The organism is Gemmiger formicilis (genome assembly GCF_018784445.1).
Classification (GTDB): domain Bacteria; phylum Bacillota; class Clostridia; order Oscillospirales; family Ruminococcaceae; genus Gemmiger.
On the sequence record NZ_WQOH01000004.1, the window covers coordinates 449,922 to 555,847 of the forward strand.

General features: G+C 50.8%; 110 protein-coding genes and 6 pseudogenes (1 of these 116 only partly in view). 43 read left to right on the forward strand and 73 right to left on the reverse strand.

The genetic code is table 11. The features are described 5' to 3' along the window. Positions 1 to 1,256, reverse strand: partial view of an ATP-dependent helicase gene (locus GPK89_RS02250; protein WP_215691378.1) — the 5' portion only. It extends 844 nt beyond the left edge of the window; 1,256 of the gene's 2,100 nt are visible here — the first part of the coding sequence; it begins with the start codon at positions 1,254 to 1,256; its stop codon lies off the left edge, out of view. A gap of 484 nt (positions 1,257 to 1,740) precedes the next feature. On the opposite strand from GPK89_RS02250, the gene GPK89_RS02255 reads away from it, so the two are divergent. The 7 genes from GPK89_RS02255 to GPK89_RS02285 all read left to right on the forward strand — a co-directional run bounded on the left by GPK89_RS02255 (position 1,741) and on the right by GPK89_RS02285 (position 10,685). Then, positions 1,741 to 3,297, forward strand: a complete 1,557-nt coding sequence (locus tag GPK89_RS02255; protein WP_215691380.1) for a glycoside hydrolase family 28 protein — start codon at positions 1,741 to 1,743, stop codon at positions 3,295 to 3,297. Positions 3,298 to 3,493: 196 nt separating this feature from the next. After that, entirely contained in the window at positions 3,494 to 4,006 is a 513-nt protein-coding gene (locus tag GPK89_RS02260) for a MarR family winged helix-turn-helix transcriptional regulator (protein ID WP_252261403.1), read from the forward strand. Then, positions 3,990 to 6,188, forward strand: coding sequence for an ABC transporter ATP-binding protein (locus GPK89_RS02265; protein WP_215691382.1), 2,199 nt, complete (start codon positions 3,990 to 3,992; stop codon positions 6,186 to 6,188). Before GPK89_RS02260 ends, GPK89_RS02265 begins: the two co-directional genes overlap by 17 nt. 1 nt (position 6,189) lies before the next feature. Beyond that, complete coding sequence (locus tag GPK89_RS02270) at positions 6,190 to 8,001, forward strand: ABC transporter ATP-binding protein (RefSeq protein WP_215691384.1); 1,812 nt, start codon at positions 6,190 to 6,192, stop codon at positions 7,999 to 8,001. A gap of 244 nt (positions 8,002 to 8,245) precedes the next feature. After that, a complete protein-coding gene (locus GPK89_RS02275) occupies positions 8,246 to 9,181 on the forward strand; it encodes a type II secretion system protein (RefSeq protein WP_215691386.1) in 936 nt (311 codons plus the stop codon). 224 nt (positions 9,182 to 9,405) lie between these two features. After that, complete coding sequence (locus tag GPK89_RS02280; RefSeq protein ID WP_215691388.1) at positions 9,406 to 9,963, forward strand: TIGR01440 family protein; 558 nt, start codon at positions 9,406 to 9,408, stop codon at positions 9,961 to 9,963. Next, a complete protein-coding gene (locus tag GPK89_RS02285; RefSeq protein ID WP_215691390.1) occupies positions 9,960 to 10,685 on the forward strand; it encodes a YggS family pyridoxal phosphate-dependent enzyme in 726 nt (241 codons plus the stop codon). Before GPK89_RS02280 ends, GPK89_RS02285 begins: the two co-directional genes overlap by 4 nt. Before the next feature lie 37 nt (positions 10,686 to 10,722). Here GPK89_RS02285 and GPK89_RS02290 read toward each other — a convergent pair whose 3' ends face one another. Continuing rightward, the gene (locus GPK89_RS02290) at positions 10,723 to 11,583 is read right to left on the reverse strand and encodes an AraC family transcriptional regulator (RefSeq protein ID WP_215691392.1); all 861 of its coding nucleotides are present in this window, start codon (positions 11,581 to 11,583) and stop codon (positions 10,723 to 10,725) included. Between the two features lie 188 nt (positions 11,584 to 11,771). On the opposite strand from GPK89_RS02290, the gene GPK89_RS02295 reads away from it, so the two are divergent. After that, positions 11,772 to 14,033 carry a glycogen/starch/alpha-glucan phosphorylase gene (locus GPK89_RS02295; protein WP_215691394.1) on the forward strand — a complete coding sequence of 754 codons (2,262 nt, stop codon included), beginning with the start codon at positions 11,772 to 11,774 and terminating at the stop codon, positions 14,031 to 14,033. Between the two features lie 707 nt (positions 14,034 to 14,740). Here GPK89_RS02295 and GPK89_RS02300 read toward each other — a convergent pair. Both GPK89_RS02300 and GPK89_RS02305 read right to left on the reverse strand, forming a co-directional pair. Further along, positions 14,741 to 16,504, reverse strand: a complete 1,764-nt coding sequence (locus GPK89_RS02300; protein WP_215691395.1) for an InlB B-repeat-containing protein — start codon at positions 16,502 to 16,504, stop codon at positions 14,741 to 14,743. Positions 16,505 to 16,512: 8 nt separating this feature from the next. Continuing rightward, positions 16,513 to 16,722, reverse strand: coding sequence for a hypothetical protein (locus tag GPK89_RS02305; RefSeq protein ID WP_215691397.1), 210 nt, complete (start codon positions 16,720 to 16,722; stop codon positions 16,513 to 16,515). 351 nt (positions 16,723 to 17,073) lie between these two features. On the opposite strand from GPK89_RS02305, the gene GPK89_RS02310 reads away from it, so the two are divergent. Beyond that, a complete protein-coding gene (locus GPK89_RS02310) occupies positions 17,074 to 17,394 on the forward strand; it encodes a transposase (RefSeq protein ID WP_252261442.1) in 321 nt (106 codons plus the stop codon). Positions 17,395 to 17,464: 70 nt separating this feature from the next. Here GPK89_RS02310 and GPK89_RS02315 read toward each other — a convergent pair whose 3' ends face one another. Beyond that, entirely contained in the window at positions 17,465 to 18,850 is a 1,386-nt protein-coding gene (locus tag GPK89_RS02315; RefSeq protein ID WP_215691401.1) for an MFS transporter, read from the reverse strand. A 29-nt stretch (positions 18,851 to 18,879) separates the two neighbouring features. Beyond that, positions 18,880 to 21,951 carry a glycoside hydrolase family 2 TIM barrel-domain containing protein gene (locus tag GPK89_RS02320; protein ID WP_215691402.1) on the reverse strand — a complete coding sequence of 1,024 codons (3,072 nt, stop codon included), beginning with the start codon at positions 21,949 to 21,951 and terminating at the stop codon, positions 18,880 to 18,882. 186 nt (positions 21,952 to 22,137) lie between these two features. Here GPK89_RS02320 and GPK89_RS02325 point away from each other — a divergent pair, with 186 nt between their 5' ends. From GPK89_RS02325 to GPK89_RS02340, 4 genes and pseudogenes are all read left to right on the forward strand, one after another. Next, a complete protein-coding gene (locus GPK89_RS02325; protein WP_215691403.1) occupies positions 22,138 to 23,001 on the forward strand; it encodes a helix-turn-helix domain-containing protein in 864 nt (287 codons plus the stop codon). A gap of 35 nt (positions 23,002 to 23,036) precedes the next feature. Beyond that, positions 23,037 to 23,255: a hypothetical protein gene (locus tag GPK89_RS02330; RefSeq protein ID WP_215691404.1), complete on the forward strand. Its 219-nt coding sequence runs from the start codon at positions 23,037 to 23,039 to the stop codon at positions 23,253 to 23,255. Between the two features lie 442 nt (positions 23,256 to 23,697). Then, positions 23,698 to 25,026 carry an MATE family efflux transporter gene (locus GPK89_RS02335; RefSeq protein ID WP_215691407.1) on the forward strand — a complete coding sequence of 443 codons (1,329 nt, stop codon included), beginning with the start codon at positions 23,698 to 23,700 and terminating at the stop codon, positions 25,024 to 25,026. Positions 25,027 to 25,053: 27 nt separating this feature from the next. Continuing rightward, positions 25,054 to 25,269, forward strand: a pseudogene (locus tag GPK89_RS02340) (alpha/beta hydrolase); the annotation flags it as partial. 72 nt (positions 25,270 to 25,341) lie between these two features. On the opposite strand, the gene GPK89_RS02345 reads toward GPK89_RS02340, so the two are convergent. From GPK89_RS02345 to GPK89_RS02375, 7 genes and pseudogenes are all read right to left on the reverse strand, one after another. After that, positions 25,342 to 25,653 carry a type II toxin-antitoxin system RelE/ParE family toxin gene (locus tag GPK89_RS02345; protein WP_215691409.1) on the reverse strand — a complete coding sequence of 104 codons (312 nt, stop codon included), beginning with the start codon at positions 25,651 to 25,653 and terminating at the stop codon, positions 25,342 to 25,344. Beyond that, a complete protein-coding gene (locus GPK89_RS02350; protein WP_215691412.1) occupies positions 25,643 to 25,903 on the reverse strand; it encodes a type II toxin-antitoxin system Phd/YefM family antitoxin in 261 nt (86 codons plus the stop codon). Before GPK89_RS02350 ends, GPK89_RS02345 begins: the two co-directional genes overlap by 11 nt. A 54-nt stretch (positions 25,904 to 25,957) precedes the next feature. Further along, a pseudogene (locus tag GPK89_RS02355) lies at positions 25,958 to 26,539 on the reverse strand (hypothetical protein); the annotation flags it as partial. A gap of 134 nt (positions 26,540 to 26,673) precedes the next feature. Then, positions 26,674 to 26,883: a DUF6462 family protein gene (locus GPK89_RS02360; RefSeq protein ID WP_078785495.1), complete on the reverse strand. Its 210-nt coding sequence runs from the start codon at positions 26,881 to 26,883 to the stop codon at positions 26,674 to 26,676. 190 nt (positions 26,884 to 27,073) lie between these two features. Next, positions 27,074 to 27,400, reverse strand: coding sequence for an HIRAN domain-containing protein (locus GPK89_RS02365; RefSeq protein WP_215691418.1), 327 nt, complete (start codon positions 27,398 to 27,400; stop codon positions 27,074 to 27,076). 34 nt (positions 27,401 to 27,434) lie between these two features. Then, positions 27,435 to 27,956: a hypothetical protein gene (locus GPK89_RS02370; protein WP_215691420.1), complete on the reverse strand. Its 522-nt coding sequence runs from the start codon at positions 27,954 to 27,956 to the stop codon at positions 27,435 to 27,437. 49 nt (positions 27,957 to 28,005) lie between these two features. Then, positions 28,006 to 28,242, reverse strand: coding sequence for a hypothetical protein (locus GPK89_RS02375; RefSeq protein ID WP_215691422.1), 237 nt, complete (start codon positions 28,240 to 28,242; stop codon positions 28,006 to 28,008). 711 nt (positions 28,243 to 28,953) lie between these two features. Here GPK89_RS02375 and GPK89_RS02380 point away from each other — a divergent pair. Both GPK89_RS02380 and GPK89_RS02385 read left to right on the forward strand, forming a co-directional pair. Then, positions 28,954 to 29,592, forward strand: a complete 639-nt coding sequence (locus GPK89_RS02380; protein ID WP_008705300.1) for a DUF1847 domain-containing protein — start codon at positions 28,954 to 28,956, stop codon at positions 29,590 to 29,592. Between the two features lie 111 nt (positions 29,593 to 29,703). Beyond that, positions 29,704 to 29,877: pseudogene (locus tag GPK89_RS02385) on the forward strand (tyrosine-type recombinase/integrase); the annotation flags it as partial. A gap of 8 nt (positions 29,878 to 29,885) precedes the next feature. Here the strand turns inward: GPK89_RS02385 and GPK89_RS02390 are convergent. The 27 genes and pseudogenes from GPK89_RS02390 to GPK89_RS02515 all read right to left on the reverse strand — a co-directional run bounded on the left by GPK89_RS02390 (position 29,886) and on the right by GPK89_RS02515 (position 49,468). Beyond that, on the reverse strand, positions 29,886 to 30,785 hold the full coding sequence (locus tag GPK89_RS02390) for a radical SAM mobile pair protein B (protein WP_215691423.1): 900 nt from the start codon (positions 30,783 to 30,785) through the stop codon (positions 29,886 to 29,888). Beyond that, complete coding sequence (locus GPK89_RS02395) at positions 30,737 to 31,462, reverse strand: radical SAM mobile pair protein A (RefSeq protein ID WP_215691424.1); 726 nt, start codon at positions 31,460 to 31,462, stop codon at positions 30,737 to 30,739. Before GPK89_RS02395 ends, GPK89_RS02390 begins: the two co-directional genes overlap by 49 nt. Beyond that, positions 31,459 to 31,896, reverse strand: coding sequence for a radical SAM mobile pair system MarR family transcriptional regulator (locus tag GPK89_RS02400; RefSeq protein WP_215691425.1), 438 nt, complete (start codon positions 31,894 to 31,896; stop codon positions 31,459 to 31,461). Before GPK89_RS02400 ends, GPK89_RS02395 begins: the two co-directional genes overlap by 4 nt. A 123-nt stretch (positions 31,897 to 32,019) precedes the next feature. Further along, a complete protein-coding gene (locus GPK89_RS02405; RefSeq protein WP_215691426.1) occupies positions 32,020 to 32,430 on the reverse strand; it encodes an arsenate reductase ArsC in 411 nt (136 codons plus the stop codon). Continuing rightward, a pseudogene (arsB, locus tag GPK89_RS02410) lies at positions 32,427 to 33,233 on the reverse strand (ACR3 family arsenite efflux transporter); the annotation flags it as partial. The pseudogene arsB and the gene GPK89_RS02405, both read right to left, overlap by 4 nt. Before the next feature lie 36 nt (positions 33,234 to 33,269). Next, positions 33,270 to 33,455 carry a hypothetical protein gene (locus GPK89_RS02415; protein WP_215691427.1) on the reverse strand — a complete coding sequence of 62 codons (186 nt, stop codon included), beginning with the start codon at positions 33,453 to 33,455 and terminating at the stop codon, positions 33,270 to 33,272. A 55-nt stretch (positions 33,456 to 33,510) separates the two neighbouring features. Further along, the gene (locus tag GPK89_RS02420; RefSeq protein WP_215691428.1) at positions 33,511 to 33,732 is read right to left on the reverse strand and encodes a YdbC family protein; all 222 of its coding nucleotides are present in this window, start codon (positions 33,730 to 33,732) and stop codon (positions 33,511 to 33,513) included. A 67-nt stretch (positions 33,733 to 33,799) separates the two neighbouring features. Beyond that, positions 33,800 to 35,050: a plasmid recombination protein gene (locus tag GPK89_RS02425; RefSeq protein ID WP_346344816.1), complete on the reverse strand. Its 1,251-nt coding sequence runs from the start codon at positions 35,048 to 35,050 to the stop codon at positions 33,800 to 33,802. Between the two features lie 146 nt (positions 35,051 to 35,196). Then, complete coding sequence (locus GPK89_RS02430; RefSeq protein ID WP_346344817.1) at positions 35,197 to 36,240, reverse strand: AAA family ATPase; 1,044 nt, start codon at positions 36,238 to 36,240, stop codon at positions 35,197 to 35,199. Then, positions 36,233 to 36,412 (reverse strand): hypothetical protein, encoded by a 180-nt coding sequence (locus tag GPK89_RS16205; protein WP_252261406.1) that lies wholly within the window; start codon positions 36,410 to 36,412, stop codon positions 36,233 to 36,235. The genes GPK89_RS02430 and GPK89_RS16205 overlap by 8 nt, the downstream gene beginning before the upstream one ends. A 253-nt stretch (positions 36,413 to 36,665) precedes the next feature. Next, complete coding sequence (locus tag GPK89_RS02435; protein ID WP_243868611.1) at positions 36,666 to 37,463, reverse strand: YhfC family intramembrane metalloprotease; 798 nt, start codon at positions 37,461 to 37,463, stop codon at positions 36,666 to 36,668. 19 nt (positions 37,464 to 37,482) lie between these two features. Then, entirely contained in the window at positions 37,483 to 37,785 is a 303-nt protein-coding gene (locus tag GPK89_RS02440; RefSeq protein WP_215691430.1) for a hypothetical protein, read from the reverse strand. A gap of 9 nt (positions 37,786 to 37,794) precedes the next feature. Beyond that, positions 37,795 to 38,001: a helix-turn-helix transcriptional regulator gene (locus GPK89_RS02445; RefSeq protein ID WP_147632823.1), complete on the reverse strand. Its 207-nt coding sequence runs from the start codon at positions 37,999 to 38,001 to the stop codon at positions 37,795 to 37,797. Continuing rightward, entirely contained in the window at positions 37,998 to 38,327 is a 330-nt protein-coding gene (locus tag GPK89_RS02450) for a DUF6442 family protein (RefSeq protein ID WP_147632822.1), read from the reverse strand. The genes GPK89_RS02445 and GPK89_RS02450 overlap by 4 nt, the downstream gene beginning before the upstream one ends. 214 nt (positions 38,328 to 38,541) lie before the next feature. Next, positions 38,542 to 38,859, reverse strand: coding sequence for a hypothetical protein (locus GPK89_RS02455; RefSeq protein ID WP_215691431.1), 318 nt, complete (start codon positions 38,857 to 38,859; stop codon positions 38,542 to 38,544). A 19-nt stretch (positions 38,860 to 38,878) separates the two neighbouring features. Continuing rightward, positions 38,879 to 39,217: a TnpV protein gene (locus GPK89_RS02460; RefSeq protein WP_215691432.1), complete on the reverse strand. Its 339-nt coding sequence runs from the start codon at positions 39,215 to 39,217 to the stop codon at positions 38,879 to 38,881. Positions 39,218 to 39,234: 17 nt separating this feature from the next. Continuing rightward, positions 39,235 to 40,164, reverse strand: a complete 930-nt coding sequence (locus tag GPK89_RS02465; RefSeq protein ID WP_215691433.1) for a DUF4368 domain-containing protein — start codon at positions 40,162 to 40,164, stop codon at positions 39,235 to 39,237. A gap of 150 nt (positions 40,165 to 40,314) precedes the next feature. Further along, positions 40,315 to 41,133, reverse strand: a complete 819-nt coding sequence (locus GPK89_RS02470; protein ID WP_215691434.1) for a recombinase family protein — start codon at positions 41,131 to 41,133, stop codon at positions 40,315 to 40,317. Positions 41,134 to 41,158: 25 nt separating this feature from the next. Next, on the reverse strand, positions 41,159 to 41,554 hold the full coding sequence (locus GPK89_RS02475; protein WP_005934733.1) for a recombinase family protein: 396 nt from the start codon (positions 41,552 to 41,554) through the stop codon (positions 41,159 to 41,161). Beyond that, the gene (locus GPK89_RS02480) at positions 41,551 to 43,158 is read right to left on the reverse strand and encodes a recombinase family protein (RefSeq protein ID WP_076917480.1); all 1,608 of its coding nucleotides are present in this window, start codon (positions 43,156 to 43,158) and stop codon (positions 41,551 to 41,553) included. Before GPK89_RS02480 ends, GPK89_RS02475 begins: the two co-directional genes overlap by 4 nt. Beyond that, on the reverse strand, positions 43,159 to 44,865 hold the full coding sequence (locus tag GPK89_RS02485) for a recombinase family protein (RefSeq protein WP_076917481.1): 1,707 nt from the start codon (positions 44,863 to 44,865) through the stop codon (positions 43,159 to 43,161). It lies immediately after the preceding gene. 15 nt (positions 44,866 to 44,880) lie between these two features. Beyond that, a complete protein-coding gene (locus GPK89_RS02490) occupies positions 44,881 to 46,515 on the reverse strand; it encodes a recombinase family protein (protein WP_154238085.1) in 1,635 nt (544 codons plus the stop codon). Between the two features lie 214 nt (positions 46,516 to 46,729). After that, positions 46,730 to 46,972: a DUF6870 family protein gene (locus GPK89_RS02495; protein ID WP_006573495.1), complete on the reverse strand. Its 243-nt coding sequence runs from the start codon at positions 46,970 to 46,972 to the stop codon at positions 46,730 to 46,732. Positions 46,973 to 47,483: 511 nt separating this feature from the next. After that, a complete protein-coding gene (locus tag GPK89_RS02500) occupies positions 47,484 to 47,966 on the reverse strand; it encodes a hypothetical protein (protein WP_005934739.1) in 483 nt (160 codons plus the stop codon). Positions 47,967 to 48,174: 208 nt separating this feature from the next. Beyond that, positions 48,175 to 48,417 (reverse strand): hypothetical protein, encoded by a 243-nt coding sequence (locus tag GPK89_RS02505; RefSeq protein WP_005934741.1) that lies wholly within the window; start codon positions 48,415 to 48,417, stop codon positions 48,175 to 48,177. After that, positions 48,417 to 49,145, reverse strand: coding sequence for an ImmA/IrrE family metallo-endopeptidase (locus GPK89_RS02510; protein ID WP_008816141.1), 729 nt, complete (start codon positions 49,143 to 49,145; stop codon positions 48,417 to 48,419). Before GPK89_RS02510 ends, GPK89_RS02505 begins: the two co-directional genes overlap by 1 nt. After that, positions 49,142 to 49,468, reverse strand: coding sequence for a hypothetical protein (locus GPK89_RS02515; protein WP_033119693.1), 327 nt, complete (start codon positions 49,466 to 49,468; stop codon positions 49,142 to 49,144). Before GPK89_RS02515 ends, GPK89_RS02510 begins: the two co-directional genes overlap by 4 nt. Before the next feature lie 203 nt (positions 49,469 to 49,671). Between GPK89_RS02515 and GPK89_RS02520 the strand changes: the two genes are divergently transcribed. From GPK89_RS02520 to GPK89_RS02610, 19 genes are all read left to right on the forward strand, one after another. Next, positions 49,672 to 50,100, forward strand: a complete 429-nt coding sequence (locus GPK89_RS02520) for a helix-turn-helix domain-containing protein (protein ID WP_005934745.1) — start codon at positions 49,672 to 49,674, stop codon at positions 50,098 to 50,100. A gap of 140 nt (positions 50,101 to 50,240) precedes the next feature. Then, the gene (locus GPK89_RS02525) at positions 50,241 to 50,705 is read left to right on the forward strand and encodes an ImmA/IrrE family metallo-endopeptidase (RefSeq protein ID WP_223385148.1); all 465 of its coding nucleotides are present in this window, start codon (positions 50,241 to 50,243) and stop codon (positions 50,703 to 50,705) included. A gap of 24 nt (positions 50,706 to 50,729) precedes the next feature. After that, positions 50,730 to 51,554, forward strand: a complete 825-nt coding sequence (locus GPK89_RS02530) for a hypothetical protein (RefSeq protein WP_033119694.1) — start codon at positions 50,730 to 50,732, stop codon at positions 51,552 to 51,554. A 33-nt stretch (positions 51,555 to 51,587) separates the two neighbouring features. After that, positions 51,588 to 51,896, forward strand: a complete 309-nt coding sequence (locus GPK89_RS02535; RefSeq protein WP_006573501.1) for a hypothetical protein — start codon at positions 51,588 to 51,590, stop codon at positions 51,894 to 51,896. A gap of 120 nt (positions 51,897 to 52,016) precedes the next feature. Continuing rightward, positions 52,017 to 52,748 carry a hypothetical protein gene (locus tag GPK89_RS02540; RefSeq protein WP_006573502.1) on the forward strand — a complete coding sequence of 244 codons (732 nt, stop codon included), beginning with the start codon at positions 52,017 to 52,019 and terminating at the stop codon, positions 52,746 to 52,748. Beyond that, the gene (locus tag GPK89_RS02545; RefSeq protein ID WP_006573503.1) at positions 52,741 to 53,220 is read left to right on the forward strand and encodes a flavodoxin; all 480 of its coding nucleotides are present in this window, start codon (positions 52,741 to 52,743) and stop codon (positions 53,218 to 53,220) included. Before GPK89_RS02540 ends, GPK89_RS02545 begins: the two co-directional genes overlap by 8 nt. 34 nt (positions 53,221 to 53,254) lie before the next feature. After that, entirely contained in the window at positions 53,255 to 53,674 is a 420-nt protein-coding gene (locus tag GPK89_RS02550) for a nuclear transport factor 2 family protein (RefSeq protein ID WP_006573504.1), read from the forward strand. A gap of 44 nt (positions 53,675 to 53,718) precedes the next feature. After that, positions 53,719 to 53,928: a hypothetical protein gene (locus tag GPK89_RS02555; RefSeq protein WP_006573505.1), complete on the forward strand. Its 210-nt coding sequence runs from the start codon at positions 53,719 to 53,721 to the stop codon at positions 53,926 to 53,928. Between the two features lie 19 nt (positions 53,929 to 53,947). Then, positions 53,948 to 54,991 carry an O-acetyl-ADP-ribose deacetylase gene (locus GPK89_RS02560; protein WP_076917484.1) on the forward strand — a complete coding sequence of 348 codons (1,044 nt, stop codon included), beginning with the start codon at positions 53,948 to 53,950 and terminating at the stop codon, positions 54,989 to 54,991. Between the two features lie 5 nt (positions 54,992 to 54,996). Beyond that, on the forward strand, positions 54,997 to 56,529 hold the full coding sequence (locus GPK89_RS02565) for a sodium ion-translocating decarboxylase subunit beta (RefSeq protein WP_148336295.1): 1,533 nt from the start codon (positions 54,997 to 54,999) through the stop codon (positions 56,527 to 56,529). Between the two features lie 22 nt (positions 56,530 to 56,551). Beyond that, the gene (locus GPK89_RS02570) at positions 56,552 to 58,060 is read left to right on the forward strand and encodes a DNA methylase (protein WP_215691436.1); all 1,509 of its coding nucleotides are present in this window, start codon (positions 56,552 to 56,554) and stop codon (positions 58,058 to 58,060) included. Then, positions 58,057 to 58,479, forward strand: coding sequence for a hypothetical protein (locus GPK89_RS02575; RefSeq protein WP_113999254.1), 423 nt, complete (start codon positions 58,057 to 58,059; stop codon positions 58,477 to 58,479). The genes GPK89_RS02570 and GPK89_RS02575 overlap by 4 nt, the downstream gene beginning before the upstream one ends. 101 nt (positions 58,480 to 58,580) lie before the next feature. Beyond that, positions 58,581 to 59,237: a vWA domain-containing protein gene (locus tag GPK89_RS02580; protein ID WP_395590494.1), complete on the forward strand. Its 657-nt coding sequence runs from the start codon at positions 58,581 to 58,583 to the stop codon at positions 59,235 to 59,237. After that, positions 59,237 to 59,896 (forward strand): SIMPL domain-containing protein, encoded by a 660-nt coding sequence (locus GPK89_RS02585; RefSeq protein ID WP_076917488.1) that lies wholly within the window; start codon positions 59,237 to 59,239, stop codon positions 59,894 to 59,896. The genes GPK89_RS02580 and GPK89_RS02585 overlap by 1 nt, the downstream gene beginning before the upstream one ends. A 236-nt stretch (positions 59,897 to 60,132) precedes the next feature. Continuing rightward, complete coding sequence (locus GPK89_RS02590) at positions 60,133 to 60,462, forward strand: plasmid mobilization protein (protein ID WP_005934759.1); 330 nt, start codon at positions 60,133 to 60,135, stop codon at positions 60,460 to 60,462. Continuing rightward, on the forward strand, positions 60,423 to 61,787 hold the full coding sequence (locus GPK89_RS02595) for a relaxase/mobilization nuclease domain-containing protein (protein WP_215691438.1): 1,365 nt from the start codon (positions 60,423 to 60,425) through the stop codon (positions 61,785 to 61,787). Before GPK89_RS02590 ends, GPK89_RS02595 begins: the two co-directional genes overlap by 40 nt. Positions 61,788 to 61,936: 149 nt before the next feature. After that, positions 61,937 to 62,176 carry a helix-turn-helix domain-containing protein gene (locus GPK89_RS02600; RefSeq protein ID WP_035394654.1) on the forward strand — a complete coding sequence of 80 codons (240 nt, stop codon included), beginning with the start codon at positions 61,937 to 61,939 and terminating at the stop codon, positions 62,174 to 62,176. Positions 62,177 to 62,245: 69 nt separating this feature from the next. Then, the gene (locus GPK89_RS02605; RefSeq protein WP_215691439.1) at positions 62,246 to 63,748 is read left to right on the forward strand and encodes a type I restriction-modification system subunit M; all 1,503 of its coding nucleotides are present in this window, start codon (positions 62,246 to 62,248) and stop codon (positions 63,746 to 63,748) included. Then, positions 63,738 to 64,298 (forward strand): restriction endonuclease subunit S, encoded by a 561-nt coding sequence (locus GPK89_RS02610; RefSeq protein WP_215691440.1) that lies wholly within the window; start codon positions 63,738 to 63,740, stop codon positions 64,296 to 64,298. Before GPK89_RS02605 ends, GPK89_RS02610 begins: the two co-directional genes overlap by 11 nt. Here the strand turns inward: GPK89_RS02610 and GPK89_RS16210 are convergent. After that, positions 64,295 to 65,014 carry a restriction endonuclease subunit S gene (locus GPK89_RS16210; RefSeq protein WP_346344818.1) on the reverse strand — a complete coding sequence of 240 codons (720 nt, stop codon included), beginning with the start codon at positions 65,012 to 65,014 and terminating at the stop codon, positions 64,295 to 64,297. The genes GPK89_RS02610 and GPK89_RS16210 overlap by 4 nt on opposite strands. Positions 65,015 to 65,051: 37 nt before the next feature. On the opposite strand from GPK89_RS16210, the gene xerA reads away from it, so the two are divergent. From xerA to GPK89_RS02650, 7 genes are all read left to right on the forward strand, one after another. Continuing rightward, positions 65,052 to 66,035 carry a site-specific tyrosine recombinase/integron integrase gene (gene xerA / locus GPK89_RS02620; RefSeq protein ID WP_215691442.1) on the forward strand — a complete coding sequence of 328 codons (984 nt, stop codon included), beginning with the start codon at positions 65,052 to 65,054 and terminating at the stop codon, positions 66,033 to 66,035. A gap of 13 nt (positions 66,036 to 66,048) precedes the next feature. Next, the gene (locus tag GPK89_RS02625; RefSeq protein ID WP_215691443.1) at positions 66,049 to 67,224 is read left to right on the forward strand and encodes a restriction endonuclease subunit S; all 1,176 of its coding nucleotides are present in this window, start codon (positions 66,049 to 66,051) and stop codon (positions 67,222 to 67,224) included. 35 nt (positions 67,225 to 67,259) lie between these two features. Next, positions 67,260 to 68,762 (forward strand): hypothetical protein, encoded by a 1,503-nt coding sequence (locus GPK89_RS02630; RefSeq protein ID WP_215691444.1) that lies wholly within the window; start codon positions 67,260 to 67,262, stop codon positions 68,760 to 68,762. 16 nt (positions 68,763 to 68,778) lie between these two features. Further along, on the forward strand, positions 68,779 to 71,868 hold the full coding sequence (locus GPK89_RS02635; protein WP_008816161.1) for a type I restriction endonuclease subunit R: 3,090 nt from the start codon (positions 68,779 to 68,781) through the stop codon (positions 71,866 to 71,868). A gap of 26 nt (positions 71,869 to 71,894) precedes the next feature. Beyond that, positions 71,895 to 73,286, forward strand: a complete 1,392-nt coding sequence (locus tag GPK89_RS02640; protein WP_008816162.1) for an NYN domain-containing protein — start codon at positions 71,895 to 71,897, stop codon at positions 73,284 to 73,286. 29 nt (positions 73,287 to 73,315) lie between these two features. Continuing rightward, entirely contained in the window at positions 73,316 to 75,364 is a 2,049-nt protein-coding gene (locus tag GPK89_RS02645; RefSeq protein ID WP_215691445.1) for an ATP-dependent DNA helicase, read from the forward strand. A 75-nt stretch (positions 75,365 to 75,439) separates the two neighbouring features. Further along, positions 75,440 to 76,051 (forward strand): hypothetical protein, encoded by a 612-nt coding sequence (locus GPK89_RS02650; protein WP_008816164.1) that lies wholly within the window; start codon positions 75,440 to 75,442, stop codon positions 76,049 to 76,051. A 276-nt stretch (positions 76,052 to 76,327) separates the two neighbouring features. On the opposite strand, the gene GPK89_RS02655 is transcribed toward GPK89_RS02650, so the two are convergent. Beyond that, a complete protein-coding gene (locus GPK89_RS02655) occupies positions 76,328 to 76,903 on the reverse strand; it encodes an SLOG family protein (protein ID WP_008816165.1) in 576 nt (191 codons plus the stop codon). Between the two features lie 151 nt (positions 76,904 to 77,054). Between GPK89_RS02655 and GPK89_RS02660 the strand changes: the two genes are divergently transcribed. Next, positions 77,055 to 77,384, forward strand: a complete 330-nt coding sequence (locus GPK89_RS02660; RefSeq protein ID WP_006573527.1) for a helix-turn-helix domain-containing protein — start codon at positions 77,055 to 77,057, stop codon at positions 77,382 to 77,384. Positions 77,385 to 77,527: 143 nt separating this feature from the next. Here the strand turns inward: GPK89_RS02660 and GPK89_RS02665 are convergent, their stop codons facing one another. The 27 genes and pseudogenes from GPK89_RS02665 to GPK89_RS02795 form a co-directional block, all read right to left on the reverse strand. Further along, complete coding sequence (locus tag GPK89_RS02665) at positions 77,528 to 77,749, reverse strand: hypothetical protein (protein WP_058966976.1); 222 nt, start codon at positions 77,747 to 77,749, stop codon at positions 77,528 to 77,530. Beyond that, positions 77,746 to 79,518, reverse strand: coding sequence for an antirestriction protein ArdA (locus tag GPK89_RS02670; protein WP_252261409.1), 1,773 nt, complete (start codon positions 79,516 to 79,518; stop codon positions 77,746 to 77,748). The genes GPK89_RS02665 and GPK89_RS02670 overlap by 4 nt, the downstream gene beginning before the upstream one ends. Before the next feature lie 13 nt (positions 79,519 to 79,531). Continuing rightward, on the reverse strand, positions 79,532 to 79,747 hold the full coding sequence (locus tag GPK89_RS02675; RefSeq protein ID WP_215691447.1) for a transposon-transfer assisting family protein: 216 nt from the start codon (positions 79,745 to 79,747) through the stop codon (positions 79,532 to 79,534). A gap of 1 nt (position 79,748) precedes the next feature. Next, positions 79,749 to 80,942: a DNA mismatch repair protein MutS gene (locus tag GPK89_RS02680; protein WP_215691448.1), complete on the reverse strand. Its 1,194-nt coding sequence runs from the start codon at positions 80,940 to 80,942 to the stop codon at positions 79,749 to 79,751. 12 nt (positions 80,943 to 80,954) lie between these two features. Continuing rightward, on the reverse strand, positions 80,955 to 82,823 hold the full coding sequence (locus GPK89_RS02685; protein ID WP_215691449.1) for a DUF3849 domain-containing protein: 1,869 nt from the start codon (positions 82,821 to 82,823) through the stop codon (positions 80,955 to 80,957). A gap of 16 nt (positions 82,824 to 82,839) precedes the next feature. After that, complete coding sequence (locus tag GPK89_RS02690) at positions 82,840 to 83,598, reverse strand: phosphoadenosine phosphosulfate reductase (RefSeq protein ID WP_215691450.1); 759 nt, start codon at positions 83,596 to 83,598, stop codon at positions 82,840 to 82,842. After that, on the reverse strand, positions 83,595 to 85,664 hold the full coding sequence (locus GPK89_RS02695) for a DNA topoisomerase 3 (RefSeq protein ID WP_215691451.1): 2,070 nt from the start codon (positions 85,662 to 85,664) through the stop codon (positions 83,595 to 83,597). The genes GPK89_RS02690 and GPK89_RS02695 overlap by 4 nt, the downstream gene beginning before the upstream one ends. Continuing rightward, on the reverse strand, positions 85,661 to 86,440 hold the full coding sequence (locus GPK89_RS02700; RefSeq protein WP_215691452.1) for a DUF4366 domain-containing protein: 780 nt from the start codon (positions 86,438 to 86,440) through the stop codon (positions 85,661 to 85,663). Before GPK89_RS02700 ends, GPK89_RS02695 begins: the two co-directional genes overlap by 4 nt. Beyond that, positions 86,433 to 86,669, reverse strand: a complete 237-nt coding sequence (locus GPK89_RS02705; RefSeq protein ID WP_006573549.1) for a DUF4315 family protein — start codon at positions 86,667 to 86,669, stop codon at positions 86,433 to 86,435. The genes GPK89_RS02700 and GPK89_RS02705 overlap by 8 nt, the downstream gene beginning before the upstream one ends. Positions 86,670 to 86,685: 16 nt before the next feature. Then, the gene (locus tag GPK89_RS02710) at positions 86,686 to 88,890 is read right to left on the reverse strand and encodes a C40 family peptidase (protein ID WP_215691453.1); all 2,205 of its coding nucleotides are present in this window, start codon (positions 88,888 to 88,890) and stop codon (positions 86,686 to 86,688) included. After that, a complete protein-coding gene (locus tag GPK89_RS02715) occupies positions 88,890 to 89,720 on the reverse strand; it encodes a DNA-methyltransferase (RefSeq protein WP_252261410.1) in 831 nt (276 codons plus the stop codon). The genes GPK89_RS02710 and GPK89_RS02715 overlap by 1 nt, the downstream gene beginning before the upstream one ends. A gap of 152 nt (positions 89,721 to 89,872) precedes the next feature. After that, the gene (locus GPK89_RS02720; RefSeq protein ID WP_215691454.1) at positions 89,873 to 90,466 is read right to left on the reverse strand and encodes a nitrogen fixation protein; all 594 of its coding nucleotides are present in this window, start codon (positions 90,464 to 90,466) and stop codon (positions 89,873 to 89,875) included. A gap of 15 nt (positions 90,467 to 90,481) precedes the next feature. Beyond that, positions 90,482 to 92,881 (reverse strand): VirB4-like conjugal transfer ATPase, CD1110 family, encoded by a 2,400-nt coding sequence (locus tag GPK89_RS02725; protein ID WP_215691480.1) that lies wholly within the window; start codon positions 92,879 to 92,881, stop codon positions 90,482 to 90,484. A gap of 1 nt (position 92,882) precedes the next feature. Continuing rightward, a complete protein-coding gene (locus GPK89_RS02730; protein WP_215691455.1) occupies positions 92,883 to 93,263 on the reverse strand; it encodes a PrgI family protein in 381 nt (126 codons plus the stop codon). Continuing rightward, the gene (locus GPK89_RS02735) at positions 93,232 to 93,720 is read right to left on the reverse strand and encodes an XF1762 family protein (protein WP_215691456.1); all 489 of its coding nucleotides are present in this window, start codon (positions 93,718 to 93,720) and stop codon (positions 93,232 to 93,234) included. The genes GPK89_RS02730 and GPK89_RS02735 overlap by 32 nt, the downstream gene beginning before the upstream one ends. Next, complete coding sequence (locus GPK89_RS02740; protein WP_094762434.1) at positions 93,708 to 94,301, reverse strand: MT-A70 family methyltransferase; 594 nt, start codon at positions 94,299 to 94,301, stop codon at positions 93,708 to 93,710. The genes GPK89_RS02735 and GPK89_RS02740 overlap by 13 nt, the downstream gene beginning before the upstream one ends. Continuing rightward, a complete protein-coding gene (locus GPK89_RS02745; RefSeq protein WP_005934793.1) occupies positions 94,291 to 95,160 on the reverse strand; it encodes a VirB6/TrbL-like conjugal transfer protein, CD1112 family in 870 nt (289 codons plus the stop codon). Before GPK89_RS02745 ends, GPK89_RS02740 begins: the two co-directional genes overlap by 11 nt. Before the next feature lie 39 nt (positions 95,161 to 95,199). After that, positions 95,200 to 95,283 (reverse strand): annotated as a pseudogene (locus tag GPK89_RS02750) (Maff2 family mobile element protein); the annotation flags it as partial. An 89-nt stretch (positions 95,284 to 95,372) separates the two neighbouring features. Next, on the reverse strand, positions 95,373 to 97,037 hold the full coding sequence (locus tag GPK89_RS02755; RefSeq protein WP_007884068.1) for a recombinase family protein: 1,665 nt from the start codon (positions 97,035 to 97,037) through the stop codon (positions 95,373 to 95,375). A 6-nt stretch (positions 97,038 to 97,043) separates the two neighbouring features. Beyond that, positions 97,044 to 97,241, reverse strand: a complete 198-nt coding sequence (locus tag GPK89_RS02760; RefSeq protein WP_006858666.1) for a hypothetical protein — start codon at positions 97,239 to 97,241, stop codon at positions 97,044 to 97,046. Between the two features lie 242 nt (positions 97,242 to 97,483). Then, positions 97,484 to 98,776 carry a virulence-associated E family protein gene (locus tag GPK89_RS02765; protein ID WP_007884071.1) on the reverse strand — a complete coding sequence of 431 codons (1,293 nt, stop codon included), beginning with the start codon at positions 98,774 to 98,776 and terminating at the stop codon, positions 97,484 to 97,486. 13 nt (positions 98,777 to 98,789) lie between these two features. Next, positions 98,790 to 99,431: a CHC2 zinc finger domain-containing protein gene (locus tag GPK89_RS02770; RefSeq protein ID WP_014081132.1), complete on the reverse strand. Its 642-nt coding sequence runs from the start codon at positions 99,429 to 99,431 to the stop codon at positions 98,790 to 98,792. Between the two features lie 64 nt (positions 99,432 to 99,495). Then, a complete protein-coding gene (gene mobQ, locus GPK89_RS02775; RefSeq protein WP_006859284.1) occupies positions 99,496 to 101,085 on the reverse strand; it encodes a MobQ family relaxase in 1,590 nt (529 codons plus the stop codon). Positions 101,086 to 101,237: 152 nt separating this feature from the next. Next, positions 101,238 to 101,597, reverse strand: a complete 360-nt coding sequence (locus tag GPK89_RS02780) for an SdpI family protein (RefSeq protein ID WP_006859274.1) — start codon at positions 101,595 to 101,597, stop codon at positions 101,238 to 101,240. Positions 101,598 to 101,884: 287 nt separating this feature from the next. Continuing rightward, positions 101,885 to 102,187: a DUF3847 domain-containing protein gene (locus tag GPK89_RS02785; protein WP_006859273.1), complete on the reverse strand. Its 303-nt coding sequence runs from the start codon at positions 102,185 to 102,187 to the stop codon at positions 101,885 to 101,887. Further along, the gene (locus GPK89_RS02790; RefSeq protein WP_006859272.1) at positions 102,184 to 102,516 is read right to left on the reverse strand and encodes a hypothetical protein; all 333 of its coding nucleotides are present in this window, start codon (positions 102,514 to 102,516) and stop codon (positions 102,184 to 102,186) included. Before GPK89_RS02790 ends, GPK89_RS02785 begins: the two co-directional genes overlap by 4 nt. After that, positions 102,517 to 102,702: a hypothetical protein gene (locus GPK89_RS02795; RefSeq protein ID WP_033118356.1), complete on the reverse strand. Its 186-nt coding sequence runs from the start codon at positions 102,700 to 102,702 to the stop codon at positions 102,517 to 102,519. A gap of 535 nt (positions 102,703 to 103,237) precedes the next feature. Between GPK89_RS02795 and GPK89_RS02800 the strand changes: the two genes are divergently transcribed. After that, a complete protein-coding gene (locus tag GPK89_RS02800) occupies positions 103,238 to 104,059 on the forward strand; it encodes a helix-turn-helix domain-containing protein (protein WP_006859270.1) in 822 nt (273 codons plus the stop codon). Positions 104,060 to 104,103: 44 nt separating this feature from the next. Here GPK89_RS02800 and GPK89_RS02805 read toward each other — a convergent pair whose 3' ends face one another. The 4 genes and pseudogenes from GPK89_RS02805 to GPK89_RS02820 all read right to left on the reverse strand — a co-directional run. Continuing rightward, a complete protein-coding gene (locus GPK89_RS02805) occupies positions 104,104 to 104,529 on the reverse strand; it encodes a hypothetical protein (protein WP_022261510.1) in 426 nt (141 codons plus the stop codon). Positions 104,530 to 104,572: 43 nt separating this feature from the next. After that, a complete protein-coding gene (locus tag GPK89_RS02810; RefSeq protein WP_006859268.1) occupies positions 104,573 to 105,100 on the reverse strand; it encodes a hypothetical protein in 528 nt (175 codons plus the stop codon). Positions 105,101 to 105,330: 230 nt separating this feature from the next. Continuing rightward, a pseudogene (locus tag GPK89_RS02815) lies at positions 105,331 to 105,600 on the reverse strand (helix-turn-helix domain-containing protein); the annotation flags it as partial. 191 nt (positions 105,601 to 105,791) lie between these two features. Further along, a partial coding sequence (locus tag GPK89_RS02820; protein ID WP_215691481.1) for a DUF4368 domain-containing protein occupies positions 105,792 to 105,926 on the reverse strand: 135 nt, incomplete at its 5' end.

Below are 105,926 nucleotides of genomic sequence, written 5' to 3' on the forward strand. Positions count from 1 at the left end.
GTGACCGGCACACCAAATTTGTAGTAGCAACGCAGAAAAACATCTGCGTCGGCGGGGCGGGCAGCCAGCGCAAAGATATCCGCCACATCCCGCACGATTTTGTTGGAGAAAAACGTTGGGTCGATGTTTTTGCAGCCGTAGGGCACGCCCCGGCGCTCGCACAGGTCGATGATGGGCAGGGCGCTCTCGTGGTTGCGGAACAGCACGGCGGTTTCCGTTTCGCAGTTCTGCGCCGTCTCAAACAAAAACGGCAGCTGATCGGCACGGCGGCGCACCGTGACGATCTGCAGCGGTTCGCCTGCGCCCTGCGTGGGCTGTATCGTTTTGGGGCGGCGATAACGATTGCGGGCCACAAAGCGGTTGGCCGCGTCCAGAATCGGTTCCCGTGAGCGGTAGTTTTCCTCCATCAGCAAGATTTGTGCGCCGGGGTAGGTCTTTTCAAAGTCCATCAGCGCCTGGGGGTAGGCAGCGCGGAAGCCGTAAATACTCTGGTCCTCGTCGCCCACCATAAAGATATTGCCGCTTTCCTGCGCCAGCACGCGGATAATCTCATGCTGCACCTTGGAGGTATCCTGGGATTCATCCACGCAGAAATATTGATACCGCTCCCGGAACGCCTTCGCCACAGCGGGCGCACCGCGCAGGATTTGCATCGCAAAGCATAGCTGGTCGTCGTAGTCCATCCTGTGCCCGGCTTTCAACGCCCGCTGGTAGCCGCGGTATAACTCGGGTAAGTTGTCGATGTCGGTTTCCAGCGCGTCCAGCTCTTCGTCGGTCAGGCACATATTTTTAATGTAGGTGATGGCTGTGCGCAGATCCTTCAGCGTGCTCTCGGTGGGGTATTCGTGGTTCGTCTCCTGCCAAAGGCGTGTCAGCAGCGGTGCGGTGTCGTTCTCGTTTTGGATCAGGTCGGGCGGCGTGCGGTTGTACATACGGCTGTACAACGCGATAATGCGCGCTGCCACGCCGTTTATCGTGCGAAACTCCAGCTGCCCGGCCAGCGCATCCCCAAACCGCGCGGCGAAGCGGGCACGCATTTCCCGCGTGGCGGCCACGGTGTAGGTCATTGTCAAAATCGACTGCGGTGGGATGCCGCAGACCTGTGTCATGTATCCCAGCCGGGTGATCAACACCGTGGTCTTGCCGCTGCCCGGCACGGCCAGCAGCAGCACCGGGCCGTGTACGGCCTCCACCGCCGCCCGCTGCTGCGGGTTCAGCGCCGCCATATGGGCGGATGCAAATTCAGGTTTATCCATGGCGGCTCCTTTCGGCAAATAGTAAATAATTTTCGCATGGCGGCGTGTATTGTAGGGGGGCGGCGTCCTCGACGCCCTGTGGAGGTGTCCGGCCCCTGCACGGATGTTGAAATTATATCATATTTCCCCAGTAAAAGCAAAACTCCCCCGCCAAACGGCAGGGGAGAAGGATGTTCAAATCACGTGCGGTTCAGCGCAATATCGTTGATGACCTCACCGGCGCTGTATCCTCTCTCAACCGTAAAGCTGCGGGTTCGGCAAAGTTGAGGGCCGGATCTGCCCGGCCCCTGCAACGGCATGGCACATATACCTACTGTGCTTATATGATTATAAACGCCGCATCCCGCGCTGTCAAGCTTGTAAAACTGTCAAAACCTGCCGCGTTTCGACCGCTGTATTTTGGCACCCCTATGTATTGGATAAACCGGCGGGCTGTGGTACAATATGTAAGCAACAGACAACTTGCGTGTAAAAGGAAAACATCATGAAGCAAAATAAATTAAAACTGCGCTGCACCGAAGATTACGCAGTGCTCTATTGGGATAAACCCGCCGCTGCGCCCAAAGGGGCGGAGTATACCGTCTCGCTGAACGGCGAGGTCATCGGCCGCACGGATAAAACACATTTCACCATCGAGGGCCTGCCTTACGGCAGCACTTACCGGCTGGAAGTTGCCAGCGGCAGCTATTGCGTCGGGGTCGAGACGCTGCAATTCGGCAAAGAAAAGCGCCGCGTCAACGTAACGGCTGCACCCTATTTCTGCAAGGGCGACGGCAAAACGCTGAACACCGACAACTTGCAGCGGGCCATCAACGACTGCCGCGCCGATGACATCCTGTATTTTCCGGCGGGTGACTACCTGACCGGGGCGCTGCAGCTGCACAGCGATTTGGAGATTTATCTTTCCAAGGGGGCTGTTTTGCAGGGCACGGCCAACATCAACGACTATTCGCCCCGCATCCCCAGCCGCTTTGAAGGGATGGAGATGCGCTGCTATTCCAGTCTGCTCAACGCCGGGCGGCTTGACCACACGAAAGGCTCAGGCTGCCATAACATCATCGTGCGCGGCAAGGGCACCATCTGCGGCGGCGGGCAGGTGCTGGCAAAGAAAATTATCGAGGACGAGCGCGCCCGCATCAAGAGCTTTTTGGACGATAACGAGGAACTTGTCAAAAGCTGCGAGAACGACGACACGATCCCCGGCCGTGTGCGCCCGCGCTTAGTAAACCTGAGCAACTGCGAGAATGTCTGGTTCAGCGGTATTACGTTCAAAAGCAGTCCGGCGTGGACTTTCCACATGGTCTACTGCGATAATATCCAGACCGACCACTGCGTTTTTGAATCCGAGGGCGTCTGGAACGGTGACGGCTGGGACCCGGATTCCTCGACAAACTGCACGCTGTTCGCCAGCGAGTTCCATACCGGCGACGACGCAGTTGCCATCAAGAGCGGCAAAAACCCCGAGGGAAACGAAATCGGCCGTCCCTGCGCCCACATCAAGGTGTTTGACTGCCGCATCGGGTACGGCCACGGCATCTGCATCGGCAGCGAGATGAGCGGCGGTGTGGAGGACGTGCAGATTTGGGACTGCGACTTTGCCAACTCGCTGTACGGCATTGAGATCAAGGCCACACCCAAGCGCGGCGGCTATGTGCGCGGCGTGACCGTGCGCGATTGCACCGCCCCGCGGGTAATTTTGCACAGCGTATCCTACAATGACGACGGCGAACCCGCCCCCGAGCCGCCGAAGTTCAGCCATTGCTGGTTTGAGGGGCTGACCCTGACCGGCCGCACGCTGGATCACGACCACATCTGGCAGGACGCCGCGCCCATCGAGATTGTCGGGTTCGACTGCCATGGCGGGGAGATCGAGGATATTACGTTTAAGGATATCACAATCACGAGGGAGAGCGCAGAACTGAAGCTGGGGCTGTGCAGCGGGGTGAATCTCTACAACGTCACACTCTCCAAGCCTTCCCCCTCGGGGGAAGGTGTCCCCGCAGGGCCGGATGAGGGGCGTGTTGACCCTGGCAACCCATAAACGGGTCATAGCGGGAACTTCTCTCCTCATCAGTCCGCTTCGCGGACAGCTTCCCCCGAGGGGGAAGCCTTTTCACCTGCCATTTGTAAACAAATCTTAAACCTTCCCTACACCCCCTTGCATATCGATGCAAGGGGGTGTAGTATTATCACGACACAATTATTAACACATGATAATTATTAACAGGAGGCGTGTAATGTCTACCCCAGAAACACCCAATCTGCACGGTGTGTTCCGGTTCGTCGCGCGGCTGCATACCCTGTCCAAGCGCGGTATGCGTGCGGCCCTGGCCAATGAGCCAAAATGCCGGTACGGAATGCTCCAACATCTGTACAACCTCATCGAGCAGCACGGCTATGACGGCGCAATTTATGTTTCGGACATTGCGCGGTATATGCACCAGCCGATGCCCGCCGTCTCCCGCGGGCTGCGTGCCATGGAGCAGGACGGCCACATTACCCGCGAGACAGACCCTAACGACCGCCGAAAAACGCTGGTGCGCATCACCCCGGAAGGGGAGCGCGCCCGCAGCGCAAACGAGCAGGCCATGAACGCCTATTTTGCCCGCATCATGGCACGGCTGACCCCCGAGGAACTGGCCCAGGCCAACGCTGTGAAAGACGCACTGCTGGCCGCCATCGAGGCTGAAAATGAATCGATGGCACAACCAACCCGGAAAGGAGAACCCCCGCATGACCAAAATATTTAAACAGCTGGGGCGGCACTGGGCGGCGTGTCTCGCCGTCGTGGCGCTGCTCGTCGTGCAGGCCTATTGTGACTTGAGCCTGCCCGACTACACCAGCAAAATCGTGGACACCGGCATCCAGCAGGGCGGCATCGAAAGCCCTGTGCCTGACACTGTCCGCGACACGACCCTGCAAGCCCTGGAGCTGCTGATGACCGAGGACGATGCCGCCCTGGCTGACGCAGCCTACGGCGACCCCGACGCGGACGGTGTGCGTGTGCTGAACAGTGATGCCGACACCGCCGCGCTGGAAAGTGCATTCACCACGCCCGACATCGTGCTCTATATGGCCGCTGCCCAGAACGCTGCGACCGCCGCCGGCACGACCGAAACCGTGACGCCAACCAGCTATGACCTGGACGCCGTCGCGACCCAGTTTGCCGCCATGGCCCAGGCCCCCGGTGCGCGGGAAATGCTGCAAGCCCAGCTGGCCGACGCCGTGCCGCAGGATGATTCCGTGGCAGACAGCTTATCCAGCCAGGCTATGCTGCTGGTAGCACTGGAATACGACGCTCAGGGGATTGCCCATGATGTACAGATGTCTTATCTGCTGCGCACCGGCGGCCAGATGCTGGCCCTGACGCTGCTGATGGTGGCCGTAGCAATCGCCGTCGGTTTCATCGCGTCCCGCGTTTCCGCCGCCATTGGCCGTGACCTGCGCCGGGATGTGTTCAAGACCGTCGTCGGTTACTCCAACGCCGAAATCGAGAAGTTCTCCACCGCATCGCTGATTACCCGCACCACCAACGATATCCAGCAGGTGCAGTTCACCTGCGTGATTTTGCTGCGTATGGTAGCCTACGCGCCCATTTTGGGCATCGGCGGCATCCTGCACGTTGCCAGCGGCAACACCGGCCTTGAATGGATCATCTTTGTGGCGGTGGCCGCGCTGCTCGCGCTTATCACGGTGTTGATGAACGTAGCCATGCCGAAATTCAAGCAGATGCAGACCCTTGTGGACCGGCTGAACCTTGTCAGCCGCGAGATTCTGACCGGCATCATGCCCATCCGCGCTTTCAGCCGCGAGAAATTTGAGGAGGAGCGCTTCGACAAGGCCAACACGGACCTGATGAAAACGCAGCTCTTCACCAACCGCACAATGGTCGCCATGATGCCGTTTATGACCCTTATCATGAACGGGACCAGTCTGCTCATCGTTTGGTTTGGCGGCAAGGCCATGGACCTGGGCAATATGCAGGTGGGCGAGATGATTGCTTTCATCACCTACACCATGCAGATCGTTATGTCGTTCCTGATGCTCTCAATGGTCGCCGTCATGCTGCCCCGCGCGGGTGTGGCCGCAGACCGCATCGACGAGGTCATCAAGACCCCCGCTGCCATCCACGACCCTGCCGCGCCGAAAGCCCTGTCCGAGGGCGGCACCAAGGGCGTTGTGGCCTTTAACGATGTCAGCTTCCACTATCCCGGCTCTGACGAGGACGCGCTGGAGCATATCAGCTTTACCGCCAAACCCGGGCAGACGACGGCCATCATCGGCTCCACAGGCTGCGGCAAATCGACGCTGCTCAACCTCATCCCGCGTTTTTACGACGTCAGCGAAGGCAGTGTGATGATCGACGGCGTCGATGTGCGCGATATGAGCCAGGCGCAGCTGCACGACCAACTGGGCTACGTGCCGCAGAAAGGCGTGCTGTTCAGCGGCACCATTGATTCCAACCTGAAATTTGGCGGCGAGCACATCACTGACGCCGACGTGCGCGGGGCTGCTGAGATTGCCCAGGCCGCCGAATTTATTTCGGCCAAGCCCGAGGGCTACAACACTCCGATTGCCCAGGGCGGCAGCAATGTCTCCGGCGGGCAGAAACAGCGGTTGTCCATCGCCCGCGCGATTGCCAAGCACCCGCGGATTTACCTGTTTGACGACAGTTTCTCGGCGCTGGACTACAAAACCGACGTGGCGCTGCGTCGTGCGCTGAAAGCCCAGACCGACAACGCTACCGTCATCATCGTGGCGCAGCGCATTTCTACCGTGCTGCACGCGAACCAGATTTTGGTTCTGGATGAGGGCCGCATCGTCGGCAAGGGCACACACGCCCAGCTGATGGAATCCTGCCCGGAGTACCAGGAGATTGCCCGCAGCCAGTTAAGCCAGAAGGAACTCAATTTGCAGAAGGAGGGTGAGTGATATGCCAAGACCCGGACGCATGACGACCGAGCGCGCCAAGGATTTTAAGGGCACGCTGCGGCAGCTGCTTTCCGCGTTGAGCAAGTATAAGCTGTCGCTCATCGTGGTCGTTATCTTCGCCGTTCTGTCAACAATTTTCAACATTGCCGGGCCGAAAATCCTTGCCAAGGCCACCACGGCGCTGGCCACCGGATGGATTGCCAAGCTGCGCGGCGTGGGCGGCATAGACTTTGCCTATATTGGGAAAGTGCTACTGTTTTTGGCGGGGATGTACCTGCTTTCCGCGGCATTCAGCTTTATCCAGGGCTGGCTCATGAGTGGTCTGTCCCAGAAGGTCTGCTATGATTTCCGCGACCAGATCAGCAAAAAAATCAACCGCCTGCCGCTGGCCTACTTTGAAAAGCGCACCGTCGGCGAGGTACTGTCCCGCATCACCAACGATGTGGACACGCTGGGCCAAAGCCTGAACCAGAGCGTGACCCAGCTCATTACCAGCGTCACGACGATGATTGGCGTGCTGATCATGATGCTTACCATCAGCCCAAAGATGACGCTGATTGCGCTGCTGATCCTGCCGGTGTCGCTGGCGCTGGTGCTGCTGGTCGTCAAATTCAGCCAAAAATACTTCAAGGCGCAGCAGGCAACGCTGGGCGTTGTCAACGGCCAGGTCGAGGAAGTCTACGCCGGCCACAACGTTATCAAGGCGTTCAACCGTGAAGACGCTGTGCTGGCAGACTTCAACGCCGCCAATGACAAACTGTATGAATCCGCGTGGAAATCCCAGTTTTTGTCCGGCCTGATGCAGCCCATCATGAACTTTGTGGGCAACCTGGGGTATGTGGCGGTCGCCATCGTCGGCAGCATTTTTGCAGCGGCGGGCAGCATCACCATCGGTGATATCCAGGCGTTCATCCAGTATGTCAAGAACTTCACCCAGCCCATCCAACAGCTGGCGCAGGTGTCGAATATGCTGCAAAGCATGGCTGCCGCAGCCGAGCGCGTCTTTGAATTTTTGAACGAAGAAGAGGAGAACCAGCAGGCCGACCCCGCCCACCGCGCGAATCCTGCCTGCATCGATGGCCAGGTCACGTTTGACCACGTCAAATTCGGCTACACGCCGGAAAAGACAGTCATCCACAATTTCAGCTGCAACGTCAAGCCCGGCCAGAAGGTCGCCATCGTCGGCCCCACCGGCGCGGGCAAAACCACGATGGTCAAGCTGCTGATGCGGTTCTACGATGTGGATGCTGGCGAAATCAGCCTGAACGGCCACAATGTCCGCGACTTTGACCGCAGCGCCCTGCGCGAGGGCTTTGGTATGGTCTTGCAGGATACCTGGCTGTTCAAAGGCACCATCATGGAGAACATCCGCTATGGCCGCCTGGACGCCACCGACGAGGAAGTTATCGCCGCCGCCAAGGCCGCGAACGCAGACCACTTTATCCGCACGCTGCCCGGCGGCTACCAGATGGAGCTGAACGAGGACGCCTCCAACGTCAGCCAGGGCCAGAAGCAGCTTTTGACGATTGCCCGCACGATTCTGGCGGACAACCGCATCCTGATTCTGGACGAGGCAACGTCCAGCGTCGATACCCGCACCGAGCAGCGCATCCAGACGGCCATGGACCGCCTGATGCAGGGCCGCACAAGCTTTGTCATTGCCCACCGCCTGTCCACTATCCGCGACGCAGATCTGATTCTGGTCATGCGCGACGGCGATATTGTGGAGCAGGGAACCCATGACGAGCTGATCGATCAGGGCGGGTTCTACGCGGATCTGTATAATAGTCAATTTGAGGATGTAACGGCGTAAAGGCTTCCTCCTTTGGGGAAAGTCGTCACCGCAGGTGACTGAGGGGGCCTGCCACCTGCCGGGCATTGCCCCCTCATCCGGTGCACTGTCCGCCCTGCAGCATCAAAATGTAAATAATTTGTAAAATACAGGTAAAACCTGCATAAAAAGCGAAAAATCATTTGCGCATCGACAAAAGCTGTGTTACAATGTAATGTATTTATTCTGGAATTGTGTGCATATAACACGATAAGGTGCGGAACGAATGAGGAAAAAACTGCAAAATAAGCGCGGCTTTACGCTGGTGGAGCTGATCGTCGTGCTGACCATACTTGGGGTTTTGGCGGCGATGCTGATCCCCGCGCTGCAAGGCTATATTGAAAAAGCGCTGGAAACGTCGGATATTGTCAACGTGCGCGCCGCGTATATGCAGGTGCTTTCCGATGCAACGACCGGCGATGTCACTGCCGAACAGACCGTGCAGCTCAAGCAGGGGCAGGACGGGTGGCAGCACTTTGACCCCGTCACCATTGCGGGCATCACCCACTATGCCGATGAGGGTGACACCGACAACTGGAAAGGCTCGCCCGCGGCGCACGGAACCTGCACGGTTTCTTATGTGGATGGGACAGGCGTGGTGCTGATGTGGTCAGGCGCCAGCAAGCCGCAGCCCGCCCCCATCCGACCGACCGTTGATTTGACCGAAAACCTGCACGGCATTTTGAAAAACAGCGGCTTGCTGGAAACGGATTTAAAGGACTTTACCGCCCGCGGGAAATTCTACGAGATCGACTCCAGTTGCCCGAACTCCACAATGGTACCCAAGGTGCAGGCGCAAATCGGGAAAAACAGCCTGCTGAGCACCGGAACGTGGGATTTCCGCAAGATTTCTGGCGAAGACCCGGGGCGGTATTTGTTCTGGACATCGGTGGATGTGACTAAATTTGCAGTAGGCACGGAGGTACCGGTCCTTGTCAGCAAGGAGGACGGGGGCACGTTTTACATCACCACGATGCCGGTGACGACCTCAAAGGTGAAGAATCAGACCTACAACGTGATCGGCAAAGGCATTACCAACCGCACGACGTTGAACCCCTATATCACGGGTACCGCGTACACCTCATTGGAGGATGCCTATGCCGCGTATGCGGATATGGTGAAAAACAGTTATTCGCAGTACGCGGATACCCTGCCAAGGTAGAAATGCCTCCAACCGCCCAACGGGCAAACCGCATATATGCCTTCCCCCAAGGGGGAAGCTGTCCGCGAAGCGGACGGATGGGGGGCTGCTTTGCCGCCACAACCCGTTAGTGGACAATATTCGCAAGGCCACCCCTCATCCGGCCTTCGGCCGCCTTCCCCCTCAGGGGAAGGCTTTTTTGTTATTGACACCCCTGCTATAATAGTACCAAAGGGGGCTTTTTCATGGATTACGCAAAACTTACCGCACAGGCCCGGCAGGCTACTGAAGAACTGCTGGAAGCCGCGCACCTGGAAACTGGGGATATCTTCGTGGTCGGCTGCTCCAGCAGCGAGATCATGGGTGGACATATCGGAAAGGATTCCAGCATGGAGGCTGCTGCCGCCGTGCTGGCGGGTGTGCTGCCGCCCTTGCAGGAGCAGGGCGTCTACCTTGCTGCCCAGTGTTGCGAACACCTGAACCGCGCTATCGTCATCGAGCGCACGGTCGCCAGGGCCAACGGCTATCAAATCGTGGCGGCCATCCCGCAGCCCCACGCGGGCGGCAGCTGGGCTACCAACTGCTGGCGCACCTTTAACGACCCGGTGCTCGTTGAGGAAGTCAAAGCTGCAGCGGGCATGGACATCGGCGGCACGCTCATCGGGATGCACCTGCGCCGCGTGGCCGTGCCGGTGCGCCTGTCGATGGATCACATCGGGCAGGCGATTCTGCTCTGCGCCCGCACCCGCCCGCCGTTCATCGGCGGCTCCCGCGCCGTTTACAGTCAGGAGGAAGTGCGATGATCCCAGAAGCACAAAAACAGCAGATGGCCGAGGCCGTCGCAAAGATCCGGGAGACGATGGCTGCCGCCGCCAGGGCCGCAGGCCGCGACCCTGCCGACGTGCGCCTTTGTGCCGCCTGCAAAACCCGCACGGTCGAAGAAGTTCGGTACAGCGCCGATTTGCCCATTGACCTGTTCGGCGAAAACCACGTACAGGAACTTGTGGAAAAGACCGACGCCGGGGCCTACAATGGCAAGCCCGGACATTTTATCGGTCATTTGCAGACCAATAAAGTCAACAAGGTTGTAGGCCGTGCCGCGCTCATTCAGAGCGTGGACAGCACGCGGCTGCTCGATAAAATCGACGCTGCCGCCGCGCGGCTGGGTCTGGTGCAGGACATTTTGGTGGAAATCAACATCGGCGAGGAAGCCAGCAAAAGCGGCGTCGACGCCAACAGCCTGTTCCCGCTGCTGGAAGCTGCCGCCGCGAGGGAGAATACCCGCCTGCGCGGTCTGATGGCGATTCCGCCCGCTGACGCAGACGATGCCGAGACGCGCCGCTTTTTTGCGCAGATGCGGGAGCTGCTGGCCAAGGCCGATGCCCAGCACTACGACCGGGCACAGATGGATATTTTGTCCATGGGTATGAGCCACGACTACGCCGCCGCCATCGCCGAGGGCGCGACCATCGTCCGCGTAGGCACCGCCATCTACGGCGCACGGGATTACAGTAAGAAAGCATAAAATTACCGCCGGCATCTCATTGATGCCGGCGGCTTTTTTATTTCCTCACCCGGTATTCCCTCGGTGTCAGGCCATATCTTTTTTTAAATAACCTGTTAAAATACGACAAGTTGTCAAACCCGCACTGCTCGGCAATCGCCAGTATCGTGTCATTGCTGCTGCGCAGGGCGTCGGCGGCGGCGTTCAGGCGGTGCTCGTTCAGGTATTCGGTAAAGCCCTGGCCGGTCATTTTCTTGAACCACCGCATAAAATGGCTGGGGCTGCACCCGCAGGCTGCCGCTGCGTCGGTCACGTGCAGTGCGCCCGCGTACTGCACGTTCACCAGTTGTACCACGGTTTTCAAACGTCGGGTGTCGGGGGTATCGGCAGGGGGCAGGTCGCCGCTGCGGCCCACCAGCGCCGCTAAAAACAACAGCAGTTCACCCTTTATACACAGCTCATAGCCAACATCCTTTAGCTTGTTGAACTCCTCTGCCGCGTGCAGACAGTTTACGGCCCAGGTATAGCCCCAGTCGTTGGGGGCCAGCCGCATGGGCAGCGCCAGGCGGCCGCTTTGCAGGGGCAGCAGGTATTTTTCAGCGCACAGGTCGCCCGCACCGCCCAGCAGTTCCAAATCAAAGATGATGTTCTCATATTCCATCACCTCGCCCGGCAGTTGGCGCAGCGCGTGCAGCACGCCGGGGGCAAACACATAGACATCGCCCGCCTCGGCGGTGTAGGTCGTCAGGCCCGCCTGCACGACGCCGCGCCCTTTTTTGACAAACACCAGCTCCATGCTGTCCTGCCAGTGCAGCGCCACCTGGGGAAAATCCTGCGGGATCGTGCAGGGATAGATGTTGAAAGGAAACCACGCGGCCCCGTGTTGCTTTGTTTCGCGCAAGGGTTTCTGATTTGGCATGATTTTCACCTCGTTGATAGTATTGTACCACTATTGGCCATTATTTTGCAAGCATCATGCGCGTTTTGTGTGGTATAACCTAGGTGTAGTCAAGAAATATACCTATTGGCCCAAAAGTTTCGGGCCAAGGCAAGGCTCAACCCTTCCGCCCCTGCCAGGGGAGGCAAGTATATGAGGAGGTAACTCTCATGAATATGACCACTGTGATCGAAGCCAAAACCAACAAGCCGCTGGCATCCTGCACTGACCAGGAAATCTACCTTGCCCTGCTGGACATCGTCCGCGAGCAGAGCGCCGCCCACGTCAAGCCTGTCAAGGGCCGCAAGCTCTACTACATCAGCGCCGAGTTCCTGATTGGCAAGCTGCTGTCCAACAACCTTATTAACCTGGGTCTTTACGACGACACCCGCGCCGCGCTGGCCGCTGCGGGCAAGAACCTGTCCGACATTGAGGAAGTCGAGCCGGAGCCGTCCCTGGGCAACGGCGGTTTGGGCCGCCTGGCTGCCTGCTTCCTCGACTCCCTCGCCACGCTGGATCTGCCCGGCGACGGTGTCGGCCTGCGCTATCACTTCGGCCTGTTCCACCAATCCTTCAAGGGCGGCGTCCAGAACGAGCTGCCTGACCCCTGGCTGACCGCACACTCCTGGGCCGAAAAGACTGACACGGTCTATCCGGTCGAGCTGGCAGGTAAAACCTACAATGCCCGCCTGTACAAGCTGGCCGTCACCGGTTATGAGGGCCGCACCAACACGCTGAACCTTTTTGACCTGGACACCATCGATGAGACTATCGTCCACGATGGCATCACCTTCGATAAGACCGCCATCGACAAGAACCTGACGCTGTTCCTGTACCCCGATGACTCCGACGAGGCCGGCCGCCGCCTGCGCGTCTACCAGCAGTATTTGATGGTTTCCGCCGGTGCCCAGCTGATTCTGGCTGAGTGCGCCGCCCGCGGCTGCGATTACCATGACTTGGCCGACTATGCCGCCATCCAGATCAATGACACCCACCCCAGCATGGTCATCCCCGAGCTGATCCGCCTGCTGGGCGAGAAGGGCATCGAGTTCGACGAGGCCGTCGAGATCGTCACCAAGACCTGCGCCTACACCAACCACACGATTCTGGCCGAGGCGCTGGAAAAGTGGCCCCGCGCCTATCTGGACGCCGTGGTCCCGCAGCTCATGCCCATCATCGAGAAGCTGGATGAACTGGCCCGCACCCGCACCAAGGACGAGAGCCTTGCCATCATCGACAAGGACGACCGCGTCCATATGGCCCACATGGACATCCACTTTACCCACTCCACCAACGGCGTTGCCTACCTGCACACCGAAATTTTGAAGAACGCCGAGCTGCACGGCTTCTATGAGCTGTACCCCGAGAAGTTCAACAACAAGACCAACGGCATCACCTTCCGCCGCTGGCTGCTGGAGTGCGACCCCGCACTGACCGCCGAAATTGAAAAGCTCATCGGTTCCGGCTTCCGCAAGGACGCCACCGAGCTGGAAAAGCTGCTGCCCTACGCCGAAAACGTCGATACCCTGCAGGAGTTCTCCGCCGTCAAGTCCCAGAACAAGCAGGCACTGGCCGATTGGCTCAAGCGGACCCAGAACGTCACCATCGACCCGAATGCCATGTTCGATATCCAGTCCAAGCGCCTGCATGAGTACAAGCGTCAGCAGCTGAACCTGCTCTACCTCATCCACCAGTATTACGAGATTAAGGCTGGCCACCTGCCCGCCACCCCGCTGGTCAGCATCTTTGGTGCCAAGGCCGCCCCGGCATATATCATCGCAAAGGATATCATCCACGCACTGCTGACGCTGTCCAAGGTCATTGCCGCTGACCCGGTCGTTTCCAAGCATCTGCAAGTCGTCTTTGTGGAGAACTACAACGTCACCGCCGCCGAAAAGCTCATCCCCGCCTGCGACCTGTCTGAGCAGATTTCCCTGGCATCCAAGGAAGCCTCCGGCACTGGCAACATGAAGTTCATGCTGAACGGTGCGCTGACCCTGGGCACGATGGACGGCGCAAACGTCGAAATCAGCCAGCAGGTCGGCAACGACAATATCTACATCTTCGGCCAGACGTCCGACCAGGTCATCCACCGCTATGACGCGGGCGACTACTGCGCCGCCCAGTGGTACGAGGGCGACCCCAACATCCGCCGCGCCATCGACTTCCTGACCAGCCCCGAAATGCTGGCCGCCGGTCATGAGGAAAACCTCAAGCGCCTGCATGATGAACTTATCAACAAGGATTGGTTCCAGACGCTGCCCGACTTCAACGCCTATGTGGTGCGCAAGGGCCAGGCCCTGAGCGACTATGCCTGCGACCCGCTGGGCTGGCGCAAGAAGTGCGTTATCAACATTGCTAAGGCCGGTATGTTCAGCAGTGACCGTACCATCGCCGAGTACAACGACGATATCTGGCATCTGGGCGAGTAATTTGCCGCCAATAATCGAGTAGTAGGCTCTCCTTAAAGAGCCGACCTCTCACACCACCGTGCGTACCGACCGGTACACGGCGGTTCAACCGCATAAGTGCAAGGACTCGTAGTAGTTGAGGATACTAAAGTATCCCGCTGCTGCGAGTCTTTCGTTTGTAATGGAACACTTTAAATCAGGACTACCGGCGATACGCCAGTATCCCAGTCTGGAGTTGCCCCACTGGTAAGCCTTGTCAGCCGGGATACCCAGCTTTCTCAAATTGGTCACTTTTGTTCCGGGCTTCTTCACAAGCTTGATCAAAAAGCTGAACGATGTGCTGAAACAGTGGCTGTGATCTGTGCATTGCAGTAAGGCGCGTGATACTGTTGACCGGGCAATCAAAAAGCATGAAATGAAGAACGCCGAGGGTTCCCATATGGGAACCCTCGGCGCAGACTGTAGAAAAACTCTTGTAGGGGCGAGCATTGCTCGCCCGTGTCCGTTTGCCTTGTAAGGAAACTGCCCTGAAAAACGCGATGCTGCGCCAAGTTGGTGGGCAAACAATGTCACCCCTGCACACGAGCCATTATATTTTAACCCACCGATTATAGCACACCGTCCGCCGCAAAACAGGAAAGAATGGTGAACAACCTGTAAAAAATGCCTGCCCTGCGGGAGTACATCCACACAGGGCAGGCATTTATATCGGAAAGCGAATGGTAGGCTTAGTGGTGCTTTTTACGCAGCCAGCCCGCCGCGCCAAAGCCAACCGCGCCAACGGCCAGCAGGGCCAGCAGCCCTTCCATCGGGAACACGTCGCTCGTCTGGGGGATAGCAGCGTTCTTTACGGTCGCGGTCTTGGTGGCAGCCGCAGCCGGGGCAGAGGAGGGCGTGGGTGTAACGACCGGTGCAGGGGAGGGCGTGGGCGTAGCGACCGATGCAGAGGAGGGCGTGGGCGTAGCGACCGGTGCAGGGGAGGGCATGGGCGTAGAAACAACGGTGGTCACGCGGTCCCACTTGGCGTACAGGGTGATATCGCTGGTAACAGCGCTGTCAAAGCTGAAGCGGTACTGGCAGCCCTTCTCGGTATACCAGCCGCCGAACACCCAGCCGTCCTCTTTGGGGGCAATCGGCTCGCTGGCCTTGTTGCCGCTTACAAAGGTCTGGCTGGAAATATTGGCACCGCCATGCCCGCACAGGTCAAAGCTGACCGTTACCAGCTTGTTCCACTGGGCGGTGAGGGTAATATCGTGGTTAACGGTCACAGTATCGCCCGCAGCGTACTGGTTGCCGCCTGCATCCTGCCAACCGGCAAAGACATACCCGGCACGGCTGGGGTCAGCAGCGACGGTAGCGGTGTTGCCATCTTGCGGGGGATAATAGGTGTCGTTGTAAGCACCCTCGGCCCCTGTGCCGCCGTTCAAGTCATAGCTAAGGCAGTAGCCAGCCTTTTCTTCCTGCTCGTCAATCTTTTCGTAGCAGTACTGGCATTGTTTAGTAATGGTACGGACGTAGGTGCTGGTAGTATCGGCTTTTAAGGTCCAACCAGTGGTGTTAATGATTTTAAAGTTGTTGTCTTTGTAACCCTCGGTGTACTGGTTGGCGTCGCCTTTACCGGTGCCGTTGTCGTAAGAACCAGTGGCAAAATTGTTGCCGTTGTGGTCAACAGTGCGAGCACCATTTTCCCACACAGTCTTTCCTTCGATTTTGACGACGGTGGAACCAGAATTATATCCCTTCCATGCACCGACAAAACCACCGAAGCTGAAGAGCCGAGAGCATGTGTAGAAATCAGCATCGAGACCGTTGACAGTATTGTTGCCAGTGATATTAACGTAAAATTTAAAGTCTTTACCCGCATTGGTCATCGGGAGATCGTTGATGTTCAAGGCTGTTTTGTTCGCATTAGTGGAATTGACAGTGCACGAATCAAAATTGACAGTGACATCATTCTTATCTACACTGTAATAAGTATATACATTAATGATTTTACCAGTCGCATTGAAAGTGCAGTTTTTGAATGTATAACTTTTGCCGGTCAATGTCCATAAGGAATAATCTGTCGTATCGATACCAGATGCCACTGTGCCGGGAGCGTTAAAGGTAACGTTTTCAAACGTAGTTGTTTGGTAGCCCCAGTAGTCAGCACGACCGTTGAAAATACAATTCTTCAACGTAATATTGTTGATGTACGTCAGGCCCTGCGTATTGTCAGTTTTGGTAGTATCATCCGGAAGATACACACTGCCGATGACAGTCATGTCCTCGAAGGTAATGCTATCGCTGTTCTTAAAGCTATAGTCGCACCAGCCATCACTACCGTATTGTGTTGCCGGAGCCTTAATTTGCCACGTCGTTTTATCGGTGCCAGCGCCCACGAAGGTCAGGCTTTTCCCGGCACCCTTGCCTGCTTGCGTTGGATTAGCAGCGTTGCCGCAGTAGACTCCCGCGCCAAGGTAGATGGTATCGCCATTGACCGCAGCATCCATGGCTTCATCTAGTGAATCATACTCTTGATTGTTGCTTGCAACAATGGCTTTGTCGTCGGAAACCGTAGGTGCAATACTATTACCATTTTCGGGGGGGCCTCCCCTACGGTGGAAATCCCCGTCTGTGCCTCGTCTGCATACACCGCCAGCGGGGTGATGCCAAGCGGCATCAGCAGCGCCAAAAGCAGCGACGCAGCGGCTAGCGTTTTCTTTTTCATCGGTTACTACCTCCCTGTTTTTTGCCGGAAAGAACCACTTTCGGGCATGTTTAACTATCAAGTTCCATTATAGGCAATCGACGTGTCGAAAACTGTCAAAGCAACGCGGCTTTTCGGTCACGGTACAACTTCTTGCCTTGCTCACTTTTATCGGTTGCCATACAGAAATTTTTGGTAATATTATGACACTTTTTACTGTAAATTTCAAGATTTATGTGCGTTGCATTTCATTTTTCGTCATTGTGTAAAAGTTCACAATATTGAATTTAGTAAATTTGTTAATACATTTCAAAATTGTGCTGATTCAACATATCTACGGCATTCGTTCTCTGCGCCGAACACTGGATGAATATGGCGTATCGGTGGTTTATTGGATATCCGCTGAACGAGCAGGTCCCACATTTTTCAACGGTGAGCTATAACTTCAAACACCGTTTTAATACCGCATCGGTAGAGTATATTTTCCGCTGGGTATTAAAGGCAGCTGCGGACGAGGGATATTTGGACACGGAAACCATATTTGTAGACGGTACGCACATAAAGGCAATCGTGCAGGAATACTTAGAAAAGCAGAGCATGAGGCGTACCCCGGATTTGCAGAAAGAGGAACCGTCCATATCTTCGCCGCCAATAGATTTAATAGCCAGTGCTTTGGCCGATTTTAGAGGGTAAAGCACTATACAGAAAAAGGGCTTCCGCCAGCAGATGCGGAAGCCCTTTTTAAGAAGGAGAATAGTGAATATCAGTTTTTCATTTCGGCGCGAATCTTATCGTTGGCCTCCTCGACCTTCATGCGGGAGAGGATAAAGGTGATGATGGCGTCCAGCACAAAGGGAATCACGAGGTACATGAGTTTCAGCATATTGATGCAGGATTCCGGCTGTACGGCCAGCGCCTTATCGTAGTTGCTGAACGCCAGCAGCCAGCCGGTGATGGCGGTGCCGAGACCGCCGCCCAGCTTGACGCCGAGCGAGGTGCAGGAGTACATCGTGCCGTCCACGCGCTTGTGCTTCGTCAGCCAAGTGTACTCGGAGCAGGAGGCGATAACGGCGTTCATGTCGCCCTGCCACGGGCCCTGACCCAGTGCAGCAATGGCCGTGAAGAGCAGCATCATCTTGACATCGCCGGTGCCAGTATAGCCGGCCACGGCAACGAGCGCGCGGGCCACGGTAGCAAGGGCATAGCTGCCAACGTTCAGTTTGTACATACCGTGCATCTTGGCAACGAGGGTCGGGGTAAAGACCAGTGCGATGATCAAAGGAATGTTGATGGCCCAGGAGAACACGCCGAACAGGTTCTTGTCGCCAAGGATATGGGCGGTGTAGTAGGTACCCATGCTGATCATGGCACCATAGATCTGCTGCAAAATGTAGGTCACGCAGATCATCAGGTAGTATTTGTTGGAGACCAGCAGCTTGGCAGCTTCGACAAGACCGTACTTCTCGTCTTTCTCGATTTCGGCTTTATCCGTGGTTTCGACAAACTCTTCCTCCGGCAACTCCTTGACGGAGAAAACAGAGAGCGTGTTGACGATCAAACCGATAATGGCATAGACGATAGCCACGGTGCGCCATGCTTCAGCAGTGTCGCCCAGTGCGGAGACAGCCAGCAGCGTGAAAGACTGAATGGCAAGGCTGGTGGCGAATGCGAACATGAAGCGGTAGGAACCCATCTCGACTCGCTCGGCGCTGTTCTTGGTGACAAGGGAAGTCAAGGCAGAGTAGGCGATGTTGTTGGCCGTGTAGAACACAGCGTTCAGCAGGGAATAACAGATAAAGAACCATGCGTACTTGGCAAACTCGCTCATGCCCATGGGAATGGCGAAGATGCCGACCAGTGTGATGGCGCAGCCGATGTAGCCGTAGAGCATCCACGGGCGAGCCTTGCCCATCTTGGAGTGCGTCTTGTCGATCATCGAGCCAAAGAAGATGTCGGTAATGCCGTCAAACAGCTTGGACACAGCGATCAGCGTGCCAACGATGCCGGGATTCAGGCCGACGGTGTCGGTCAGGTAAATCATAACGAACGAGGAGAGGAACGCATAGACCACGTTGCCCGCAACATCGCCGGAGCCGTAACCGACCTTGTTATACCATTTTAAATAGCGTCTTTCCGTGTTTTCAGACATGAGATTTTCTCCATTCTTTTGTGTAGGGGTTATGCTTTTTCAGGAATCAGACGGATGCTGAAATCGAAGGAAGCGTTGTTAAGGCGGTACTGCTCCGCCAGACGCGGCCCGCAGCTGGCAGAGCCGATGCCGTTCTGTGCATAGTCAAGGCAGAGAACGGTGCTGTCACAGGGATGCAGTTCATAGTTGTGCGCCTTTTCCGTCAACTCTTCCTGCGTGTAGTGCGAGGCGTTGAAGCAGAACGGCTTTGCACCGACAGCGGTAAGCTTGATGCCAGCGCCATCCAGCTGTACATAATCGCAATCATAGTGACTGCCGTTCTCCTGCGGGCGAATGTAGTCCTCGTGCTGCTGCCAGATGGTGGAACTGAAGTAGTCGTGGCTGGCAGCATGGTGCTTGTCGCAGTAGCTTTCCATCGGACCCATGCCGAAGTAACTGACGCGGGCCATTTCTTTTGGCAGGAACAGGCGCAGGCCAAAGCGCGGCAGTTCGGGGAATACCGTGTTGCGCTCAGCGTGCAGTGCCAGCGTTACTGCACCGCTGTTGGAAACCGTCCAGCTGACATCCAAATCAAGGAATTTCTGCAAGCTGATCGGTGCAATGCCGACTTTGGCGCGCAGAGTCACACCGCTGTCCGTCACCTGATACTCGGTGCGGTAGGCGTTGGTCATACAGTGGTCATAGCGGGCAGCCAGCCAATCCAGCTTCAGCTTGCGGTCATTGTCCGTAGGAGCACGCCAGATGTTGAACTCCATTTCCTTGTCCAACAGGACTGCATCCTCGTACTGCATCGCGGCGAACAGACCCGTCAGCTTATTAAAGTTGTAGGTGAAGTTCTTGCCGCGCAGCGTCAAATGGCGGTCCGTCTCCTGAACCGTGATTGTGCTGTTGGAAGGGGCATCACTCCACATAGCCAAGGTTTTCTGGTTGCGGCTGTCTTCGTTTTCCAGCAGGATTTCATCAAACCCCAGAAGATGATCTTCCGAACGCAAGGGCAGGTCTTTATCGCAATGGTAGAAGATTTTCAGGAAACACTTGCCTTTGTCGGGAATATGGACGGCCAACGGCAAGGCGTTTTCGCTGTGCGGCGGCAGGGTGAAACCGTCAGGGTAGGGGATGAAGCCGTTGTCGATGACCTCGCCGTCGCAGCTTACCTGATAGGTTAGTGCGGCATACTCGGTCAAATCAACAAAGTCCATGTAGTTGTGCAGCGTGAGCATACCGGATTCCCGGTCGTACTTCACAACACGCGCCGGGCGATAGACATTCTTGAACTCCAACAGCCCGGTGTGCGGGCGGCGGTCGGGGTAGACCAGACCGTCCATGCAGAAATTGCCGTCATGCGGCCACTCATTGTGGTCGCCGCCGTAATAATAGATGGCGCGGCCGTCGGGCATCTTCCCTTTATAAATACCGTGGTCGCACCATTCCCACAGGAAACCGCCGACCAAGCCGTCATGGCTCTGAATGAACTGGAAGTAATCCTCCAAATCGCCGGGGCCGTTGCCCATGCAGTGGCTGTACTCGCACATGATATAGGGTTTGTCCGGCTCGTTGTCCAGATATTCCTGAATGCTTTCGAGAGAAGGGTACATATTGCTGAACATATCAATGTTCGAGAAATCGTATTTACGGTTCTTGCTGCGATACTGGGCGCTCTCGTAGTGGGTCAGGCGGCGGGGGTCAAAACTCTTTGTCCATGCCAGCGCTTCTTCAAACGTGCAGCCGTAGGCGCTCTCGTTGCCCATCGACCAGATGATGACGCAGGGACGGTTCTTGTCGCGCTCCACGCAGCGGCGGGTGCGGTCTACGGTGGCCTCGGTGAACTCCGGGTTGTCTGCGATGGGCTTGTTCCAGTTTTCAACGTGGTTGGGCCAGCTTTCGTTGCCCTCGCAATAGTATTCGGACGCACCGTGGCTCTCGTTGTCGGCTTCATCAATGACAAAGAAGCCGTACTGGTCGCAGAGCTGATAGAAGTAAGGCACATCCGGGTAATGGCTGGTGCGGATGGCATTAAAGTTGTGCTTTTTAATCATGAGCAGGTCTTTTTTCGTCTGCTCAAAGCCAACAGCATATCCCGTGACGGGGTCGGATTCGTGGCGGTTTACACCGTGGAACTTGATGGACTGGCCGTTGACATAAATCTGGTTGTTGGCAACATGAACCTCGCGGATGCCCACACGGTCCGTAATAGTCTCGTTGGGCGTGTCCAACACAAGGGTATATAAGTAGGGCTGCTCTGCGTTCCAGAGTGTCGGGTCAACAATAGTGATTTCTGCATGATAGGGGAATGCCGCATCATCCGGTGCTTCCACGGGCGTTACGCTGCCGACCATCGTGCCGGCTGCATCGTAGAGGGTGATGCGGGTGGCAACGGCGGAATCGTAGTAACGCAGGCGGACAGCAACCTCTGCGGTGCTGCCGTGGATGTCGGTGGTGATGAAATAGTCCTCGATGCACTGTTCCGGTCGGTGCAGCAGGTAGACATCACGGAAAATGCCGTTCATGCGGAACATATCCTGATCTTCCATGTAACTGCCATCGCACCATTTCAGCACGAGGACCGCCAGATGGTTGGTGCCGTCCTGCAAAAACTTCGTTACATCGAACTCGCTTGTGGAATGGGCGACCTGACTGTACCCGACAAACTGACCGTTGAGCCAGACGTAGAAGCAGGAGGCAACGCCCTCAAAATTCAGAAATGCGCGCGGGGCAGCGGCATCCTTTTGGTAGGTGAAGTCGTAAAGGTAAGCGCCGCAGGGATTCTCTTTGGGAACATACGGCGGATCAGCGGGGAACGGATAGCGGATGTTGGTGTACTGGTGGTGGTCGTAGCCGTGGTTCTGCCACACGCTGGGGACCGGGATGCTGTCAAAAGCGGAGGCATCATAGCCGACCTCATAGAAAGCATCCTGCAAGTCATAAATACTGGCGTAGTACCGAAATTTCCAACTGCCGTTCAAAAGCTGGAAACGATCCGAGGTCTCGCGGTGCTCGACTAAGGCATCGCTGCGCCGGGATGCCGGAATGTAATAGGCACGATTCGGCATGGCACCCACATGCAGTGTGTGCGGGTCCTCGTAATAGTGCGGAATAATCATCCATTCTCCTCCTGTGATTTATACAGTTCTGCTTGCGTTTCGTCTGAAATTATTATACAATTTCTATATACAATAAAACATAAACGGTATTGCACTAAATATGCACAAAATCAATGGCTTTTTGTAAAGTGAAGGTAAAATGGACGAAGCACCTAGCAATATTCACAAAAACAGGAGGAGATTTTTGTGTACATTAACGCTGGATATCTGAACAATTCCCGTACAGATTTCAAAGACAACTCCACGCCGTTGGTGGTGGGCAGCTGTGGCACCTACCGGCTGAAAACGCGCCCCAAACTACCGACTTACTGGCAGAAAGGGCGCAGGGATTACCAGATTTTATATGTGGCAAACGGCAAGACGCATTTCTGGTTTGACGGCAAGGAAGAAATCGTCAGCGCAGGCCATATGGTGCTTTACAAGCCGGAAGAAATCCAAAAATATGTATATTATCTGGAAGATAACCCGGAAGTTTTCTGGATTCACTTCACAGGCAGCGATGTAAAGAACATACTGGAGTATCACGGAATTTCGCTCGATGAGCATGTGTTCTACTGCGGTGTGCTGCCGGATTACAAGGCGTTGTTCCGCAAAATCATTCAGGAGTTGCAGCTGTGCCGCTATGGGTACGAGGACTATATTGCATCGCTGTTCAACGATATTCTGCTGTTGGTGGACCGCCAACAGCATGAACAGAAAAAAACCACCGGCAACGTCCAAGAACAAATTGAACGCGCGGCGGCTTACTTCAACGAGAACTATAATACAAAGATCAGCATAGACGATTATGCGGAATCCCTGCACATCAGCACCAACTGGTTTATACACAATTTCAAACAGTACGCAGGTATGTCCCCGGCCCAGTACATCCTCTCCTTGCGCATGGTCAACGCCCAAAGCCTGTTGGAGCGGACGACCTACAACATCAAGGAAATTTCCGAAATCGTAGGGTATGAGAACCCGCTGTATTTCAGCAGGGTGTTTAAGAAAGAGATAGGAAAGTCACCGGCGCAGTATAGGAAAGAAATGATCCCTACTGAGGCAGTATAAGCGCGACAGATTATCTGCTAATGAATGAGAGTATTATGATGGATAAAATTTCGGATGTGACACGGCAAGACATCATTGACGTTATCCGCAATGGATTTGTAGTGTCTTTTGACGAGCCACAATATGATAGTATAAGTGGTAACTATATTGTCGGTTACAGAGGTAAAATATCCTATCATGGCCGACTGGACGAGCTTGGATTTTTGGAAAGACTGGCTGTACAAAAATCTGGTAGAAACGAGGGTGATTTATAATGGCGTACTTGCACAGTGATAGAGAGCAATTCCGGGATAAAGTAACACAAAAACAACAGACAGCCGCCACAATTCCGTAATGATTGATGCTTGACAGTCTCCTTCAAGTTCGCTATAATAATAAACGCAAAACTTTAGTGGACTTTTCCGGATTCGGTCATCTTTTTGCCACACAGCTATCTTGTGATAGTTGTGTGGCTTTTTTGTTGCCGGTATCTCGGAAGTATTAGCAGAATGGAGGACTATATCTGTATGGGGAAAAATTTTTTGTCTCTTATCAAGATGTGCCGTAGTGTACGGGCTTATAAATCGGAATCTGTCCCTTCCAAGGCTTTGGACGCTGTACTGGAAGCAGGGACTTATCCGGCCCAGGAAGCCGGTCAGCCCGCAGCACGCAAACAAAACTATATTGTTCGGACAATTTGTGGAGAAGAGGGAAAGCATGCAGACCAATAACAAAATGGCGGTTGCGCCCGTTGGAAAACTCATCTGGCAAATGTCGATACCGCCGCTGATTTCCATGTTTCTGCAATATTCCTATAATCTGATAGACAGCGCGTTTGTAGCGCGGCTGAGTGAAAATGCTTTGACGGCGGTTTCCCTGTCGTTTCCCATTACAACTTTGATGAATGCGACATCTATCTGGATCGGCGTTGGCGTGAATGTACTGATTGCAGGGTATCTTGGGGAGAAAAAGCAGGATGAGGCAAATACTACCGTCACACATGGATTGTTACTGGCCTTTGGAATTGGTGCTTTGCTCAATCTTCTGTCATTACTGATTATGAAACCCTACTTTGGGGCATTCACTAATAACGAAGAAATTTATCAGTTGAGTCTTGCCTATATGAGCGTATGTTCGTTCATGCAAATTCCCAACATGGTGCATATCGCAATCCAGAAGATGATACAGGCTACTGGGAACATGATTGCTCCTATGTGGTTTCAGATTGCAGGAGTGGTCGTTAATTTTGTATTTGACCCACTCCTAATTTTTGGTATTGGTGTTTTTCCAGCTATGGGAATCCGTGGCGCTGCGGTGGCTACTGTTGCGGGCTATTTGTTATCCATGATTTTGGCATTTGCCTTGCTGCTGGGCAAAAAGCAAAAAGTGCGGATAAAGATCAAAGAATTTCATATACAAAAGCGGATGATTGCCCGTATATTCGCCCTTGGCTTACCATCTTTCATTATGAATGCCCTCAGTTCGTTTATGGTGACATTCGTCAATCTGTTTCTGGTGGCGTATTCCGATACGGCGATTGCATTCTTCGGTGCGTATTTTAAGGTGCAGCAGCTGATCGTTATGACAGTAAACTGCTTGATTCAGGGCTGTTTGCCTATTATGCGGTTTAACTACGGTGCGGGAAACAGAGATAGGCTGCACTCCGCTTTCCGATACGGAACCGCTTTGGTCTCCGGTATGATGATACTGGGAACATTGACCGTCAACTTCTTTCCGGCGCAGCTTTTGGAATTATTTACAGCGTCGGAAGCCATGCGCTCCTTTGGAATATCCGCTATGCGAATCATGGCGGCAAGCTATCTGTTTTGCGGTCTCTCTACCATGATTTCCACCTATTTTCAGGCGACAGAAAAAGTAGGTTCCAGCATAGCGATTCAATTATGCAGACAACTGCTTTTCCTTGTTCCTGCCTTATGGTGTCTGAACAAATTATTCCAACTGAACGGAATCTGGCTTGCATTTCCTGTTGCGGAAACCGCCACTATGCTCATTGCTCTCATAATAATGGCATGGCATCGCCACTAAAATATCTTATAACATGTTCCAATGAGGAGAAATGATGAACGATACCATCCCCGCAGTCTGAACTCCAACGGTGGCTGGAACGTGACGTCCTCGCTGTCGTTCCTGAAGATGCCGATCTTGCAATACAGCAGCGAGATTCGCTCTGCCGTGCTGCTGGTACACGGAGAGAAAGCGCACTCCCGCTATTTCAGCGAGACGGCATACAGCAAGCCGACCGGCGATAACAAGGAATTGCTCATCATATTTTGATTTCGATAAAAGCCACCTCCCGTAAACAAAAGCGCCGCTATGCAATCTGCACAGCGGCGTTCTTCATTATAAATATTTCGTATAATTTTGTGTTCCGTGGAAGATTCTGTAAATTTCCACGGCATTTCTTGGCTCATCAATTTTGAAGAGAGCCACATATCTTCCAATCAAGAACTTCCTGTATTCTCTCTGCCGAAGCACCTCGTCGCGGGAGTACCCATAAATTGTAGGAGTCTCTTCCAAACGAAGCAGCACTTCACCAAAATCTTTTACAAACGAACGAATTGCCTGCTGAGAATCGAACTGTCTCTCAAAGTATCGCAAGATTTCTTGGTAATCATCCTCAGCTGCTGGCAGCAAAATGACATTATAACTCATACTTCTTGCTCGTTTCTTTTAGAATATCAGCAAGAGGTCGCCCCATTCCAGCTTCATGCTGTGCTTCAGCCGTTGCCAGCTTTGCGTATACCTCATTCATGATTTGTTGGTGCTCATAGGTTTCCATGCTCATGATAACCATATCGCCATAACCGTTTTTGGTTACAAAGATAGGTCCTGCTGTTTCATGACAGCGTTGGGAAATCGCGTTGGTGTTCTTTAAATCACGAATCGGAATAATTTCAGGCATAGTCTCAGCTCCTTTCGTGGCTCTATTGTACCACAAAAAAGCCGCGCCTGCAACTCACAATCCCATAATTTCTTTCACAATGCGGTCACAGCCTTTGATGGCTCCCACCAGCACCAGCAGGTTGAACGCTAGTTCCCCGACATAGGTCCAGACAGCCGTCACCACAGATGCGCCGGTATCCACCGCTGGAGGGCTGGACGAAATGGCGGAGAAAATAATGCAGGACAAGGCAATCACCACGCCCTGCAAACAGACCCCTGCATAGCTGCGGATGAAGTTTTTGCCCACGCTGCTGGTGGGTTCACCCGCAAAGGTAGACAGCGGTATCGGCGCAATGGCGGCGTACATCCACAGGCTGAACATTCTGCCGTAGACCGTCAGAATCATCGTGAACGACAGCACGGTTATGAGCAGCCCGCCGATCAGCGTAACTGCCCACAGCGGAATGGAATCCCAAAAGCCCACGTTGTTGATGGCATCGATCAACTCCTGCGGTAGCGATACGCTGCTCATGCCGGAGCTGCCCGATTGGGTGATGATGGTGGACACCATGCCCTGCACAATGGAAAACACTGCCAGCATCAATTCCAGCCCATAGGTCACCGCACCCTTGGCTACCCTTGCGGTGGAGTATAACGTTCAGTTCTTGACAAGAAACCTATAAATTTGCTACTATAACAACAACATCTCCCCCAGGCCTCTACGCACAGCGTATGCACACTTGGGGGAGTTTTGTTTGTTAATATTAGAGAGGCTGTGAAGTGAGAATTTTACGGAATACGGAACGATTCCAAATACCGTTCAAAAATCTCACAGTTGACTAAGGTCACCTTGTCAATTTTGTAAACAGCCTTAGCTTCTTTAGCGAGTGCAGTGAATTTTGTCAGACCCATGCTGTACTTTTCAGCACCTTCTTGGTAGCGAACGAATTTCTTGGCGTTCTGCTTTGTTTTATCAACGTCTTTACGCGAATAAGCCATAATAAACCTCTTTTCGTTTTAGCTTGCCCTGTTTTCTGTTCTGGGATCGTAATCTTGAAGTTTTATCTTTTTTGTGCATCAGCCTCACAATCTTTATAATATGGACATGTCACGCAGCAACCTCTGCAACACTTATACGAATCATTCGATACCCAGAGCCGGAAGCGGGCAATAATCTCATATAAAGCTATCATTCTCTGCATTGACCGCACATCTTTTCTTTCTCTGCAATCTTCACCTTGCAGACCACCGCATTGTCCAGTACATAGACAACTTTGGCCGTGGCGCTGTCTCCGATTTTGTCATACAACCGCCCGGCGCTGATGCAGTCGCCCAAAACCGTGTGCGGGCTGTTTGCCACATAACCCGCGCAGCCAAGCCCCGGTAGCTCTGCCTTGATTGCTTCGCTGTCATACTCATTGTCAGGCTCTTTGACCAGCTTTACCTTTTGCCCGACCTCAAAAGGCTTGCTGCCAAAATGGAACTTCAATCCGGTGATCGTAATAAATGCTTTCATAGGGAACCTCCTGTCATTTGCATAAACTGTTGTGTTACCAATCCAACTCATCCATAGCGTCATCTACGCCTGCTGCGTAGTCCGGGTCGCTGTCGTAGCGATCCTCATCGTAGTCGTCATCATCGTAGATGGCATCGTAGCCATCATCATAGGAATCATACGTCTTGTAGGATTTTTTACTGCTGGAGTAAGAACTGCTGTACGAAGATTTGGAGCTGTAAGAAGTGCTGCTCTTGGTGGAAGATTTGGACGGGCGATGTACCCAACAATAAGCCGAGTCTTTATCCGCTTCTCGCGTGCAGCCGTCCTTGATGCAGGTGTATTTACGCTTTGTGCTGGAGCTGCTGCTGGACGGTCTGGAGCCGCTACCGGAGACACTGGAATTGCTCTTCGTGGGTTTATGTACCCAGCAATAGGCGGAGCCCTTAGCCGCCTCTCTGTTGCAGCCGCTCTTGATGCAGGTATACTTGGCAGCGAATGCACCGGTACATAGGATGCAGGCGGTCAACGTAACGAACACTGCGCAAAGAATGTTTTTCCAAATAGTCTTTTTCATCGTAAAGTCCTTTCTGTCATGTACGATATTTTACCGGTGACGTTTTCCGTCAGAAATCATCACCGCCGAAATCATCCGAACCAAAGTCATCAGAATCAAGGTTGTCCGAATCGAAGTTGTCCTCATCGTTATCAAGTTCATCCATTTCGTCCACATCATTATCGAACTCATCCATCAGCGCTTTACGGCTTTCCTCTTCCTCTTGGATACGATCCATTGCCAGAGAATAGTGAATATATCCGTCAATGCCCTTACCATAGACGCCGAAATCCATATCCTTCAGCATAGTAGTTACCTCCGCTTTGTATTGGGGAAGGGAACCGCTCCCTTCGATACTTCTATTATAAATCATGGCTTGTCCTATAATTTGGACTTTAAACACATTGTACGAAATTATACAATTCTCTGCTTTGATACAAACAAGCGCTCTCTGCAAATTCGCCTCATCTTGAGGATTTGCAGAGAGCGCCTGTTAAATCTACTGTTTCATCACCCGATAATTTTCCTCTTTGGGTCTTCAAGTATTATGAATAAGGGATACAAAGGCAAACTGGGAGTTATCAATTTCCCATATCGATAATTTCTTAGTTTGATGTAAATCGCTGCTTTTTTAGTTTTTTATCAAATGAAGTACGTCCCGTCTATTTGGTGAAACGGTACATCTTTAGTTTTTTGATAAATGCTTGACTAAATCAAAAGATGATGGTCTATCAGAGAGACTGTTATATATCTTCAAGTTTAAAAAGATAATTTTCAATAATTTTTCAAAAATCGGAATCGACAATTCATGACAAATCACCCCTGAATCGGGGAACGTTTCTCATAGAAAAGAACTACAAAAAATAAGAAAATAAAAACGGAAAACCATTGTCTGTAGTATAAGTATTTGTTATTATGAAGTAAATAGAGGATATTTTACAAAGTAAAGCTTAATCTAGAGAATCTGCCAGTGGCAGGCCTCTGTAGATACCAAGGTATACAAAAGGAGAATGAAAAAATGAAAAAAGAAGACATGTCCTGTATCGACTGCGCAGTAAAAAACTGCAACAAAATGGATAAAACCTATCCGGATTTCTGTCTGACAACACACATGGATGAAGAAGTTCTAAATGAAGCTATGGAATGCTACAATGAAGACGAGAACCGCAAAGTAACAATCGCTGCAGCTGAAGTAGAGTATGAGAATTACTGCAAACATACCCGTGTCGAAGAAATCATGGATTTTGCAAAGAAGATTAATGCGAAAAAGATCGGGATCGCAACCTGTGTCGGATTGTTGAAAGAAAGCCGTATCCTGGCAGATATCCTGCGCAGACATGGCTTTGAGGTGTATGGTGTCGGCTGTAAAGCCGGAACACAGAAGAAGACATCGGTCGGCATCCCGGAATGCTGCGAAGGTGTCGGTGTGAATATGTGTAATCCGATCCTGCAGGCAAAGCTTCTGAACAAGGCGAAGACGGACCTGAATGTTGTGGTCGGACTTTGTGTGGGGCATGACAGTCTGTTTTACAAATATTCCGAGGCACTGACTACGACAGCAGTGACGAAAGACCGTGTATTGGGGCATAATCCGGTGGCGGCGCTTTATACTGCGGATAGTTATTATTCGAAGTTGAAGAAGAGTGAAGAAGAGTAATATTTCTAATTTGGGCGTTTAAAGATACATAAAGATATCCCATTCAAGCATTTCTCTTTTTATCCAACGAAAAAAAGAACACACAACACTCTGTATGTTCTCTTTCTGTAGTTACGTCACACTTACACCAGCAACCTGCTTTCCAATGGGGCTGCTCCGAAAGATGTACAGGAACTGTTAGGACACTCTGATGTCAGTACCACAATGAATATTTACGCTCACTCAACAAGAAAAGCAAAGCGAGATTCCGCAAGACTTCTTGATAAAGTAGCAAGCAATGCTTAAACTGAAAGTTAGCGATTTCTTTTTCCGGTATTCTCTGTCCCACGGATTTCCTCATGATAGAAATAATCTACGATCACTGGATGTCCCTGCGGGACTCTGCCATAAGGCATTTCATTATCCACAAAGGCACAATCATACTTCTTAGCCATTTTCTCAGCTTTTACTTCAAGTGCTTCAAAGTAGCTGCGGTTATGCTTGTTATAGATCTCGTCGTAAAGTGGTACAAGATCAGGATATTTTCCGGCGATATAATCCATAATCGTCTTTTTGAAACCGCCTCGAAGATTGAGATTTTCGAGCCAGAACAGATCGCACTGATCCTTTACCCGCTCAAAGATCGCTTCAAAGTCCGTGATACCGGGGAATACCGGGGATACGAAACAGACTGTACGGATACCTGCATCATATACCTGCTTCATAGCAGCGATACGGTGCTCAATGCTCGAAGCAGAATCCATATCGTTCTTGAAATTTTCATCCAGTGTGTTGATCGACCATGAAACGGTCACTCGTCCAAGCTTCTTCAACAGATCAATATCCCGTACCACAAGATCAGACTTTGTGCAGATCAAAATATCTGCGTCACTGCCGATCAGCTGCTCCAGAAGTTTTCTGGTATTCCCGAATTGCTCCTCCTGTGGATTGTAGCCATCCGTCACAGAACCGATGACCACACGCTGTCCGGCATATTTCTTCGGATTTTTAATTTCCGGCCAATGCTTCACATCAAGGAAAGTGCCCCATTCCTCTGTGTGTCTGGTAAAGCGCTTCATAAAAGAAGCATAGCAATACTTGCAGGCATGTGTACAGCCCACATAGGGATTGACCGAGTAACCGCCTACCGGCAGACTGGACTTGGTCATGATGTTCTTTGTTTCCACCTCACGAATGAGAATTTCATCTGCCATGATCTCTGTACCTCTAACACTTTATTGAATTCCTCCGGCATTTCCTGAATCATATTTTCATCCCCTATGATAGGGACAAGATCTTCCTTCATAAACATCGGAATGCCGAGCGCATGTGCCTGATCCGTCAGAGACCATGCCCACTCTGGCTCCGTATGAACCTTCCTGCTCTGAACCCCGGTCATGGTGCCGACAACGATCCAATTGATTCCAGAAAGGTCAACTGTGCCGGGATCGTCGAATAACGGCTCAAAGGTAACATGGTAGTGTTTTGCTCTGACGTTTTTCCGAAGGGCGTCGATACGCCACAGTTCTGCTTTCCTCGTCACCGTAACGCCAAACCATGCGTTTTCCAGATCGGTATCAAAATCCAGCAAATCAGGTCGCTTGGTAAGGAACAGGAACTGATGCTGTGGATTTTCACGGATCTTTGCAAATACCTCGTCTCTCCATTCCGGCTTCCATCCGGAGAGATCGCTCATCCCGGTAAGAAGAAAGTTCTGCGGACGTTTCTTTTCCATCATCTTGAGCTTGCCCGGAAAGAATTCAGGGTCAGCGAAGTCATCAATCATATGCCAGCGTTTCACGTTGTTGCGGGCATAGCAATATGTACACCCCACTGTGCAGCCGATGACGATATTCATGTTCTGAATCTGATCTTTGATACAAATACTCATGAATTCTGCCACTCCTCAAGATTCTTTCTGATGCGGTCGAGGCATTCCTCAAACCGGGTAATTTCATCCTCTGAAAAACCTTTGTAGTAAATACTGCCCATCTCATCAGATACAGAATCGTACTCGCCCTTTAAGGCATGTGCTTTCTCAGTCAGAAACAGGAGTGTTTTTCTTTTGTCCGTTTCAGACTGAACACGGCTTATCAGCCCTTGATTTTCCATTCTTTCCAGCATCGTAGTAAGAGATGTTATCGCTAATCCGCATTTAGTCGAGAGTGACCTGATTGAGATACCATCCTCCTGCCACAGCACATAAAGAATACGTCCCTGGGCTCCATTAAACGCATCAATATTCTTTCCACTGAGAATTTTCTCGAAAATCCGGTCTCCAAGCTGTTTTATTTTGGTGACAAGAAATCCTCCATTCATTTCCATACAAAAGCTCCTATATAGTAGTTTATTAAAAACATACTATATAGGAGCTTTATTGTCAAGAGTTTATATGTCTTAATAGCTAAATTCCGTTTTTTCAATTCTCCAAACTGGAATTGATTGTTTTTAGGCCTCTATATTCTTTCCCAGACGTTGCTTTAGCTCCATGATTCGCACTCGAATCTCGTCAATAACCTTCTCAAACTCCTCGTCGCTTTTTCCTGTTGGGTCTTCCAGTTCCCAGTTATCGTCAAAGGGTCTGCCAATAAAAGGACATCCCACATTGCAGCCCATGGAGATGGCGATATCCGGTTCGGGAATATCCGAAATCAGCTTGGAATACTGCGTCTGCTCCATGTCGATGCCATAAATCGCCTTCATTAGCCGCACGGCATCCTGATTGATCTGTGGCCTGGTTTCCGTCCCTGCGGAATAGCTTTCAAACACATCGGATGCAAGAGCTTTCCCCAATGCCTCTGCAATCTGGCTGCGGCAGGAGTTGTGGACGCAGATAAATGCAACCTTTGGCTTTGTCATGCGGGGAACCTGCCTTTCGTTTTGTTTGCGATTTTTACAAGGAACAGCATCACCGGCACTTCGGTCAACACGCCAACCGTTGTGGCAAGTGCGGCAGGAGAGGTTGTTCCGAACAGGGCAATGGCTACTGCAACCGCCAATTCAAAGAAGTTGGATGCGCCGATCATTCCGGCAGGTGCTGCAATGCGGTGCGGCAGCTTGAGCAGCCGACAGGCACCATAAGCAATGCCGAAAATCAGGAAGGTCTGCAAAATCAGTGGCACGGCAATCAGCACGATATGCAGGGGATTATCCAGAATGACCTGCCCCTGAAAGGCGAAGATCAGTACCAGCGTCAGCAGAAGTCCAACCGTCGTAATGCCGTCAAATTTCTTGACAAAGGTATTCTCAAAATACTCTTTTCCCTTTTTCTGGGTCACAAAATACCGGGTCAGCATACCACCTGAAAGGGGAATGACCACGAACAGCACCACCGACAAAATTAGCGTATCCCACGGCACGGACACATTAGAAACGCCCAGCAGGAACTTCACGATAGGGACGAATGCTACGAGGATAATCAGGTCGTTGGTGGCCACCTGCACCACCGTGTACGCCGGGTCGCCCTTTGTCAGAGCGCTCCACACAAAGACCATCGCCGTGCATGGCGCAGCGCCAAGCAGCACCGCTCCGGCGAGGTATTCCGTCGCAAGCTCCGGTGTAATAAACGCCTTAAACACCACAAAGAAGAACAGACTTGCCATGCCATACATGGTGAAAGGCTTGATGAGCCAGTTGACGATCCAGGTGACGAACAGACCTTTCTGTCAAGCGTTTTTAACAACTTTTTTGATTGATATTTAGACTTTACTTCCAAGAGTAAAGTCTTGTGCTATAGTACCCGGTTTTGATGCCATCACGTCCTTAATAATCAACGCTTTTACAAGTTCTTCCTGCGTCTCACTCGCATTTTCTGACGGCATAGCATTAACGATAAACACCGTACTACCGATTTTTTCCACAAAACCAGCTTTCACTTTTTCCAAAGTGTTCGTTTCCTTTCAAGTATACTTGAAGTTCTATATTACCGACTAAAAAGCATTATTCATACACCGATTTAAGTACCTCGTAAAGCTTTCTGCCCTCGTCCTCGGTGAGCGTAACTCCCTTGCCGCACCGTTCGTGCCCCGGATACCAAATCCGAATATCCAGCTTTGCATCGTTGCCATTCCATGAAACAAAATTTGCTTCTTTCGTATAACCGCTGCCATTCTCGCCCAAGACAGCAAGGGGCTTTGTGATGGTGCTGGTAATATCGTTCATTTTCTGTACCTCCAAATTCAAGTGGGGAAGAAGTTATAAAGTCGGGATAGTAATGGAAGCGGGCATTTTAGCGCTCCAAATCTTGGTCATCTTGGCGGCGGGCAGATGCTCTATGCGGATTGCGTTTTGCTTCCTCGCGCTCTTTCTTCTGCTGCGCTTCTCTGTGCTCCAGCAGGTCAGCAATCTTCTCTGCGAAGCCCTTTGCAAACTGGGGAAAGTATTTGAGCGCCTGCAAAAACGGCTCACAGCGCCGCCGCAATGCGGCATACGCCGATTGTGTATCTCTCAATTCGTACTTGCAGTCGATGTACTGCTTTTTGTAGAGCGAAATATCCTCGTTCAGTTTGTGGATTTCTTGGCGGCTTGTGATGCCCTCCTTTGCTAACGCCGTCAACTGCTTGTAGTCCTCTTTCGACACGGTATATTTGCCTGTAATGGTTTTCTTGCCCATGTCGTCAATCTCGGATTCGGTTTTGCGCACATTCCATGCCGCTTCGTACTTGGTCTGCGCAGCTTCTACACGCTCTTGAATGTTGGCAAGCCGTTCCTTATCTTTTTCGATCTGATATTGCAGGGAAGCAAGGTTCTCGCGTGTGCTTCCCAACTCTCCGCGCTGGAAATTCGTGAAGCCATGCTCCTGCATATGAGCCACCAGTTCGTCCTGCAAGATACTGTACGAGGGGCGATACTTGGGTTTTCCGTTGCTCCGCAGGACAGGCTGACCCTGTTCATCTTTCAGCGGGATATTTGATGCCCATTTCTTGGAATGGCTCACTTGATGAATAGTTTCCCGAACCGTACCGCGCAGCGCCGGGTCCTTGCAGCGCTTGCTCCACAGAATATCCTTATCCACCACAGGAATCACTACGGCGTGGAGATGGTAGTGGTAGACATCTTTTCCCAAGTCGCTGGTCGCGGCCTTGTTGATTTCGTCTGCGTGCATAACAGCAGCCACTACATACTCTGATCCGAATTTCTTCTCCAAGAAGTGATAGGCTTCCTCATAGAATTTCTTTGCGTACTCATAACCGCCGTTGCGCTCAAAGTACATGGTGTTCACGTCAATGATGATTTCATCGAAAAGCGTAGCGTCTTTCCGCAGCCCCCTTGTCGATACCGTTCCAGCCGCTTCCATAGTGCGCAGCGTGTCCATATAAGAGGACGGCGGGGAGCGATAGTGTACATTCAGCGGTATGCGCTCCTGTACCACGTTGACGTTGGCATAGTCGGTGTTCAGCCGTTCATTGTGCCGTTCTGTTGCGCCGATGCTGGCAGCTGAACACTGCTTCACTCTGGCGCAGCTCATATCTTTTGCCACTGCAATTTCTCCTTTCCAAGCGGTAGGGCAAAGCCCCGTTACACAAGATTGGAACAATCTGTGTAACCCACTATGACACTTTCAGCTTCGCTGCAAAGATGTCGTGGGCAAGGGAGTTCCCCCTTGACCTCCTTTTTGCGCCGAAATCAAGTCTGCAGGTTTTCTCCCTGCCAGCCTTCTTTCGGCTTTTCAACCTCCGGCAAAGTCCAATACCATGCGAAACCGTCCTTCACGGAGTGAACCCCGGCTTTCTTCTTCGCCTTTTTGTAGGTTGACTTCTTGAAGCCTGCACCTTCAAGCTTTGCTTCGCAGTCGGAAGCCAACTGTCTGCCGCCATCAAGCAGCGAACGGATAAACGCCGTTGCCGCTTCCTCGCGGTCATTCGGTCTGCCCATTCGCGGGGCGGTGGCAGCGAATGCGTCCTCGGCGGTCATTTCCAATTCATCAAGAAAATTCACGCCCTTGTCTGCCACCTCAAAAAGAATAGCCGAACCCATTGGAGCAAGATTGGATTTTACTTGCACCAAATAGCGTTCGGCTGGATTTGCGCTGTTTGCGGTTCGTGTGATGGCGAGAATACTTCTCGCAGCGCCCGCAATGTCGATAGAACCGTTGGTACGGTAAAGGGGATTGGTATCTCTCATCTTGTTCATATGAGCGATAATCACAATCGCACAGCCTGTATCTTTCGCAACCGCTATCAGATGATTAAACTCGGCTCGTGTTTCGTTGGCATTGTTCATCGAACAACTTTCTCCGATATAGGCACTCATCGGGTCAAGAATTAAAAGTTCTGCGTGGTACATCTCAATCGCTTCACGAATACGGTTATCCCCAAAGGACAAAGATTTTTCATCTTCCTTGATGAAGATGAGGTTTTCTCCGTTCCCACCAGCCGAATTGAAGCGAGGGACTACCGTATCATCGGCGTCATCTTCCGTTGTCTGATAGATGATAGTCATAGGCTCGTTTTCTTCCGTTTCGGTAAAGGGCAGAGGTTCGCCCTTTGAGAGCAGGGCGGCAATGGAAAGCATTAGCTTGCTTTTTCCATCGCCGGGATCGCCCTGCAACAGCGTAACCTTGCCAACCGGAATATATGGATACCATAGCCATTTCACTTCTTTCGGCTCGATTTCACTCGCCTTGACAACTTCAAGAGGCACGCTGACAGTCATTTCATTTTCAATCATTTTTCTTTGTTCTCCTTTTCGATAAATATTTCGGGCAAAGCACCACAATACAGCGGAAACTCTGCTTACAGTCATTCCTGCATTTTCTGCAAAGTTCGTTGTAGGTAATGCGGTTTCGATCATTCAGAAACAACGACCACTCTTGTTTCCGCTGCTTGCTCATTCTCGGCATAGCAAGCAATCCTCCTTTCCTGCCGAAAATAGAAAAACCACAGAGAAGATACATTAAGCCTTATTTGTGTCATTTCTCGGGGCGAAAATCGGGGTAAATATCCCTTTCTAAGCCTTTCAAAATAGCACATAAGGTATTTGTACTAATCTGTGGTTATGTATTGAATTATGGGTTTTGGGTAACAAAAAACACCGTATTTCTACGGTGCGTTCTGTCAGATATATTCTGTTTTATGATAGCAGAAAACTGGAATTCACAGTTCTTCCATCCTTCCCATCTTCAGCGCCATAACAAGAGTTCCGGCTGCCATCACAAAGACACCAATTTCAATCACATAGATGGGAAGAAGCGCCGGACCTGCCACGGCAAAGAAGTCCACGATAAAATGAATCCCATAAGCAAGAACCGCTGTAAAAGCCGCTGTCCTGCATTTGCCTGCCTTTACCGCCCGGTAGATCAGCAGTGACAACCCGATATGCAGAATGATGGCACTGATTCTTTCGATTCCGCTTACAAAAAAGAGTGGTGCCGGTGTTGTCCATAGGGCCGACAGCTGTGACACGGTCTGGTTTGCAGACTCAGCAGGAAGTGCCGCCAGCGTATTCTGCATGGCTCCGCTGTTGATCATCAGCATGGACACAAGATTGCTGATTCCGGAGAGTCCTCCGAGCAGAATGGCCTCCACACCGCCATGCCCGATTCCATACATCAGTGCATTTGGAAAATCCAGCCATTTCTTCATCCAGAACTTCATGGCAATCAGTCTTCCGGTCTCTTCAAAAACCGCTGCAGCCAAAGCCGCGTACACATAGTAAAGCCATGGCCTGCTCTGTGCGTTCAGTCCGCAGAACTGAATGACAAGAACATGCAGCTGCTGCTCCAACAGCATTGCGAACAGCAGAAAGGTTCCTGCTCCGATAAAGAACGAGGAAATCCTTGCCTTAAGCTTCACCCTTCCTGCAATGAACAAAGCAATCGGTACCCCCATCGAGAGGACAACGGAGCAGATAACTCCCGCTATCGCCAGACCTGATATTGTGTTCAATTCCATCTTTATACCTCCCTGATTCTCAAAAAATTCCTTTATTGTATTTGAACTGTCCATACAATATAAAGCCTAATCCGATAATAATCGCTGGAAGAATGATATAATTTATAATTATTTCACTCCAAAACGAAACAATAAAACCTAATACAAGAGATATTCCTATAATCAGTGTTCCTGTTCCAACAACTTTTCCATACTTTGGTATATCTTCTTCTTTTACTCTTCGCCTATTGTAAGAATGAATTGTGCTGATATTGCCTTTGATATTTACAATTCCCACAACAGATATGAGCACTCCCAAAATCAACATTATAATATTTTCCATAATGACCTCCTAAAAATAGAATAGTTCCTCAAATTTTTTGTCCAATGCAATACAAAGAATTAGAGCCAATTTTGCAGTTGGATTAAACTGTCCTGTTTCAATAGAACTAATCGTGTTTCTTGATACACCCACCATTTCTGCAAGTTGAGCTTGAGAAAGATTTTCTTCTGTGCGAACTTCCTTTAAGTGATTTTTCAGTTGTAATTGTTCTTTCATATTCTCACCTCTAAAAGGTGGCTAACAAATCCAACAAATGCCAAAATGGAAATCACAAAAAACAGAACAGTCAAGACCAAATCGCTCTTTCGCTTCATTTTGATAAAACGAACTAACCATTGTGTTGCAATAATGCTGAAGTATATAACCCACGGACTGTAAATCATAGTATGAGCAAGCACAGAAGATAACAGCGAAAGCAAACAACACACTAAAGCACCAACTCTGCTTGCGTGACTTCCGGCTTGATATACCACTTCCATTTCAGCCAAGTCCTTATTGCGATGTTCTTTTCTGCTTGCATTTAAGATTTCGTCCTTTTTCATCAAAACGCCTCCATACCAAGTTTTCTTTGCATATTTTAATTATACACATACCAAGTTTTCTTGTCAATAGAGTTCATAAAAAAAGTTACAACCGATATAATAGGTAACTTTTCTACCACTTCGATTATACTCACGACTTAATGACTTCTTGAATACTTGCCGAAAAAGAAAAACCGCTGTGCAGCCGACAGCGGTTTATCGTCATATTCTGTTTTCAGAATAGCCAAGCAAATAACGCTGATGCAGCGACAATCAAGGCACTTCCTGCCAGTGATAGCAGCATCGGTGCTGCAAATGGGCATAACAGCAACGCCACAAGCGCCGAAGCTGCCGCCTGTGCATAGCTGCCATCCAGCAGCGCGAGGAAAGCCGCAAAGCCGCCCAGCCCGGCAAGAATCATACCAATGCTGCCGCAGATTCCATACAGAAGATTAAGTACAAATCCTGCCGCATACAGCAGCGCAATCATTGGCAACGCAAGTAGGCGTACAATCCACAGTACAACGATGTTGCTTCTTAAACGAGAAAACATAGATACCCCAACCATTCTTTCAGCAGTAGATTAGCTCATTCAGCACAATCTCGGCAGCCACATTCTGCACATTGTTCATCTGCTGCACCCAAAGCAACTGATTTTCGGCTTTCAGCGCTTCCGTTATGCCTTGCTGCTCGGCAAGTTGCTTTACCAGTTGGGAAAAGAATAAGTCCGCCTGCCTATCGACTTCATCAAGATGTTCATTTAGTCGATCAGAAGTTTGCAGCTCCTCATAAAGCCGTTTCCTGTTTCTGCGAATATACTGTAGGCGCCGTTGTCGCCATATACTGTTCCCGCTATGGCCTGTACATTGCCTATCATTTCTTTCTGCTTTCCAACCTGTAAACTGCTTCATTGCAATGACCTCCACATTTATTCTTTACTTTTGGCTTTCTTTTCAGACTGCTTACGATGGTAATATGCTAAATGGTTTCGATTGTAGTTAATGATTTTGCACTCTTTGGAACACAGGATTTCTTGACTATGAGACGGCCAGAAAGCTTTTCCGCAAATCTTACAGTTCCTTTGAGGGTATCTGCGTTCCTTTTTCTGGCTTCGCCGCTTCTCCGCCTCCGCCTTTCCGTGGGCTTCTAAGCAATCCGCTCCACAATATTTTTGCCTTGACCCGGTGGGATAAAATTCTTTGCCGCAGTATTCGCATACTCTTTTAGGAAATTTGTGCCCATCATTTGCAGCCCACCGCGCAGCCATTGCCCGCTTTTGGAATGCCTCATTACTTTTCTTGGCACGCTCTTTCCTCAAACGCTCTTTCTCTGCAAGTTCCTGCTCAGCCTTAATCTTTGCCTCCCTTATTTCTTCTTCTGTAGGAGCAAAATCGAATTGTCCAATGAAGTTATAGTAAATATCTACCTGTTGCTGCCTATCTTTCTTTCGACCAACAGTTTCATGAATGACAATTTTATCAATCAGCTCGCGAGCCATATCTGCGGTTAATGATGTCGGCTCTTTGTACTTCTTGATTATTTTGATAAAACGTTCAATATCGTTTACCGAAGCAGTTTTAGCTTGCAACAGTTCTGTAAGCTCAACAGTACGCTTATCTAACTCCGCCTGTTCATCAGAATACCGTTTCATAAGTGACCGATACTGCTTTTCCGGCAGCGTTCCTGTCATATAGTTCTCATACAATCCGCCAATCAGCCGATCAAGTTCTTCAAGTCTCCGTTTCGCTCTCGTAAGCTCTTCTTTTTGCTCTTGAGGTTTACTATTGACTTGCTCCTGCCAACTCTTACGAAGCTCCATTGCAAATGCTTTTTCGTCAGCAATAATGTGTTTTGCCATTCGTTGGATAGAATGTAGGACGAGCTCACAGAGCACGTCATCACTGATAATGTGTGCTGTGCAGGCTCGATGTTGCGTTGCTTGATAACCAGAATACGTGCTGCAACGGTAGAAATAGCAGTCACTATTAACGTTATGTCTGATGTTGTATCACATCACCCTGCCACAATCAGCGCAATACACAAGTCCTGGTAGTCGGCATGTTAATTGATATTTACCTCTATCAGGGGAATACTTATGACATTTCAATTCCTTTTGAACGCGTGTCCATACAGGCTCCTCGATAATTGGCTCATGCGTATCCTTAAAGATCAACTTTTCTTCATCGGTAGAAGATCTCCGTGCATCTGTCTTGAAATTTGTCCCAATCGTTTTCCTTAAGACCGTATGACCGAGATATTCTTGACGTTCAAGGATTTCTCTTACGGTAGTCGGATTCCATCTTGTGCACCCCCATTCAGATTTCCTGTTGCACTGTTCTGGGTGATATTGTAGTGTATATGCCGATGGTATAAGTACTTCTTCTTCCGTCAATTTCTTGGCAATTGTCGGAGGATTATAGCCATCTGCTGCAAGCGCAAAAATGTGTTTTACGACTTTTGATGCAACTGGATCAACAACCAAAGTCTGCTTATCTCCCGGCAGACGATTATACCCGTAGGGAATACTGCCTGAGCAACGTTTTCCATCGTTCATACGAGACAGAAAAATAGATTTAATCTTATTGCTGGTGTCTTTAGCATACCACTCATTCATGATGTTGAGGAACGGAGTGAAGTCATTATCCTGTGGCTTGTCACTATCCACGCTGTTATTGATTGCAATAAAGCGGACTTGCTTTTGCGGAAACATTATCTCCGTATAGAAGCCAACTTGCAAATAGTTTCTTCCGAAGCGGCTCATGTCTTCTTGTGTCAAGTAGGGACTAAAAAAATTTTGAGAATTTACAAGCCGTTCATAGGTGGACAACCACCCGTGAACGGCTTGCGTTTCTCTATGCTCTTTTGCCGTTCTTTGTGCGACGTTTCTTATACGCCGCTTCAAACGCCTCCATCATCGGAGTGACCGGAAGCTCGTTGTCAGGCTTGGACAGATACTCGAACCGGATGCCGTTCTCCCGGAACTTTCGCTCAAACCTCATGAAAGAGGAAGTGTCCCGGCTGATTCGCGAGGTGTCGCGGGTGAGGATCGTACCGATGTCCTGACGCTTTGCTTCATTCAGCAGGAAGTTCATGATACCTTCCGTATGGACGCCGGAGATGCCGTCTGCCGCCACAGCAGCAGCCACCTCATAGCCTTTGTCCTTCGCATAGCGTTCCAGCTCTTCCCGCTGGTCTGCTGCCGCAAGCTGATCCGCACAGGCAACGCGGATATAAAGAAATACTTTCATTTGGTTTCTCCTTCTGAGGTAGTGAGGAAGTCCTTGACCTTCCAGACGATTTCTATGTTGTCAAGATCGTAAATGTAGACCGCAGAAATGAATGCGTGGGTCAGCTCATAGGTCAGAGCTTTGCAGTCGGCGTACTGTTCGCAGACCGCATCCAGCTTTTCATCTGAACAGGCGGTCTCGGAGTCAAGCTCCTTCATCCGCTCGTGACTGCGCTGGATTGCTCCATCGTTTTCAGCAATCTTCACATCCGCTGCCGCCTTCTGCTGAATGTACGCCTCCTTCGTGATGCTTCCGGCTGCATACTTCTCGTAGAGCCTCAGTTTGGACGCCTTGTGCTGCTCGTTCTGCTTTTGCAGAGTGCGGATTTTATCAGCACATTCCTTGATGGCAGATTTCCGCAGATCACCGACTTCGCGGTTCTGTATTGCTTCCTTCTGTGCCAAAGCAAGAAACTGAGTAAGGGCATGGAAGACAACCTTCTCAATATCCATTTCCGGAAAGCTCCTGCCAACCGGACAGTCTGTGTTTCCGTTGTTGACCGAGTGAATGCACTGGAAGTATCGAATGCCAGCCTTGTTCTTTCGGCGTGTCATAGCACGTTTACAGTTACCGCAGCGGACGAGTCCCTTGAGCGGATAGTCATGCTGCTTGCGCGTGGGATTCCGTCCTCCGCCTCGAATGACCTTCTGAGCAAGCTCAAAGTCTTCCTTGCTGATAATAGCTTCATGCGTTCCTTCTACGATAATCGGCTCATTGACAACACGCTTTTTTGAGCCGACACCGCAGGACTTCATTTTGCGGCTGACCAGTGTTCCGGTGTAAACAAGGTTCTTGAGAATGTTATAGACCATCACGGTTTCCCAACTGATTTTCTCGCTCATGTTACTGAACTTCTTCTTGTCGGGATGCTTGCTCTTGAAGTATTGCCCCGGCGTCGGGATGCCTTCATCATTCAGGCTGCGGGCGATCTGAGAGGTGTTGCTGCCTTCCAGCGCCTCGCGGAAAATACGACGGATCACATCAGCCGCCTCCGGGTCTACGGCAAGTTTGTTCCGAATGGTGGGATGCAGGACGTAGCCGTATGGGGCGTAGCCACCGACATACTTGCCCTGCTTCATCATCTGGATTTTTGCCGATGTGGTCTTTACGGAAAGGTCTTTGCTGTATGCGGCGTAGATGATGCTGCGCATAACCACTTCCAGACCGCCCGTTGTGCCTTTGTAATCGTCGCTGTCATAGCCGTCGTTGATGGAAATAAAGCGGACGCCCATGAATGGAAAAGTGCATTCCAGATAGTTTCCCGTTTCAATGTAGTCACGAGAAAAGCGGGAAAAGTCTTTGACGCAGATCAGATCGATTTCGCCGCGCTTGACCTTCTCCATCATCTGCGTGAACTGAGGACGGTGAAAGTTCGTGCCGGTATAACCGTCATCCGCAAACTCAGACCGCTGACAGTGAGACAACTCCGGATGATTGTCGAGAAAGCGATTGATGAGCATACGCTGGTTGCCGATGCTGTCACTTTCCGCCTTGCTGCCATAGCCGGTATCTTCATCAGCCATTGAGAGGCGGATGTAGATGCCGATGTTGTATTCCTTGCTCATTTACATCGCCTCCTGTACTTCCTTGATACTCTGAACGGTCAGAGCGTAAATATCGCCGTATTTCATGACCAGCTCGATTGAGCCGTCCTCATGGACTTTCACAAGCTCTACGGACTCGTCAACTAACTCCTGAGAGAGTTTTGCTGCGCCGCTGGCAGATTTCATCAGCGTGAGCCACTTATTGTCCTCGGACATTGCCTCGGCAAACTTTACCTTCCGCTGAACCGCTTCATCCAACCGCCGTGAAAGATCGACATACTGCTCATCGTAGGCTTTCTTGGCAAAGGCGTATTCCTCTTCATCGAGAACGCCTTCCGTGAAGTCCTCATAGAGACGGGTACGCTTCTTGGAAATACCGCTGAGTTTCAGATTCAGGCTTGTAATGAGCGCATTCTGCTGATCTCGGATGCTGCGTTCACCTTCGCTGTTTCTCAGTTTGGCAAGCAGCTTGTCGTAATTGAGAGCCGCCTTGACTTGAAGCTGAATCGCCGCAAGCACATCGGCTTCGAGTTTGTCCTGCCGCGTATAGTGTGGCGTACAGAGATTGCCGCGCTTGACGGATGAACTGCACTCATAGAAGGCGTACCATGCGCCGTCCTTGCGCTTGTCAACGCGCTTGCGATGGAAGTAGAGCTTTTTGCCGCAGTCTGCGCAGACGATTTTGCCTTCAAAGAGATTGATCAGCGTAGCGCGGATTTCTTCCGTGCGCTCCATCTTCTCAACCCTTGTCCTTGCAGCAGCGTTCCGCATTTCTCGTACCTTCTGGAAGTCCTCACGGGAGATAATCGCCTCGTGAGTATTGGGAAAAACAATCCATTCCTCACGGTCAATGTGCTGATTCTTGACGCCCTTGTAGATGGCGTTCAGCGTCCGTCCGAGAACGGTATCTCCGACGTAATGGGGATTATCCAGAATGGTAGTCAGTGAAGACTTGTTCCAAATCTTCTTTGCCGTAGCATTGCCTGTGCGGACGCCGACCTGATACTTCTGAAACTCCGGATTGGGCGCGTTCATTGCATCAAGCCGGTCTGCAATCGCAGGAAGGGACAGTCCTTCAATTTTCCATTGGAAAATCTTCCGGACAATCGGTGCGGTTTCTTCATCGAAAACCATATTGCTGTGTTCTTCATCCCAGCGATAACCATACGGGAGATTGCGCTTCTTGAACTCTCCACTTTCCATCTGTGCTTTGAGCGCAGTAGAAACCTTGCGGGAGATGTCCTTCGAGTAAAGGGTGTTGATCATGTTTTGCAGAGGGATAATGAGGCTTTCGCCGGAGCCGTCCGTATCAAAGTTGTCGTAGTTCTCTTTGATGGCGATAAACCGAAGCCCGATCTGCGGAAAGACCCGTTCCAGATAGGTTCCAGCCTCGATGTAGTCACGCCCGAACCGGCTGAGATCACGAACTACAAGGCACTTGATCCTGCCGGTGCGGATGTCGTTCATCAGCCGGTTGAACTCCGGTCTATCAAAAACCGTTCCTGTTCGTCCGTTGTCCACATAGGTATCTATCAGATTCAGGTAGGGACGCTCTGCAATGTAGGACTTGCAAATCTCAATCTGATTTGCGATGACATCCACCTTTTCGGACTTGCCGCTGTTTTCAACGGAAAGACGGGCATAGATGGCTGTTGAGAAGACCTCGGAAGAAACAGATTCGATAACCGGCTCTTCGACTGCAATTTGCTTTCTGCTTTTTCTTGCCATTTGCTCATCCCTCCTTTATACGGCAATATCCAGTTCATCGGCATAGCCGAGAACGTATTCAATCGTCTGCTGGTATTCGTCCCTGTATTTGAAGACGATTTCGATTGCATGGTTTTCGTGAATCAGAATGCGGTCAACAAGGGACATCAGCACACGGCGGTTCAGTTCTTCGACGTTTTCATACTGCTTGAAAAGCGTTACCCAGTTCCGTTCGGTCGTGCCGGTTGTCACCGTCTGCTTCATTTCTTTTTTGACCCGCAGAAGTGCCTCCTGTTTGTCCTCAATGATTTTGGTGTAGCTGCTGCGGAACTCGAAGTATTCCGATTTATCAATGACGCCGCCGATGAAGTTCTCGTAAAGCCCCAGCTTGAGCTTTTGGTACCGTTCAATCTCTTCCTCGATTTTGGCGATCTGAGCTTCGTAATTGAAAGCCTTACGGCTCTGAGACGGAAGCCGTTCTATCATCGCAAGCGCGTGTTCCAGATTGATGACAAGCTCGATCTGGTCATGAATGGCACGGAAGACCTTCTCTTCAACCTCTTTTGCGGCGATGCTGTGCGGGCTGCACGTCCGGGTGTGCTTATTGGTGGAGCAGACGTAGTAGATATACTTTTTCGTCTTCGACGGGACGGTCTTGCGGATCATTGGCTGCTGACAGTCTCCGCAGAACAGGAAGCCGGAAAACAGATGCGCTTCGTCCTGATCGGGCGAACAGCGCATATCCCGCTGCATCATGACCTTGACTGCCATGAAGTCCTCGTAGGACACAAGAGCTTCATGCGCATTTTCTACCTTGACCCACTCGGATTCATCCTTGCTTTTCACAACGCGGACTTTGTAGTTGGGAGTGCCGCGCTTGCCTTGCGCCAGAACGCCGATATAAACCTCGTTGGTGAGAATACGCTGGACGGCTTTGTATGTCCATTTTGCGGTATCGCCGGTTTTGAAGACGGTATCGAACTTTACACCGGCGGAATGCTTGTATTCCATTGGGGACAGGACGCCCATCTGGTTCAGACGCTTTGCAATGCGCCCAATGGAGAAGCCGTCCTTGTACATGGAAAAGATCATCTGCACATATTCGCTGACCGCTTCATCCACGATGAGCTGGTTTTTGTTCTCCGGCGATTTCATGTAGCCGTAAGGGGCGAACGAACCGACGAACTCACCGCTCTTCTGCTTGACTTCCAGACTGCTTCGGATTTTCATGGAGATGTCCTTGCAGTAAGAATCGTTAATCAAGTTTTTGAACGGGATAACAAAGGAGTCGGATTGCGGATCACCGGTCAGACTGTCATACGCATCATTGATTGCGATGAAGCGTATGCCGAGCTGCGGGAATATCTTCTCAATGTAACGTCCGCCGTCGATGTAGTTTCTTGAGAAGCGGCTGAGATCCTTGACTACAATGCAGTCAAGCGCACCCTTGCGGATTGCCTCTTCCAGCTTTTTGAACTGAGGACGATTGAAGGAAACGCCGCTGTAACCGTCATCCACAAACGGCTCACAGACAAGCTCCAAATCCTCATGTCTTGCGATATAGTCCTCGCAGATGGCTCTCTGGCTGGCGATGGAGTTGCTTTCTACTTTGTCTCCATCCTCACGGGACAGACGGCAGTAGATCGCCGTGCGGTAAACCTTGTCTGGCATAAAAATAACCTCCGTTTTTCTGTTTGGTGTGGTACATCAAATCAGAAAGACGAAGGCTTGCTTCAACTCTTATGAAGAGGAACACGAAAACGCCACATGACCATCAAGGCAAGCGGCTTAATCCGTATTCTTCTTTTTTTGACCGATTAAATTATACCACAGGCTCAATCGCTTGTCCATAGAACCGGGCGAAAAGATTCAGACTGTTCATAAATCAAAGACCTCTCAGATAGTGTTCCAGACAATCTTCCATTGTCGTATCCGTCTCGGTGAAGCTGATCTTCACCACAGTTTTTCCGTCCAGATAACAATAGGGATTTCTGATCTGCTTAATGAACTCCCTCAGCCTGTCCTCTCGCGGTGCCGCAGGATCAAGCCGGATGCTGCTTCTCTGAACGAGTGTGCTTCGGTCAACCGTTTTCGGGCTGACATTTTTCATTGTTTCAATGCCCATCATATTCTAAGCACCTCCTGTTTCGTGAAAATATTCAGGACAAAAGGATATGGCAGAGCATCTTGTGAAGATACCCTGCCACATAGTTTTCATCCTGAAACTATATAGTAAGTTTCTTTTGGGTTTGTTTCATTGTCCGGCATATTTGCAGCACGCGCCCCTGCCAGAAGAACTTTGCAGTTCCGGGAATGCTGCGGACTACCAATGGTCAATCGGTATCATGGGACTCTCACCCCTCCGAGGATCGCTCCGAGCCGCCCATTCAAAGAAAAGACGGAAGTATCATTATACCCGGCATCTGCATCGTCGCAAGCAGCCGCACCACACGACTGTTATAGCTCTCCGGAGGTCGCTCACTCCCTTTCGGGAGGTCTTGGCGTCGGAAGCTGTGTTGCTTCGCAGAAGCGGAAAGATCCGCAGCACTGAACTATTCAGTTTTCAAGGAGCAGTGAAGTGGTCTGATTGACCCTTTCACTTTACAACGGACATCTTTTTGCCGTTTGTTGAGTACCGCTCAAAAAATTCTTTGAAATTTTTTCTGCACCGCTGCTTTGAGGTCAAATGCAGCTCTGATGCCGATGCCTTTCCTTCGGGCAAACTCTCGAAGAGTCAGTCCTTCACGGGTCATCGCAAGATACAATTCGCGCTGCTTCTCGGTCAGAATGGAAAGAAGCTCCTTCTCTTTGAGGGCGGTAATCAGTTCCTCCATGCAGTCGCGGGAGTCTGCCAGCCATGCAGCGGACTTCACATCGTCCTCCGGCATAGCGTCAAGGGACAGCACGGTATCAGAAATTTTCTCTGCGCCGTCCTCATCCTCAGAGGTGTTGTCAGAGCCATACGAGCGTCTGATCCGCTTTTCCTCTGCGCGAAGGATTCTCATAACCTTGCGGTCAACCTCGGAAACTTCGCCGGTTCGTTTCACGCGCACCATGCACTTGCCGTCCTCCGTAGTCCAGAGGTCGTAATCGAACGCGATAGGGGTCTTAGGGATTTTCATTGTTCATCCTTTCCGCTGCGCGGGAGCAGCGGGAAGGGTGAAGACAGAAAAAGAGCCGCATGACGGTGAGGTTTGAATCCCATGCCGATAAAACAGAGCAATTAAACTCTGTCTCATGCGGCATTAGGATGACTTCACCTATCAGGCGGCTCCACAGCTCAGCTATGACATATATTTTATTTTAGAACAGAGGCTTGTCCTCCGGTTTTTACTTGGTACGCGGTCGCAGTCTTCTCATATTCAGCACATCAAAGACTGTGATCCGCCCGCATTTCTTGCACTTGGATTCTACATGACCTCTCGTGTCCTCGTAGACAGCAATGGCATTATGCTGACAATAGGGACATTTCAGGTATCGGGGCTTTTGCTGGGAAATGGCAACTCTTGCCCTGCGGATTTTTTCGATCAGCTCCGGCGTCGGTTCCTGAACCCGAATGGATGCTCTCTTCATTACCACACCTCCAATGGGTCAACATACTCACTGAATGGACGATCTACCATGTAGCCGAGCTGACGAAGGCGGATAGACGCCGTTGTCTTGGAGACACCGAACAACCGGCAGAAAAGGCGCAGCGTTAAGTGATCACCATACGAATACCTCCCCTCGTAATTGATCAGCGGCGTTTCTGCAAACCGACGCATTGCCAGGTCAACCTCTTTTTGAGGAAGCAGGATCGCCGCGCCCAAGACATTTGCTTGCCACTCGTTCCAGTCCTCGCGGGTTTTCAGCTCTCGCGGCGTATAGGCTGTCCGTGCGGAATATTTCATTTCGCAGGAAGCCTTTACCTCTTCCGATTCCAGTTGGAAGAGAATCTGATGGGCGCACTCGTGGGCAAGGGTAAATCTGCGCTTGGCGCAGAGCCGCTGCACGTTGCCGGATCGAATGAAGCTCTCGTCCAAGATGACCTGATTACGCTTCAAAGCCAGTGTGCGCGTAATACCAAGTTCCGTGATCTTGTACTCAGTGTCGGCATAGGCAGTGACACCGCAGATGCTTCCATCCGGCGAGAGACGGGCGAATGATACGCGAAGACCGAGATAATTCTTTGCAAACTGATCAATGGGTGTTGGCAAAGCTGATCGGTCGGGCTTGTCCGCCTCATCCCCGAAAAAGAACCGATTGAAGTCCTTTGTTGTTGAGGCTGCAATTTCTTCAAGTTGGCGCTGGGATAAAATCATGAGCAGTTGTCCTCCTTTGCTTCGACAAACCACTTGTCTCCTTCGTGAAAAAGAAATGACTCCTTTCCGCGAATCTGAACTGTGTAACGGATGCCTCCGCCCCCAACCTTCTTGGATGTGGCGCGGCATTTGTAAAGAATCTGGTCGATTTGAAAGATTACACCGTTGTCCCACCAGATAAGGCGAGGGAGGATTGCCCCCTCCTTGTCCACATCCAGCGTAACCGAGACGTATGCTTTTCTGTACTGTGTAGCCATTTCTGTTTTTCTCACTCCTGTTCCCTCATACCGGTGTATGCCGGTACGGATGATCTTCGGCAGCATAAATGCCTGTCCATTTGAACTGCTCAAAAGATGTAACTTTTTCGTGTACAACTACTCATGCCCCTTGACAGGATGAGCAATTCAGGATATACTATGAGTAGTTGGATTGCTCAGTCATTATTATACGCACTTCAAGTGCCTTTGTCAATAGACTTGCGCAATTTGATGTCGCAAACTTTTTGTGAACAGGAGTGATTACCAAAATGACGTTTGGAGAGAAATTCAAGGCTGAACGGGAGAAGCGGAAGCTGACCCAGCAGGAAGTAGCCGATGCACTAGGGATCAACAGGCGTATGATTACCCGGTACGAGAACGGCATTTCCTTTCCCCGTACCAAGGACGCTTACAGAAAAATCGCGGAATACTTCAAGGTGGATGTGAACTATCTGCTGACCGAGGACGAAGAGTTTGTGGTTCAGGCATCCGAGCAGTACGGCTCCCGTGGCATGAAACAGGCAAAGGACCTGATTGAAGGGATGTCCGGTTTGTTTGCGGGCGGTACGCTGTCCGAGCAGGACAAGGATGCGGTGATGAAGGCGTTGCAGGATATATATTGGGAATCCAAAGCCCGGAATGTTGAGAAATACACGCCGAAGAAATACAAGAAGACCGGTACGGACGCAGAGGAATAACTGTCTACGTCTCGGTTTCTTGACGGATTTACTTTGACTGTTTTCAACATGAAAGGGGTGAAGGTCCCGTGATAATTCGCTCCGAGGAAATATACAAAAGGGCGAACAGCATTGTCAAAAGCTGTGGAACAAGAGATACCTTGAAGATTGCCCGTGAGCTGGGCATTCATCTCCATTTTCTTGACAATCTGAACGATCTGCTCGGAATGTACACCTACCGCCATAAAGAGCGGCATATTCTTCTGAACTCCAACATGGAGTATCTGATCATGCAAATGGTTTGCGGTCACGAGATCGGGCATGATACCTTTCACCGTGATCTTGCCAAAGGAAACGAACCGCTCCCGGAGTTCGTGCTGTTCGATATGCGCACAAAACACGAATATGAGGCGAATGCGTTTGCCTCACACCTGATCATTGACGATGATGAGCTGATTGACCTGATGAAGCAGGACTACGATGTGGTGCAGCTCTCGGCTGCAATGGGAACAAACATCAACCTGATGCTGATCAAGCTCAACGAACTGAACCGCATGGGCTGGCAGCTCAACTTGCCTTATGTACCGCACTCTGACTTCCTGAAAAATGTCAGACCGGAGGGCTGAATGAGGATGAAGGATAGCAATTAGATGAACAACAACGACTATAAAGAAGCCCTTTTCTATGCCGCTTCCATCTTTAACGAACGCTTGGGAACGGAGTTCGGAGTGGACAATCTTGTGCTGCGCTGCTTTCAGACGGAAAACCAGCAGGAAGTCTTTGAGCAGTTCTGCAAGCAGTATTTCCCGGATCGCCTGACAGATCAATATAAAGAGGACGGCTATTTTGACTTTCACGCTTCCGCTTTCGTTGGCAAAGAAGATGGCGTGGACGGGATCCTGCTGCGGACAGACATAGCGCGTCATCCGGCAGAGTTGAAGCACATTCTTCTGCATGAGCTGGCGCATATCTTCTGCACCCGCAACGAGCTTGGCGGAGACAACTTCTATGAACGATATTGCATGGACGATACCATCAGCCGCGAAGAGGACGGAACCATTAACGCCGGATATGCGGTCTGGCGGGAACTCGCGGCGGAGCTGATTGCATTTGAGCTGGATGACAACTGCGACGTAGTTCCGCTCCGACGCAAGAAAGACCTTCTCAGCTATTACGAAGGAGAACTCCTGACCGGCAACGGGAAAATGGGCGTCAGCATGATTCTCTGCGAGGCGATGACCAGTGCTGAGGGCGAGGCGTCTATGACATGGGACGCTGCCAAAAGCAAGTTTACGCGGTTCAAGCCCTTTGATGATCCACTGTACAAGGACTTGCTGGAACTGGTTTTTACACACGTTAGAGAATACTTTATCGTGATCGACCGCGACTTTATCTATGAAATTGGAGTTTTGTATCTAAGCATTGCCGCACAAGCGATGATTGCGTCCCTAAAGAACAGATTTCAGGAAGAATAGACAGAACGATAGAGAGAAAGGACGGGCAATGATATGAAATATAAGCTGTTTCGCTCCCCCGGTGATCTGGACAAGGCGGTCCGGAAGCACGAACTGGTTGCCGTGGAGACCGGCAAAAGCATTGATGATGTGGCAGATGCGCTTATCCGTGCCGTTCGGGATGATCTTGCGGAAATGCCGGAGTATGCGCACTGCGAGACTGCCGCCTATGTACCGGAACCGGTTAAGTCGTTTCGCAGGGTGAGGCGTTACCGGTATGAGATGATGGGTATTGTCTACCCGAAGTACGCCGAAGAGAACGTCCTGATTGACTACGGAATTATCGAGGAAGAAGAGGTATGAGCAATGAGTAATATCATTGAGACCCGCAGGAATCTAAAGAACGTATCCTAAAACATCTGCAATCACGTCTGCCTAACGCGACCAAAATGCAGCTTGAGAAAATCATAAAGGGGTAACGCAATGGACGATATTATCTTTGAGAAGGATTACCGGGAAACCGAGTCTGCCGAATACGATAAATGGTGCGATGAGGTGTTTGACCGCGCAGTTAATTGTGGTATGCTGAAAGCGTACTCCGAAGCAATGGACAAGATACCAAAGATCATTGTACCGGAGGACAAGAAGAACTACGAGTATCTTCTGGAACGCTGTGATGCGTTTGTCAAGCAACACCGCGGGTATATCAAGGGAATCGTGGACTATCATCGTTGGCACGCGGAAATCAATATGTTTCTTCCGTTTGCGGAGTTCGATGACTCAGAAGACCTTGCATTTTTGAAAGAAATTGCAGAAAAATCGCAAACCGTCTGCTTCTCCCCGGACGAAGAAGGTGGCATTCGCGTTCATATTTTTATCAACTACTTTGAAGAATTGATGTCAGCCGAACACAAGTCATACATCGAATACGATGCTATTATGCAGGACAAGAAACTATCTGAGTTACTTGGCATACCGGAGCTTTCTGACGAGGAAAAAGAACTCGCCCTGAAAATGAAGGGCATACTTGACCGCATTGATGAGGAAACAAGGATTGACCGTACCACGGCTTTTCGAGCCGTGCTTGATAAGATGACAAAAGAGCCGGAAGAAAACTGGTCGCTTCATTATATGGCAACATTGCTGGAAGCTCTGCTATACTTCATGCTGAATGAAGGAAATGAAAAGATTGATGAGGAAGAACACAATGAGTAATAAACTTGTAGCATATTTTTCTGCGTCCGGCGTGACTGCAAAGGTAGCCGAGACGCTGGCTGAGGCAATCGGCGCGGACATCTTTGAGATTGAGCCGAAGGTGCCTTACACGGAAGCTGATCTGAACTGGATGGAAAAGAACGCCCGCAGCACGATTGAAATGAACGATCCCGCTTCACGACCGGAAATTGCCGTGAAGCGGGACAACATGAAGGACTACGATACAATCTTTGTGGGCTTCCCAATCTGGTGGTACGTTGCGCCGACGATTATCAATACGTTCCTTGAGAGTTATGACCTGAGCGGCAAAACGATCATCCCGTTTGCAACCTCCGGAGGAAGCGGCATTGGCAAGACGAACGAACGCCTTGCGCCGAGCTGCAAAGGCGCAAAGCTGATGGACGGCAAAGTTTTCAAGGGCAACGTCGGGCATCAGGAGCTTGCGGCGTGGGTTGAAGGACTTGGACTTTAAGGGGCAGACAAATCGGAAGTTGTGGAGGTGCTTTATGAACGAGAGAGAAAAAATTATCCGATTATGGTTTGATATGTGGATTAAGAAAGCAGATTTAGGAATTGACAATATTTTTACAGATGATGTTGTATATACTGAGAGTTGGAGTCCTAAATATGAAAACCGCAAAACGGTAAAGCACTGGTTTGACGAATGGAATACACGCGGAAGTGTTCTTGTCTGGGAGATTAAGCAATTTTTTCATCAAGGCAATCAAACAATCGTGGAGTGGTATTTTAAAAACAAAATGAATAATGGAAATGTTGAAGAATTTGACGGAATATCTTTAATTGTATGGACACAGGATAACAAAATAAAATCATTAAAAGAGTTTGGTTGCAATCTTCATAATTACAATCCATATCGAGATAGTGATATTCCCGTATTTCGAGAAGAAAAAGCAAATTGGTTTTGAGAGGACTATAAATTCCAGTTTAACGAACAGGAGATGATGATCGCATGAAAATCCTACATGAACTTTCTTGGCTATGGGAAACGCTGGGCATTGCGCTTGTTGCTGCGGCTGTCTGCATGGCTTGCGCTGCGCTGATTGGCAAGGCAGCGAAGAAGAAGCTCGACAAAAAGGTGTTGGCGGTCGTAGGGGCAGCGGCATTTGTGGGCGCGATTCTGGCGGTCATTCTGATCGCCCGGACACCGATGCCGCTTTGATAGGACGGAGGATAGAATCATGCCGCTTCAAATCGTCAGAAATGACATCACGAAAATGAAGGTGGACGCCATCGTCAACGCTGCCAACGAGTCGCTGCTGGGTGGCGGCGGTGTGGACGGCTGCATTCATCGTGCTGCAGGACCGGAGCTGCTGACGGAATGTGAAACGCTCCACGGCTGCAAAACCGGGAGCGCAAAAATCACGAAGGGCTACAAGCTGCCCTGCAAATATATCATTCATGCTGTCGGTCCGCGCTGGTATGACGGACGGCATGGTGAGCGCGAACTACTGACATCCTGTTATCGGACATCGCTCATGCTGGCGAAGGAATACGGCTGCGAATCGGCTGCGTTCCCTCTGATTTCCTCCGGCATTTTCGGCTATCCGAAGGATCAGGCTCTCAAAGTGGCGATTGACACCATTAGCAGTTTCCTTCTCGAAAATGAAATGACGGTGTACATCGTCATTTTTGACCGCAAAGCCTATCAGATCAGCGGCAAGCTGTTTGCCGATATTGCAGCGTACATAGATGACCGCTATGTGGATGAGCATACTGATAATCGTTCCGAGCGTCTGCGCAGGATGAACGCCTTCCGGATGGAAGAACCCATGCCTTGCGAGGCATCCGTTTGTGAAGAGGCAATCGAACAGCTCATGCCTCCCGTCTCTGCGGCGGCTGCCCCCAAAAAGGCGGCAACCCTTGATGACGCGCTGGGACAGATCGACGAGAGTTTTTCCGAGATGCTTCTGCGAAAGATTGATGAGCGCGGCATGACGGACGCGCAGTGCTATAAGAAGGCGAATATTGACCGGAAGCTCTTCTCGAAGATCCGCTCGGACAAGTCTTATAAGCCTTCCAAGCCCACGGTCATTGCGTTTGCCATTGCCCTTGAGCTGCCGCTTGTTGAAATGAAGGATATGCTCATGAAGGCTGGCTTTGCGCTCTCCCACTCCAACAAGTTTGACATCATCGTGGAGTATTTCGTGGAGCATGGGAACTATAATGTCTTTGAGATCAACGAGGCTCTGTTTGCCTTCGACCAAAGTTTAATAGGAGCATAAGGTCTATGGATAAAGTGTTTCAGAAATTTTTGCGAAGTGGTATTGACCTTTCGCCCGTAGGGGTGGAGCGTCGTGAAGATAACAACCCATACTTTTGCACGCCAAAAGGTGCATCTATTTTTGGCTGGGCGGGTGTGGACGGCATCCACTTCTGCTTTGTTCGAGACTTTGGCGGTATGGTATTTTCCGTCAGTCCCATGAACTCGGCTCCGGATTTTGTTCATCCGCTGGCAAACGATTTTGAAGACTTTCTGAGGTTGCTCCTTGCTTGCAGTGATTCGGCAGCGCTGGAACAGGCGTGGATGTGGGATAAAGCCCAGTTTGAAGCCTTTTTGCAGGACAACCCTCCAACGCAGGATCAGCAAAGAACGCTATCAGAGCTTGCTGAGAAAATGAAATTGACGCCTATGGAACAGCCGTGGGTATACATCAAAAAGCTGCAAGCATCTTTTGATTATAGTAAGATCAAGTACACCGAGGACTATTATGATGTTGATATGAACCCAGAAGCAGAACCGACCATGCCTGAGTGGAAGGTCTACTTTGATGGAAACTTCTGGGGACATTCGGGAAAAGACCATGCCGGAACGGAAATCCGGTTGAATAAGCAATTTGACTGGGCGAGGCATCATTGGGTTATTCCTGCGGCGTATTCTTGCAGCAAGGGACTCGTCATGGACTTTTGTATGCGTACCCCGGAAGAAGACATTCGCAAGTTCATAACTAAATGGGATTTACACCCCGAAAACGACTCCTGCGAATACTTCACGCAGGAGCAGCAAATGCAGATAGATTTAGACAATCCACTTTGCCTTAACTTTATTCCTCGTTTGGAATTGAACGGGAAAACAATGCTGACCTCCCACGGCTGTTCCGTGGTCTTTAATCCATGTTTGCCAGACGGGGTGATCAATGAAGCGGAAGCAAAGTGGGCATTGGAACACTATGATTTGGATACATCCTATGGATGGATGATTTTTCGGGCAGCTTTTCCGTGGACAAGCAAACGCCGTCCTGAAATAAAAGCCCTCTCCCTTACAATGGAGCAGCAGTCGTGTCGTGTCCCGGGACCACATTTCAAGGCACACGCTCCCGGTGATTCGTTTTCTTTCCTCCATCCGGTCAGTGGAAAAAAATACACATTGACTGTACAGGAATTAGAGCAGCAGACAATTTCCGAAAAGCGTTACGGTTCTGACCGCTGGTTTTATCCTACGCATTTTACTGCTATGAGCTATACACTTTCTCCTGAACCTGACAGCGATGTTACGATCTGTGATTGCGCTGAGGGGGACAAGCCTTTGGAAATTGCGCCATGCTCTGACCGCTATGCACCAGAGGCACGAAACGATATTGCTTGTATCGGCATTATCGGCGGAGCGGACGGTCCAATCGCAATCGTGTGTGGAGACAGCTCAAAAGAAAAACTTCATGCAGTTTGTTCCTCTCTACACTTTGAGCCGGTGGAGGGTGATATTGAATGGCGTATCGTATTCAACATTAAAAGCTCCAATGAAATGTCATTAGGGCTGATCTAAGAAGAAAGCGGAGGCAAAGAAGGTGAAACAACACACTTACATCGCAATCGACCTGAAATCCTTCTACGCCTCCGTGGAGTGCCGGGAGCGCGGCTTAGATCCTCTGGACACTAACCTTGTTGTTGCGGATGAAAGCCGTACCGATAAGACCATCTGCCTTGCCGTCACGCCCTCCCTCAAGAGCTACGGTATCTCCGGACGCGGGCGGCTATTTGAAGTCAAACAGCGCGTGAAGGAAGCGAATGCCGGACGGCAGCACGACGCGCCGGGACACAGATTGGACGGCACATCACACTTCTACTCTGAGCTGCAAGCAAACCCGTATCTGGCGATTGACTTCATCATCGCGCCGCCTCGGATGGCGTACTACATGGAGTATAGCACCCGCATCTATCAGGTTTATCTCAAATATATTGCCCCGGAGGACATCGTGGTCTACTCCATCGACGAGGTGTTCATGGACGTGACGGACTACCTGAATACCTACAAGCTCTCGGCACATGATCTCGCCATGAAGATTATCCTCGACGTGCTTGAGACAACCGGCATCACGGCAACCGCTGGGATCGGGACGAACCTCTTTCTCTGCAAAGTGGCAATGGACATTGTAGCGAAGCACATCCCAGCCGACAAGAACGGCGTCCGAATAGCCGAACTGGATGAAATGAAGTTCCGGCGTGAGCTTTGGGCGCACCAGCCTCTCACGGATTTCTGGCGCGTGGGTCGAGGTATTGCGAAGAAACTTGAGCAGAATGGGATGTTCACAATGGGCGATGTTGCCCTTTGCTCGGAGCGGAATGAGGACTTGCTTTATAAGCTGTTCGGCAAGAACGCGGAATTGCTCATCGACCATGCGTGGGGCTGGGAGCCTACGACCATTGAGACAATCAAGGCATACCGTCCCAGCTCCAACAGCATCAGCTCCGGTCAGGTATTGCACTGTCCCTACGAGCCGCAGAAGGCGAAGCTGGTTGTCCGGGAAATGACGGACTTGCTTGTGCTGGACTTGGTGGACAAGGGACTTGTCACCGACCAGATGGTTCTCACCGTCGGCTATGACATTGAGAACCTTACCGATCCGGCACGACGGGCAAAGTATCACGGTGCAGTGGAGAAAGACCCCTACGGGCGGGAGATTCCCAAACAGGCGCACGGCTCTATCAACCTCGACGGTCACACATCATCTACCCGCAAAATAATGTGCGCTGTGTCAGAACTCTTCGACCGGATCGTGGACAAGAATCTGCTTGTCCGCCGTATGTATGTTGTAGCAAATCATGTCCTGCCGGAAGCGGACGCGCCGAAGAAAAATGACGGTGCTGTCCAGCTCGATCTCTTTACCGACTATGCCGCCGAAGAGAAAAAACAGAAAGCTGAGAATGCCGTCTTGGAGCGTGAGCGGAAAATACAAGCCGCCACGCTTGCAATCAAAAAGAAGTATGGAAAGAACGCCATCCTCAAGGCAATGAATCTTGAAGAAGGTGCAACCGCGAAAGACCGCAATGCGCAGATTGGAGGGCATAAGGCGTGAACAGAAAATACAACGAGATCATGGGGCTTCCTCACCACGTCTCCAAAACGCGATCACAAATGCCGATGTCAGATCGTGCAGCGCAGTTTGCGCCCTTTGCCGCCCTCACCGGCTATGATTCTGCAATCAAGGAAACCGGACGTCTGACCGACGAAAGGATTGAGCTTGATGAGGGAGCCTTGACCGCTTTGAACATGAGGTATCAGCTTCTCATGGATGCCCTTGATGAAGAGCCGGAGGTTGAAATAACCTACTTCAAACCTGATGAGCGCAAAGCTGGCGGTGAGTATGTAACTGCAACCGGCGCAGTCATAAAGGTTGATGACTTTGAGCGCCTGATTACCATGCAGGACGGCACGAAGATTCCGATGGATGACATCCTAAGCATTGACGGAGAGCTGTTCTTGTCCTTAGAATAATGTCGCTTGCCATGCGACCAAATGAAGTGAATACCGAAGTACAATATGACTGTAAGGTGAGACACCAAGCAGTCATATTTTTATATACGGAGGTACAAAACATGAGAAAGAACTTGACGGAGATCGTATTCATCCTTGATCGCAGCGGCTCTATGAGCGGACTGGAAACAGACACCATCGGAGGATTCAACTCCATGATTGAAAAGCAGAAAAAAGAGAATGGCGAGGCAATGATCTCTACCGTTCTCTTTGACAACGTGAGCGAGGTTATCCATGACCGTGTGCCGGTTCAGAAGGTGGATCCGATGACCGACAGAGACTATTCCGTTCGCGGCTGCACCGCGCTTCTGGATGCTATCGGCGGAGCGATTCATCACATTGGGAATGTCCATAAGTACGCAAGAAAAGAGGATGTCCCTGAACACACACTGTTCGTCATCACAACGGATGGCATGGAGAATGCAAGCCGCCGTTATGACAGCGAGAAGGTCAAGAAGATGATTGAGCGACAGAAGGAAAAGTACGGCTGGGAGTTTCTTTTCCTCGGTGCAAACATTGATGCAGTTGAGACGGCAAAGCATTTTGGAATTGGAGCAGATCGAGCGGTCAATTACCACTCTGACCGCGAGGGAACGCAACTCAACTATGAAGTTCTGAGCGAAGCGGTTTCCGCTGTCCGATGCAGCGTACCGCTGGGTACGAATTGGAAAAAACGTATTGATGAGGACTACAATTCCAGAAAGGACGGGAGAAAGTAATGAGAATAATCACCGTAAAAGGGACAGGCAATGTCTCCGCAAGACCGGATTACATCATCCTATCCCTGAACATTGAAGTCTTATCTGAAACCTATGACCGCGCAATGTCGGAAGCTGCCGAGAGAATCGAAAGACTGCAAGGTGCCGCAGTCCGCGTTGGGTATCGCAAGGAAGACCTGAAAACCACGAGCTTTGATGTCCAGACAAGGTACGAGAATGTCAAGGATCGGCAAGGAAATTACAAGCGAGAGTTTGCCGGATATGCTTGCAGCTATCGCTTGAAACTTGCCTTTGACTTTGACAGCAAGCAGCTTGCAAAGGTCATTTCTGCGATTGCGGATTGTGGGGCGCAACCAGAACTCAGCATTGCGTTCACCGTGAAAAACCCGGCAAGAGTCAGCGAAGAGCTGCTGATCAATGCGACGGAGAACGCCAGGGCAAAGGCGGAGATTCTTTGCAAAGCATCAGGCAGTACGCTTGGGCAGTTGCTCAACATCGACTACAACTGGGGCGAACTCAATGTTTTTTCCAGAACAAGCTACGATGTTGAAGACTGCATTCAGCCTCTCATGGCGATGAGCAAGTGCGCCGCACCTGAGATTGAGCCGGTTGATATTGATGTGACAGACACAGTGGCTTTCACATGGGAAATCCAATGATTTTTTGACTTTTTTGAAATCCGGTACTCAACAAACTCCCTTTTTGTGTCCGTTGTAAAGTGAAGGGACATTTCACGGAGGAATCTTCGGGGAATACGATTTTGGGAGATTAGCAAGCAAATCCGGTGAGTACCCACCGGAGAAAAATCAGTTAAGGAGACCCTGCCCTTAACATCAGATTTTTGCTTGTTGGGATAGTCCCAAACCCTTCTAATCTTTACGACGGAGGGCGCAGCATGGTACGAAGAACACGAGACATTCAGAAGAAGATTTGGCTGACACCACAGGAAGAACGGACGATTGCAAAGAAGATGGAGATGATCGGCACGGAGAACTTCGGTGCGTATGCAAGGAAGATGCTGATCGACGGCTACATCATCGTTGTGGACTACACAGAGCAGAAAAAGCTCGCCGCCGAAATCAACAAGATCGGCGTGAACATCAATACCGTCTGCCGCAGGATCAACTCGACGGGACGATTCTATCAGGACGATATTGACGAGCTGAAAGAAAAGATGGACGCGGTATGGCAGTTACTAAAATCAAAGCAATCCGAGGAACTTTGAGCAAGGCAATCGCGTACATTCTGAATCCCGAAAAGACCGATGAGAAGCTGCTGGTCTCGTCCTACGGCTGTGCCAGCGAGACCGCAGCGCGGGAATTTGAGTGGACGCGGAAAATAGCCGAGCAAAAAGGGATGAATCCGGTCAGGATCATAGCCCGTCATGTGATCCAGTCCTTTGAAATTGGAGAGGTCACACCGGAGCTTGCCCACGAGATCGGCAAGCAGTTTGCAGACGAAATCCTCGGAGGAAAATATGAGTATGTGCTGACCACTCACATTGACAAAGACCATGTTCATAACCATCTGATTTTCAATGCGGTTGACTTTGTGGACTACCACGCATACAAGAGCTACAAGCGGATTTACTATGATATGCGCGAGGTCAGCGACCGGCTCTGTAAGGAAAACGGTCTCTCTGTTATCCCTCCCTCTCAGAACAAAGGCATGGGCTACAAGGAGTACACCGAAGCCAAACGCGGCACGAGCTGGAAGCAGAAACTCAAGCAGACCATCGACCGGCTTGTCATTACAGCGAAGGATTACGATGATTTTCTGCGGCTCATGCAGGAAGCTGGTTATGAAATCAAGACCGGCAAATATATCTCCTTTCGCGCTGAAGGACAGGAGCGGTTTACCCGGTCTAAAACCATCGGAGAGAACTACACCGAGGAACGCATCAAGGAGCGGATTGCCGGACGGACGCCGCGCAGAAACCGGAGGCAGACCGTGCCGAAGGGCATCTCTCTCATCGGAGATATTCAGGAGCGGATCAGACTTATCGACAGCAAGGGCTATGAGTATAAAGCCAAGCTCACGATCCTCAAGGAAGCGGCACGGACGCTCAACTATCTCACGGAAAACAACTTGCTCCAATACGCCGATCTTGAGAAGAAGGTCGAGGATGTTCACAGCTCCTATGACCGCACCGGCAAGGAACTGAAAGGCGTTGAAGCACGTCTGCGGGAAGTCCAGCCGCTTATCAAAAACATCTCCAACTACCAGCGCCTCAAGCCCGTATATGACGCATTCCAGAAGGCAAAAGATAAGCCGGGTTTCAAAGCAAAGCACGCAGCCGAGCTTGTGATCTTTGAGGCAGCGAGAAGCACATTACTTGCCATGCAGGGCGATGAAAAACTGCCGAGCTTGAAGACACTGCAAGCGCAACAGCAGCGACTTCTTGATGAGCAACAGCGGCTCTATGATGAACGTGCGAAGCTCAAAAAAGAAGTAAAGCAAATAGAGACGATCAAGTCTAATGTTGATACGTTTCTCGCTCCTTCTGCTGACCATGACCGTGATCATCTGCGCAGCACACAGCGCGAATAGTCCTTTCAAAAGCAGGGCATCTCCTGTTGACCGGAGATGCCCTGCATCCTTGAGAGAAGGTTCGAGAAATTGAAACTTTTTCTTTAATTTCTGCATCAACGGATTGCTTTTGAGAATGAAATCCAGTATAATATTATAAGCGATGTTGAATGCAAGCAAGCGAAAGGATGGTTGCCGTGCGCATAAGCTATAAGAAACTATGGATGCTTCTTCTGGAACGCGACATAAAGAAGGCTTCTCTACGACATGAAGTAGGGCTGTCTGCCGGAACATGGACAAAACTGAATAAGGGGGAAGAAGTGTCCCTCTCTATTTTGCTGCGCGTTTGTGATTACTTGAACTGTGACATCGGAGATATATGTGAGGCTGTGCGAACGGACAAAAACTGAGTCCGGTTTTTCGTACAGCTCTTTTTGTAGAATAGTAAGTGTGAAACTATAACTTTGGAGGTTGCTGAAATGGCTGAGAATAATACAAGCAATATCGGCTTCGAAAAACAAATCTGGGACGCGGCTTGCGTCCTGCGCGGAAACATCGACGCATCCGAATATAAGTCGGTCGTTCTCGGACTGATTTTCCTGAAATACATTTCAGATCGCTTTGAGGCAAAGTACAAGGAGCTGGTTGAAGAAGGCGATGGATTTGAAGAAGACCAGGACGAATACACTGCCGAAAACATCTTCTTTGTCCCTGAGAATGCACGATGGAGCGCGATTGCTGCTGCCGCTCACACGCCGGAAATTGGCACGGTGATTGATGATGCAATGCGCAGTATTGAGAAAGAAAACAAGCGTCTCAAAGATATTCTTCCTAAGAACTTCGCCCGTCCAGAGCTGGACAAGCGGCGTCTTGGTGAAGTGGTTGATCTCTTCACCAATATTCAGATGATCGAGCATGGAAACAGCAAGGACATTCTCGGTCGCACATACGAATATTGTCTCTCAAAGTTTGCCGAACAGGAAGGCAAACTTGCTGGTGAGTTCTATACTCCCTCTTGTGTTGTGCGTACCCTTGTTGAGGTGTTGCAGCCGTTTAATGGACGTGTTTATGACCCGTGCTGCGGCTCTGGCGGTATGTTCGTTCAGTCCGCAAAGTTCATCGAAAATCATGGCGGCAACATCAACAAGATTTCCGTCTTTGGTCAAGACTCCAACCCGACCACATGGAAGATGGCGCAGATGAATCTTGCCATTCGCGGTATTGAAGCCGACCTCGGCAAGTTTAATGCAGACACGTTCTTTAACGATTGCCACCCTCAACTCAAGGCAGACTTCATTATGGCGAATCCTCCCTTCAATCTCTCCGGCTGGGGTGCAGATAAGCTCGTTGATGATGTCCGTTGGCAGTATGGTACGCCTCCTGCTGGAAATGCAAACTTCGCGTGGTTGCAGCACATGATCTGGCATCTCGCTCCGAATGGACGTATCGGTATGGTGCTTGCAAATGGTTCGCTTTCTTCGCAGTCCGGCGGTGAAGGTGAAATCCGCAAGAACATTATCAATGCTGACCTTGTGGACTGTATCGTTGCAATGCCGACGCAGCTATTCTACACGACGCAGATCCCGGTATCGCTCTGGTTCCTTGCAAAGAACAAGAAGCAAAAAGGCAAAACGCTGTTCATCGACGCACGGAAGCTCGGTACTATGGTCACACGAAAGCTGCGAGAACTGACGGATGAAGACATTAAGAAAATTGCCGACACTTACAATGCCTTCGTTGACGGAACACTCGAAGATGAAAAGGGCTTCTGTGCTGTTGTCACTACACAGGACATTGCAAAGCAGGATTACATTCTCACTCCGGGACGCTATGTTGGTATTGAGGAACAGGAAGATGACGGTGAGCCGTTTGAAGAGAAAATGGGGCGTCTGACTTCTGAACTGTCTGAGCTTTTCACTAAGTCTCATGAGCTTGAAGCTCAGATCAAAGAACGATTGGGGGCGATTGGATATGACATCTGAGTGGAACCACTTCGCGCTTGGTGAAATCACAGAGCTTGTTATTGATTATCGAGGCAAGACGCCCAAAAAACTTGGCGGTGATTGGTGCAAACAAGGATATAGAGCTTTATCCGCGAAAAACATCAAAACCGGACGCATCGTTCAGGCTGAAACTATCAGATATATTGACGAATCGTTGTATCGAAAGTGGATGAAGGATGAAGTTCAGCGCGGCGATATTCTCATTACATCAGAGGCTCCATTTGGACAGATTTTCTTCTGGGATAGCGACGAGAAGATTGTTCTTAGTCAACGTCTATTCTGTGTCAGAATTAAGCCTGAATACGATGCACGTTTTATCTATTACTACATGACAACCCCTGAATTTCAAAGTGAATTGGATGGACGTGCCACTGGTACGACCGTAATTGGCTTGCGCCAGCCAGAATTGATGAAATGTATTATCCGGTGTCCAGAGATTCAAGAGCAGAAAGTGATAGCTGCAATTCTTTCCTCTATTGATGCAAAGATTATTGCAAACGAAAAGGTAAACGATAATTTAGCGGCTTAGAGCTGGACGGCAGAGACATCAATCTCGCCGGACATGAGCTTGGGCAGGAGTGAATCGCGGAGTTCAGCCAATCGCGTGTTCTCTCGCTGGCGTGTTTTGATCATCTCAAACATTGGAGCAGTCGCAGAGTGAAATGACACTAATTCTGCGTCTGTTGGAACAACAAACGGCATAGCTTTTATGATTTTTGAATTAACTGCCGTGGCAATGGATGAGGTACTACCCATCGTTTGATAGTTGAAATCCTTCAAGTAGCAGTACAGATACTCGTTGATTTCTGGCTTGTCTGTTTTGAAGTGTGCAATAGCTTCATTGGTCACCATTGCGCCATCGGTAATTGCAACACGACCCACTGTCAGCTTGAAACTGAGAAGCACAGTGTTATCAGGAACAACTTTGATATTGAATTTATCCACGGATTCATGAGTCAAGTATTCCGAACTGTCTGCGATGTACATACCGCATCTTCCCATATCAGAAATTGACACCCAAATGCAATCAGTAGGATTCATGGAAAACCACTGTGCTTCCTTGCGCGGTGGAGTCTTACCGATTGAAATATCAAAGCATTCATCAGCGCGGCACTCTCGGCGGGCATCATTGTTGTTTTCAACAAACATTTGTCGATATAATGCCATTGCTTGCTGCTCTAAATTATCGTTTACCGTCTGAATAACTCTCACCAGTGGCGAGAGTTTTACAAAAGGGACTGCCACTGAATGTCGTTCTCTTACCTCGAAAGGAGACACGACAATGACAGAACAACTCATCACGGAGATACAGCGAAAAATGCTGCCATATCTCAATAACGAACAGCTCATGCACCTTCGGGATGCAATGGCTGAGACATTGGAAGGGGCAACGATCACCTATGATAGTGGCTCAATTCCAGCAGAAGAAACAGATGCAGTCGAAGCATTTATCACGGCAAAACGGATCGAAGGCTGCTCAGAGAAAACCCTGAGCTACTACCGGAAGACGATTGAATCTCTGATTGCCGGAGTCGGAAAGGCTGTGCAACAGGTCACCACAGATGATTTGCGCCGCTATCTAACCAACTATCAGGTTCAGCGAAGGTCGAGTAAAGTGACCATAGACAACATCCGCCGGATCCTGTCCAGTTTCTTCTCTTGGCTTGAGGATGAGGACTTCATCGTGAAAAGTCCGGTGCGACGGATTCATAAGGTGAAAACCGCAAAGGTTGTTAAGGACACCTACACCGATGAAGCGTTGGAGCTGATGCGCGACAACTGTACAACGGCGCGTGATTTGGCTATGCTTGATCTTCTGGCTTCGTCCGGAATGCGTGTTGGAGAACTGGTCACGCTAAACCGCGAAGACATCAACTTCAACGAACGCGAATGCGTGGTTATCGGCAAGGGCAATAAAGAACGATTGGTCTACTTCGATGCAAGGACGAAGATCCACCTTCAAAACTATCTTGAGGGGCGAACAGATGAAAACCCAGCTTTGTTTGTTTCCCTGAAAGCTCCCTTTGACCGATTGATGATTGGCGGAGTGGAGACACGCCTTCGGGAGCTGGGAAAGCGTCTGAATATCCCGAAGGTTCACCCTCACAAGTTCAGGCGTACACTGGCTACAACTGCCATAGACAAAGGAATGCCCATAGAGCAAGTCCAGCAGCTCTTAGGGCATCAGAAAATCGACACCACCATGCACTATGCAATGGTGAAACAACAGAATGTGAAGCTGGCACATAGAAAATACATCGGATAGGATGGTGTACCGCATGACAGAATGGATTGAGTGTACTCTTGATAAATTAGGAGAAATAGTTGGTGGGGCAACCCCATCTACAAAATGTGAAGACTACTACGGAGGCAGTATTCCGTGGATAACGCCCAAAGACCTATCTTCTTTCAAAGGAAGATACATAACCAGCGGGGAAAGAAATATAACCGAAAAGGGACTTGCGTCATGTTCTGCACAAATGATGCCGAAAGATGCTGTTCTCTTCACATCACGCGCTCCCATTGGTTACGTCGCAATCGCTTCTCAAAGTGTTTGTACCAATCAGGGATTCAAGAGTATTGTCGTAAATGAAAAAGCTGATCCGCTATTTGTTTACTACCTTTTGAAGTACAACAAGGACGCTATCGAAGCGATGGGAAGCGGAACCACCTTTAAGGAAGTATCAGGAAAAACGATGAGGGCTGTTAAGGTACGCATTCCCTTAGATGTCAGCTATCAAAAACGAATTGCTGCTGTGCTGGATAGCCTTGATACCAAAATTGAAAACAACGAAAGGATAAACGATAATTTATACGCTCAAGCCAAAGCTATCTTTGACAACCATTTTATCAATATTGATGCCATCCCTGCTGGATGGAGAAAAGGCAATCTCTTAGACATCGCCAATTACTTGAATGGACTTGCCATGCAGAAGTTCCGTCCTCAAGGGCATGAAATAGGTCTTCCAGTATTGAAGATTAAGGAACTCCGCCAAGGTTCATGTGATGATAGCAGTGAACTCTGCTCCTTGAGTATCAAGCCTGAATACATCATTCACAATGGCGATGTCATCTTCTCTTGGTCCGGAAGTCTACTTGTTGATATATGGTGCGGGGGAACTTGCGGATTGAATCAGCACCTTTTCAAGGTTACATCAGACGTCTATGACAAGTGGTTTTACTACCTGTGGACGGCTCACCACCTTGCCCGTTTTATTGCAATCGCTGCTGATAAGGCAACAACAATGGGGCACATCAAACGTGAGGAACTTGCCAAAGCAGAGGTCTTAATTCCTTGCGAAGAAGACTATACAAGCTTCAACTCTATCATGCAGCCTATTTTTGAGCTGATAATCTCGAACCGGATTGAGTCTCGTAAGCTGGCTGCACTTAGGGATGAACTACTACCAAAGCTGATGACCGGCGAGATCGACGTCTCCGACGTTCAGTTCTAAGCCGCTAAATTATCGTTTACGTTAGGAGGGATGAGATGAAATACTGCTTTTACTACGATGAGTCTGAGCATAGCAGGGTCATCAATCTCTCAACCGTTACTGGTGAGACATATTATGATGGTTTTCTGGCAGCTATTATCGGGTGGCGCAGCGATCACGAAACAGCTTTTGAACAGCGTTATCATGCTTTTGAAGAAAAATACGCTGATAGGAAGAAAAAAGGAGAGCTGAAAAGCGGAACGATAAAGCCGAAGCAGTTAGTTCATGGATTTGCCTCTCTCAACGAAGCAAATGTAAAGCTGCTTGGAGATTTCTTCTCCATCTTTGATGAGAACAGCTATATCTATCTGTTCTGTGCAAGCAAAATCGAATACGTTATCACCCAGATTTTCAAAGGCTATCGCAATAGCGTCTTCTTTGATATGGACGCTGCACGCTACTCAATAGTCAAAGCGATAGTTACATACCGACCCACAGAGGTAATTGAAAGCCTGTATAAAAGTCCAGCGGAGTTTGTAGCTGCGTTAATGACATTCTTGACGAACCGGATTAGGCGTAACAAAGAAAACCGCGAATTGAAGGCGCAGGAAAGCACGGCATTTGAAGCCGTCCTTTATGTCCTGAATAACGTCGATGTTCCGCAGTCCCTCACTTGGGACTACCATTCGCAGTTTGTCGGGTTTGGAAATTTCCTGAGCAGCAAGGGCATTCTTGATTATTCAGTCTTGCTTGACAAGGAAGGTGAAGCAGGAGACGAAAGCAAAACTCTCATTGCCGCGAAAGAAGCCAGTTTGAAGAATTGCGAAGAGGCAGACTCGATAGACCACTTTGGAATTAGAATGGCTGATATGCTGGTAGGAATTATCGGCAAACTGATGAAATCGCTATACCATTCCTTGACACCGACGCAGGACAGTCCCCGCATTGCGAAGACTCTTCTTAGCAAAGAATGGTTCAGACTAACCGATGGGCAGTTACAGCTATACAAGCAGCTTTATCATATCGTGTTCGAGATCAACAATGATTGGTATAAGGTCTATGCCGGTAATTATTCAGATGACCTTGTTAGCTTTTTGGGACTGCTGGATTTCATGAATCATTTCAATTCATCTAAAGACAGCGAACAAGACTTTGATATGCAACCGGAGTATTGTAATAGCTGCATCTGCCAAAGACTTGAAACCCATTTTGAGCAGATGAAAAACAAGCTGCCTGTTGAGCCGGTGAAAGATCAAGAAAAGGATTTTTTTAGGAATCGACGCGGCGCAAAAGTTTATCACGATGTAGACAGACAACCCATTCTGGAACTCACCAAAGGAAAAAACGCCTTTGTAGTTCTTTCTGTCGGTATTGCAAAGGGCGGCATCCCATTAGTCACTGTTGAGGCATCGCCTGAAAATCTATGTTATAGGCTGCCTGTACAGTTGAACGAATGGGCAATGACGCTGGTTTCAATGGCAAATACAGGGGAAGATTTATTTCCTGCTGAGGTAATCTTCACAAAAGCTGAAAACCGCATCTATGCGGATATTATATAGAGGGAGTTGAGTACAAATGTCGGGCTATTTTACCGAATCAAATTATGAGAATGCCGTCTTGCAGCTTCTCAATGAGGATCTTGGATATACCTATGTCTATGGACCGGACGTGGAGCGCGATTACCACTCTCCGCTTTATGAGGATGTCCTGCTGCCCTCTTTGCAGCGAATCAACAAAAACTTGCCAATGGATGCTCTGACGGAGGCAATCTATAAGCTCAAGAACTTTGAAACCGGAACGCTTTTGCAGAAGAACATGGTCTTTATGGACTACCTCCAAAACGGAGTCCCGGTAAAATACTATGACAAGGGTGAAGAACGCTCTACCCTTGTTTACCTTGTAGACTTCAAAAATCCTGCCAGTAACGAGTTCACAGTTGCGAATCAATGGACTTTCATTGAGAACTCCGAAAAAAGACCAGATGTGATTCTCTTTGTCAATGGTCTCCCACTCGTCATTGTGGAGTTGAAGTCTCCGTCCCGCGAAGAAACCGATGCTTCCGCAGCATACCGCCAGCTCCGGAACTATATGTATGAGATCCCCTCTATGTTCATTTATAATGCGGTATGTGTCATGAGCGACTTGACCACTTCAAAGGCTGGTACAATCACGTCCGGCGAAGACCGCTTTATGGAGTGGAAAACAACAGACGGCAGCTATGAGAATACGCAACACGCATCATTTGACACATTCTTTGTAGGACTGTTTGAGAAGACCCGCTTCCTTGACATCGTGAAAAACTTCATCTGCTTTAATGTGGATGGACAGAATACTTTCAAGATACTCGCCGGGTATCATCAGTATTTTGCAGTCAAAAAGGCGATTGAGTCTACAAAACACGCAACAGTGACGGACGGTAAGGGTGGCGTCTTCTGGCATACACAGGGCAGCGGAAAATCGTTGTCTATGGTCTTCTATGCTCATTATCTGCAAGAAGCGTTAGAAAGCCCCACTATCGTTGTCATTACCGACCGTAACGATCTGGACGACCAGCTTTACGGACAATTCGCCCGCTGCAAGGACTTCCTCCGGCAAACGCCGCAGCACGCTGAGAGCCGCAAGAATCTGAAAGAACTGCTTGCAAACAGACAGGCAAACGGCATAATCTTCACGACCATGCAGAAGTTTGAAGAAAGCAACGAAGCTCTTTCGGAACGCCGGAACATTATCGTGATGGCTGATGAAGCGCATCGCGGGCAATATGGTCTCAATGAGAAGGTTGTGGTCAAGCAGAAGGACAACGGCGAAGTCGAGGCGAAAACCGTTATCGGCACTGCCCGCATTATAAGAGACACGCTTCCTAATGCGACCTACATTGGATTCACCGGAACACCGATCTCCACAAAAGACCGCAGTACACGAGAGGTCTTCGGTGATTACATCGACATCTATGATATGACTCAGGCAGTTGAAGATGGCGCGACCAGACCCGTCTACTACGAGAGCCGTGTGATTCACCTGAAACTCGACGAGAACACCCTCCATCTGATCGATAATGAGTATGACATTATGGCTGACAACGCCGATCCGTATGTCATTGAAAAGAGCAAAAAGGAACTTGGTCAGATGGAAGCAATCCTCGGTGCCGACCAGACGATCAATTCCTTGGTAAATGACATTCTTGATCATTACGAGAATTACCGTGAGAATATCCTAACCGGCAAGGCGATGATCGTTGCTTATTCGCGTCCCATAGCAATGAAGATTTATAAGCGCATTCTTGAGCTACGCCCAGCGTGGACGGAAAAGATTGCAGTGGTCATGACGCAAGGCAATAACGATCCCGAAGAATGGCGTGAGATTATCGGCAACAAAGCTCATAAGGACGATATGGCGCGGAAATTCAAAGACAATAACTCTCCGCTGAAAATCGCTATCGTCGTGGATATGTGGCTGACCGGCTTTGATGTTCCCTCCCTCGCTACGATGTATGTCTATAAGCCAATGGCTGGACACAACCTGATGCAAGCTATCGCCCGCGTCAATCGTGTCTTCAAAGATAAAGAAGGCGGTTTGGTTGTTGATTACGTCGGTATTGCGGCTGCACTGAAACAGGCAATGAACGACTATACTGCCAGAGACAAGAAGAACTATGGTGATACAGATGTAAGCAAGGCTGCATATCCGAAGTTCCTTGAAAAGCTCTCTATTTGCAGAGATTTGTTCCACGGATTCAGTTATGAGAAATTCATGACCGGAAGCGACCTCGACCGTGCAAAGCTTATCAGCGGCGGCGTGAACTTCATACTCGGCAAGAGTGTTGCAGAGTACGATCTTCCCGACAATGAGAAGACACAGAATGTGTTTATCAAAGAAGCGCTACTTCTCAAGCAGGCACTTTCGCTGTGCAGCAGCTTGGTAGACGAGCAAACTCGCATGGAGGCGGCTTTCTTCGAGTCCGTAAGAACAATGACCGTGCGCTTGGTTTCAGGCGGTACCGGAAAGAAGTTTACGCTTCCGGAAGTAAATGAGCGCATTAACGAGCTATTGAAGCACAGCATCAAGAGCGAAGGCGTTATCAACCTCTTCTCCGATGTCCAGACTGAGTTTTCGTTGTTCGATCCGAAGTTCCTTGAAGAAGTGGCAAACATGAAGGAGAAGAATCTGGCAGTCGAACTTCTGAAAAAGCTGATTGCTGAACAAGTATCTGTTTATCGTCGTACAAACATTGTCAAATCCGAGAAGTTCTCCGAAATCATTCAGAGCGCAATGAACCGCTATTTGAACGGAATGTTGACCAACGAGGAAGTCATTCAAGAATTACTCAAGCTGGCGAAAGACATTGCCGCTGCTGCCGCCGAGGGTGAAAAACTCGGATTGACAGCGGACGAGCTTGCTTTCTATGATGCCCTCACAAAGCCGCAAGCAATCAAGGACTTTTACGAGCATGACGAGCTTATTGCTATCACGAAAGAACTGACAGATTTGCTTCGCAAAAACCAGACAATAGACTGGCAAAAGAAAGAGAGCGCAAGAGCTGGAATGCGCCGCCTGGTCAAAAGGTTGCTGAAAAAACACAAATATCCGCCAGAGGGTATGGATGATGCTGTCCAGACTGTCATGAGCCAGTGTGAGATGTGGACGGACAATGTAATGACCGCTTAACTCCCCCTACGAGAAAGGAGTAGATCATGGGCAATTCAGTCATGTTGAATGGCATCGAATATGCCGGAGAACAGATTGCCTACAAAGACAGCACCTATGAGCTTGTGTCAAAGGTCGCTTACCTGATCGGCGTCCCGCTTCGTATTTTCCAAAATGAACACGAGCCGCCGAAGATAGAGATATACAACCGGCTTGAACAGGATAAAAATGCCCGTATCATTCGTAATCTATGTATCATCCGCACCGCCATTGAGCGCAACTACCGGAAAATAAATGACATCATGCGAATGGAGTATCGAGGGCTGCTTTCAATGCCAGAGATCATCCCGGCTTCCAGTATGCAGCAGCTTTCAAATGACGGAATCAACTTTATCAAAAAGTCGAGTACAAAGCTCTGCCACCACATTATCGAGATCAACCGGCTGATTTCAGACCGCATTAACAACTGCAAAAGCCTCTTTCCAATCTGGATTAACTGGGCGTACATAAAAGAGCTGTTCATCATGCCAAACGGTTTGACAGAGGACGGAACGAAAGATGCTGCGGACATCTATTACGCAAGTCTCTCCTACTACCCCTATCAAATGTATATCAACTGGGTTCCAATGGACGAGGGTAATGTCCTCTATAATGATAAAAAGTTTGCTACCCTGCTTTATCAATGGCATTGCGACGCCTTCACGGAATACAGTAAAGTCTCCGATGCAGGGGATTTTGTAAAAAACAATATCTACGACTTCATAGATGACAGTGAGAAAACCGTATTGGTAGTGGACTGCGAAAACTCCGATCCGTACAAGCTGTGCGCCACGCTCAAAAATCTTGATTATGAGGTCATGCAGAAAATTACGGCGATCATTCTCTTTGATGACGTACATACTGCTACGGCGTGGCGGATTCTTGAAAACTACACCCGCATCCCCGTTGAACATATCATGATTGAGCGGATCAAGCAGAACAAATCACTGGTGGACATCAAACTCACCGCAAGAGCCTGTCAGGAACACTACCAGAAGCAAGTGGATTCCTTCGTCATCGTCTCAAGTGATTCCGACTACTGGGGACTGATTTCTTCCTTGCCGGACGCCAGATTTCTTGTCATGATTGAGCGGGAAAAATGCGGACCGGATATGAAGGCGGCACTTGCAGAATCCGGGATATTCTACTGCTATCTGGATGACTTCTACTCCGGCAACAGCGAGGACATCAAGAAAAACGCACTGTTCAAGGAGATGTACCGCTGGATTGACAACTCCGTTCACCTGAATGTCAACGATATGTTTGATGCAGCTCTGCGAAACACGAGGATCGAAATGTCTCCCGCAGAGCGGCGGCAGTTCTATGAGAAGCACATCAGGCACATGACGCTGACCATCGACGAGAACGGAAACGTCAGCATTGAACTGAAACGCGGATAGCCTTGGTTTCTATTCCGGGAGGAATGTGGATGGACAACAGATTCTATTTTGGATTCAATACATCGGAGGAACGGAAAAAGCGCAGAAAAGCAGAGCTGTACTCCATGAGTGAGCAAGTCAGCACCTTCTTTTGGGATGAAGCCCCGCAGCATGGATTGGAAATGCGTGAAGGGCAGCAGGATATGTCCTTTGAGATTGTGGACGCCCTCATAAATGATCAGCATTTTGCGATTGAAGCTGGCGTGGGCATTGGCAAGTCCTTTGGCTATCTTGTGCCGGTGCTGCTGTACAGCAAACGCATGAACAAGCCGGTTATCATCGCAACCTCGACCATTGCGCTTCAAGAACAGCTCTGGCGCGATGTCCACGCGGTAATGCCCCTTCTTGGGCTGAACAGAGATGTAATCCTCGCAAAAGGACAGACCCATTATCTCTGCAACAAACGCGCAGATGAGTATATGTGTGACCCGAAAGCAGACCCACCGGACGCGATCAAAGAAGGAATCAAGCAAGGGTATGAGGAACGCAAGGATTTCCCGGAGGTTTTGCCGCAAGGAGTCTGGGACAAGGTAAACGTGCAGCGGTTCAGCATGAAGAATTGTGGCTCCTGTGAAAAGAAGTGCAAGTATTACAAGATCCGCGCAGCATTAAAGTTTACGGATGGAGTGGTACTGTGCAATCAGGATTTTTTAACCCAGCATCTCATGAAACTCTGGCGCGGTCAGGAAGGGCTGATTAACGCCGCCGCTGATCTGCTTGTCGTGGATGAAGCACACAACTTGGATGATAAGGTGCGGAGTGCCACAACGGAGCGTTTCGGGCAAGGTATGCTCTTTGGAATGATTAAGAGCGCATTCTATGAGCTGCGATCCTTTGACCAGAGCAGTGTGTCAGGTGAAAAGCGAGAGGCAGAGAGCGCAATCATCGCCTTCTATAACTGCCTGAAAGCACAAGTCCAAAAGCAGATCAACGAGGCAGAACAGGATATGCGCTACGCTGACCGCTTTTTCTTTGACCAAAACGGCAGTGCGGTTGAGCTGCTTACTGAAATGAACGCCGCCATACACAACCTTTCGTCCAGCATTCAGATTTATTCCAGCATGGATTTCAGAAACAACCGTTCCTTTGCTGCCTCTGATGATCTGGATGCCGTCAGCGAATCCCTTTCGGAGCTTCTTGACCAGATAGACGATATGCTGATCTGGATCGAGCAGCACGGCAGCAACGCGGAACTCGTCTATTGCCCTAAAAACACGAGGGAAATTGTGAGCCGCCTATACTTCAATGGTGATGAAAGAACCATCTTGACCTCTGCCACGCTGACGAACGCCACGAGCGGGTCTCTGGAAGAACAGTATTCTTACTTTATCAGCAATACCGGCTTTCCCGCTGGTGATCGCGGCTGCTTATCCGAGCCAAAGCCTTCCCCATATCCATACGATGAACACGCCATGATCTACTATTGCGACGATCTCCCGCACCCGACCAGAGAACATGAAGCCTTCATTGAAAAGGGTGTGGAGCGGCTGCTTGAGATCCTGAGCATTTCCAATGGAAAGGCACTCGTGCTGTTTACGGCAAAGACCGACATGGAAGAGGTCTACTCCATTCTCAGTGAGAAAAATCTTCCGTACAAAATCTTGATGCAGCAGCCGGGATCGTCGCAGGACAAGGTGCTGAATGAGTTTAAGGAAGATACGAACTCCGTGCTTCTGGGGACGGGCGCATATTGGGAAGGCATCAGCATTGAAGGGAAAAGCCTTTCCAATGTCATCATTTTCCGGCTTCCGTTTCCTGTCCCCGATCCAATTATCGAGTATAAGTGTTCCATTGCTAAGGATGCTCTGATGGATGTTCGCGTTCCCGAAATGATTATCAAGCTCAAGCAGGGCATCGGACGATTGATCCGTAATTTCACAGACACAGGCATTGTCTGCATCATCGACCGAAGACTGCGGGACGAGCCGCCGGAACGCTATCATGACATCACATGGGACTCCCTGCCCATCAAAAATCGGACAAGCAGTTTGGACGAACTTAGGAAGTTTTACGAAGGTCTGCCCTCAGCCAAGGAATGATGATACAAACGGCAGTCTCTTCGGAAACATAGAGCAGCCCCCAAAAAAACGACAATCAGAAAACGGAGGTGTATCATGTTGTACAATGAAAATCTGCACGAAGAAGAACGACATCTGATCCAGCAGATTGCCGAGCAAACAGAGAGAGGTAAAATCGGCTGGGAACTGACGGAGTATAATCCGCTGTCATTTCTGAATGAGGACAAGATAGACAAAAACCCAGCAGTAATCTGTCAGTCCTTCTCCTTTGAAGCGATCATCGGCGGCTCCCGTTTCGAGCTTGATGTCATGGAGAATATTGATGTGCCGTCCGGTATGGGAGACTACACCATAACCTTGACGCGGGATGAAACCGAAAATTATCTTAAAATTGAGGATGCACTTTCCTTTGACTGTGACCGCTATGAATGCACACCGGAGGAAGTGGCAGAGCGATTTGCGGACAGCCCCATTGTCCGCCTCTGCAACGCCATCATTCCCGCCACGCTTGGGCAGGAGGATTTAGAAGAGGTCTTCACATGGGCAAGGTTTTTCAATGAGACTGGCATTTCTGCAAAGCTGATGAATCATCCTCTGACCAAGCTCTGTGAAAAGCTGTTCGACGAACACCGTCTGATGGACTTCCATCGCTGCGTCTTGGATGTGGACTATCGAAAGCAGCTCCTAAATGAACTGGCTCATAACTAAGACACGGAAAAACGCCCCCGACACTGTGCCAGACGCACAGTGCCGGGGGCGTTCCCGTTTCCAGCGATTTATTTTCCTCTCGGCAAGGTACTGTTCATAAGGTGACACTTTCCGTTTTGTGAAGCCGTGAAAATCCGATGTGTTCCGTGGAGATGTTCACTGGGCAGCATACGCCGTACACGTTTCCAATAATCACCAAGTAGTGCAATGTGTATTCACTATCGGGAAATACTTCACGGTTTTCGCAACGCTTGATTCAGAAGTGGGATTTTTGCCTTATTCCCGCGTGACATCAAGGGAAACCGGATTGATAACGATGATAGATTTGCCCTTTTTGTGGGCATATCTCACGGTGTTCCCGGTACCGCTGGGGCATCCATTCCATACTGCGAGAATATAATCGGCGTGATCTACCATGTACCGATTTCTCTTGTCCATGCAGTCCGGCGTGTACTCCCGTTGCAGCATGGTCTCCTTGTCACACTTTGCCGCGATATTATAATACCGTTCCCGTGAAGCCACAGACCATTTGATCGCTTGTGTCTCACAAGGGATTGCACTTTCCAGAGTAATGTGAGGGTATTTTGATTTCAAATCGAGTACAATTTCCGCAGCGTACATATCGACGCCAAGAGCCATGCCGGTAATAAAATGCGTGACGCCCTCGTTCTCGATGAGTGCTACAATCTGATCCCGCATAACAGATTTCAAAGAAGTACAACGCTTATCGGATTCATCAAAGCCGAACGGAAGACTCTGCGGTCTATGACCGGTAAACGCACAAGTCTTGCCTTGAACGGATTGCTTTTCAGCTTTTTGAGCAGACTTTCTAAACTCAATAATGCGCGACATGACACCCCTTCTTTCACTCTTTTGGTAGGTAACTCCATTCTATCACCCTCATCACGGACAGTCAACGCATTGTCGTTAGTAAAATCAACGACGGCGTACCGTGGATAATGACACCGCCGTTAGGTACACTAAATGCAAAGGTGGTGAGGCTATGCGAGAGAAGAAGGACATCAATATTGAAATCGGCGGCAATATTCAAGTGGCAAGAGAACAGGCGGGCTATACGCAGGACACGCTCTCAGAAATGCTTGGCATGACGCCGAATCACCTGAGCGCTATTGAGCGTGGTGCTTCCGGTATTTCTCTTGAAGCCTTGCAGCGTCTTTGCCGTTTGCTGGGCGTCAGTGCGGACCGAATTATCTTTGGGACCGATGAGCCAGAAGCGGAAGCCCTTGCGCTTGCCAGACGTATTTCGGATATAAAGCCGGAATACCGGCAACAGGTTCAAGAGCTGCTGTCCGCTATTTTGAATATGTCATAAAAAAAGAGCCTCTGCCGACACCCAAAACGGGCATCGACAGAGGCTTTTGGTTCGTTTTCCGGGCATTCAAACAAGTGCCGAAATCGACACTTATTCTCGCTCTATTGCTGGAACTGTGCGGGGAATATAATCACACTGGGCGGTCATTCCTCGTCGCTCTGAGGCTTGCAATCACAGGCTTTTTCGACCCCTAACTGTCTACACCGCGATGCCTTGCGGGAGAAGTGCGGACAGGCGATGAGATCCGCACGGAAGCTCTGCTTGCAGCTATGGACGCAGCGGACGCAGAAGCGGTTATACTTCCGGCGTCCGCTATCTCCTATGAAGAACGACCACTCCTGCCGCCACTTCTGACTTCTGCTCACAGCTCAATCTCTCCTTTGTGCTTTTGGGGAGGGCAGCATTCCTTCTGCTTTTCAGCCTTTGCGGACTTGAGCCTGTCCATGATGGAGGACTTCTCGCTCCTTTCGGGGGCTTTGACCTCTGCGGTCTTGTCCTCCTTCGGACCGTTGTTGATGATCCCATCAATCATGCCGTAGTCATCCTCCATCGACATCTCCGCTGCCTTGAGATAGTTTTCCTTCTCAAGAGCCGCCATCCAGCTTTCCTTGCTGATACCGAGCATTCCGCCCTTTGCCGCATGATCGGCAATCTCCTTTGCATCCACGCACAAGCCCTCGGTGTTATCCGAATAGAGCCGGTACACCTCGCAGCCCTTCTCCAAAGCCTTCTCAGCCGCTTCCTGTCCAGCGGGAAGAACGCCAGCCCATGCGTAGCCGTAGTCCTTCATATCTTGAACGGAGAGCGCAGGATCGGGCATTTCCGGCACTTCCTTGACCTCAAGGTCGAGAAGGCGGAGTGTGTCATCGTCAAAGCCGTTGTAGACATCATCAAGGACGAGCTTGCCACGCTCATCGACAATGATACAGGCAGCTTCATCGCCGTAGGTGTCATGCTCCATCAAATAAAAACTGTGACCGCCGACTTCGTGCTGGTCAATGGTGTGCCACGTCCCGATGTGACCGGCAACCGTCAGACCGGAGGTGTCGGCGTTCATCTCAAAGTCCTTCTGCTCGATGCTCTCCTGCTTCTGCTGTTCCTTCGAGATCATGGGGATCGCCACAATCTTATCGCCCAGCTTGACAAACTGCTCCGGAACTTTGAAGAGGTCAGAGAACTTCTGCATCTGCTCTACGGTCAGAGAGCCGAAGCTGTCATCCGTCAAACCGACTACCATAAATGTTCCGGCAACAACATCGTAGATGTCACCGTCCTCATCACGCAGAGCGCGGTTCAGGGGCAGACCTTCCAGCTTGCCTTCCTCGTTGCAGACTAAGGCAACCGGGTCTTCGTAGGGATAAATTGCCTCGATGCAGCCGCCGACCTCATGCTGCAAGGACTTGAGATCCGAGTCAATCTCCTTCACATAAGGCTCCTTTCCCGGCTCAACGACGAGAACGGCGATGGTGCTGTCACGCTCGGCGTCTTCCCCTGAGCCGGTGATCCGGTATTCGTCGGGAATATCGTCCAGCTCACCGTTAAACTGTCTGTCCCAGCGTTCGCTTGCGACGCGGACATAGCCCTCATCGGTGAAACGTCCCTGCTCATCCATCGCAATGTCGCGCCCATAGCGTTCATAGTCGATGTAATTTGCCAGTGGACCGAGATCCTTTTCAGAGTAGATACCGGCTTCGTGGGCGTAATAGTAGCCGAGATCGGATTCGTCGTTGATACCGGGCATGATGTCGTAGCAGTCCAGATTGAACGTCAGGTTGATGAGATCGTCGATGTCGCTGACCTCATCGCAGCCAGCCTCCATAATGGCAACGAGCTTTTCCTGATCGCTCAGGGAAAGCTCGTCAATCAAAGCGGCGAGATAGTTGAGCTTATCAAGACTCTCGTACTCGCCAAGCATCTTCTGGACGCCGTAGATCGGACTTTCGTAGTCGGTGATAAACCACTCTTCATAGGGCTGACCGAACTCGTCCTGCTGACCGATCCCGATGCGCTCAAAGACATTCTGCATCTCTTCCTCGGTGGTGGGCAGTTTCACCCACTCACCGACCAGCATACCCTCATTGTACTTGCCAAGGTTCGTGACGAAGGCTTCAAAATTGCCGTCTAATACAGGCATAGGCATCCTCCTTTCAATCATCCACCATGCCGTCCGGCATGATATACAGTTCCTCAAACTCCGTGTCCGTCATGGCTTCGAGCTTCCGGATGGTCTTATACATCAGCTCTGCGATCTCACCGTCCATGTCGTTCAGGGTGACGCTCTTCATATCGTCGATCAGCCGCTTCCGGCTGGACGTATTGAAGCAGCACATGAGGTTGAGTTCTTCTACGGTAAAGTTTTTCATATCAGAGTTCCATATCCTTTCCTTTCAATTTCTGTGGCTTCGGTGTGTGGGGCGGCTGGGCTTTCTGTGCGGATTTCAGCTTGTCGCGGATGGATTCACGGGCAGCGGGCTTCTTTGGGATGGTGTCGTAGATGGCAGTTCCGGCATCCTCCACATAGGCGCGGACATACTGGATGCTCTCAGAAAAGCGGATGGGGCGGTTCTTGTCCTCGATGTTGGTCAGTTGGACTTCATCGGCGGCAGAATCAACCGCGTCAATTCTGCACTTGATTCCATCCACATTCAGTGTCGCACCGACAGGAATGTAATCTGCGGCTTTGAGTTCCTTGAAGGTCTCGCCGTCCTTGCTGAGAAAGACATCTGCGCCGGACTTCCAGAGCTTGTGAGAACCGGCTACCCATGCGCTTTCACGGAAGCCGGTCACTGGCATGGAGGGCTTGCCGCGTACCTTCTTCTCAAGGAGCTTTGTGCCGAGCAGGGGCGCGGCTTTTTCCGCGTCCTTGCCGTACAGCTCAAAATAGCCATTCTGGGCAAAGCAGACCAGCGCGTCAGGGTGAGCCTTTTTGACCGCCTCGTACTTCCGAAGTTCTGCAACGGGCAGAGGCGAAAGCGTCTCTGTCCTTCCTGCATCCGGCAGTCTGTCAAGGCGGGTTTTTTGCTTGGACAGCACTTCCGCCAGAGCCTCCGCATCCTTTGGGAGCGTCTGGCGGGTTTTGACGCCGCCATGCTCACCGACCAGAGCCATTGCTGCATCGAAGCTGCTGCGGCAGGGGGCTTCCAGTACAAAGCCGTCTGCGAAGGTCAGCCGGTCATGGTCCGGCGCAACCGAGTTCTGCGCCACATTTGCCGCCTGTTCCCGGTAGTTGATCTCAAAGACATCCCCGAACACCTTGCCGCGCTTGACGGTTTTCGGGACAATAACGCGGGCAACGCACTCGTCGTAGGTCTGTTCCGCATAGAAACGGAAGGTGTTGTGATCCCGCGTTCCCTGAATAAAGACTTGATTTTCATTGAGGCAGTGCGTTCCATGCGGACGGCAGAACCACATCAGCGTTTTCTCTCCGGGATTCCGGCTTTCGGCAGCGCGGCGGATGATGCGCTTGTCGATGTCGAAGTCTTCTTTGTAGCTGTCTACATGACTGTCCACGAGCTTCTGCAGCTCCGCAACGATGTCAACGTCTGTGTATTTCTTCATGCGTCTCCTTTCTCACAACTCCATGTCGTGCGTTTTGGATTTGACCGGAGACTTTTTCTCCGGCTGCTGTTTTGCAGCAGTCCTGAGCTGATCACGGATGGAGGGCTTTTCCTGCTTCTGCTCCTGCTTGACGTATTCCAGCGTCGGCATCAGCTCACGGTAACAGCCTTGCGTTTTCCGCGTCGCATGACGGCGATGGATTTTGAACAGCGGCTCGCCATTCTGCGTGACCGTGTTGCCCTCAATCCTGACGCCGTTCCGTGCCAGCAGATTGAAGGAGTGGTTAGAGGCGCGGTAGGACGCCCGCATACCGTCGTTGTTATAGGCAATCTGCCCCTTGAGCGTGTCCATGACGGCGGCTTTGATCTCCTTCTCTTCGGCAGTCAGGCGGTGCGCTTTCGGTGCTTTTGCCGCTTCCTCCGGCAAGGGGGCAAAGGGAGACTTGACCTCCACAGTTTTTACCTCAATAGAGGTAATCTCACCGTTCTCCCATGCAACGACCTCCGGGTCTCTTTTCTCTGCCTTCTCGGAAGTAGCTTCTTTCTGGGGTTCAGTCTGCTGACGGAACGCATCGACGAAAAGTGCCGTCAGTCCGGGATTGGGTTTATCCACAAGGAAGCGGGAGGCATTCTCCGGGCAGACATCAATGCTCTTTGCCCATTCCTTGAGGGGCTGCGGAATACGCCCGTCAAAGTCTTTCTGCTGAATGGTGTTTGCAAGGACATATCGGACACGCTCCGGAGAGAACTGCTCAAGGACGCTTTTCACGGCAGCATCCGCATCCAGCCGGTTGTCTCCGTAGTTAGAACTGATTGCCGCCTCAATCGCACGGCGGCATTCCACGTTTGCAGCGAGAGAAGCACGATATGACTCCAGCTCACCGGCTTCATAGGCATAATTCGCCGTCTCGCGGTAAATGGGGGCTTCCGGCTTTTTCTCCGGAACAGCTTCCTGCTCGACGGACTGCGCTTTCTCTGCCAGCAGCACCTTGAGCTTGGCGTCAATGCCCTCGATCATTTCAGCCGCCGTCTTGCGGATGGTGTCCAGAGAGCTTTTCAGTTCCTTGGTTTCCTTGCCGGATGACCAACCGGCGATGTAGCCGAAGGAATAGTCCGAGGTTTCAATGCCGTAACGCTGGCAGACGGTGTAGGCAACGCTCTCCGCCTCAACCTCCTTGGTGTGACGATCCTTCTTATCTTCGGGAGCGGCTTTCTCGTCCGGCTTGAAAGCGTGGAGCTTTGCGTGGGCGATCTCGTGAATGGCGGTTTTGACCGTCTGGATTTCGCTCATGCCTTCCTGAATGGCAATGCGGCTTTCAACCGGCGAGAAGAATCCCTTTGCACCGCCCGGAATGTCCTCAAAGGAAATAGGGACGGGAGATTCCTGCTTGAGTGCATCGAAGAACGCCTCGTAGTTCTCGACGGTGCCTTTCAGCTCATCGACAATGATGTCCGGAAGCTCCTTGCCGTCCGTCTGGGAGACATCGAACACGCTCACCACCTTGAAGGCAGGCCGCAGAACCTCAACCGTCTCCGTGACAGCCTTCCCATCTACGCCGATCACCGGCTTCTGCGTCAAAGGATCAATCTTCTCACGCTCTTCCTGCGCCTTGTACGGCGCGGGTGCAAGAATCTTGATGCCCTTTTCGCCCTTCATGACCTGACGGTCAAAGTTGCGCTGCCACGAGGTATAACCGGCAACATAGGTTGCCTCCGGCTTCTGCATCGCAATGAGCAGCGTGTTGTTGAAGGAATAGTTGTAGAACTTGGACATCGTGCGGAGATATTCCTTGAACCGCTCGGATTCAAAAAGCTCTTTGATGCCCTGTTGCAGCTTGTCCGTGATTTCGCGGACTTGCTGTGCATTTTTGTTTTCAGCCATCTCAAACCTCCATTTCTTATTTGCTTTTGGGCAAAGAAAACCCCGTTTGGGATTTGCTCAGTAAACGAGCCTTTACCTCAGACGGGGTTTCTCTGCGCGTCATCCGACGATGGAAGATGTTATCCTCGTTCTCCCATTCAATCAGCCGGTCAAACATATCCGGGTGCTTTGTGACCATGTGCAGCAGCTCCGAGTCACTGGCGTTGGGACAGAACCAGCAGCCGTTTCTCCGGCAGTGAGTGTAGATTGGGGAAAGCAGCCCGTGTTCCTGACAGAGCTTGTAGGCGTCAACCTCGGTCATGCCGTACTTGGCAAGCAGACTGACCTTCTTCACGCCGTCCAGACGCGCAAGGCGTTTGGGTTCATCCTCCGCGATGCCGACATAGCTCACGGTGTCCGGAGAAAGCGCGGCATTGTACTTTCGGACGGGCGGGATTTTGCAGTCCCGATTGACCGCGCACATCCCGGCCCACGCAAAACCGCGAACCTCGCCCTTGTGCGGTCCGCGGGTGATGACATGATGGAACACCTCATCGTAGGTCTTGTCCGCATGGAGAATGGTGAACTTGATGCCCAGCTCCTTTTCGCAGAAGGGCTTGAGCCGGTCATAAATGAAGTCCCGGTGTTCCGGGACTTCGCCGCTTGTGTTTTTGTCGAACATGACCTCACTGAAAACCGCCTCGTCCAGCGGCTCATTGTGCTGTGCAGCCAGCAGGAGCGTCGCTACGCTGTCTTTGCCTCCGCTGCATGAAGCAATATATTTCGGGCGGCTCATCGGTCAAACTCCATCTTGAAGCTGACGTATTTGCCGCCGCTGTCATCCAGACGGATCACCGCATCGTAGAGCTGAGGCTTCTTCGGCGTGTAAAGCCCGGTCACGCGGCACCAGCCCTTGTCCAGCAGCTCCTTTGCAATCTTCTTGGTCAGCTTCTTTTTCTTGCTGGAAAAGAACTTGTTGTCTTCCCACAGGCAGAAGGAGCAGTCCTTGTTCGAGCAGTAGAAGTTGCCCTTGCCGACATAGACCGGAGAGCCGCAGCGGGGGCATTTGCCGATTTCCTCTTTCCCCGTGCCGAAACGCTGGGCTTCGGCATCGGAGAGAAACGGGTAGGCTTTCACGAGATCCCCGGTCATCCGGACAATGCCGCTGAGAAATGCGTCTGCATCCGCATTGCCGCGTTCGATCTCCATGAGCGTGTTTTCCCATTCCGCAGTCATTGCGGGAGACGTAATCTGTTCCGGCAGGACGCAAACGAGGTTGCAGCCGTCCTTTGTGGGAATGAGGGATTTGCCTTTGCGCTCTGCAAAGCCGGACTTCACCAGCTTTTCAATGATACCGGCGCGGGTCGCGGGAGTGCCGAGACCTTTCTTCTCGGTGTCATCGTCGAACTGATCGTTTCCGGCAGTCTCCATTGCAGACAGGAGGGTATCTTCCGTGTACTGCTTCGGAGGTGTCGTGAAGTGTTCGGTGATGCTGGCAGATACACCATCCAGCATATCGCCCTCATGGACTTCGGGCAGGGACTTCATGGGATCGTCCTTTTCCTTCGTCTTGAGAGATGCCTTGAACAGCTCTTCAATGGCTTTCCAGCCGTTTTGAATGACGGTCTTGCCCTTGGTTTTGAACGCATAGCCCTCGCAGGAGAGCGTGATCTGCGTCTCTGCGTAGGTATGCTTCTCACCGGTTGCACACAGAAGGCGCATCCCGACAAGATTGAGGATTTTCTGCTCCGACTGAGGCAGCGCGAAAACATCCTGCTTTTCAAGCTGGACGGTCGGGAGAATGGCATGGTGATCCGTGACCTTGATGTTGTCGGTCACGCGGGCAATGTCCGGAGTGATCGAAACGCCGGAGAAAAGCGGAAGCTGGCGGCAGACAATGGAAATGACCTGACGGGCAGTGTCCTCCATATCGTCCGTAATAAACTGGCTGTCCGTGCGCGGATAGGTCAGGAGCTTCTTTTCGTAGAGCGTCTGGACGAGATCAAGCGTCTGCTGGGCAGTGAAGCCGTAATATCGGTTTGCCTCGCGCTGCAAGGTGGTCAGATCATAGAGCTTTGGAGGATTGACGGTTTTCGTCTCCCGCTTGAGAGAAGAAACGACGGCTTGCTTTTTCTCGCAAGCCGCCGCAATTCTTTTTGCTTCCTCTTTGGTTTTGACCTTTTCCAGATCGGCGGTCAGATCGCCCTTGCCGATATGGACATTGAAATATTTCTCCTTCTGGAATGTGGAGATTTTCCCGTCGCGTTCCACCAGCATTGCAAGGGTCGGCGTCTGGACGCGCCCGACCACCAGCTTTTTGTGATAAAGCGTGGTGAACAGGCGGGTGCCGTTGATGCCAACAATCCAGTCCGCCTTTGAGCGGCTGAGTGCTGCTTCATAGAGACGGTCATATTCCTTGCCATCTCGGAGATGGTTGAAGCCTTCGCGGATGGCGGAGTCCTCCAAAGAGCTGATCCACAGACGCTTGAAGGACTTGGTGCATCCGGCTTTGTCGTAGACCAGCCGGAAGATCAGCTCACCCTCGCGTCCTGCATCGGTTGCGCAGACCAGCTCGGTGACGCGCTTGTCCTTCATGAGAGCGGACAGCACCTTGAACTGCTGTGCTTTGTCCTTCGTGACCTCAAACATCCAGCTTTCCGGAACAATGGGCAGATCGTCATACCGCCACTTGGCATACCGCTCATCGTAGGAGCTGGCGTCTGCCAGCTCCACCAGATGACCGAAGCACCACGAAACGATGTAATTGCCGCCCTCCATATAGCCGTCCTTTCGGGACGTTGCGCCCAGAACCTTTGCGATGGACTGGGCAACGCTGGGCTTTTCAGCAATGACTAAGATCAATCTTCATCACCATCCGTTTCGACATTCTCCGCAATCTGCGGCTCTTCATCCTCATTGATGTACGGCTCTTCCTCGTAGCCTTCATCATCAAAGAAGTCCATATCTTCATCCTTGGGCTTTCTGCCCTTGACGAACTTGATGTAGTAATAGGCTGCACCCGCAGCACCGGCAAGAACGAAGATGACGAGGATCATGCCGATGTTGGATTTCTTTTCGGGTTTAGTGGCGGGAGCATCGGTTTCCGCATCCTTGTCCGGCTCAGGCGTAACGGGGGCTGCGCCGGTGCATTCGCTCATGTTGGTCTTGCAGACCGGGCAGTCGGTGTTGACCTGACCGGCAGCGCACTTTTCCTTGCAGTTACAGGTGGTCAGAGCAGCCGCAGTGTCTTCATCCAGCAGCGCAAGCAGATCGCTTTCATCGACCATGTTGAGGAAGTACGTCTGATACTGTTCCTCATCCTCGTTGATGGGCGCATCGTAGTCGATGACAATGAAAAAGGTGTTGCCGTTCTTCGTCTGGACAGTGATGAACTGCTTGTTCGTCGCCTTGTCATAGAGCAGGTCGCGGGTGTAGGCGTTGCCCTCATCGTCAATCGGCTCACCCTTCGGCTTTTCCGGCGTGGGAGTGACTGCGGGCTGCTGTTCGGGCTGAGTTGCCTCCGTAACCGGAAGGTTCTGCTCGGTATCATCGGCGTAGGCAAACGCCGTGACCGAGAAGCAAGACAGAACCATGACGCAGACCGCAAGGACGGTCAGAAAACGAAACTTCTTACGCATTGTCGATTACCTCCGTATTTTCAGCGGGCTTGGTGCCGCCCTTCATGGAAGACAGGAACGCCATGATCTGATCCTTGTCCATCACCATAGAGCGCACGGTGTTGATGATTTCAAGGTTTTCCAGCTCCGTCTTCTTGTCGTACAGCTCCTTGAGCTGACCTTCGATTTCGGATTTCTTCTTTTCAGCCTTCTCAATGTCGGAGAGGACTTTCTGATACTTGGGATTCATGAAAAACTCCTTTCTTTTAATAGGCGGGTCTTCCGAAGGCGTAGAAATGCTGCTGCCAATAGGAAGAGTTGATGGATGTGTACTGAATGGGATCGCCGCAGTGAATCATGACGCCATCACCAACATAAATGCCGACGTGAGACACGCCGGGGGTGTCATACGTTCCGACGAAAAAGATAAGATCGCCGGGCTGTGCATTCGCCTTTGAAACCGGCGTACAGACGTTGTAAAGCCCCTGTGCGCCCAATCGTCCGGTATCTACAAGTCCGCTGTTCGTGAGAACGTAGCTGACGAAGCCGGAGCAGTCAAAGGACGTGTCGGGATTGGAGCCTCCCCAAACATACGGATAACCGAGATACTTTTCCGCCTCGGTGATCAGTGTCGCAAACTTCTCGTCGTTCAGGTATTCCGGGTTGACATCGTAGTCGGCGGGAGGATTTGTGATGTACTTGTCCACATAGGGGGAGTTACCGAACAGATCCTCGCGGTTGCCCAGCACCGACATATACGTCGCGTACATGGAAAGCTGTTCCTGAGACATGATGTAGACCGGGACGTGGGAGAGATTGAAGTTTTCGAGCTTCACGTTGCAGATGTAGTAGTCATACGGGACGCGATAGGTTTCCGTGTGCGTGTTGCCGTCTGCGTCCGTCCATGTGTCGGTTTCCGTGCGGTATCTGGTTTCGACGATAACCTCTTCGGTGAGGATGTACTGCTTTTCAAACAGCATTTGGAGCGTACCCTGCACCTCATCCAGCGTGAACTCGCCCTCATGGAGAGCCGAGAGAATGGAGATCAGCACATAGGGGTCATGCTCAATATCATCCAGATCAAAGTGATACTCGTCATAGTCATGGTTACTTTCATAGTTATCCAGATAGCTTTGCAGCTCTTGCTCCATCCGGCAATACTGCGCCTCCGCGCCCAGCATCGCGTCATCCTCGCTGAGATAAGAGGAAGCGATAACCGACGAGCCGGTAGAAGTAAGCATCGAACACGAGCTGATTCCGGCACCGAGCAAAACGAGAAGGGCAATTCCGACGCCGATCCAGATGAAGACCTTCTTGTTCTTCTCAAAGAACTCCTTGATCTTGTCGGACGCCTTCTCACCGAGCTTCTTGCCGGTATTCTTTGTGGCAGTCCCAGCAGTCTGAGGCCCGGCATTTCGAGCGGCGGCATATTCCTTCTTGATGCTCTGCTTCTGGTAGTGCTTGTTCATGTTCTGCTTCTTCATCTCAGGATGCTCCTGCTGATTTCTCTCATATTGGAGCTTCGCATCCGCAGCATCCGCCTTGTGTTCCAGCTTGGAGACCTTCTCGTAGGGCTTGTTGACGCTGCTTTCCCGATGATGACGGAAATGCCGAGCGGCAGTCTCAGCGGCGATCTCCGTTTTATGCGCCGCCTCAACCGCCGTGTTTTCCTGTTCGACCTCATGGATTTTGCCGTGAATGCCGGAAGCGAGGGTGTCACCGACCTTGCGGACGGTTTTATCCGCTTCAAATTGCAGCTTGCCTTTGCCCTTTGGGTTTTTCAGCTCATCCTCAAAATGAAGGCGGGTTTTGCCCTTGCCGGTCTCTTCATCAAAAACGCGCTCCTTCTTGAGAACCTTGTGCGTGGGCAGCTTTTTACGGGCGGCATCCAGACGCTCATGTGCCTTCTCGGACTTCCTTTCGAGCTTCTGCATCCGCTTCGTGGGCGGGACGGCATCGTCCGAGACCGGCTTTGCAGAGGCGGTTTCCGCCGCTTGAGTGAGAACGGCATCTGCATCCACTGCTTCAACCGCAGAGGTCTTGCGCAGCTTGTGCGTGACAACCGTTTCGGCAATCACCGTGCCGGTATGCGAAGAAACGCCGTGCTGCTCCAAAACAGGAGGCTTGAACGGCGTTTCCGAGGGCAGCGGTTCAGGTGCATTCTGGGGTGGATTTTCTGCCCTTTTCTCTTCTGTGACGGTCGTTTCCGAGGGCGGCTGTGTGTCGTTATCCACGGCGTGTTCCGCCTGAAACTGACGCTGTTGACGGCGCATCTGCACCTTTTTCTGTTCCTCCGCAGAAGGAGCTTCGGAAGGCGCGACTGTCTCAGCGGACTTCACCAACTCTGCTTCTTCCAGCCGCTTTGACACACGCTGCTCGGTGCCAGCCGTCAGGTTTTTCTCGACCGCGCCGTCTCGCGTCATCCGCACGACTACCTTGTCGCGGGCTTTAAGCTCCGGTTCCTTGGACATCAGATTTCACCTCCAATCCGCTTGTAGGCAAGATCGGTGTATTCAGGGTTCAGCTCGATGCCGACGAAATGACGCCCCATCTGCGCAGCAACCATGCCGGTTGTGCCGCTTCCCATAAAGGGGTCAAGCACAATGCCGCCTTCGGGACAACCGGCGAGAAGGCAGGTCTCAACCAGCTTCGGAGGGTAGGCGGCGTAATGACCGCCCTTGAAGGGAACGGTGTTGATCTTCCAGACATCGCGCTTATTGCGAAGCGGATTGATGTCTGCGTCCTTGATCTTGCCATGCTCACGGGGGCGGTTGATGGACTGCGGCTGAGGCTGACCGGGAACGGGCTTGCCGTATTTGTTGCCGCCTTTCATGCCGCGCTTGAGGCGTTCCGCCGTTGCAGGGGCAATCGGCTCGGAAATCGCCTTGTAGTTGAAGAAATACTTCTTGGACTTTGAGAACAGGAAAATATGCTCATAGCAGCGGGATAGGCGGTCTTTCACGCTCTCCGGCATGGGGTTATCCTTCATCCAGATGATGTCGTTGCGCAGATACCAGCCGGTATCACGGAGGGCAAAAGCCAGCATCCACGGAATGCCGATCATGTCTTTCGGCTTGCAGCCCTCAACCTTGTTGTTGAGAGCCACAGCCTGACCGTTTCTGCCGTTGGGGTTCTTTGGGTCAACAAAGTCACCCTGATTGCCTTTTCCGGCGTAGGTGTCCGAGATGTTCAGCCAGAGCGTACCGTCCGGACGCAAAACGCGCCTGACTTCGGTAAACACTTCCGTCAGGCGCGAGATATATTCCTTCGGCGTTGTCTCTCTGCCGATCTGAGCCTCCATGCCGTAATCGCGGAGCGCGTAATACGGAGGGGACGTCACACAGCAATGAACGCTGTCATCGGGCAGAGTTTTCAGGATTTTAAGGCAATCGCCGGTATGAATGATGTCAAGCTCTATAAAAACCAGCTCCTTTCTTCGGATTTGAGCGCATATCAGTCGGAGTAATACTCGTCCGGTTCGTAATCCTCATCTTCCGTGAAGTCCTCGTCGAGATCGTCAATCTCGTCCGCCCAACGGTCGAAGATTTCCTCGGCTTCCTTCGCCGCCTCACGATAGAGGCTCAGCCGGTTCTTCTCAAAGGCGGCAAAGGCGGGGACGAACTTGCCGAACTCGCGGATTGCCTTCACATCCTGCGTGCGCATATCTGCGACGCACTGGATGATTTCGGACATCGTGAGCAGATCGTCGATCATCAGCTCATACTTGTCCTTGGGGATAGATACGGCTTCATCATCCGCCGCGTCAGCGAACGGGGTATTCTCGTCGCTGTTGCTGCTTTCGGGAACATCAACCTTGAAATAGAAACCGATCATATCCACAGATACCTTGGTCATAATCTGACGCGCCTCCTTGACCTTTTCGTCGATGTCCTCCCTCACATGGAGGTAGGCGCGGTGATGCTTCTTGAGGTTGCTTTCCAGTCGGATCAGATCGGTCAGCTCCCACAGAGCCTTAAACAGCGCGGAGGTGTTCTCTCCGTATTCGATAGCGTCCGCGTAGGGAATGGTAATCATCTTGTTGTTCATATTCAAAAATCCTCCTTAGTTCTGTACGGTTTCTTCGGGTTTGGTGGTCATGATGCGGTAGAGCTGGGTGTCCTTCGGGAAATCGTCCTTGAAGGGAACGATGGTCGAGCCGTAGAAGATCAGTCCCTCACCGGCGTTGGAGTTGGTGATGTAGTTCTGCTGGCTGGGCGAGATATTCAGCGCCTTCGAGAGAATCTGCCGGTCGCCGGATGCCTGATTCAGAAGGTAGACAAAATCCGAGTTTTCAAAGATGTTCTCCACCTCACGGGACGCAAGAAGATCCTTGACGTTCTGCGTGATTCCGGTCGGGATGCCGCCCCATTTTCTGAAACGCTTCCAGATTTCCACGCTGTATGCGGCGGTCTGTTCCTCCTTCAAGAGCAGATGGAACTCGTCCATGTAGTAGCGAGTTGCCTTGTGCTGGGCGCGGTTGATTGTAACTCTGTTCCAAACCTGATCCTGCACAATCAGCATACCGAGCTTCTTGAGCTGCTTGCCGAGTTCGCGGATGTCATAGCAGACGAAGCGGTTGTTGACATCCACATTCGTTCTGTGATTGAAGACGTTCAGAGAGCCGTGAACATAGATTTCAAGGGCGGTTGCGATGCGCTGCGCCTCCGGCTCCTTCTGATTTCTCAGAATGTTGTAGAGGTCTTCGAGGATCGGCATTTTCTCCGGTTTGGGGTCTGCAAGGAACTCCTGATAGACCATGCGGACACTGCGGTCAATGATGGTCTTCTCAACCGGCTGCAAGCCGTCCTTGCCTCCGACAATCAGTTCACACATGGAGAGGATGAAGTCGGATTTCAGCGTCAGCGGGTTTTCCTCTTCGGAGTAGTTCGTGTTGATGTCCAGCGGATTGATGTAATCCGTGCTGACCGGCGAGATGCGGATGACCTGACCGCCGAGCTTCTGAACAAGGGGGAAATACTCGGCTTCGGGGTCGCAGACAATGATGTCATCCTCCGTGATGAGGAAGGCGTTTGTCATTTCACGCTTGGCAGAGAAGGATTTACCGGAACCGGGCGTACCCAAGATCAGCCCGTTGGGGTTCTTGAGCTGCTTGCGGTCAACCATGATCATGTTGTTGGACAGTGCGTTCAGCCCGTAGTAGAGAGCTTCGCCGCCCTGAAAAAGCTCCTGCGTGGTGAATGGCACGAAAACCGCCGTGCTGGAAGTGGTCAGTCCGCGCTCGATCTCCACCTGATTGACGCCGATAGGCAGAGAGGACATCAGCCCTTCCTCCTGCTGGAAGTCAAGACGCTTGAGCGCACAGTTATACTTTTGGGCAATGGCTGCGGTCTGAAACACCGCGTTTTCGAGCTTCTGGCGATTGGTTGCCGTGTTCATGATGAGGATGGTCACAAGGAACAGTCTCTCATTGCGGGTCTGGAGATCCTGCAACAGACGCTTTGCCTCACCGCCGAAGGTGGCGAGATCGGACGGAATGATGTCCATATCGTAGCCGGAGCGGACTGCCTTTTTCTGCTCTTCGATCTTCATCTTGTCGAGGTCGGTGATCTTCGACTTGATGCTCTTGATCGCCTTCGCCTGGTCAATCGTCCGGATATGAAAATTGACCGTGATGTTGCTGTCCATCTCAAGGAAGTCGGCAAGCATACGGTCATTGAGTTCCGGCGCGAGGATTTGCAGGAAGCTCACCGCGCCGATGGTTCTGCCCATCTTAAAGCACTTGCCTTCACGGAAGTCAAAGGAAGTGGGCGCGATGAAATCCTTCGTGCTGAGTCCTGTCCGAGCAACCATGTCAAAGGAAAAGCGGAACGGCTCATTGGTGTCCATGTTGAACACATCATGAAGCACTTTCAGCCGCTCGTAGCCGGACAGAGGCTCGGTTTTCACGCCGAGAGGTTTGAAGTTGTTGAGGATGTCGGTTTCAATGCGTTCGAGCTTCGGCTTTGCCGTGCGGAGGGAGTCCGCCTCAATGCCGAAGGTGATGTACTTCTTCTTGATCAGCCCGTTGTTGCCCTTGGTGAGCTGGTTTTGCAGCATACCGGAATACTCGGAGCGGATGTCGTTGAAGGCGTCCTCCTGTGCCGGAATGTTGATGCGCTTGCGGAACTCATTGAGGCTTGCCTTCTGATTGATGAAGGAGAGCTGGACGAAAATCGAGCTGTCGAAGTAGTTCAGAAAGTCGCACCAGTTCTCAAAGATGGCAGTTTTGTCCTCGTTCTGCGCAAGCTGGTAGTTGATGTCCTCAAAGGCGATGGACTTCGTGTAGAGGCGGCTGTTCACCTTGCAAATACCGTCACGGCACATCTCCACATAGGGGATGGTCTGCTGGGCGGACTTGCGGACTTTCTTTGCCTTCCTGTCCTTTTTCTTCTGCATGACGATCCGCTTCTTTTCCTGAGCGGAAAGGGCATCGCCGTAAATGACGCCGTTTTTGACCGTCATCTTAGGCTTTGCCTTTGCTGTGATGTTGTTCAAGCTGCAATTCCTCCTGTTCTTTGATTTTCTGCTGAATCTCAGCGTAGAGATTGTTCGTGCGGTAGGGACGCACCTTGTCCCGGATGAACATGGACTGTACGATGTGGTACAGATACTTCTCGGCGGGCTGACCGTCCTTCTCGTAAAGCGCGAAGAAGATGAACGGGAGCATGATCACCACCATCAGCATTGCCGCCGTAGACAAGTCGAGATGTGCCTTCGCCAGAAAGAAAATCGGGACACCAACCGCCGCAGCGATGGAAAAACAAATGAGCTGCCGCTTGGTCAGGTTGAACATGACCTTCGTTTTGACGCGGTTAAGATTCTTCGGGACCGGAACAAATGCCATTGACTGTTTCCTCCTTTCTAAGCTGCTTTTCATAGCGCAGCTTCATTTGCGCGGGATATTGATCCTCCTTCGGCTGACGCTTGCCTGTCCAGCGAAGCCCACCCGCTTTGCCTTGACAGATCCAGCCGGAAGCCCGAAGGCTTGCACCGTTTTCACTTTCCAGCGTGTAGGTGATGATGCGCTTATAGCCTATAGCCGCAGCAGCTCTTGCCGCCGCGCCGTAGAGAAAGCTGCAAGCGTTCTTCGCCCCGTTGGTGCATAGCCTTGTAACCTCCAATGTGAAGCCGTCATCCAGATACCGGCTGACGGGACGCCCGGCGATGATTACACCGACCAGCTCACCGTCTGCTTCACAGCCGATGGAAAACTTGTGACCGGCAACCGGCTTATGATGCCGGTGATACTTCCGGACATACTCGTTGGCGTCTCGAAGAGAGATAGGTCTTAGCCGCAGCATGGTGTTTCCTCCATTGGAAGATGTGCCGTGCATTCGACCTCGTTGCCCCAAACGTCCCAGCCTTCGGGAGACTGACGGGCAAAAAGCTCTACGCGGGGAAGGTCTCCCATGAGCCGAACAATGCGTTCCCGCGCCTCATCCGGCTTTTTGGAATGCTCTTCGATGTGGCTGAGGATGACCTGACGCACACCGGCGTCAACTCGCTTCGGATGTCCCTTCGTGGCAAGGATGCAGATTTCCGCGTTTGCCCTTGTCCAATACCCCATGCCGGTGAAGAGGTCATCGTTCTTGCGGTTTTGCTTCACCCATACAAAAGCCACGGTCTTATAAGAAAAGCCCCATGCCGTCAGCACTTCGAGTGCTTCACAGAGGCATGGGAACGTGATCCAGAGGAACAGAGCGCAGTCCTTCGCAGCCAGTTCGCCAACCGGAAGTGCCTTGATGTCTTCAATGCACATCGTCGGATAATGGCTTTCTGCCGACCGCCCCTGTCCCTTCTTGGAGTAAGTCCGATACGCCCAAGGGGGATCGGCGTAGATGATGCTGTACTTCTTCATGCTGCCGACCTCCTTAGTGCGCATGGAAGATGGATTTTGCGAGGCTTCCGGTCTTGAACAGCGAGAAGCACAGAATGACCGTGTACGCTGCCACAGAGAACAGAGCCGAATGAATGTTGTCTGCGATGATCATGCCGTTGATCAGCACCGCATAGATGCCGACGCAGACCATGATGAGAAAGCCCTGAAATGCCAGAGCGAACAAGCCTTTCAGATAGTTCGTGCCGATGCTGCCCCATTCGCGGTTGCTCATGGTTGCGATGGGAATAGGCGCAATGCTCACGGTGCAGTAAATCTCAATCATGCGCCCGTAGAGAATAACCGTAATGAGGATCGCCATGATTTTGAGGCACAGGCTGATCAGAAGCGTTTCTATCGACAGTCCGAGCAGTTCTCCGACACCCATGTTCTCCATGCCGGTACGCATCTGCGCAATCGTCGCGTCAATGTCAATGCTGGTGTTGCCGTGGATTACTCCTGCTGCACCGGAAACCACGTTCTGCCCGATGTCGAATACTGCCATCACGATGTCAAACGTGTGTGTCACGAGATAGATCGCCACAGCCGCCTTGAAAAACCACTTGAAGAACATCCAAGTGTCCATGTCGTGAAGGTTGTTTTTCTCGGTGATCATGGAAATCAGCTCGTAGCACAAAACAAAGGTGATGATGATACCAGCGATGGGGACTATCACGTTTTCGGATAGTCCCCGGATCATCTGGTACACGCCGCCGTTCCAGCCGGACGGGGTTTGCCCGACCTCGGCGGCAATCGTTCCTACCTTCTCGTTGACATCGGTGAACATATTGGTCAGGTTGCTCTCGATCCATCCGATCAGCATATCCTTGAGAGCCTGTTCGATCTTTTCTAAAATGCTGCCCAATATTTCACCACCCTTCGGTTAAGCTGGGCTTGCCGTGGATTAGCCGAACAAACCGGAGAGCAGGGGGATGAGGGTCGTGCCGATCAGCACCACACCGCCGCCAGCCATGAGCTGTTTCATACCAAAATAGGTGTAAAACTCTGCTCGATGGCGGGCGGCGGCGTGTCAAGAAATTTATGGAATTTTTTTAGAACCGCCCCGGCGGGAACAGGTCAGGCCGTGACCTGTTCCACCTCCGGGATGGGTTTGAGATTAAAATGAATTTCAATAGAAATGTGTCGTGTCTTATCGCTGTCGATGTGTTCATGGACAACGATTTCTTTAATCAGACGGTTGAGGGTGGCAGCGTCCAGCTCCGTGATGTCGGCGTATTCCTGAATGGCGTCCACCCATTGCTTGGCGTCCACGGCAAGGCGGATTTCATCAGCCAGCTTCCTGCGCCCCTGTTCAACCCGTTCCTTTAGTTCAGCCTGTTCCTTCTGCGTCTTATCCAGCATGAGATTGAAGTTTGCTTCGCTGATACGTCCGGCAACCATGTCCTCATAGAGCCGCAGCACCATTTTTTCCAGTACCTCAATCCGTTCCTCGTGCTTCGTCAGGGAACGCTCCAACGCTTCCCGCTGGCCTTTCTGCTCGGCTTCACAGGTGTTGGTAAGCCGTCCGGCAACAGCTTCCCCGTCCATCAGGGCGGCCTTCGCACATTCCCGGATTTTGTTCAGCACAAGGCGGTAAAGGGTTTCGTACTCCACACGGTGCTGGGTACAGTGCTGTTTCCCATAGGCATTATAGGTCTTACAGGAATAAATCTGCTTCGGGTGCTTGTCGTTGGTGTAGCGGATAGTCAGTGATTTCCCACACTCGCCACATTTGAGAAGCCCCGCAAACAGGCTGATTTCCCCGGTCTGGCGGGAACGCTGCCGGGATTTCAGCTTGTCCTGCACGATGTCAAAGCTCTTGCGGTCAACAATCGGCTCATGCCGTTCCTCCACCACAATCCAGTCCTGCGGCTTTTTTTCCCCGATGGTGCCGATTTTGAAGCGGTAGTCCTTCTTCTGGGAAGCGATAGCCCCGGTATAGACGGGATTCATCAGGATGTCCTTGATTACCGAAAAATCCCACATATACCGCCCGTTTACCGGGTCTTTCTTTTCCCATTTAGTGCGGACATTGCGGAAGCCCCGTTCCCGGTTCCACCATGTAGGGCAAGGCACCTTCTGTTCTTCCAGCCTGCGCCGGATAAAGTTCGGGCCGTGTCCTTCCAGCGCCCAGCGGAAGATTTGCCGGACAATGGGGGCGGTTTCCTCGTCCACCAGCAGATGGTTTTTGTCCTCCGGGTCTTTCTGATACCCGAAAGGGGCGATACAGCCGGTAAACTGGCCTTGCTGGGCTTTCAGAAGGTAAGAGGAATGTACCTTCTTGGAAATATCCTTGCTGTACATCTCGTTGAGGATGTTCTTGAACGGCGCAATGTCGTTATTCTCCCGCATGGTGTCGATACCGTCATTCATGGCGATATAGCGGACGCCGTGGCGGGGAAAGAAGTCCTCAATGAGTGTGCCGGTCTGCAAATAATTTCTGCCCAACCTCGATAAATCTTTCGTTATGACAAGGTTTATCTGCCTGCGCTCGATGGCTTTGAGCATCCGTTTCAGGTCGGGGCGCTCCATGTTCAGCCCCGTGTAGCCATCGTCCTGATAGACTGCCACAACCTCCCATCCCTGCTTTTCGCAGTATTTTTCCAGCATATCCCGCTGGTTGGCAATACTGGCGCTCTCCCCGTCAAGGTCATCGTCTTTGGAAAGCCTGCAATAGATGGCTGCCCGGAAGCTGCCTGCCAGTATTGCGTCCATGTCTGTATATTCATATCCGTTCATCATAACCGTTTACCCGCACAATCCAGACGGAACACGGTTCTTCTGAACCTCATCCTTATTATACTCTAAATCTTGTGTTTTCGCAAGATTTTCTTTGCTGGTATTCTGCCCATATTTTTGGGCAATCAGGCTCACAAAGACGTCTGTGGCGTCCAGTTCGCCGTCAAAAACTGTGGTAACATGAATCTCTGTTTTCGTTTTTGCCATAGGCAGTTATCCTCCATAATAGAATAAGCCAGACAAGGAGAAGGTCGGCAACGAAGTCCGGCAACGGGCTTCAAAAAACCTGAAAACTATCTCTGTCTGGCAGTTTGGCTCTTATTTTTATTTTCTTTTATTTTTCTGTTGTTTTGGTTGCTGATAAGGGGAAAAGCCCGCAGTTACGGGGGGTTTCCCGGCAACCGGCTCGGCAACGGGAGTGCAACAGGGTCGGCAACCGGCTGCATTTTTCAGAAGGGAAGCTCCATCTGTTCCGTGACTTCCTCAAATCCTTCCGGGATTTTTTCAGCTCCGTTGCTGATGTCCGTTGCTTTCGTTTCACGCTCCCAGCCCTTTTGCCTGCCGTATTCCGGGAACACACGGGGGTTGGAAAAGTAATTCCAGCCCGTCACGCAATGGTTCATGATGTCGTTGACTTCCCGGATTTCCCATTGCTTCGGCTCGTCAAAGGGGTGGTTCAGGGCTTCCTTGAAAAGCTGCTTGGAACACACCATGCCGCCGGTATAGCGGTCAAGGTATGCCTGTATCATCCCGGCCTTGGTGTCCTCCGGCATGAAATCCCGCTGGTGTTCTTTGAGATAGCGCACCATTTCCGGGCTGAAAGACAGCTTAAAATCCCCGCTGCGGTAAACCGTCATGGCTTCTGCCCAGACCTGTGCAAGATAGGCTCTGGAAGCGGCTTCGTCCTCCAAAATGTGAACCTCGGCCTGTTCCGGGTACACCATGACCGGCAGGAAGCGCCGGTTGCCGGAACGGTCAAGGGGCAGGAAGTCAAGGGCATTGGAAGTGCCGCCGAACACACATTGCCGCAGCCTGTCCTCCGGGTGGGTTTCGTATGGGATTTTATAGACCTCCTTCTGTCGGCTTAAAAATGACTTGATTTCCTCAATGCTCTTGGCATTGGCGGTGGCAATCATCTCCGACATCTCGATAATCCAGTGGCCTTGCAGCTTGCGGTACACGTTATCATCATCCAGCTTCCGCAAATCATCGGAAAACCACTCGTCTTTTACTGCCAGCAGCCGGAAAAAGGTGGATTTCCCGGCTCCCTGACCGCCCACCAGACAGAGCATGACTTCAAATTTACAGCCGGGGCAAAATGCCCGGTGGATGGCTCCCAGCAGGAACAGCCGCAGGGCTTCATAGGTGTACTGGTCGGTGTCGGCTCCCAGAAAGTGGCGCAGGCAATAGCGGATACGCTCCTGCCCATCCCATGAAAGGCCGTTCAGGTAGTCCCGGACGGGGTGGTAGCCGTTTTCATTGGCAACAATCCCGATGGCGGCGGTAATCTTTTTCTCACTGGTAAGCCCATAGGTTTCTTCCAGATACAGGAGCAGATAGTTCATATCCGTGTCCGTGATGGCGGTGCCGATGCGGTGGTAGCCGATGGGCTTTACAATGTCCACTCGCTCGGTCAGCAGATTTTTTGCGATTGCCCCGGAAAGCAGCGGGTCATTCTGAAAGACGGTCAGGCAGTTGCGGATACTGTTGCGGACGCTGCCTTTCTCGGTGCTTTCCAGCATGGCCTTTACTTCCTCAATGCTCCGGGGCGGGGCTGCTTCTTGTATGGTCTGTTCTGCGGCCTGCCGTATCTTGGGCGGCAAGCTCTGCCATTCGTCTTTCAAGATTGCTCACTTCCTTTCCATAGTCAACGATAAGGACTGCCCGTTCCTCCATATCCGGGGAGAGCAGCACATCCAGCAGATATTCCACATGGGATTGCTTCTGCAAGGCTTCCACAAAAAGCGGGTGCCATGCTTCTTCCGGCATCTTAGGGGCATAGTCCCGTTTCCAGCGGCGCAGAAGATGGTAATAATCGGACAGCACCCGGAAGCAGTAACGCTCCATGCGGCAAAACCGCTGTTCCGGGGTTTCCTGCCGGGGTTTGGGTTTTCTCCTGCCGGGTGGTTCCCTGTCCTCATAGGGGATGGAGAACTCCTGCGCCAGCATGAGGGCGGCTTCCTTCGGACTGACAGCTTCCAGACGGGAAACAAAGTCAATCACATCCCCGTCTGCCTGACAGCCGAAACAGTGAAAGCGCCGGTCAACCTTCATGCTGGGGTTTTTATCAGCATGGAAGGGGCAGACACACATCCCGTTTCGTCCCACCCGGATTCCAAAATGCTCCGCAGCCTGCCGGGTGGTAACAGACTGCTTGACAGCTTTAAATACATTCAAATAAATCCTCCTGAAAATAAGAAAAGCGCCTGTCATTCTCGAAAAAGAAAATAGCAAGCGCCTATTAAAGTTCCATATCCTGTTTTTTCTCTGTGCGGGGCTGCTTCCGTTTCTCGGCCTGTTCTTCCCGGATACGCTGCGTCCGGCCTTTGACTGCCTGCTGGATGGACGGTTTCTTTCCCGGCTCGGCGGTCTGGCGGTACTGTTCAGACGGAAGAACCTGATTGAGCCAGTGACGCACATCCCGGAGAATCTTCACATCCTCCTGTAATGCGGACAACCGTTCCTTATATCCGGCAACTTCTCCGGCAAGCTGTGTCTGTTCCTCATTCAGCTTTTTAATGCTGTACTTCTTCTCCTTCAAATGCACCTTGAAATAACGGATAGCGGCATTATAGGCGTCCAGCTCGTCCCGATGGGCGGCGGCAAACTGTTCCCGTGGCTTCTTAAACCGGATGGCAGCATACTCCACATGAACCGGCTTATGGGCTTCAAAGTTGGCGATATGGGAAAGCAGGGTGTTGATTTCTTTCATACGCTGTTCTTTCGGCTTCATCTCTGCCCGGATGGAAACGGCCTGCCCGCTGACGGTATCCAGATAAGCGTCCAAACTCTGCACAGTGGACAGCTCCTTTTCCCGCAGATAGCGGATAGCTTCCATAACCTTGTTGAAATCGGCAACGCTGCCTGTAAGCTGGCCTTTGCTTGTCCAGCCTGTACGTTCCTCCCGGCGCAAATCCAGATATTTCCCCAGCAGCTCCGGCAGGGTGGGTTCCTTCGATTCCTGCAAGGCTTCCAGCAGGGCGGCTTTTTTCTCCTTCAGGTCTGCAATCCAGCCTTTCAGGTGGCGTACCATCTGCCGGATAGATTGCATAAGGGAATTGGCGGCTTTGATGTCCCGGTTCAAGTTGCCGATGTTGGTCTGTATCCCTCGTTTCTCCATCTGGCTGACTGCTGGCCCCATATGGACGGTGGGGATTTTATCAAGCCCCTGCCGTTCATAGGAACGAAGGTCAAGGCGCTCCGGGCGTCCGTTGGCTTCCAGATAGCGGTTAGCGGTAGCCGCCCAGCCCTGCCGCCAGATCTCTCCGTACTTCTGGTCGTTCCAGTCCACGGTATCCTCCTTGTGGCTTTTCCAGCTCCCGGACGGGAGCCGGATACGCTCGCCGTTCTCGTCAAGGTCATAAACCTTCCGGCTCTTGGGAAGCCATTTCCCGTTTTCGTCCATTGCCCGCATGGTCAGCAGGATGTGGGCGTGGGGATTCCCATTCCCTTTGTCGTGGATGGCAAAATCGGCAATCATGCCTTTAGAAACAAAAAACTCCCGGCAGTAGTCCCGGATAAGGTCGGCGTGCTGTTCCGGGGGGATTTCCCTCGGTATGGCAAGCACGATTCTCCGGGCAAGCTGGGAGTTCCATTGCTTCTCGATAGCTTCGGCGGCGTTCCACAAAGTATTGCGGTCTGCATACGCTGGTGGGGCGTGGGGCGGCAGCATGATTTCTGTATGGACAATCTCGCTTTTATGGGAATAGTATTTCTGCTTCTGGTCGTACTCGGAAAACAGCCGTTCCCCACTCTGGTAGGCGGCAGACGCAACGGCTGACTGGTGGTTGCTGCGCTGGATTATTTTTATATCATGGTGTGGACAGGGCATAGCGTTCCTCCTTCCTGTGGTTGATTTTGGGCAAAAGAAAAGCAGGAAACCGTTTCTGATTTCCTGCTTAGTGGTGTCGCTGGTAGGCGATTAGTATTCAGTTTTGAAGGTTCGGGTCAGGTTGGCTCGATGATGGAAAGCTGTCTAATAGCTTAAAAGTTTTTGTTCGCAAATTTACTTGTAATTCCAGTTTCTGTTTTATAAAATCCAAAAATCAGAAAAATAATTCCAACAACTACTCCTGCAAATACGGTAGTCTGTGTAGAAATATTAAGAAGAAGTAAGGATATACACAAAACGATTTCTACCAAACCTAATGTTTTGCCAATACCAATAAAAATATTAGGTGCTATGCTTTGTGCATAATCCCAATGCTCTTGTGACTTCCGAGATGTAGGCGTATTGTATCCGTTACCGGATGTCATATCTTTTACCGGGTGCTTCTTTAAGATATATCCTACAAAAACCATAACAAAGGGTATGATGAAATTCAAAGCAATCAATCCATACATAAAACCATCTCCTTAGATAGTGTTCGTCATTAGCTTTATTATACTACGGGCAGTCCTGTTTTGGAATAGATAAATTGTAAACTTGCTGGACGGGAACAGCTTGCAGCGCAAGGTGTTCCCGGGCGGCAAGTCCACAAAGGGGTAGCTGGCGCAGCCAGCGCAGGGGAAGTGTAGCGTCCCCTGTGATGATTGGAAGCAGCCGCAACGGTGCTGAAAATCATCCGCTTTCCGCAGGAAGCCCCCGGCAGGGCGCAACGCACCGGCTTGACCGGTGTATAGTTGCGCCCTTACTCCGTAAGGGATTCCCCGGCTACCCGCCCTTTCACGCTTTCTGCAACTATTTCCTTCATGCCACTTTGAGAAAATGCCTGTTTCAGAATGTCCATCACATCCTCGTCTGTCAGCACTTCCGGCCTTAAAAGGAAACTTTCCAGCATAGCTCCTCTGGTACAGAGCCGGTGCGTCCGTTCCTTCCGGGTAAGCTGCTTCACCTGGTGTTCCAGTATTTTTTCTTCATGCTGCGCCCGCCGCAGTCTGGCTTCGCCTTTGGCAATCTCCTGATTCAGCTTTTCCAGCTTCTCATTTATCATGGCAGCCCTCCTTTGGGAAGCAGCGTGTAAATGCGGTTTGGTTCTCCCACACCCCGGCGCACCCGCAGGATAAGCCCGATGTCCTCCAATTCTTTCAGGGAACGCTTCACAGTGACGGGGCTGCGGGAGAGGGCTGCCGCTAATTCCATGATAGGAAAACGGACAAACAAAATGCCGTTGCTATCCTCTATCCCTGCCGTAAGGGTGGTGTTCAGCAGACGGGCATACATGACTTTTGCTGTGCTGCTGATCGGCAGCCGAAGCATTGCGGCGGGTAGCGGCATACAAGGCGGCAGAACCGTGTCTGCGCTCATAAATTCAAATTCCATTTAACTGATTTTCTCCTTTCGCTTGGCTCGTTTTGACAGGTAATGGGGGCAGTCTATCACGACAGCCCGGAAACTCTGCTTGCACTTATGCTGGCACTTCCGGCACAGGTCGTTGTAGGCCACACGCCCCCGGTCATTGAGGAAGAAGGAAAGCTCCAACTTCCGTTTCTTGCTCATTCTCGGCATAGTGCCTCCTATCATAGAAAATCCGCCCATTTCAGCCGTAACAACGGGAACAGGCGGATAAAGGTTTTTGGTGTCATGTTTCGGGGCGATTTTCAAGGAAAATACGGCCATAGAGCCGCTTTGAAATGCCCCATAGTATTACGGACGGGGCAGACTACACCCCGCCGATTTGTCGTGTTTGGGTAGCGTTTTGGTATCAGTTCTGCCGGGTTGTCCTGCTGTCGTTCCTGCCCCTGAATCTCACAGCGGCGTTTCGTTCCCGTTGGTACGCTCGCTGCGGTCAAGGTTCCTCCATTTCCTTGCCGCAGGTCGTTGCGCTACATCGCCGGGGAGCATATCCCATCAGGCCGGTCATTCGATTGGAAATAATCCATCGATGAACTGACTTAATCATAGCTCATTTTTGAACCCTTTCCCGTATGTCCATAAAATAGGAAAACCGCCCCAAAATCGAAAAATTCCACGATTTCGGAACGGTATATGGTATAATAAGGAATAACAGCGGCAGCCAGCCGCAGGAAGGAGCGATGTGTTTATGAAAACCCGCATTTCCGTACAGGAACGCCTGAAAGATTTACGGGTGGAACGGGGCTTGAATCTGGAAGAACTGGCACAGGAAACCGGCATTTCAAAATCAGCCCTCGGCAGTTATGAAAACGACAACGACGAATACAAGGAAATTAACCACGGCAGCCTGTTGAAGCTGGCAGACTTCTATCAGGTGTCGGTTGACTATCTGCTCGGCCTTACCAATAATCGGAGATATGAAAACACCCCGATAGAAGAATTACATTTGAGTGATGAAGTCGTGGAACTGCTGAAAAGTGAACGCTTCAATAACCGGCTGCTGTGTGAGATTATCTCCCATGAAAAATTTAAGGAATTGCTGGCAGACGCAGAAATCTATGTGGACGGGATAGCAACCATGCACTTCCATGACACAAACAGCTCACTGGCTGCTTTACGGGCTATGGTACTGGAAGAACACCCCGAAGCTGCGGCAGACCGGGCAATCAAAGTGTTGGAAGCCTGTCAGATAGAGGAAGAAGATTTTTTCTGCCATGTGACGCACAAAACATGGGACGTCATTCTCCATGATATACGCAAGGCGCACGAAAATGACAGCGAAAGTGCGCCGGATACCACGCCTGCCGATGAACTTATACGGGAAGTACAAAAGGCCATGCAATCTCCGGGGGACAGGGTTCAGCAATTCACGGAGATATTCTGCAAGGCGTTCCGGCTCAAATACAAGCGGCTCTCACAAGAGGAACGAAGCCTTTTGAAAAAGCTGTTCAAGAAATCCCCGCTGATAAAACAGTCTGGTATGAACTTCCGGCGCAGGCCGTGGAAATAAAAACAGCCGTTGTAGGATTTTGTTCCTACAGCGGCTGTTTTTATTTATGAATCTTCTCCAACAAAAGACAGGATATTTTCATCAGTTTGTAATGTAATTGTTGCGCTTTCTGAATCATCAGAATAAACTCTTGTTCCATATACGCCTGTAACAGGCTCCTCTAAATTTTCAAAAGTTAATCCGAGTTTCGAAGAAGAATTGTCAATCTTTTCAAGCGAATATGTACCTGTCCATTCTTGTTTATGAGTGTTATCTGTTAAGATAAAACTTTTTTCTTCAAAACTCAATGTCAAATCCAATACTGGTATGTCATCATGCACTGAACCTGAGAATAACATATTACCATCTAAATCAGTAATAAATTCTAAAGACCAGTTATATGATGATACCGACCGAGTTTGGGAAGAATCACACGAACATAAGCCTACACACATAAAAAAACATACGCATATTGCCAATAACCGTTTCATTTTACCTATTACCAACCTTAATTCACAACTGTTTTGCATTTAATTAGGGAAGTGTCACAGGGTAAGAAATAGCGAAAGCTCCACCGCCTGCCAAGGCATTATTAGCGGTAGCAACACCAGAAACAGAAACCGTTCCCTTATCTCCGCTATTACCTGTTCTTCCAGTATCCACATCAGTTTCGATTGTTTCTTCACCGTCGGCTAATTCTGCAAATGCCGTATTGGTGGATTTTTTGTTCATAAGCACATTAACTGTACCAGTCATACCAGTGAACTCCGGTTTTGGAGATTCATACCACGGTACATACAACTTCACATGAACTTGAATCCCATCATCCTCATCATAAGTTGCATAAGAGTTAATACGAACATTAGCGACTGCTCTTTTGGTGACACCATCGGAAATCATAACATCGGTTAAGTATCCGTCATATTCTCCAATGACTACCGGCTGTTGAGTATCCGTTATTTCCGTTGTTGTTCCCGCTGCAAAAGCAGGAACCGCACTCACAGAAAAAAGCATACAAAACGCTACCAACGAGGTAAACAATCTTTTACTAAATTTTTTCATAAACAATGCTCCTTTCTAAAATGACCAGAACCTACATTTTTTGTATTCAGTTATTGGCAATATGCTACTAACCTGCAAGCACACTCTCAAATCATAAAATGTTTCAAATGTACTTGTTTTATTTTATGATAGCACTTATTTACATTGGGTACAATAGAAAATATACACCATTAAAATTTAATTTTTTGTGCAAATCGAATCAAATATAAAATTATATCGCTTTAGATATTGTCCTGTTCTAATTTAATCACATTCATAATACCACAATTCAAGGCTTCACAAATGCGAACCAGCGTTTCCATGCTGATATTCTTTCCCTTGCCCATGTTGGCAATCATATTTGTGGTAAGACCGGCGGCAAGCCGCAAATCCTCTTTCCTCATGCCACGCTCTTTCAGTGTGTTCCATAGTGGCTGATAACTAATGTGCATAGGCTTCCCGCCTTTCTTTCCATCGTCAAGTGTTTTATACCCATTATAGCAGAAATCTTGCGTTTCCACAATATTTCTTGACTACACCGCCGGTTCCGTCTGGATTGTGCTTTTCCTTTCTCCGCTTTTATTACATCTAATTAGCCATGAGCTGCTTGATGCCCTGAGACTTTACTGATGTGTGATAAAGAAGTAATAGAAGTGTAAAAAATTTTGCCGTTCCTATCCGGCACATGAGGTATGTCGGATAGGTCGGGCGGTTATTCGGGCAAGTCCACCTTGCCAACAAAAGAATAATAAATCTCAATGTCCTGCCTGCGGGTCTTGTTCTCGTCATAGCTGCACTCATGCACAACAATTTTCTCTACAAACTCCCGCAGCAGAGTAGGGGTAAG

What these genes read in the sequence shown, in the direction of transcription:
- GPK89_RS02255 (WP_215691380.1), top strand. Translation starts at nt 1,741, where the DNA reads ATGAAGCAAAATAAATTAAAACTGCGCTGCACCGAAGATTACGCAGTG.
- GPK89_RS02260 (WP_252261403.1), top strand. Translation starts at nt 3,494, where the DNA reads ATGTCTACCCCAGAAACACCCAATCTGCACGGTGTGTTCCGGTTCGTC.
- GPK89_RS02265 (WP_215691382.1), top strand. Translation starts at nt 3,990, where the DNA reads ATGACCAAAATATTTAAACAGCTGGGGCGGCACTGGGCGGCGTGTCTC.
- GPK89_RS02270 (WP_215691384.1), top strand. Translation starts at nt 6,190, where the DNA reads ATGCCAAGACCCGGACGCATGACGACCGAGCGCGCCAAGGATTTTAAG.
- GPK89_RS02275 (WP_215691386.1), top strand. Translation starts at nt 8,246, where the DNA reads ATGAGGAAAAAACTGCAAAATAAGCGCGGCTTTACGCTGGTGGAGCTG.
- GPK89_RS02280 (WP_215691388.1), top strand. Translation starts at nt 9,406, where the DNA reads ATGGATTACGCAAAACTTACCGCACAGGCCCGGCAGGCTACTGAAGAA.
- GPK89_RS02285 (WP_215691390.1), top strand. Translation starts at nt 9,960, where the DNA reads ATGATCCCAGAAGCACAAAAACAGCAGATGGCCGAGGCCGTCGCAAAG.
- GPK89_RS02290 (WP_215691392.1), bottom strand. Translation starts at nt 11,583, where the DNA reads ATGCCAAATCAGAAACCCTTGCGCGAAACAAAGCAACACGGGGCCGCG.
- GPK89_RS02295 (WP_215691394.1), top strand. Translation starts at nt 11,772, where the DNA reads ATGAATATGACCACTGTGATCGAAGCCAAAACCAACAAGCCGCTGGCA.
- GPK89_RS02300 (WP_215691395.1), bottom strand. Translation starts at nt 16,504, where the DNA reads ATGGATGCTGCGGTCAATGGCGATACCATCTACCTTGGCGCGGGAGTC.
- GPK89_RS02305 (WP_215691397.1), bottom strand. Translation starts at nt 16,722, where the DNA reads ATGAAAAAGAAAACGCTAGCCGCTGCGTCGCTGCTTTTGGCGCTGCTG.
- GPK89_RS02310 (WP_252261442.1), top strand. Translation starts at nt 17,074, where the DNA reads ATGGCGTATCGGTGGTTTATTGGATATCCGCTGAACGAGCAGGTCCCA.
- GPK89_RS02315 (WP_215691401.1), bottom strand. Translation starts at nt 18,850, where the DNA reads ATGTCTGAAAACACGGAAAGACGCTATTTAAAATGGTATAACAAGGTC.
- GPK89_RS02320 (WP_215691402.1), bottom strand. Translation starts at nt 21,951, where the DNA reads ATGATTATTCCGCACTATTACGAGGACCCGCACACACTGCATGTGGGT.
- GPK89_RS02330 (WP_215691404.1), top strand. Translation starts at nt 23,037, where the DNA reads ATGATGGATAAAATTTCGGATGTGACACGGCAAGACATCATTGACGTT.
- GPK89_RS02335 (WP_215691407.1), top strand. Translation starts at nt 23,698, where the DNA reads ATGCAGACCAATAACAAAATGGCGGTTGCGCCCGTTGGAAAACTCATC.
- GPK89_RS02345 (WP_215691409.1), bottom strand. Translation starts at nt 25,653, where the DNA reads ATGAGTTATAATGTCATTTTGCTGCCAGCAGCTGAGGATGATTACCAA.
- GPK89_RS02350 (WP_215691412.1), bottom strand. Translation starts at nt 25,903, where the DNA reads ATGCCTGAAATTATTCCGATTCGTGATTTAAAGAACACCAACGCGATT.
- GPK89_RS02360 (WP_078785495.1), bottom strand. Translation starts at nt 26,883, where the DNA reads ATGGCTTATTCGCGTAAAGACGTTGATAAAACAAAGCAGAACGCCAAG.
- GPK89_RS02365 (WP_215691418.1), bottom strand. Translation starts at nt 27,400, where the DNA reads ATGAAAGCATTTATTACGATCACCGGATTGAAGTTCCATTTTGGCAGC.
- GPK89_RS02370 (WP_215691420.1), bottom strand. Translation starts at nt 27,956, where the DNA reads ATGAAAAAGACTATTTGGAAAAACATTCTTTGCGCAGTGTTCGTTACG.
- GPK89_RS02375 (WP_215691422.1), bottom strand. Translation starts at nt 28,242, where the DNA reads ATGCTGAAGGATATGGATTTCGGCGTCTATGGTAAGGGCATTGACGGA.
- GPK89_RS02380 (WP_008705300.1), top strand. Translation starts at nt 28,954, where the DNA reads ATGAAAAAAGAAGACATGTCCTGTATCGACTGCGCAGTAAAAAACTGC.
- GPK89_RS02390 (WP_215691423.1), bottom strand. Translation starts at nt 30,785, where the DNA reads ATGGCAGATGAAATTCTCATTCGTGAGGTGGAAACAAAGAACATCATG.
- GPK89_RS02395 (WP_215691424.1), bottom strand. Translation starts at nt 31,462, where the DNA reads ATGAGTATTTGTATCAAAGATCAGATTCAGAACATGAATATCGTCATC.
- GPK89_RS02400 (WP_215691425.1), bottom strand. Translation starts at nt 31,896, where the DNA reads ATGGAAATGAATGGAGGATTTCTTGTCACCAAAATAAAACAGCTTGGA.
- GPK89_RS02405 (WP_215691426.1), bottom strand. Translation starts at nt 32,430, where the DNA reads ATGACAAAGCCAAAGGTTGCATTTATCTGCGTCCACAACTCCTGCCGC.
- GPK89_RS02420 (WP_215691428.1), bottom strand. Translation starts at nt 33,732, where the DNA reads ATGAACGATATTACCAGCACCATCACAAAGCCCCTTGCTGTCTTGGGC.
- GPK89_RS02430 (WP_346344817.1), bottom strand. Translation starts at nt 36,240, where the DNA reads ATGATTGAAAATGAAATGACTGTCAGCGTGCCTCTTGAAGTTGTCAAG.
- GPK89_RS16205 (WP_252261406.1), bottom strand. Translation starts at nt 36,412, where the DNA reads ATGCCGAGAATGAGCAAGCAGCGGAAACAAGAGTGGTCGTTGTTTCTG.
- GPK89_RS02435 (WP_243868611.1), bottom strand. Translation starts at nt 37,463, where the DNA reads ATGGAATTGAACACAATATCAGGTCTGGCGATAGCGGGAGTTATCTGC.
- GPK89_RS02440 (WP_215691430.1), bottom strand. Translation starts at nt 37,785, where the DNA reads ATGGAAAATATTATAATGTTGATTTTGGGAGTGCTCATATCTGTTGTG.
- GPK89_RS02445 (WP_147632823.1), bottom strand. Translation starts at nt 38,001, where the DNA reads ATGAAAGAACAATTACAACTGAAAAATCACTTAAAGGAAGTTCGCACA.
- GPK89_RS02450 (WP_147632822.1), bottom strand. Translation starts at nt 38,327, where the DNA reads ATGAAAAAGGACGAAATCTTAAATGCAAGCAGAAAAGAACATCGCAAT.
- GPK89_RS02455 (WP_215691431.1), bottom strand. Translation starts at nt 38,859, where the DNA reads ATGTTTTCTCGTTTAAGAAGCAACATCGTTGTACTGTGGATTGTACGC.
- GPK89_RS02460 (WP_215691432.1), bottom strand. Translation starts at nt 39,217, where the DNA reads ATGAAGCAGTTTACAGGTTGGAAAGCAGAAAGAAATGATAGGCAATGT.
- GPK89_RS02465 (WP_215691433.1), bottom strand. Translation starts at nt 40,164, where the DNA reads ATGGCAAAACACATTATTGCTGACGAAAAAGCATTTGCAATGGAGCTT.
- GPK89_RS02475 (WP_005934733.1), bottom strand. Translation starts at nt 41,554, where the DNA reads ATGAAAGTATTTCTTTATATCCGCGTTGCCTGTGCGGATCAGCTTGCG.
- GPK89_RS02480 (WP_076917480.1), bottom strand. Translation starts at nt 43,158, where the DNA reads ATGAGCAAGGAATACAACATCGGCATCTACATCCGCCTCTCAATGGCT.
- GPK89_RS02485 (WP_076917481.1), bottom strand. Translation starts at nt 44,865, where the DNA reads ATGGCAAGAAAAAGCAGAAAGCAAATTGCAGTCGAAGAGCCGGTTATC.
- GPK89_RS02490 (WP_154238085.1), bottom strand. Translation starts at nt 46,515, where the DNA reads ATGCCAGACAAGGTTTACCGCACGGCGATCTACTGCCGTCTGTCCCGT.
- GPK89_RS02495 (WP_006573495.1), bottom strand. Translation starts at nt 46,972, where the DNA reads ATGATGGGCATTGAAACAATGAAAAATGTCAGCCCGAAAACGGTTGAC.
- GPK89_RS02500 (WP_005934739.1), bottom strand. Translation starts at nt 47,966, where the DNA reads ATGAAAATCCCTAAGACCCCTATCGCGTTCGATTACGACCTCTGGACT.
- GPK89_RS02505 (WP_005934741.1), bottom strand. Translation starts at nt 48,417, where the DNA reads ATGAAGAGAGCATCCATTCGGGTTCAGGAACCGACGCCGGAGCTGATC.
- GPK89_RS02510 (WP_008816141.1), bottom strand. Translation starts at nt 49,145, where the DNA reads ATGATTTTATCCCAGCGCCAACTTGAAGAAATTGCAGCCTCAACAACA.
- GPK89_RS02515 (WP_033119693.1), bottom strand. Translation starts at nt 49,468, where the DNA reads ATGCTGCCGAAGATCATCCGTACCGGCATACACCGGTATGAGGGAACA.
- GPK89_RS02520 (WP_005934745.1), top strand. Translation starts at nt 49,672, where the DNA reads ATGACGTTTGGAGAGAAATTCAAGGCTGAACGGGAGAAGCGGAAGCTG.
- GPK89_RS02530 (WP_033119694.1), top strand. Translation starts at nt 50,730, where the DNA reads ATGAACAACAACGACTATAAAGAAGCCCTTTTCTATGCCGCTTCCATC.
- GPK89_RS02535 (WP_006573501.1), top strand. Translation starts at nt 51,588, where the DNA reads ATGAAATATAAGCTGTTTCGCTCCCCCGGTGATCTGGACAAGGCGGTC.
- GPK89_RS02540 (WP_006573502.1), top strand. Translation starts at nt 52,017, where the DNA reads ATGGACGATATTATCTTTGAGAAGGATTACCGGGAAACCGAGTCTGCC.
- GPK89_RS02545 (WP_006573503.1), top strand. Translation starts at nt 52,741, where the DNA reads ATGAGTAATAAACTTGTAGCATATTTTTCTGCGTCCGGCGTGACTGCA.
- GPK89_RS02550 (WP_006573504.1), top strand. Translation starts at nt 53,255, where the DNA reads ATGAACGAGAGAGAAAAAATTATCCGATTATGGTTTGATATGTGGATT.
- GPK89_RS02555 (WP_006573505.1), top strand. Translation starts at nt 53,719, where the DNA reads ATGAAAATCCTACATGAACTTTCTTGGCTATGGGAAACGCTGGGCATT.
- GPK89_RS02560 (WP_076917484.1), top strand. Translation starts at nt 53,948, where the DNA reads ATGCCGCTTCAAATCGTCAGAAATGACATCACGAAAATGAAGGTGGAC.
- GPK89_RS02565 (WP_148336295.1), top strand. Translation starts at nt 54,997, where the DNA reads ATGGATAAAGTGTTTCAGAAATTTTTGCGAAGTGGTATTGACCTTTCG.
- GPK89_RS02580 (WP_395590494.1), top strand. Translation starts at nt 58,581, where the DNA reads ATGAGAAAGAACTTGACGGAGATCGTATTCATCCTTGATCGCAGCGGC.
- GPK89_RS02585 (WP_076917488.1), top strand. Translation starts at nt 59,237, where the DNA reads ATGAGAATAATCACCGTAAAAGGGACAGGCAATGTCTCCGCAAGACCG.
- GPK89_RS02590 (WP_005934759.1), top strand. Translation starts at nt 60,133, where the DNA reads ATGGTACGAAGAACACGAGACATTCAGAAGAAGATTTGGCTGACACCA.
- GPK89_RS02595 (WP_215691438.1), top strand. Translation starts at nt 60,423, where the DNA reads ATGGCAGTTACTAAAATCAAAGCAATCCGAGGAACTTTGAGCAAGGCA.
- GPK89_RS02600 (WP_035394654.1), top strand. Translation starts at nt 61,937, where the DNA reads ATGCAAGCAAGCGAAAGGATGGTTGCCGTGCGCATAAGCTATAAGAAA.
- GPK89_RS02605 (WP_215691439.1), top strand. Translation starts at nt 62,246, where the DNA reads ATGGCTGAGAATAATACAAGCAATATCGGCTTCGAAAAACAAATCTGG.
- GPK89_RS02610 (WP_215691440.1), top strand. Translation starts at nt 63,738, where the DNA reads ATGACATCTGAGTGGAACCACTTCGCGCTTGGTGAAATCACAGAGCTT.
- xerA (WP_215691442.1), top strand. Translation starts at nt 65,052, where the DNA reads ATGACAGAACAACTCATCACGGAGATACAGCGAAAAATGCTGCCATAT.
- GPK89_RS02625 (WP_215691443.1), top strand. Translation starts at nt 66,049, where the DNA reads ATGACAGAATGGATTGAGTGTACTCTTGATAAATTAGGAGAAATAGTT.
- GPK89_RS02630 (WP_215691444.1), top strand. Translation starts at nt 67,260, where the DNA reads ATGAAATACTGCTTTTACTACGATGAGTCTGAGCATAGCAGGGTCATC.
- GPK89_RS02635 (WP_008816161.1), top strand. Translation starts at nt 68,779, where the DNA reads ATGTCGGGCTATTTTACCGAATCAAATTATGAGAATGCCGTCTTGCAG.
- GPK89_RS02640 (WP_008816162.1), top strand. Translation starts at nt 71,895, where the DNA reads ATGGGCAATTCAGTCATGTTGAATGGCATCGAATATGCCGGAGAACAG.
- GPK89_RS02645 (WP_215691445.1), top strand. Translation starts at nt 73,316, where the DNA reads ATGGACAACAGATTCTATTTTGGATTCAATACATCGGAGGAACGGAAA.
- GPK89_RS02650 (WP_008816164.1), top strand. Translation starts at nt 75,440, where the DNA reads ATGTTGTACAATGAAAATCTGCACGAAGAAGAACGACATCTGATCCAG.
- GPK89_RS02655 (WP_008816165.1), bottom strand. Translation starts at nt 76,903, where the DNA reads ATGTCGCGCATTATTGAGTTTAGAAAGTCTGCTCAAAAAGCTGAAAAG.
- GPK89_RS02660 (WP_006573527.1), top strand. Translation starts at nt 77,055, where the DNA reads ATGCGAGAGAAGAAGGACATCAATATTGAAATCGGCGGCAATATTCAA.
- GPK89_RS02670 (WP_252261409.1), bottom strand. Translation starts at nt 79,518, where the DNA reads ATGCCTGTATTAGACGGCAATTTTGAAGCCTTCGTCACGAACCTTGGC.
- GPK89_RS02675 (WP_215691447.1), bottom strand. Translation starts at nt 79,747, where the DNA reads ATGAAAAACTTTACCGTAGAAGAACTCAACCTCATGTGCTGCTTCAAT.
- GPK89_RS02680 (WP_215691448.1), bottom strand. Translation starts at nt 80,942, where the DNA reads ATGAAGAAATACACAGACGTTGACATCGTTGCGGAGCTGCAGAAGCTC.
- GPK89_RS02685 (WP_215691449.1), bottom strand. Translation starts at nt 82,823, where the DNA reads ATGGCTGAAAACAAAAATGCACAGCAAGTCCGCGAAATCACGGACAAG.
- GPK89_RS02690 (WP_215691450.1), bottom strand. Translation starts at nt 83,598, where the DNA reads ATGAGCCGCCCGAAATATATTGCTTCATGCAGCGGAGGCAAAGACAGC.
- GPK89_RS02700 (WP_215691452.1), bottom strand. Translation starts at nt 86,440, where the DNA reads ATGCGTAAGAAGTTTCGTTTTCTGACCGTCCTTGCGGTCTGCGTCATG.
- GPK89_RS02705 (WP_006573549.1), bottom strand. Translation starts at nt 86,669, where the DNA reads ATGAATCCCAAGTATCAGAAAGTCCTCTCCGACATTGAGAAGGCTGAA.
- GPK89_RS02710 (WP_215691453.1), bottom strand. Translation starts at nt 88,890, where the DNA reads ATGTCCAAGGAACCGGAGCTTAAAGCCCGCGACAAGGTAGTCGTGCGG.
- GPK89_RS02715 (WP_252261410.1), bottom strand. Translation starts at nt 89,720, where the DNA reads ATGGAGGCTCAGATCGGCAGAGAGACAACGCCGAAGGAATATATCTCG.
- GPK89_RS02720 (WP_215691454.1), bottom strand. Translation starts at nt 90,466, where the DNA reads ATGAACAACAAGATGATTACCATTCCCTACGCGGACGCTATCGAATAC.
- GPK89_RS02725 (WP_215691480.1), bottom strand. Translation starts at nt 92,881, where the DNA reads ATGACGGTCAAAAACGGCGTCATTTACGGCGATGCCCTTTCCGCTCAG.
- GPK89_RS02730 (WP_215691455.1), bottom strand. Translation starts at nt 93,263, where the DNA reads ATGGCATTTGTTCCGGTCCCGAAGAATCTTAACCGCGTCAAAACGAAG.
- GPK89_RS02735 (WP_215691456.1), bottom strand. Translation starts at nt 93,720, where the DNA reads ATGCTGCGGCTAAGACCTATCTCTCTTCGAGACGCCAACGAGTATGTC.
- GPK89_RS02740 (WP_094762434.1), bottom strand. Translation starts at nt 94,301, where the DNA reads ATGCGCACTAAGGAGGTCGGCAGCATGAAGAAGTACAGCATCATCTAC.
- GPK89_RS02755 (WP_007884068.1), bottom strand. Translation starts at nt 97,037, where the DNA reads ATGATGAACGGATATGAATATACAGACATGGACGCAATACTGGCAGGC.
- GPK89_RS02760 (WP_006858666.1), bottom strand. Translation starts at nt 97,241, where the DNA reads ATGGCAAAAACGAAAACAGAGATTCATGTTACCACAGTTTTTGACGGC.
- GPK89_RS02765 (WP_007884071.1), bottom strand. Translation starts at nt 98,776, where the DNA reads ATGCTGGAAAGCACCGAGAAAGGCAGCGTCCGCAACAGTATCCGCAAC.
- mobQ (WP_006859284.1), bottom strand. Translation starts at nt 101,085, where the DNA reads ATGCCCTGTCCACACCATGATATAAAAATAATCCAGCGCAGCAACCAC.
- GPK89_RS02780 (WP_006859274.1), bottom strand. Translation starts at nt 101,597, where the DNA reads ATGTATGGATTGATTGCTTTGAATTTCATCATACCCTTTGTTATGGTT.
- GPK89_RS02785 (WP_006859273.1), bottom strand. Translation starts at nt 102,187, where the DNA reads ATGATAAATGAGAAGCTGGAAAAGCTGAATCAGGAGATTGCCAAAGGC.
- GPK89_RS02790 (WP_006859272.1), bottom strand. Translation starts at nt 102,516, where the DNA reads ATGGAATTTGAATTTATGAGCGCAGACACGGTTCTGCCGCCTTGTATG.
- GPK89_RS02795 (WP_033118356.1), bottom strand. Translation starts at nt 102,702, where the DNA reads ATGCCGAGAATGAGCAAGAAACGGAAGTTGGAGCTTTCCTTCTTCCTC.
- GPK89_RS02800 (WP_006859270.1), top strand. Translation starts at nt 103,238, where the DNA reads ATGAAAACCCGCATTTCCGTACAGGAACGCCTGAAAGATTTACGGGTG.
- GPK89_RS02805 (WP_022261510.1), bottom strand. Translation starts at nt 104,529, where the DNA reads ATGAAACGGTTATTGGCAATATGCGTATGTTTTTTTATGTGTGTAGGC.
- GPK89_RS02810 (WP_006859268.1), bottom strand. Translation starts at nt 105,100, where the DNA reads ATGAAAAAATTTAGTAAAAGATTGTTTACCTCGTTGGTAGCGTTTTGT.